We start from the raw sequence: 115,343 nt of genomic DNA on the forward strand, positions 1-115,343 counted from the left end.
TGCCCTTGACCACGTGGCGGCTGCCCTTGACCACGTGGCGGCTGCCCTTGACCACGTGGCGGCTGCCCTTAACCTTAGGTGCGACCGGCGAGGTTTGCCTCATGCCGGGCGCGAGAGGAGCGGGCATGCCGTCCCCACCGCCAGCGACAGCGCCGCGGGTTCTACGCTCACCCGGAATCCCCGACGCCAGGCGGGCTCGCCGTCCAGGGTGAGCGGCAAGGCCTCGTCGGCCTCGAAGGCCAGCCAGTCTGCCCGGAAGGTGTCGACGTAGGTGCCGCGGGAGGGCCGCGTCTCGAGTTCATGCCGCATGGCGCGCCAGTGGGTCGGGGATCCGACGTCATGCAGCAGCAGCACGTCGAGGAGCCCGTCGTCCATCCTCGCCTCCGGGGTCAGCGCATGCCCCCCGCCCGATTGCCGACCGTTGCCGATGGCCAGCAGGCAGACCTCGACCCGGCGCTCGCCGTCCTGCCAGCGCAGCCGCCCGGGATAGTGGCGGACGTGCCAGGCCTTGAAGGCCCCGATCAGGGAGTAGGCACCGCCGCCGAGGAGGCGCTTGAGGGGCTTGGGCGTGGAGGCGGTGATCTCGGCCCCGATGCCGGCGGTGGCCATGTTCAGGAAGTGCCAGTCATCCAGGCAGGGCACATCGACGGGACGCGCCGGCAGGTGCAGGGCCGCCTGGAGGGCCGGCGCGCAGGCCAGCGGCAGGCGCAGCGAGGTGGCCAGGTCGTTGGCGCTGCCCAGGGGCAGGATGCCCAGGATGGGTCGCTGCTCCCTTGGCAGGGCCATCAGGCCATTGACCACCTCGTTGACCGTGCCGTCGCCGCCGCCCGCAATCACCCTGTCGACGCCGTCACGCCCGGCCTGCTCCGCCATGCGGGCGGCATCGCCCTGCTCCCAGGTCACCCGGACGTCGAGGCGGTCGCCCGCCGCGCGCCGGGCGAAGACCGCCTCCCGCACTGCCGACAGCTGCGCCGACTTGCCGTTGAGGATCAGCCTGGCCATTCGCGCTCCCTTCCCCCGTTTCATGGCGTCCCTGTCACGACACCGTCATCGGACGACGTCATACACCAAATCGTGAATGCCATTCACCTTACGACTTCCCTACACTGTCTGTCTTGCCGAAGATTGCGGAACAGGGAGCGTGCATGATCGAACCGGCCTTTCTTCTCGCGGCCTTCCTCGGTGGCATGGCCGCGCTGGTGCTGCGGTTGCCGCCCATGGTGGGCTTTCTTGCCGGCGGCTTCGCGCTCAACGCACTGGGCTTCGACAAGACGCCGATGCTCGAGACCCTGGCCGACATCGGGGTGACCCTGCTGCTCTTCAGCATCGGCCTGAAGCTCGACGTGCGCACGCTGCTGCGGCGGGACGTCTGGGGCGGCGCCTCCCTGCACATGCTGGCCTCCACCCTGGCGATGGTGGTGCTGCTGGTCCTCTTCAAGGGGCTGGGCCTCTCGCTGCTGGCCGGGACCGCCTGGCACACCCTCGCCCTGCTCGGCTTCGCCCTCTCCTTCTCCAGTACCGTCTTCGTGGTCAAGGTACTGGAGAAGCGCAGCGAGACCCAGACGGCCTACGGGCGGCTGGCCATCGGCGTGCTGATCATGCAGGACATCTACGCGGTGCTCTTCATCACCGCCTCCTCCGGCGAGCTGCCGAGCCCCTGGGCCCTGGGCCTGGTGATGCTGATTCCCCTCGCCCCCGCTCTGCGCGCCCTGCTGGACCGGCTGGGCCACGGCGAGATGCAGATGCTGTTCGGCATGCTGCTGGCACTGGTCCTCGGCTACGCCCTGTTCGAGTCCGTCGGCGTGAAGGGTGATCTCGGGTCGCTGATCATCGGGCTTCTGCTGGCGCCCCACCCCGCCGCCCAGACCCTGGCCCGCTCGATGTTCAGCCTCAAGGAGCTGCTGCTGGTGGGCTTCTTCCTGAGCATCGGGCTGACGGCCATGCCCACGGCCGAGATGCTGGGCGTCGCCCTGCTGCTGGTGCTCATCCTGCCGCTGAAGAGCGTGATCTATCAGGCGGTCTTCATGCGTTTCCGGATGCGTCACCGCACCTCGGTGCTGGCCACGCTCAGCCTGACCAACTACTCGGAATTCGGCCTCATCGTGGGCGCCATCGCCGTGTCCAGCGGCTGGCTCTCGGCGGACTGGCTGGTGGTGATCTCCCTGGCCGTGGCGCTCAGCTTCGGCCTGTCGGCGGTCCTCAACGGCTTCAGCGAGCGCCTCTATCGCTGGCTGGAGCCCCGGCTGCCGGCGGTGGACGTCGACGAGCTCTCGCCCAGCGACCGTCCCATCGAGGTCGGTGACGCCGAGGCGGTGGTGCTGGGCATGGGCCGCATCGGCCGCAGCGTCTATCGTCGCCTGCAGAAGGAGTACGGCCTGCGCGTGCTGGGCATCGACAGCAACCCCCAGAGCGTCAAGACGCTGAGCGGTCGGGGCTTCAACATCCTCGAAGGCGATGCCGTGGACTCGGACTTCTGGGACAAGCTGCTGATGTCCCGGGACGTCCAGATGGTGGTGCTGGCCATGCCGCACCATGCGGGCAACCTGTTCGCCCTGAAGCAGCTACGCTCGCGCGCGTTCCCCGGCCGGATCACCGCCGTGGTCGAGTATCCCGAGGAGATCCAGCCGATCCGCGAGCTGGGGGCCAATGCGGTCTTCCACGTCTACGACGAGGCCGGCCGGGCCCTGGCCGACAGCGCCGCCGAGGAGGCCGGCGTCGTGTCCCGCGCCAGCCAGCTGGGGTGAGCGACGTGCCGGGCCGGGTGGTCGGTTCGGGTTGCCAGCCCGGGCCGCTTGTCGCGATACTTCCCCCCATTGCCCGGCGTCGAGGCCCAGGCGGCATGACCCGTCGGGCCGACGCTCCCCACAACGGAACCCGTGACCATGGACGACGTCTTCACCTTCATCGGTAATGCCTTCGGCGACTTCATCCGCTTCATCGTCGACGGCCTGACCGGCTTCTTCGGCGGCCTCGACGAGGCGGCCGGCAGCTTCATGCAGGGACTGTCCAACTCGCTTGGCATCCCGATCACCCTGATCAGCCTGCTGGTCCTGGCGCTGGGACTGTGGCTGCTCTGGAAGGGAGTGGCCGCCCTGTTGCGCAGCGCCTTCATCGCCATGCTCATCTGGTGGCTGCTGGGCGTGACCGTGCTGAGCTGGCTGATCAACTGACCCTGCCTCCCGTCGACAGCGCCCCCATCGACAGCACCCCCACGCGACAGCGCCGCCCTCTCGGGCGGCGCTGTCGTTTTCGGAGCGTCATTTCCAGGCAGGGAGCTCCCTCAGGCGAGCGCCTTCTCCACCACCTCGTAGACGTTGGGCGAGAGCTCCTCGGCGCGGATGCGCTCGAGCTCGGCCTTCATCAGCTCCTGTCGCGCCTCGTCGAAGCGGGCCCAGCGGGTCAGCGGCGTGATCAGTCGCGCGGCGATCTCCGGGTTGAGCCGGTTGAGCTCGATCACCGTATCGGCCAGCAGCCGGTAGCCCTCGCCGTCGGCCCGGTGGAAGTTGACCGGGTTCTGGTTGGCGAAAGCGCCGATCAGCGCGCGCACCCGGTTGGGGTTCTTCAGCGAGAAGGCCGGATGCGCCATCAGGAACTTCACCCGATCCAGCACGTCCGCCTGGGGACGGGTGACCTGGAGGCTGAACCACTGGTCCATGACCAGCGGGTCGTGGGCCCATGTCTCGCCGAAGGCCTTGAGCGCCGGGTCGGCGATGTCGCTGCGTGAGCTGTGCACCAGCAGGGTCAGGGCGTGGCGCACGTCGGTCATGTTGTGGTCCGCGGCGAACTGCTCCCGGGCGAACTCGAGCCCCGCCTCGTCCTCGATGGACATCAGGTACGAGAGCGCCACGTTCTTGAGGCTGCGCGCGGCGATCTGCGCGGGCTCCGGGGCATAGGGCGCGTCGGAGCGGTTCTCCTCGAGCACCCGCAGGAAGTCGTCACGCAGTGCCAGGGCGAGGGACTGCTTGACGAAGGTGCGGGCGGCATGGATGGCATCCACGTCCACCAGCGGCTGCTGCTCGGCGATGTAGGCCTCCGAGGGCAGCGTCAGCATCTGGGCCAGTACCGCCTTGTCGTCGGTCTGGGCCTCCAGCAGGACGCGGAAGGCCTCGACCACCCGGGGGTCCATCACCTTCTCGACCCCGTTGCGGTGGGCGGCGATCAGGTCGTCCAGGGCAAGCAGGGCCAGGCGCTGGCCAGCATCCCAGCGATTGAAGCCGTCGGAATCATGGGCCTGCAGGAACGCCAGGTCCTCGCGAGCATAGGGGAAGTGCAGCTTGACCGGCGCCGAGAAGCCGCGCAGCAGCGAGGGCACCGGGGCCTCGCTGACATCGGTGAAGAGGAACTCCTGCTCGTCCTCGCGCAGGTGGATCACCGCGTCGGTGCCCAGCGCCTCGCCGTCCAGGGTCAGCGGCAGGTCGCGGCCGGACTTGGTGCCCACCAGGCCCAGGCGCACCGGGATGTGCAGGGCCTGCTTCTCGGCCTGGCCGGGCGTGGCCGGGGTGCGCTGGCGCAGGATCAGGCGGTACTCGGCGTTGGCATAGTCGTACTCGCCATGGGCGTCGATCTCGGGGGTCCCCGCCTGGGAGTACCAGCGCAGGAACTGGCCGAGATCCTCGCCCGAGGCCTCGGCCATGCAGTCGACGAAGTCCTCGATGGTCACCGCCTGGCCGTCGAAGCGCGAGAAGTAGAGGTCGCTGCCCCGGCGGAAGGCGTCCTGCCCCACCAGGTTGCAGAGCATGCGCACGATCTCGGCGCCCTTCTCGTAGATGGTCAGGGTGTAGAAGTTGCCGATCTCGATGTAGTGGTCGGGGCGCACCGGGTGGGCGGTGGGACCGGCATCCTCGGCGAACTGGGCGGTGCGGAAGAAGGAGACGTCCTCGATGCGCTTGACCGGCGCCGAGTTGGTGTCGGCGGAGAAGCACTGGTCGCGGAAGACCGTGAAGCCCTCCTTGAGGGAGAGCTGGAACCAGTCGCGGCAAGTCACGCGGTTGCCGGACCAGTTGTGGAAGTACTCGTGGGCGACGATGCCCTCGACGCGCTGGAAGGCCGCATCGGTGGCGGTGTGGGGATGGGTCAGCACCGCCGCCGAGTTGAAGATGTTGAGGCCCTTGTTCTCCATGGCCCCCATGTTGAAGTCATTGACCGCCACGATCATGAAGAGGTCGAGGTCGTACTCGCGGCCGTAGGTCTGCTCGTCCCAGGTCATGGCGCGCTTCAGCGAGGCCATGGCGTGGTCGGTCTTGTCGAGGTTCTCCTCCTCGACCCACAGCTGCAGGGTCACGTCGCGCCCGCTCATGGTGGTGAAGTGGTCCTCGACCTTCTTCAGGTCGCCCGCCACCAGCGCGAACAGGTAGCTGGGCTTGGGATGCGGGTCCTCCCAGGTGACGAAGTGGCGCCCGCCGGGCAGCTCGCCGCGCTCGACCGGGTTGCCGTTGGAGAGCAGCACCGGCAGGGTCGCGGCATCGCCGACCACGGTGGTGGAGAAGGTTGCCATGACATCCGGGCGATCCGGGTAGAAGGTGATGCGGCGGAAACCCTCGGCCTCGCACTGGGTGCAGTACATGCCGCTCGAGCGGTAGAGCCCGGACAGGGCCGTGTTGTCGTCGGGCGCGATCTCCACCTCGGTGTCGAGCAGGAAGACCTCCGGCACCCGGTGCACCACCAGTCCCGCCTCGCTGACCGCGTACTCGTCCTCGCCCAGCGGCTGGCCATCGATGGCGATGGACCTGAGGGTGAGCTGCTCGCCGTCGAGCTCCAGCGGCTCACCGGCCTCGCGCTCGGGATGGCGCTCGACGTGCAGGCGCGCCTTGACCCGGGTGGCGCCGGGGTCGAGGTCGAACGTCAGCTCGGTCCGGGTCACGCGGTAGGCGGGCGGACGGTAGTCGCTCAGGTAGATCGGCTGCGGTTCTGACATCTAAGGATGGCTCCTGTCGGTGATTGCCATCCATTGTACGGCGCGCCGTGCCCGAAGCTCAAAGCCCTCCGGCCAAGACGCGGGATCAGCGCGCGGCGACGGGCTCGGGGCGCGACAGGACCCAAGCGGCCACCAGCGCGAGCCCCGCGATGAGCGCGAGCTTCAGCCACAGCAGGCTGACGGTGACCGCCAGCACCACCATGGAGAGGGCCAGCATCACTGCGGCGAGCCGCTTGGCGTGGCGGGGAATCGCGCGCTCGGCCTCCCAGGCCGCAATGGCGGGACCGAAGCGGCGGTGGTCGCGGATCCAGGCGGCGAAGCGCGGGGAGCCCTTGGAGGCCGCCCAGACCGCCAGCAGCATGAAGCAGGTGGTCGGCAGCAGGGGCAGGAAGGCACCGATCACCCCCAGCCCGAAGCTGATCCAGGCCAGGCCGAGAAAGGCGAGACGATGGAGGGTCGGCATCTGGCACTCACTCCCGTTGATCGGTGACGCCTTTATTGAAGAGCATTCCGCCGTCCGCTGCCAATCGCGATCGCCTATGGCAGCCATCGGACTGACCCCGATCAAGCGTCGCGCGGCGCGGGGCCTGCCACGGGCAATGGCAGTGGATCAGTCGCGGAAGTTGTCGAACTGCAGCGGCAGGTCGGGGCCGCCCTCCCCCCGCAGCAGCGCCATGACGGCCTGGAGGTCATCGCGCTTCTTGCCGGTGACGCGGACCTTCTCACCCTGGATCTGGGCCTGGACCTTGAGCTTGCTCTCCTTGATCCGCTTGACGACGTCCTTGGCCTCCTTCTGGTCGAGTCCCTGCTTGAGGGTCACCTCCTGGCGGGCACGGACCCCGGAGAGCTCCGGCTCCTGGACGTCCATGCAGCGGGCGTCGATCCCGCGGCTGATCAGCCGGTTGCGCAGCACGTCGAGCATCTGCTTGAGCTGGAAGTCGACCTCGGCCTCGAGCGAGACGGTCTCGCCGTTGAGCTCGAAGCTTGCGGTGACCCCCTTGAAGTCGAAGCGGGTCTGGATCTCGCGGTTGGCCTGATCCACGGCATTGCTGGCTTCGTGCTTGTCGAATTCGGAGACGATATCGAAGGAGGGCATGGCGATGTCCTGACGTTTTTAGAGGTAGGGCGCAAGAGGGGCCGATTCTATCAGCCCTCGCGCGCGGACGCGGCCCCCTCGGGCACCGCCAGCGGCTTGGCCATCTGCCAGCCGGCACAGCCGTCCTCGTAGTAGTCCCCCAGCCAGCGCTCCGGCAAGAAGCCCATGCGCCGGTAGAGCCCCAGCGCCACGGGGTTGTCGACCCGCACCTCGAGCCCCAGCACCTCGACTTCCCGGGCCAGCGCCTCGGCCTCCAGGGCCTCCATCAGGCGCCGGCCCAGGCCGCTGCCCCGAGCCTCGGGGTGCACGCAGAAGGAGTAGAGTCGGGCGCGCCGACTGCCGCGACGAAACAGCAGGGTGCCGTAGCCGAGCAGGCGCTCCGCGTCCCCGCTTTCCGCGACAAGGGTGAAGGCATTGGCACGGTTGAGCAGGTGCCAGAGCTGGCGGCGACTGAACCGGTCGCCGGTGAAGGCAACCTGTTCCAGGCGATAGAGGGCGTCCAGGTCATGGCCGGTGGCCTGGCGCAGGGTGACGGTCATCTCGAGTCTCCGGGCGTGTTGGACACGATTGTGATCATGGCCAATGTCGCTGTCATCGGGGCGGATCATGAAATCTTTTCACCTGCACCTCGACTTGTCGCGGCTCGGCGCCGGGAGCATGCTGGCCGCATTCCGGCGGCACCCCGCCGCCCTGCCTGGAAGCCTGACATGTGTCCGCTGCGCATCGTCGTCGACCGCCTCGAAGACTGGCGACCCTACCACCCCACCGAGGACCTGATCACCGCCGACGACTTCCTCGCCCATGACCGGCAGCATGGCATCGCCGATGACCAGGACCGCACCACCCATGTGATCAACCTGTGCAGCGAACTCGACTACCTGGGGACCGGCTACTATGTCTCGCTGCTGGCCCAGGCACGCGGGCAGCGCGTGCTGCCCGCGGTGGAGACCCTCAATGCGCTCGGCCGCAAGGCGCTGGTCGACCTGCAGCTCGATGGCCTGGACGCGCTGCTCGGCGAACTGGACCGCCAGGGGTCGCTGTCCGGCGACCGCCTGACCCTGCGGGTGATGTTCGGCGAGTGCCCGTCGCCGGCCATGGCGCGACTGGCACGCAAGCTCTTCGAGCGACTGCCCTGCCCGCTGCTGGAGGCGCGGCTGGTGCGTCGCCACGATGCCTGGCGGCTGTCGCGCCTGAGGCCCCTGCGCCTGCGCGAACTCGTCCCCGAGGAGCAGGACCTGTTCGCCATGGCGCTCAATCGCCACTCGCGCCAGGTGTGGCGCACCCCCAAGGCGCGCCGTCGCTACCGCTTCGACCTGGCGATCCTCGTCGACCCCGACGAGACCCTGCCCCCCAGCAACCGCAGTGCCCTCAAGGCGTTCATCCGCGCCGGCCGCCGCCTGGGCATCGACGTCTCGCTGATCACCCGCCGCGACGCCGGTCGACTCGCCGAGTTCGACGGCCTGTTCATCCGCGAGACCACCTCGCTGGATCACCACACCTATCGCATGGCCCGGCGGGCGGAACACGAGGGGCTGGTGGTGATCGACGCCCCCCGGGACATCCTGCGCTGCACCAACAAGGTCTTCCTGCACGCCCTGCTGCGCGCCCGCGGCGTGCCCGCCCCCGCGGGTGTCCTGCTGAAGCGCGGCGATCGCCGTCCGCTGGACGAGCGGATCGCGGGCCTCGGCTTCCCGCTGGTGCTCAAGATCCCGGACGGGGCCTTCTCCCGGGGCATCGTCAAGGTGGAGTCCCTGGCGCAGCTCGAGCGCGAGGCCGACCGGCTCTTCGCCACCTCGGCCCTGCTGCTGCTCCAGGAGTGGCTGCCCACCGAGTTCGACTGGCGGATCGGCGTGCTCGACGGCCAGGTGCTGTTCGCCAGCCGCTACTACATGGCCCGGGGTCACTGGCAGATCTACGACCATTCCGGCGCCCGGGTGAAAAGCGGCGGCTTCACCACCCACGACCCCGCCGAGGTGCCGCCGTCGGTGATCAAGGCGGCGCTCAAGGCCACCCGGCTGATCGGCGATGGCTTCTACGGGGTGGATATCAAGCAGGCCGGCGACCGGGTTGTGGTGATCGAGGTCAACGACAACCCCAACGTGGACGCCGGCATCGAGGACGCCGTGCTGGGGCGCACCCTGTACGAGCGGATCATGGGAGTCTTCCTGGCGCGCATGGAGGCACAGGTGCATGCCCGGGCGTGAGCCGCTGGGGCACGGCTCGGGAGGCTGACGCCCGCCCGGTTCTCGCGTATGCTGGCGCTTTCCTCGACAAGCCTTGTACAACACCCGGAGCCACGATGAACGATCGCGATACCCGCCACCAGCAGGCGATGCAGAAACTCAAGACCCGCGTTGACGAGAAGGTCGCCGAGGCCACCGAGCAGCGCGGGCTGTTGCTGGTCTTCACCGGCAACGGCAAGGGCAAGACCACCGCCGCCTGGGGCACGGTGACCCGGGCCCTGGGCTACGGCTACCGGGTCGGAGTGGTGCAGTTCATCAAGGGGCTCTGGGAGTGCGGCGAGCGCGAGCGGCTGGTGGAGGACCCCCACCTCGAGGTCGCCATCATGGCCACCGGTTTCACCTGGGACACTCAGGACCGGGAGGCGGATACCCGCGCCTGTCAGGAGGTGTGGGCCGAGGCCGAACGGATGATGGCCGACCCCGAGGTCTACCTGGTCGTGCTCGACGAGATCACCTACATGCTCAAGTTCGGCTACCTGGACATCGAGACCGTGAAGCAGGCGCTGGAGAACCGCCCGCCAGAGCAGACGGTCATCATCACGGGGCGCAACGCCCACCGGGAGCTGGTCGCCATGGCGGATACCGTCACCGAGATGACCGAGGTCCGCCATGCCTTCAACAGCGGGCTGCAGGCCCGTCGCGGCATCGACTACTGATCCCTGCATTTTCAGCGACTTGCCGAAACACCCTACCGCCCCGTCGTCACGGGGCAACATGTAACTTACTGATTTATATTAGGTTTACCCTCCCCCGCCATAACCGTCGCGCCGTCGCGACGGTCTCCCCTCTCGCCGGAGCGTCCTCCCCTGCCTCTCTGACCAACATCTGTCTTTAAGATATTGATATTCATGACTTATTGAAAAGTGGCACAGCGCTTGCTGCCAACGATGACCGTCAATGTAGCCATTCCGTGCCGCCTTCCTGCGCAGGCACGTCACGGTCATCGAGCAAGGAGCAAGCGATCATGAGAATCACCATCTTCGGTTCCGGTTATGTGGGTCTGGTCACCGGCGCCTGTCTGGCCGATGTCGGGCACGACGTGATGTGCGTCGATGTGGACGAGGACAAGGTAGCCCGCCTCAACAAAGGCGAGGTGCCGATCTATGAGCCCGGGCTGGAGAGCCTGATCCGCCAGAACCGCTCGGCCGGGCGCCTGCACTTCACCACCGATGCCGAGCAGGCCGTGTCCTTCGGCCTGCTGCAGTTCATCGCCGTGGGCACGCCCTCCGACGAGGACGGCAGCGCCGACCTGCGCCATGTGCTCAAGGTCGCCGAGACCATCGCCCACCACATGGACGGCTACCGCATCATCGTCGACAAGTCGACGGTCCCGGTCGGCACCGCTAGCCGGGTGGAGCGAACCATCGCCGCCGAGCTCGACCGCCGCGGAGTCTCGCTGGACTTCGATGTCTGCTCCAATCCCGAATTCCTCAAGGAAGGGGCGGCCATCGAGGACTTCTCCAAGGGCGCGCGGATCGTGGTGGGTACCGACTCCGAGCGGGTCGTAAGCGCCATGCGCGAGTGCTATGCCCCCTATAGCCGCCAGAAGGACAAGCTGATGTTCATGGGCGTGCGCAGCGCCGAGCTGACCAAGTACGCTGCCAACGCCATGCTGGCCACCAAGATCAGCTTCATCAACGAGATCGCCAACCTCTCCGAGCGCCTCGGCGCCGACATCGAGGAGGTGCGCCATGGCATCGGCAGCGATCCGCGCATCGGCTACAACTTCATCTACCCGGGCTGCGGCTACGGCGGTTCCTGCTTCCCCAAGGACGTCAAGGCGTTGGCGCATACCGCCGAGCAGATCGGCCATCCCGCCGAGCTGATCAGCGCCGTCGAGAAGGTCAACGCCCGCCAGAAGAGCCGGCTGTTCGAGATGCTCTGCCAGGCCTTCGACGGCCAGCTCGCCGGCAAGACCATCGCGCTGTGGGGGCTGGCCTTCAAGCCCAACACCGACGACATGCGCGAGGCCCCCAGCCGGGCCCTGATGGAGGCCCTCTGGGAGGCCGGCGCCCGGGTCCAGGCCTACGACCCCGAGGCCGCCGACGAGTGTCGCCGGATCTACGGCGAACGCGACGACCTGGTGCTGGCCGGCCAGCGCGACGCGGCGGTGGAGGGCGCCGATGCCCTGGTGATCTGCACCGAGTGGAAGGCCTTTCGCACCGTGGATTTTGCCGAGCTTCACGAGTCGCTCGCCTCGCCGGTGCTGGTCGACGGCCGTAACCTCTTCCAGCCCGAGGCCGTGAAGGCCGCAGGCCTCGCCTACTACGCCATCGGTCGGGGTGACTCCGTACGTCCCGTGCTCGCCTGAGGGGAGTAGAGATGTCGAATACACCTGCCGATCGCTCCGTCGCCAGCAAGGTGACGGAGGTTGCGATCTTCATCCTCGGTATCGCCCTGCTGATCGTGGTGATCGACGGGCTGCCGCTGGACGTCTTCTCGCCCGAGTCGAAGAGTTTCTTCTTCGCCGTCGGGGCCGTGGGCATCTGGCGCTACACCTGGTGGCTGATCCAGGCATTGCGTTCGGTCTGGTACAACCATCGGATCTTCCCGCGCCTGCGGGCCGAGGCCGACGCCCTGGGGGAGCAGGCGCTCCCCCCGGAGCTCTATGTGCTCTGCACCTCGTTTCGCATCGAGCCCGAGGTCAGCTTCCAGGTCTACGAGGCCCTGGTACGCGAGGTCGCCGACTATGGCGTGCCGACCACCATCTTCGCCTCGGTCTCGGACCGCAGCGATGTGGACGTCATCACCCACGTCATGGACGAGAACGGCTGGCCGGGGAACATCGAGCTGCGCTACATGTTCCAGAAGGGCGACGGCAAGCGCTCGGCCATGGCCGAGGTGCTGCGGGCGATCTCCCGGCGCATGCCGGCGCCCGGCGCCCTGCTGGTCTCCATGGATGGCGACATCCGACTGGAACCCGGCACCCTGTCACGGTCGCTGTCGTTCTTCAGTGTCCAGGAGGACCTGGGCGCCCTGACCACCAACAACAGCGCGATCGTCACCGGGGGCGACGCCACCAAGGAGTGGTACGACCTCCGCTACGCCCAGCGCCACCTGGTGATGAGCTCGATGTCGGTCTCCCGGCGCCAGCTGGTACTGACCGGTCGCTATAGTGCCTTCCGGGCCGACCTGGCGACCCAGCCGGAATTCATCGACCTGGTGGAGAACGACCACGTCGACCACTGGCGCTTTGGCACCTTCAAGTTCCTCTCCGGTGACGACAAGTCGACCTGGTACTGGTTGCTGAAGAACGGCTGGCGGATGCTCTACATCCCGGACGTGTTCGTCTCGGGCTTCGAGGAACTGCCCGATCGCAAGCGCTTCTTCCATTCGACCACCGACCTGATGCGCCGCTGGTACGGCAACATGCTGCGCACCAGCAACCGGGCCATCGCCCTGGGGCCCCGCCCCATGGGCCTGTTCACCTGGTGGAGCCTGGTCGACCAGCGGCTCTCCATGTGGACCACGCTGATCGGCCCGACGGTGGCCATCCTGGTGACCCTGTTCATCCGCCCCTCGTTCATCTTCGCCTATGCCCTGTGGATCCTCTTCACCCGCGGCCTCGTGACGCTGATCCTGGCCTGGCAGCGCGGCCGGTTCAGTCCGCTGTGGGTGCCGCTGATCTACTACAACCAGGTGTGGGGCGCGCTGCTCAAGACCTACGTGAGCTTTCGCTTCAACCGCCAGGCCTGGTCACGCCAGGGCATCTCCGCGGGCGAACCGAACGACCCGGAAGCCGTGAAACGCCAGCGCCGCGTGGGCCATGTGCTGCACGGTTTTGCCTGCGGTGTTCTGCTCTACGTGCTGATCATCTCCACCGGGGTCCTGCAGCCCCCGGACCTGACCTCGCTGTCCATCCTGACCGACGGCAGCCACGCCGAAGAACAGGGAAAGGTAGACGACCGCTGGCTGTCGCTGGCCCTCGCCGACGCCCCGGAAGGGGGCAGCGTGCAGCTCCCGGCCGGCGAGTTCCGCCTCGACGCCGACCAGCTGGTCTCGAACGACGGGGCCGACCGGCCCCGCGCCCGCCACGTGCTGGGCGCCGAGGATGACGCCACTCGCCTGATCGTCACCCCCGAGCTGGCCCGTCACCTGCGCGACAGTCGCGGGCGCCCCATCCAAGGAACGGCGGCCTGTCCGCAGCCTGCCGGCTGCACCCTGGAACTGGAGCAGCACTCGATGCGCTTCCAGGACCTGCAGATCCAGGTGGACACCGGTCAGCCCGTCGACGCCGTGGCGTCGGTCACACCACAGAGCAAGGAGAAGGCATAAGATGTCTGATCATCATTCCGACAGGAACGACATCGAGCGCAACGAGCCGACGCTGGGCCCTGGCAGCCTCCGCGGCGGAGGCCGCTCCAGCGGTCCGTCAGGCCAGCATGATGTCCAAGGGGACCAGATCCACCACGAGCGCCGCGACGAGCGCCGATTCATCCGCGTCACACCGCCCTTCCGGGTCCGCCTGGACGACGGTCAGGAGCTGACGGGCGTCGATGTCTCGGTGGGTGGCTTCGCCGTTCGCACCTCACGCCCGATGCGCCCGGGCGAGCAGCTCTCGGCCTCGCTGCTGCTGACTGTCGGCCCTACCGAAATGATCGTCCCCGTGCGGGCCGAGTGCCGTCATGCCACCGCCAACGGGGGCCAGCACGTCAACGGCTTCGAGATCACCGACATCGATCCGCCACATCGCGAACTGCTTCGCCAGGTGGTCCGCAGCTGCCTGACCGGGCGTCAGGCCAGCATCGAGTCCCTGATGGAGGGCGAGGATCCGCAGACGCCTCGCAAACGCAAGGCGACCTCCTCCAAGCCACAGCAACCGTCCCGGCCGCCCAAGCCCCGGGGACGCTATATGCTGCTGTTCACCGCCATCGCGATCCTCGCCCTCGTGGCCACGGCCACGGCCTACCGCAATTTCATGCTGATCGAGCCGAGCTTCGCGGCGGTCACCGCGCCGCGCATCGACATCCGGGCGCCGGGCCCCGGCATCCTCGAGGCCCACGACCTGAAGGCCGGAGACCAGGTCGAGCGCGACGAGAAGCTGACGCGCATCGCCAACAGCGACCTGGAATCGGAGCTGATCCTCTCCCGGGCCGCGCTGAACTACAACGAGCAGCTCATCGAGAACCTCAAGGAGGACATCGATTCGGCCGGTCGCGGGCAGGTCAGCATCGCGAGCTCCGCCCGCCCCGAGAGCGGCGAGGCCATGAACTTCGAGACGGTGTCACCGGCGATCGCCCAGGCCCGCGTCGATCAGTTCGAGACGGCGCGCGACCTGGAGAGCTCCCGCGTGACCGCCCTCCAGGCACGTCAGGCCAGCAACGAGATCTACAGCCCGTGCAACTGCCTGGTGGCCTGGGCCCTGAGCAGCGCCGACGGCACCTACATCAACAAGGGCGAGCGGATCATGACGCTGATCCGCACCGGTGAGGACGACGTCATGGTCGAGGCGCTGGTCCACATGGACGACATCGCCCGGATCGAGCCGAACCAGACGGCCTACGTCTCGCTGCCCAACGCCTCCACGCCGATCCGCGCCCGGGTGCGCAACGTGGCACTGGACATCGAGCGCCAGCCGCGGGCCGGCTTCCCCAGCTGGGTCCGTCAGCAGCAGAACGTGGCCAGCGTGCTGCTGGTGCCGGAGAAGAACCTGCCGGCCGAGAGCGTCGGCAAGCCGGTGGACGTTCGCTTCTCCGAGGCCCCGGTGCTGGGCGGTGCCGCCGAGTGGATCTGGCAAGGCACGCGTGCCGTGTTCCAGTTCGGCGAGCGTATCTACGATTCGGTCACCCAGGAGGACGAGCCAAGCGACGCGGGGTGAACACCCCGCCAGCCTCCGCCGCGACACCCCGGTGTCGCGGCCCTTCGCAAGGAGACACCATGATCATGCAACGACTCAGTACCCACCACCAAGTCCTCGCCCTCACTGCCCTTCTCGCGGGTCTCGCATCGACGAGCGCCTGGGCAAAGGACTCGAAAAACGACCTTTCCTATCCCCGGATAGAGCCCTGCTCGCAGCGCTATCAGACGGTGGCGACACCACAACCTGATCTCTCGGCCGAGGATGCCCAGGAGGGCGTGCGCCAGGGGTTCGGCACCAAGCGCTCGTGGGGCGTCGACGACAATGTCGAACTGCTCGATGCCAGCGCCACGGGGCTCGACCAGCCCGGCCTGCGCGTCCACTACCCCAAGGGCACCTCGTCACCCGGCGACACGGAGCAGGGAGGCGCCGGCTTCTACAGCGAGCCGGACGTCCTGGACGGTGCCGAGCGGGCCTGCCTGACGTACCGGGTGCGCTTCGAACCGGGATTCAACTTCGTCAAGGGGGGCAAGCTGCCGGGACTCTACGGCGGAGAGGCCCCCAGCGGTGGCGATGAGGTCAACGGCGAGAACGGCTTCTCGATGCGCTTCATGTGGCGTGCAGCCGGTCAGGGCGAGCTCTACGAGTACGTTGTCAGCAAGGACAAGAAATACGGCGCCTCCGTGGGCCGAGGGCTCTGGAGCTTTCCCACCGGCGAGTGGATCACCATCGAGCAGGAACTGGTGCTCAACACGCCCGGAGAGAAAGATGGCCTGGCCCGGGTGTGGATCAACGGCGTGCCCGTGCTCGAGCAGAGCGAGATCGTCTACCGCACCACCGACGAGGTGACCATCGACGGCCTGATGTTCTCCACCTTCTTCGGTGGCCACGGCAAGGACTGGCGCACCCCGCGTGACCAGTATGCCGACTTCGCCGCCTTTCGCTTCTATATCCCCTCAACCTGAGCCGGGCACGCCCCGTATCGACCAGGAGTCACCTCTGCCATGGCCCATGCCCGACACCCACTGACACACCGGCCGCTCAACGCTGCCCTGGCCCTGCTGCTCGCCGGGCTGTCGAGCAGCGCAGGTGCGCAGGATATCCTGACCATCGCGGAGCGCGAGGCGATGGACCTCTCGGAATATCACGTCACCGCCCCCGATGCGGGGTACTTCGACGTGGCGGAACGCATGGAGGAACTCGCGTCCACCGACAATGCCATCCTGCTCCAGGAGATCGACGATCTCTCCCAGGGCCCGAGCTGCAAGCAACTGATGAAGCAAGAGCCGATCACCACCCACCTGCGGGTACCCGGCTACTACCCCAGCCCCGAGGCGTGGGAGCTCGCCTCGGAGCCGCTGTTCCAGTTCGAGGACAATGTCGCGATGCTGGCCGGCAGCTTCGTCGCCACCGGCGATGACTACTATTCCGAGTGCCTGATCCGCTTCCTGGACCAGTGGGCCGGTCAGGATGCCCTGACCGACTTCTATTACGACTCCATGGAGCCCCAGGCCTGGTTCGCCACCGAGTCGATGATCTTCGCCGCCGCCATGGCCTATGCCAACGTGCGCCCCTTCATCGAGGGCATGGAAGAGGAGCGAGAGAACATCGAGGCCTGGCTCAACGGACTTGCCCACCAGCACGCCGACATCCCCGGCGGTGAAGGCAACAGCTGCTGCAACAACCACTTCTACCGCCGGGCGCTCTACGCCAGCATGGTTGGTGTGCTCACCGAGGACAACGAGCTGTTCCGCTTCGGCGTCAGCGCCATCCATGCCGCCCTTCACGACATGACCGATGATGGCGCCTTCCCCCTCGAGATCGAGCGCGGCCGACGCGCCTCTCACTACCAGAACTACGCCCTGCTCTACCTGATCACCAACATGCAGGTCATCTCCCGGCAGGGCTACGACATCTTCGACCTGGAGGTCGACGGCCACACCATCCACGACGGCGTCGACTTCCTGTTCACGGTCCTGGACGACCCGGCCGCCCTGGGCGACATGGCCCCGCACGAGCAGTACACCGGCTTCCTCAAGGACCCGCAGTACTTCACCTGGTCGGAGGTCTACCTGCAACGCTTCGACGCCCCCCGCGTCGAGGACTTCATTCGTCAGCTACGTCCCCTCTACAACCGCAGTGCCGGCGGCTATATGACCCTCTACTTCATGGACCCCGAGGCACAGGACCATGTTGTCCTAGACACGAAGAAGCAAGAGACACAGGCCTTCGAGGGGCTGGGAAATAACTGATGCCTCCATGTCAGCCGTCATTCACCGATCACCGCGAGGCCCGAACACCATGAACATGACACCCCTCGGCACCCCCCTGGCAACCCGGATCGGAGGCCTGCGCCTGGCGGCCTCCGCCGGCCTGCTGGTCATGCTGGCAGGCTGTGCCATCCCGAACATGAACTCGGGGCCGCAGGCCACCGCTCCCGTACCCGAGCAGTATCAGGACTGGTTCGACGGCGGTCGGCCGGTCAACATGGAGTGGATGCACAAGCAGACCGTGAAGAAGGCCGACCAGGCGATCGCCGCGGGCAATCCCCGCGAGGCGATCCGGCTGCTCAACCTGCTCACCGATCAGGGCTTTCCCCAAGCGCACTATGAGCTTGGCAAGCTCTTTGATCAGGGCAAGGCCGTGGAGCGGGACCCGGCCCGGGCGGCCGAGAACTATGCCAAGGCCGTGAGCACCCCCTCCTACATCCTCGGCCATGCCTCGCTCAACCTGGCCAAGCTCTACCGCGAAGGCGACGGCGTCGAGCGCAACGACCTGCTGGCCTATCACCTGCTGCGCCAGGCCGTGGAGGAAGACCTCGGCCGTGACGCCAGGCTGATGCTGGCCGATCTGCTGGTCGAGGGAGGCCAAGGCGTGAAGGCCAACCCCCAGCGTGCCGCGGCGCTCTACACCAAGGCGGCCGAGGAAGGCCAGGACGAGGCGCTGCTGGCACTGGCGAAGGCGTATAGCCCCGGCGGCTGGCTCGCGGAGGCCCCCGAGCGCGCCATGGACTATTCCGGGCGCTATGCCGAGGCGCTGCGGGAACGTGCCGCGGCCGGCGAGACGGACGCAATGATCCGACTCGCCGAACTGCATGCGCCCGACGGCCTGCTCGGCGACCAGCCCGAGCGTCGCCTTCACTGGCTGCGCCAGGCGTCGCAGGCGGGTGACAAGGATGCCCTGGCCAAGGCCGGGAGTGCTCTGGTGGACGCCGGCAAGACCCAGCAAGGCATCGCCATGCTGGAGGAAGCCGCCCGCAACGGCGACGTCGACGCCATGACCCAGCTGGGACGGGCACTGACCGAGCGACGCCCCGGCGAGGCCCGTCGCTGGCTCGAGAAGGCGACGGAGCAGGGATCCATGGACGCTCGTGTCTCCCTGGGACGCATGCTGATCGACGGGAGCGCCGGAGCTGCCGATCCGCGCCGCGGCGTGGCCCTGCTCGAGGAGGCGGCCCAGAGGGACGACCCCCTGGCCCTGGCGGCCCTGGGCGACTACTACATGAGCGACGAGGTGGACGCCAGCCAGCCCTACATCGCCGTCGACTACCTGAAGCGCGGCCATGAGCTTGGGCATCCCTGGGCCACCCAGCTGCTGGGCAAGGCCTATCTCGAGGGGCGTGGGGTATCCGCCGACCCGCAGCGCGCCGAGGCGTTGCTGCGCGAGGCGGCCGACCAGGGACAGAGTGCCGCCCTGGGCCTGCTGGGCCAGGCCTATCTCGAGGGCGAAGCCCTCCCCTTCCACCCCAGCCGTGGCGAGGAGCTGCTCCAGGCGGCGGTGGAGGCCGGCGAGACCTCCGCCATGACCACCCTGGGCGAGGCCTACCTGGCTGGGCCCCTCGAGGCGCGCCCGGAGCGGGGCCTCTCCCTGCTGCGTCAGGCCGCCGAGCGGGGCGACGGCTATGCCATGGTCGTGCTCGGCCGAGCCTATCGCAAGGGCGAGGGCGGGCTGCCCCGGGACCTCGACAAGGCCACCCAGTGGCTGACTCGAGCCCGCCAGGCGGGTCATGAGTCGGCCGATGAGGCGATGACCCGGGTCAACCGCGACCTCGGCGCCCAGGGCGACATCAAGGCCCTGGTCAAGGCCGCCGAGGCCGGCAACCGCGGTGCCATGGCCGACCTCGGTCGCGCCTTCCTCGAGGGCAAGGGCGTGCAGCAGAACCTGGGCCATGCCCGGACCTGGCTCACGCACGCCGCGAACGCAGGGCACAACGGAGCTCGCGCGGACCTCGGCGAGATGCTGCTCGACAGCGACCCCGAGCGAGCCGTGACGCTGCTGCGCACCGCCGCCGACAATGGGCATTCAGGGGCCCGGCTGACCCTGGGACGGGCCTACCTGGAAGGTGAGCACGTCGCCGCCGACCCCGGGCAGGGCGTCGCCTACCTGCGACCCGCGGCCGAGGCCGGCAACCCCTACGCCGCCCTGCTGCTCGGGCAGGCCTACCTGGCCGGCAATGGCGTCGAGGCAGATCCGAAGAAGGGCGAGAAGTGGCTGAACCAGGCCGTGCAGAGCGGCGACCTCTCGGCGCGGGCCAACCTAGGACGTGTGCTGCTGCGTGGCGAGAACGGCGTGACCCGGGATCTCGAGCGCGGCAAGGCGCTGCTCGAGGAGGCCAGCGTCCAGGGCCACCCCGGCGCCATGGCCACCCTGGGACGCGAGTACATTCGCGGCGGGAATCTTCAACAGGATGTCCGCCGCGGTGCCGACTACCTGCTCCAGGCCGCCGAGCAGGGCCACTCCAGCGCCCGACTGTCCCTGGCCAAGGCCTACCTGGCGGCCAACGGACTGGAGAATGCCAGCCAGGAACAGGCCCTGATGTGGCTCAACAACGTCATGGATGGCGACAGCGGCATGGCGCTGCAGACCCTGCACGAGCTGCTTTCCGACGACAAGGCCATCAAGGCCCTGCAGGCGGAGGCACAAGCCAGCGCCGGCTGAACCTCCCTGGCAGCTCCCCAACGCAGAAGGCCGGCCCCTGAGGGGCCGGCCTTCTGCGTTCCGGATGGCGGTGTCGCGATCAGCCGCCGAAGGGGTTGCGCAGCACGATGGTCTCGTTGCGATCCGGGCCGGTGGAGATGATGTCGATGGAGGTCCCGACCCTCTCCTCGAGGAAGCTGATGTAGGAGCGGGCATTGGCCGGCAGGTCCTCGACGCGCCTGACGCCCAGGGTCGACTCGCTCCAGCCGGGCAGGTCCTCGTAGAGCGGCTCGATGGCCTCATAGCCCTCGGAGTCCACGGGCGTGTCGAGCACCTCGCCGTCCTTGCTGCGATAGCCCACGCAGACGCGGATGTTCTCCAGGCCGTCGAGCACGTCGAGCTTGGTCAGGCAGAGGCCGGAGATGGAGTTGACCTGCACCGCATGGCGCAGGGCCACGGCATCGAACCAGCCACAACGGCGCGCCCGGCCGGTGGTGGCGCCGAACTCGTGGCCCTTCTCGGCCAGGTGGCGGCCATGGTCGTCGAACAGCTCGGTCGGGAAGGGGCCCGAGCCGACGCGGGTGGTATAGGCCTTGGTGATGCCCAGCACGTAGTCCAGGTAGAGCGGCCCCACGCCCGACCCGGTGGCGGTCCCGCCGGCGGTGGTGTTGGAGCTGGTGACGTAGGGGTAGGTGCCGTGGTCGATGTCGAGCAGCGAGCCCTGGGCCCCCTCGAAGAGGATGTTGTCGCCGGCGCGACGACGCTCGTGGACCAGCGAGACGGTGTCGCAGACCATGGGGCGCACTTCCTCGGCCATGGCCATGGCCTGGTCGAGCACCTGCTGGAAGTCCACCGGCTTCTCGCCGTGATACTGGGTCAGCACGAAGTTGTGGTAGTCGAGCACCTCGCCGAGCTTGGAGGCGAAACGCTCGCGGTGGAGCATGTCGCCCAGGCGCAGGCCGCGACGCGCCACCTTGTCCTCGTAGGCCGGGCCGATGCCGCGACCGGTGGTGCCGATCTTGGCGATGCCACGGGCCTTCTCGCGGGCCTGGTCCAGGCGCACGTGGTAGGGCAGGATCAGCGGGCAGGCCGGCGACAGGCGCAGGCGCTCGCGCACCGGCACGCCCTTTTCCTCCAGCTCGCGGATCTCCTCCATCAGCGCCTCGGGCGACAGCACCACGCCGTTGCCGATCACGCAGAGCTTGTCCTGGCGCAGGACGCCCGAGGGGATCAGGTGCAGCACGGTCTTCTCGCCGTCGATGACCAGGGTGTGCCCGGCGTTGTGCCCGCCCTGGAAGCGCACCACCGTGGACGCGGATTCGGTGAGCAGGTCGACCACCTTGCCCTTGCCTTCGTCACCCCACTGGGTGCCCAGTACGACTACATTCTTGCCCATTGTGCTCTCGTCTCTCGTTGCGGCACCGCGCCCGTCTAAAGGCCCAGGGCCAAAGTCATTGACCGCTCGCCTTCAGGCGCGGTCCTGTGGGGTCTCGAGGAAGCGTGGCTCCCAGCGACCGTCGATACGCTCCAGCCGGCGGTCGCAGCGATGTTCCGCCGGACCGGTGCGCTGCCCGGGCAGCGCCTGGACGACCCGCTCGCCCCGCTGGCGCAGGGCCTGAAGGGCTTCCGCCAGCCCCTCCCCCTCGGCCGGGGCCCAGATACCGTCGGGCTCGGGCTCGCCGGGCGACAGGGTGGCCAGCAGCTTCAGGTCCATGGAAAAGCCGGTGGCCGGCCGGGCACGACCGAAGGCCCGGCCGGTGTCGTCGTAGCGCCCGCCCTTGGCCAGGGCCTGGCCGTAGTGCGGCACGTAGGCGGCGAACATCATGCCGGTGTGGTACTGATAGCCGCGCAGCTCGGCCAGGTCGAAGTAGGGCTCGACGCCGGGATACTCGGCGATCACCCCGTCGACCAGGGCCCGCAGCTGTTCCAGGGCCGCCCCCACGGGCTGGGGCGCCTCCTCGAAGGCCTCGCGGGCCGCCTCCAGCACCTCGAGCCCGCCGTGCAGGTCGCCCAGGGCCAGGAACATCGCCGCCAGGCCCGGATCGCGCACGCTCTCCTCGACCCGCGCCGCGAGCTCCCCCGGCGACTTGAGGGCCAGGGCATCGAACAGCGCGCGCTCCTGCTCGGTGTCGAGGCCGGCGGCCTCCACCAGGCTACGGTAGATGCCGATGTGGCCCAGCGCCAGGTGGATCTCCGCGGCACCGGCCGTCTCGAGGCTGGCCAGCGCCAGGCGCAGGATCTCCAGGTCGGCCTCCAGGCCCGCATGGCCGAACAGCTCCACCCCGACCTGCACCGGGCTGCGACCGCCCTGGAACTGGTCGGCCTTGGCGCGCAGCACGTTGGTGCAGTAGCAGAGCCGCACCGGGCCCTGGCGGCGCAGGGAGTGGGCATCCATGCGCGCCACCTGGGGGGTGACATCGGCGCTGACGCCCATCATGCGCCCGGTCATCTGGTCGGTCAGCTTGAAGGTCTGGAGGTCGAGATCGGTACCGGTGCCGGTCAGCAGGGAGTCGAGAAACTCCACCGGGGGCGGCATCACCTGGTCGTACCCCCAGCAGTGATAGAGGTCGAGCAGCGCTCGGCGCAGCTCCTCCATACGACTGGCCTGGGGCGGCAGAACCTCGTCCATGCCGTCGGGGAGCAGCCAGCGGTCAGCGATGGTCATGTCGTTCATCCTGCAAGACGATGGTTGGCCTTCGGCGATTCCCGAGTCGCCCGAGGCGTGCTGGCGAACAGGGCGCCGGGAGTGGAGAGGCCACAAAAAAACCGGGCCACGCCCGGTTTCAGGATTCTACCACGTTTGCAGGCCGGTTGAACCCCGACCGGCGGGCGGCGAACCGCCCGCCGAGGGGGTCAGTCGTCGACCTGAGTCGGGCTCTTGAGGTACTGGAAGAAGTCGCTGGAGGGGTCCAGCACCAGCATGTTGCCGTCGCCCTGGAAGCTCTGGCGATAGGCATCGAGGCTGCGCCAGAAGCTGAAGAACTCCTCGTCCTTGCCATAAGCCTCGGAGAAGATCGCCGCGGCCTCGGCATCGCCCTCGCCGCGCAGCGTCTCCGAGCGGGCACGCGCCTGGGCCAGCAGCACCGAACGCCGACGATCGGCGTTGGCGCGGATGCGTTCGGACTCCTCCTGCCCCTGGGCACGCCACTCGCGGGCCTGGCGCTCGCGCTCCGAGCGCATGCGGTCATAGACCGCCGACGAGACGTCCTGGGGCAGGTCGATGCGCTTGACGCGGATATCGAGGATCGCCACGCCCAGCTCGTCGCGCATCAGCGCATTCAGGTCATTGGTGGGCCCGCTCATCAGGTCATCGCGCTTCTCCGAGATGATCTGCTGCAGGTTCAGGCGACCGAACTCGTTACGCAGGCTCTCGTCGACCCGCGGCTGGATCAGCCGCACCGCCTGCAGCTCGTCACCGGAGGTGGCCTCGTAGTAGCGAGTGGGGTTGATCACCTGCCACTGGACGTAGGAGTCGACGATCACCGCCTTCTGCTCGAGGGTCAGGTAGCGGCTCGGATCGGTGTCCAGCGTCAGCACCCGGGTATCGAAGGTGCGAATCGTCTGGGTGATCGGCACCTTGACGTGCAGCCCGGGCTGGATGTCCTCCTCGATGACCTCACCGAAGCGAAGCTTGACCGCACGCTGGGTCTCGTCGACCACATAGAGGCTGTTGCTGGCCAGCCAGGCGATGGCGGCCAGGCCGCCCACGACGAGCAGGGATCGATTGTTGATCATCATTGGCGCCCCTCCCTGCGGATGCCGTTGCTGCTGTTGCTGTTGCTGCTGTTACGGCTCGACGACTGGCTGGCGCCGAGGCGCTCGAGGACCCGCGGGTCCAGGCTCTCGTCGTCGCCTGCCTGGCCGCTGGCACCCGAGGTGCCGCTGCCGAGACGGTCGAGCGGCAGGACCATCAGCGGGCTGTTCTCGGACACGTCCACCATCACCTTGGCAGTCTCGCCGTAGACCTCGGACATGGTGTCGAGGTAGAGGCGTTCGCGCATGATCGCGGGGGCGTCCTGGTACTGGGTCAGGAGGGCGTTGAACCGGCTGGCCTGGCCTTCGGCCTCGGCGACCACGGATTCGCGGTAGCCCTGGCCCTGCTCGACCAGGCGCTGTGCCTGACCCTGGGCGGCCGGGATCACGGCGTTGGCGTAGGCGAGCGCCTGGTTGATGGTGCGCTGGCGATCCTCGCGGGCCCGGATGACGTCGTCGAAGGCATCCTGCACCGGATCGGGCGGCGCGGTGGACTCGACGTTCAGGGTCTGCAGCAGGATGCCGGTGCCGTAACTGTCGAGATAGGACTGCAACCGGCTGTTCACGGAACTGCCCAGGATCTCGCGCCCGGAGGTCAGGATGTCGATCATGTCGGTGCCGCCGACCACGTGGCGCAGCGCGCTGTCCAGCGCGTTCTCGAGGCTGAGCTCGGGGTTGCGCACGTTGAGCACGTAGGAGCGGGGATCGGCGACCTGATACTGGGCCGAGATCTCGACCGAGACGATGTTCTCGTCCTGGGTCAGCATGGACTGGGTCTGGGTCAGCGAGCGGACCCGGGTCACGTTGACCATGCGCACGTCATCGATCAGCGGCGGGTTCCACTGCAGGCCCGGGGTGACCACCTCCTGGAACTTGCCGAAGCGCAGCACGACGCCGCGCTCCGACTGGTCGACCAGGTAGAAGCCCGAGGCCGCCCAGATGGCCAGCGCCACCACGATCAGCAGGCCCGGCAGGGTGAAGGCATTGCGCGGCTTGCCACCGCCGCCCTTGCCGCCTGTGCCGCCCCGCTTGCCACCGCGGCCGCCGAGCATGTTGTTGAGCTTGTCCTGAAACTTCTTCAGGGCCTCATCGAGGTCGGGCGGACCCTGGTTGCCGCCGCCCTTGCCACCGTCGTTGCCACCGCGACCACCACCGCTCCAGGGGTCGTGCTGGTTGCCACCACCAGGCTCATTCCAGGCCATTCGTCGTCTCCACTCTGCGTTGCGTCCCGCCGACAAGACAGCTGGCGACGGGCGTCCGTTGCGATCCTGCGGGTTGCGCCCGGTCGTGCCCGGCGTCCCTGTTCGTGTTGTGGCTGCGTCGTGGTGTCATGCCCCGGGGGGCAGATCCTCGCCTTACGCTTCCCAGACCGGCTTCTCCTGCAGGGGCGCCGGCAGGTAGTCGTCGGCCCGCTCGCCGAGCCGCGCCATCAGCTGCAGGAAGTCGCGCCGCGGCAGGCGCACCTCCAGCAGGGTATGCCCCTGGTCGTCGAAGCGCTCGTCACGCACCGCGCCCAGGTCGTGCAGCCCGGCGCGCAGCTTGCCCTGCTCTGGCGCCAGGCTCAGCTCGAAGTCGATGATGTCATCGGCCAGGCACTCGGAGAGCGCCTGCTCCAGCAGCGCGAGCCCCTTGCCGTCGCGGGCCGAGAGCCAGACCACCTCGGGTCGGCCCTCGCCGTCGCGCTCGATGCGCGGGGCGCTGTCGAGCAGGTCGATCTTGTTCATCACCTTGAGCGTCGGCAGATCACCGGCACCGATCTCCTCGAGAACCGCCTCGACCTGCTCCACGTTGAGGTCGCGATCGGGGTCGGCGGCGTCGATGACATGGACCAGCAGGCTCGCCTCGGCGGCCTCCTGCAGGGTCGCGCGGAAGGCCTCGACCAGCTTGTGGGGCAGGTGACGGATGAATCCCACCGTGTCGGCGAGCACCACCGGTCCGACGTCCTCGATCTCCAGACGTCGCAGCGTCGGGTCGAGGGTAGCGAAGAGCTGGTCGGCCGCATAGACCTCGGCAGAGGTCAGGGCGTTGAAGAGCGTGGACTTGCCGGCGTTGGTGTAGCCCACCAGCGAGACGCTGGGGATCTCCGCCCGGGAGCGGGCCCGACGGTTCTGGCTGCGCTGGCTGCGCACCTTGTCGAGCCGCTTGTGGATCGCCTTGATGCGGCCGCGCAGCAGGCGGCGGTCGGTCTCGAGCTGGGTCTCGCCGGGCCCACGCAGGCCGATGCCGCCCTTCTGGCGTTCCAGGTGGGTCCAGCCGCGCACGAGCCGGGTCGACATGTACTCGAGCTGCGCCAGCTCCACCTGGAGCTTGCCCTCGTGGGTCCGGGCGCGCTGGGCGAAGATGTCGAGGATCAGGCCGGTGCGGTCGATCACCCGACACTTGAGCTCGCGCTCGAGGTTGCGTTCCTGGGAGGGGCTCAGCGAATGGTTGAAGATCACCAACTCGGCCTGATGGACGGCCTTCGCCTCACGCAGCTCCTCGAGCTTGCCCGAGCCCACGAAGGTGCGCGAGTCTGGCCGCTTGCGGCTGCCGGTGATCAGGGTGGCCGGCACCGCGCCGGCCGACCGCACCAGCTCGAGGAACTCGCCCGCGTCCTCGCGCTCCTGCTCGTCCTGGAAGTCCACATGGACGAGGATCGCCGTCTCGCCGGCGTCGGGACGTTCAAAAAACAATCAGTACCTCACGCATCAGTGTCCGACGGCACGCCGGCGTCCGGGGCCGGCAGGCGCACGTTGCGCGACGGCACCACGGTGGAAATGGCGTGCTTGTAGACCATCTGGCTGACCGTGTTGCGCAGCAGGATGACGAACTGATCGAAGGATTCGATCTGGCCCTGCAGCTTGATGCCGTTGACCAGGAAAATCGATACCGGAATGCGCTCCTTGCGCAGAATGTTCAGGTACGGGTCTTGAAGGGACTGCCCTTTGGACATGTTGCTCTCCCTGAAGTGTCTCTGGGGGTTGATGTTATGTCGAACGCGGTCGCTCCCGCCAGGGGGGCAACGCTGGATACCCTGAGGGGCCTGTTTAACCGGCCTCCGAAAGCGCCATCTTACGCTAAGTGCCGAATTCGCGCACGAGTTTCAACACCTCGCCCAGCGGGTCGGGACCCAGGCTGTCGACCCAGCGCAGCGCCGGCCAGCTGCGCATCCAGGTCAGCTGACGCTTGGCCAGCTGGCGGGTCGCGATGATGCCGCGCCGCTCGAGCTCGTCGTGGTCGATCTCGCCGTCGAGATGAGCCCACACCTGGCGGTAGCCCACGCTCTTCATGGACGGCAGCGACGCCGACAGGTCACCCCGCGCCTTCAGGGCGGCCACCTCCTCGATCAGCCCGGCGTCGAGCATGGCCCTGAAGCGCTGCGCGATCCGTGCATGGAGCACGCCTCGATCGAAGGGCGCGAGGCCTATCGACAACGTCCGCCAGGGAAAGGTTTCCTGGTGCTGCTCGCTCCACAGCTCGCTGAGGGAACGCCCGGCGAGCCGCTGGACCTCCAGCGCCCGCATCAGGCGCTGGGGATCGTTGGGGTGGATGCGCCGTGCCGATGCAGGATCGACCCGGGCCAGCTCGTCATGTAGCGACGCCAGGCCATGATCGGCCACCTGCCGTTCGAGCTCGGCGCGCACGGTCGGATCCGCGGCCGGCAGGTTGGCCACCCCCTCGAGCAGGCGCTTGAAGTACATCATGGTGCCGCCGACCAGCAGCGGAACCCGGCCGGCCGCCCCGATGGCGCGCATCTCGCGCAGCGCGTCCTCGCGGAAGTCGGCCGCCGAATAGGGCTCGGCCGGGTCGCGGATGTCAATCAGCCGATGCGGCGCACGTGAAAGCTCCTCGGGCGAGGGCTTGGCGCTGCCGATGTCCAGGCCGCGGTAGACCATCGCCGAGTCGACGCTGATCAGCTCGCAGCCGAGCCGCTCGTGCAGCGCGATGGCCAGGTCGGTCTTGCCGGCGGCGGTGGGGCCCATCAGCAGGATGGCGGGGGGACGCGAATCGGGCATGAAGTTGTAGGACTCTCTCAGGCTTGGCGTTGAGAAGCTTGCACGACGGCATGCCCCGAAGTGTCGGGCCATCGCGGAGGCGCTGTGAACCCATCCATGGGCACTACCGACGCCATCCCTGGCGTAGGACCTCCTCTTCGGCCTGCCCCGGCGCTTCTCGCCTCGCAGGTGGACGTGTTGCGGATTCTACTGCCCCCTCAGGAAGAGGCGGTCGAGTTCCTTCATGCTCATCTCGGTCCAGGTGGGACGGCCATGGTTGCACTGCCCGCTGCGCTCGGTGCGCTCCATGTCACGGAGCAGGGCATTCATCTCCTCAAGCCCCAGCTGGCGATTGGCCCGCACGCTGCCGTGGCAGGCCATGGTGGCCAGCAGCTCGTTGATGCGCGCCTCGACCCGGTCGGAGCGCCCATAGCGCTCGAGGTCGGCGAGCATGTCGCGGATCAGCGGCTCCACGTCGGCATCGGCCAGCAGCGCGGGCACCTGGCGCACCAGCAGAGTCTCGGGGCCGGCCGCGTCGAGCTCGACCCCGAGGCGGGAGAAGGCGTCCCGCTCGGCCTCGGCGGTGGCCACCTCGGCCGGGCTCGCCGCCAGCGAGACCGGCACCAGCAGCGGCTGGGCCTGCAGGCCGCCCTCCGCCTCGGCCCCGCCATGGACCTGGGTCTTCATACGCTCGTAGACGATGCGCTCGTGGGCGGCGTGCATGTCCACCACCACCAGGCCACGCTCGGTCTGGGAGAGGATGTAGACGCCGTGCAGCTGGGCCACGGCATAGCCGAGCGGCGGCGCCCGGGTCGCGTCCTCCGCGGGCATCGCCGGACGCGACTCCCGGGCCGCCGTGCTGGCCCGGCGCTCCTCGAGGGCCACGCCGGCCGCGCTGCCGCCGGGGGCCGGGGCGGCGGGCTGCGGCGTCAGCAGGCTCTCCTCGTGTTCGGGATGCAGCGCCCGGTAGCCCTCCATGAAGGCCCGGACGCGGTCGGGCGTGACCCGGTCGCGGTCCCCGTCACCAGACCATCCCCCCGCCTGCTCGCGACCGGGCAGGGCCATGGGTTGCTGCTGCCAGGCCGGCGCGGCCTCGCGCACGCCGGTGTCGTCCGCCGTTTCCCCCTGCCCTGCTTCCTCGGCTTCCCGGGCCTCGTCTCGCTCGCCGGGCCTGGCCTCGGCCAGGGCCCGGTGCAGGCTTGAGAACAGGAAGTCATGGACCATGCGGCCGTCGCGGAAGCGGACCTCGTGCTTGGTCGGGTGCACGTTGACGTCCACCACCCGGGGGTCGACCTCCAGGTAGAGCACGAACACCGGGTGGCGGCCGTGGAAGAGCACGTCACGGTAGGCCTGGCGGATGGCATGGGCCACCAGGCGGTCGCGCACCACGCGGCCGTTGACGAAGAAGTACTGCTGGTCGGCCTGGGCGCGGGAGTGGGTGGGCAGGCCGACCCAGCCCCACAGCCGCAGGCCGCCAACCTCGAGGTCCAGGTGAAGGGCATTCTCCAGGAAGCCCTTGCCGAGCAGGGCCCCGAGCCGGCGCTCCCGGGTGACCGGATCGACGCCCGGCGGCAGCTGGTGGAGGGTCTTGTGGTTGTGGCGCAGCACCCAGCCGATGTCGAACCGGGAGAGCGCCTGGCGCCGGAAGGCCTCCTCGACGTGGCCGAACTCGGTCTTCTCGGTGCGCAGGAACTTGCGCCTGGCCGGGGTATTGAAGAAGAGGTCGCGGACCGTCACCGAGGTCCCGCGGGGGTGTGGCGCCGGGGTGACGCGGGGCTCCATCCGGCGGCCCTCGGCGACGACCCGCCAGCCGCTGCGGGGGTCCTCTCCGACGTTGGAGACCAGTTCCAGGCGCGAGACCGAGCTGATGGAGGCCAGCGCCTCGCCGCGAAAGCCCAGGCTCGCCACCCCCTCGAGCTCCTCCAGGGAGATGATCTTGCTGGTGGCATGCCGCGACAGCGCCAGCGGCAGGTCCTCCTCGTCGATGCCGCCGCCGTCGTCGCGCACGCGGATCAGGCGGGCGCCGCCGTTCTCGAGCTCGACCTCGACGCGAGTGCTGCCGGCATCGATGGCGTTCTCGACCAGTTCCTTGACCACCGAGGCGGGGCGTTCGACCACCTCGCCGGCGGCGATCTGGTTGGCCAGGCGGGGATCCAGGATCCGGATGTGTCGATTCTCTGACATGTCGCTCCGAGGAGTGCGTAAGGCGATACGGGGTTCCGGCCTCACGACCGGGGGATGCGCAGGACCTGACCGACACGGATCACGTCGCCGTTGAGCTCGTTGGCCTGCTTGATCTGGGCCACCGGCACGTCGTGACGGGCGGCGATCTCCGAGAGGGTGTCGCCGGGCTGGATACGGTACTCGTTGCCCGCGGTGCGGCGGCTGCGGTCACGCTGCCAGGCCAGCAGGCTGGCCGGCGGCGGGTTGCGCTGGAAATGGCCGCGGATGCCGCCGAAGATGGCGTCGACCATCTTCTGCTGATAGCTCCCGTCGCGCAGTCGACTCTCCTCGCCGGGATTGGAGATGAAGCCGGTCTCGACCAGCAGCGAGGGGATGTCCGGCGACTTGAGCACCATGAAGCCGGCCTGCTCCACCCGGGACTTGTGCAGCCGGTTGACCCGCCCCAGCTGATCCAGCACCTGGCCGCCGATGGTCAGGGAGTCGTTGAGGGTCGCGGTCATGGTCAGGTCGAGCAGCACCCCGCGCAGCACCTCGTCCTTGTCGTCCAGCGAGAGACTGCCGTCGACGCCGCCGATCAGGTCGGCCTGGTTCTCGCTGGCCGCCAGCCACTGGGCGGTCTCCGAGGTGGCCCCTCGCTGCGACAGCGCATAGACAGAGCTGCCGTTGGGCCGCGGGCTGTTGAAGGCGTCGGCATGGATAGAGACAAAGAAGTCGGCCTTCTGCTCGCGGGCGATGCGGGTGCGCTGGCGCAGCCCGACGTAGTAGTCGCCGTCGCGGATCATCACCGCGCGGAACCCCTCGGTGGCATTGACCACCCGGGCCAGGCGCTTGGCCATCTCCAGCACGATATCCTTCTCGCGGGTGCCCGAGGGGCCGATCGCGCCGGGGTCCTCGCCGCCGTGGCCGGCATCGACGGCGATGATGATGTCACGCCGGGGATGCGGCTTGGCGGGCTCGAGCACGTCGGGGGCCGCGACCTCGGCCGGGTTCCTGCCTTCGGCCACCGCCTCGCTGCGCGCGCGCTCGGCGGCGATCTCCTGCTCGCGGATCATCGACTCGATGGGGTCGATGGGATCCTCCACGGCACTCTCGCCGGGATACTCCAGGTCGACCACCAGGCGGTGGCCGTACTGCTCGTTGGGCGCCAGGCTGAAGTGCCGGGGCTCGATCTCCCGAGAGAGTTCCAGCACCACCCTCAGACCGTTGCCGTCTCGCACGCCGGTGCGCAGGGTGCTGATGGCGCTCCCCTCCAGGTCGAGCGCATCCACGCGGGTATTGAGGCGGCTGTCCTCGAGGTCGATCACCAGGCGGCGCGGATTCTCCAGGCTGAAGACATTGGCCCGGGCCGGGGAGGAGAGGTCGAAGACCAGGCGCGCATGATCGGGCGCCGCCCAGAGGCGGAGGTTGTCGACGCTGGCGGCCTGGGCCAGGCCGCCGACCAGGCACAGGCCCAGCACCCCCAGTCCCGCCATCAGCCGCCTTGCCGATATCATCCGTCTCATTGCGCCGTTTCACCTTCCGTGTCCACGAGGCAGCCCGCCAGTTCGGGCATCGCCGCCAGCCGCTCGAGCGCCGCGCGACCGTGGGCGCTGTGCGCCTGGAGGGTGGCATCACGCCCGCGGTCGGCCAGGCGCAGTACCACCTCCAGATCCGGCGGGGGCAGCCAGCCCTCGCCCCGTTCCGGCCACTCGATCACGCAGAGCGCCTCCTCGGCGAGCAGGTCGCGGCCGCCGATGAACTCCAGCTCCTCGGGATCGCCCAGACGGTAGAGGTCGAAGTGATGCACCAGGACGCCCTCCAGCTCATAGGGCTCCACCAGGGTGTAGGTGGGGCTCTTGACCGCGCCGCGATGCCCGCAGGCGCGCAGGATGCCGCGCGTCAGGGTCGTCTTGCCGGCGCCCAGCTCGCCGGTCAGGTGCACGCGACCATGGCCCTCGAGGGCCCGCCCCAGGCATTCGCCGAAGGCGACCTGGCGGTCTTCGTCATCGAGTCGCAGCTGCATCGCCCTCGCCCGTCGTCGGATTGACCAGAATTCGTGCACAGGATGCCAGATCGCCGGCCAGCAGGCCACGCTCTCCCCCCTGCCCCGCGGCCATGTCGGCGGCCATGGCGTGCACCAGCACCCCCAGCCACGCCGCCGGCTCGATAGGAAGCCCCTGGGCCAGCAGGGCCCCGAGGATGCCGGAGAGCGCATCCCCCATGCCCCCGCTGGCCATGCCCGGATTGCCATGGGGACAGACGGCGAGCCCCTCCGGCCCGGCGACCAGGGAGCCGGCCCCCTTGAGCACTACCACCCCGCCGTAGCGGCGCTGCAGCGCGAGCGCCGCGGCGGGCCGATCGGCCTCCACCTCGCCGACGGAGAGGCCGAGCAGCCGGGCCGCCTCGCCGGGGTGCGGGGTGAGGATCCAGTCGTCCCGATGCCGGCCAGCGAACCGAGAGGCCAGCAGGTTGAGGCCGTCGGCATCCACGACCAGGGGCTTTGAGGCGTCCAGGGCCGCCTGCAGCATGCCCTGCCCCCAGCTGCCCTGCCCCAGGCCGGGACCGACCACCAGGACGTCGGCGTGCTCGGGCAGGCTGCCGAGGTCCCCGGCGCCGCGCACGCCGTGGACCATCACCTCGGGGCGTCGCACCAGGCTCGCGGTGACGTGCTCGGGCGCGGTGGCGAGGCTCACCTTGCCGGCGCCGAGCCGCGCGCAGGCCTCGGCGGCGAGCAGTGCCGCCCCGCCGAAGCCGGGGGCCCCGCCGAGCACCAGCGAGTGGCCGGCATCGCCCTTGTGGGCATCGCGGGGCCGGGGAGGCAGCCAGGCCGCGATCAGCCCGGCCTCCAGCAGGCGGGCGGCGGGCACGAGGTCGCCCTCGGCCTCGGCGTCCACCTCGAGGGCCCGGAACGCCAGCTCGCCGACATGGGCCGGGGCCGCGCCGGTGTAGAGCCCCAGCTTGTCGCCGATGAAGGTCACGGTGAGCGTCGCCCGGATCGCCACCCCGAGCATCGCCCCGGTGTCGGCCTGCAGCCCCGAGGGAATGTCGATGGCCAGCACCGGCAGGCCGCTGGCGTTCACGGCCTCGATCGCCTCACGGATGGGGCCGCGCACCTCGCCGCCGAGCCCGGTGCCCAGCAGGGCATCGACGACCAGCTCGCCCTCGAGGGAGACATCCTGCCGCCAGGGCATGGCCGACACCCCGGCCGCCGTGGCCATGTCGGCGGCGCGTCGGGCGTCGCCGGTCAACTCCTCCACCGGCTTGAGCAGAATACGCTGCACGGCGACCCCCTCGGCGGCGGCCAGCGCCGCCAGCACGTGGCCGTCGCCGCCGTTGTTGCCGCCGCCGCACAGCACGGTCAGCGACTGGACGTGCGGCCAGCGCGCCTTGAGGTCCTGCCAGGCCGCCGCGGCCGCGCGCTGCATCAGGGCGAAGCCCTCGCAGCCGGCGGCAATGGTGCGCCGGTCGAGCTCGCGCACCTGCTCGGCGCGGTAGAGCGGTCGCAGCGAAAGCGCGGGGGGTTCGGCGGGCCGGGTCATCCGGTGTCTCCTCGTTCGGGATGCTTTACCATACCGAGTGTAAATTCTCTGCGCCCCACGCCAAGTCGCGGGGGCCATCTGCATGGTGTTTTCTCGATCATGACCCCAGTGCCCCCCCCGGGTGACGAACCCGACATGGCCGCCCTCGCCGAGACGATCAAGACCTGGGGGCGAGAGCTCGGCTTCCAGCAGCTGGGCATCACCGATGTCGACCTGGCCGAGGACGAGGCGCACCTCGAGGCCTGGCTGGCGGCGGGCCACCACGGCGAGATGGGGTTCATGGCCAAGCACGGCACCAAGCGCACCCGGCCGGAGGAGCTGGTGCCCGGCACCCGGCGGGTGATCAGCGTGCGCCTGGACTACCTGCCCGCCGAGGTGGAGACGACCAAGGTGCTCGGTCGCCCCTCGCTGGCCTATGTCTCCCGCTACGCCACCGGGCGGGACTACCACAAGCTGATGCGCAAGCGGCTGGCGACGCTGGCTAAATGGATCGAGGCCGAGGTCGGCGCCTTCGGCTATCGCGCCTTCGTGGATTCCGCCCCGGTGATGGAGCGTGCCCTGGCGCGCAAGGCGGGCCTCGGCTGGTTCGGCAAGAATGCCATGCTGCTCAACCCGCGGGCCGGCTCGCTGTTCTTCCTCGGCGAGCTCTACACCGACCTGCCGCTGCCGGTGGATGAGCCCTTCGAGACCGACCACTGCGGGAGCTGCAGCGCCTGTCGCACCGCCTGCCCCACCCAGGCCATCGTCGAGGATCGGGTGGTGGATGCCCGGGCCTGCATCTCCTACCTGACCATCGAGCTATTCGGGGCCATCCCGGAGCGCTACCGCGAGGCCATGGGCAACCGGGTGTTCGGCTGCGACGACTGCCAGCTGGTCTGCCCCTACACCCGCTTCACCCGGGTCAGCCGGGAGGGGGACTTCGCCCCCCGCCACGACCTGGACCGGGCGAGCCTCGTCTCGCTGTTCGCCTGGAGCGAGGAGGAGTTCCTGGAGAAGACCGCCGGCAACCCGATCCGCCGCATCGGCTACGAGCGCTGGCTGCGCAACCTGGCCGTGGGCCTCGGCAACGCTCCCTGGAGCCGGGCCGTGGAGGCCGCGCTGATGGCGCGCCTGCCCTATCCCTCCGACCTGGTCCGCGAGCACGTCCGCTGGGCGCTGGACCGCCAGCGGGAAAAGCGCCGCCAACGGATCGCCAGCGCCTGAGCAAGGTGCACGGCTTACCGGCGAGAGCGCTCCGAGGAGGCGCTGTGAACCCCTCCATGGGCGCTACATTTGCCCTGCTTCACTCTCGCATCCTGCTCCGCTTGCAGGACCGGTGCTGGCCATCCATGGCCAGCCCGTTCGGCGGGATCCGCCTCACCCATGGCAAATGACCTCCTCTACCCGCTATCCCCGGCGCCGCGCATCCCTTACCGCAGCCTGCCTGCGCGGACGCTGCCTCTCAGCGCCCGGCGCCGGTCCTGGGGGCTACTCCTCCTCGTCGCTGCGCTCGTCGGCCGCCTTGAGGAAGGTGGTGCGGTAGTGGGCGAGCTCGGCGATGGACTCGCGGATGTCGTCCATCGCGAGGTGGACGTTGCGCTTCTGGAAGCCCGCCAGGGCGCCCGGGTTCCAGCGCTTGGCCAGCTCCTTCAGGGTGGAGACGTCCAGGTTGCGGTAGTGGAAGAAGGCCAGCAGCTCGGGCATCTCCCGCTCCAGGAAGCGGCGATCCTGATGGATGCTGTTGCCGCACATCGGCGAGGCGCCGGCCTCGACGTGGGCCTTCAGGAACTCGAGGGTCTGTCGCTCGGCCTCGGCGGTCCCGACCCGGCTCTCCCTGACCCGCTGCACCAGGCCGGAGGCCCCGTGGGTCCGGGTGTTCCACTCGTCCATGGCCGTGAGCAGCGCGTCGGGCTGGTGCACCGCGATCACCGGCCCCTCCGCGACGGTGTTGAGGTCCTCGTCGGTGACCAGGGTGGCGATCTCGATGATGCGCTCCCGGTCCGGGTCGAGTCCGGTCATCTCCAGGTCGATCCAGATCAGGCGGTGGCGGCGCGGGTCCTGGGGGGCTGGCTTGGCATGCTCGGTCATGGAAGTTCCTTGCGGGACGTCGGCTGGCGACAGCGGACGCCTTGGGTGAGTACAATGCGCTCCATTGTAGCGAGCTTCGGGCCCCCATGAGCAAACGCAAGTTGAGCCGCCAGCAGCGCTGGCGCGTCGAGAAGGTCCAGGCCGAACGCGCCCGGCGCGCCGACCGGCGCGATTCCCGGGACAGCGAGAAGCTGGCCGCCGGGGAGTATGGGCCGGAACAGAACGGCCGCGTGATCGCCCACTTCGGCCGCACCCTGGACGTGCGCCCCGAGGGCAGCGGCGACGCCGTGCGCTGCCATCTGCGCGCCAACCTCGAGGGGCTGGTGACCGGCGACCGGGTGATCTGGCGGGCCGCCCACGACGCCCGCGACGGCGTGGTGGTGGCCCGGGGCGAGCGCGACAGCGTCCTGGAGCGTCCCGACGCCCGCGGCCAGCTGAAGCCGGTGGCCGCCAACATCGACCAGATCCTGATCGTCTTCGCCGTGGAGCCCGCCCCCCACGCCAACCTGATCGACCGTTACCTGGTGGCCGCCGAGGCCACCGGCATCGCGCCGGTACTGGTGCTCAACAAGATCGACCTGTTGCCGGAACACGGCGGCGAGTTGAGGGCGCTGCTGGCGCGCTACGAGGCCCTGGGCTACCCGGTGGTCACCACCACCACCGAACGGGACGGCGGCCTCTCGGCCCTGCATGCCCGGCTGGCGGGGCGCACCTCGGTGTTCGTCGGCCAGAGCGGCGTGGGCAAGTCCTCGCTGATCGACCGGCTGCTGCCGGACGAGGAACTCCGCATCGGCGCGCTGTCCAAGGATTCGCGCAAGGGGACCCATACCACCACCACCGCTCGCCTCTACGCGCTGCCGGATCCGGACGACGGGGGTCACCCCGGAGTCGCTGGCGGCGAGCTGATCGACTCGCCGGGGATTCGCGAGTTCGGCCTGACCCACCTGGACGAGCAGGAGGTCACCGACGGCTTCATCGAGTTCCGCGAGTTCCTGGGCCGATGCCGCTTCCGGGACTGCCGCCACCGCCAAGAGCCGGGCTGTGCCCTGCGGGCGGCCGTGGAGCGCGGCGATATCCATCCCGAGCGCTTTGCCAGCTACCGACGCATCCTTGATAGCCTCGAGGACGCCTGAAGCAAGGAGAGAGTGCCATGAGTTCCGAAGACAACCTGCTCCCGCTGATCATCGAACCCGACCAGCTGGCCGCCCGGCTGGACGAGCCGTCGCTGCTGGTCATCGACGTGCCCCTGCGGGCCGAGAGCCATGGCGAGGGGCATGTGCCGGGCGCCATCTTCCTGGACCATCGCCTGCTGATGAACGGCGAGGGCGAGGTGCCCAACGAGGTGCCCTCGGTCGAGGCGCTCTCCCGGCTGTTCTCGTCCCTCGGCCTGACCCGCGACACCCACGTGGTGGCCTACGACGACGAGGGCGGCGGCTGGGCCGGACGCCTGCTGTGGACCCTGGAGCTGATCGGGCATACCCGCTACTCCTACCTCAACGGCGGCATCCACGCCTGGCGCGAGGCCGGCCAGCCGGTCTCCACCGAGACCCACCCGCCTCGCCCCAGCGACTACGAGGCCGAGATCCTGCATCCCGAGGTGGCCATCGATCGTCTCGAGCTCCAGGAGCGCCTGGGGGAGAAGGGATTCGCGGTCTGGGATGCCCGCTCCCGCGCCGAGTACGACGGCGAGAAGGGCAGCAACCGGCGACTGGGCCACATGCCCGGGGCGGTCAACATGGAGTGGACCGAGGCCATGGACCGCGAGCACGGGCTGCGTATCCGCGACTACGCCGAACTCATCACCGAACTCGAGGCCCTGGGGCTGACCCCGGACATGGAAGTGGTCACCCACTGCCAGAGCCACCATCGCAGCGGCTTCACCTGGCTGGTGGGCAAGGCACTGGGCTTCGACAGGATCCGCGGCTACGCCGGCTCCTGGAAGGAGTGGGGCAACCGCGACGACACGCCCATCGAGCCCTAGCGGAACATCACCCCGGCCGGTCGCGGCATCACGCGCGGCCGGCCGCCCTTCATGACCCACTGACGGACGACTGCCCTTGTCACTCGCGCGACTCTTTGCCCTCATCCAGTATCCCCTGCCCCATCACCTGCTCTCGCGGCTGGTGGGATGGCTCGCCGACTGCCGGGTGCCATGGCTGAAGAATGCCCTCGTGCAGGCCTTCATCCGTCAGTTCCGCGTCGACATGGACGAGGCCGCCGAGCCCGACCCGACGGCCTACGCGAGCTTCAACGACTTCTTCACCCGGGCCCTGGAGGACGACGCCCGGCCCATCGGCGACGGCGTGGTCTCGCCCGCCGACGGCACCCTCTCGCAGTTCGGGCCCATCGAGGCCGGCCAGCTTCTCCAGGCCAAGGGCCATTACTTCTCCACCATGGAGCTGCTCGGCGGCGACGGCGAGGCGGCGCGCCGCTACCTGGGGGGCAGCTTCGCCACCGTCTACCTGTCGCCCAGCGACTACCATCGGGTGCACATGCCCGTGGCCGGCACCCTGACAGAGATGGTCTACGTGCCGGGTCGCCTCTTCTCGGTGAACGCCGCCACCACCCACCACGTGCCCAACCTCTTCGCCCGCAACGAGCGGCTGGTGTGCCATTTCGACACCGAACAGGGTCCCATGGTGATGGTGCTGGTGGGGGCAATGATCGTCGCCGCCATCGAGACGGTCTGGGCCGGTCAGGTCACGCCCCTGCCCCGGGGCGACGTGCAGCGGATCCGCTTCGACTCCCCGGTGCGCCTGGAGAAGGGCGAGGAGATGGGGCGCTTCAAGCTCGGCTCCACGGTGGTCATGGCCTTCGCCGAGCCGGTCGCCTTCACCGACCAGGCCCCGGGCGCCAAGGTGCGGATGGGGCAGGCGCTCGGTCGGCGTTCGACCGACGAGGCGCCGGGCCCGTCGCGCGACACCCACCGCGTCGACTGAGTCAGGCGCGAGGGGTGGCGAAGGCCATCACCTCCGCCACGCGCTCCTTGCCCAACGCCAGCTGGATCAGCCGGTCGAGCCCCAGCGCCACCCCGCTGCCGGCCGGCAGGCCAGCCTCCAGCGCCGCCAGCAGGCGTTCATCCACCGCCACCGCGGCAAGCCCCAGGGCGCGCCGGGCGGCGTTGTCCTGCGCGAAGCGGGCCGCCTGCTCCGCGGCATCGGTGAGCTCGTCGTAGCCGTTGGCGAGTTCGAGCCCCTCCCTATAGAGCTCGAAGCGCGAGGCCACCCACTCGCCGTCCTCCGGGTCGCGATGGTGGCGCGCCAGGGCGGCCTGGCTGGCCGGATAGTCGACTACCACGTCGAGCCCGTCGCGCCCCAGGCCGGGCTCGATGGCAAAACTCATCAGCAGGTCCAGGCAGCCGTCGCGGTCGCTGTCGCCCATCTCCAGCCCGCCGGTCTCGCCGGCCAGGCGGCGCAATGGCTCGAGGGGGATCGTGAAGGGATCGATACCCAGCACCTCTCGGAAGAGATCGCGGTAGCGGCGCCGCCGCAGCGGCCCGGGCTCCCGGCCGAGCACCCGCCCCACCAGCGCGGCGGTCTCGTCGATCAGCTCGTCGAGGCCGAGGCCGGGGCGGTACCACTCCAGCATGGTGAACTCGAGGTTGTGGCGTCGCCCCACCTCGCCGTCGCGGAAGCTTCTGGCCAGCTGGAAGATCGGCCCGCTGCCGGCGGCCAGCAGGCGCTTCATGGCGAACTCCGGGGAGGTCTGCAGCCACAGCCGTTCACGGCCGGCCGGCGTGGTCGCCTCGGCCGAGAGGGAGGCCAGGTGCACCTCGGTGCTGCCGCCGTGGCCGAGCACCGGGGTCTCCACCTCCAGCACGTCGCGCTCGGCGAAGAAGGCCCGCACCTCGGCGATCAGCCGCGCCCGCGCGCGCAGGGTCGCGATCTCGGCGGTGGGGCGCCAGTCGATGGTCATCCAGGGTTCCTCCAGAAACGACGAAGGCCACGCCGTATCAACGTGGCCTCGTCGGGCGGACTCGCCGCTTATCCGGCGGCAGCCCATGGCGGAGGCGCTGTGAACCCCTCCCTGGGCGCTACCGATGCCCTCCCTGGCATCGGACCTCCGCCATGGTCTACTGCCGGCGCCGCAAGCCGGAAAGGCCTGGCTTCAGGCGCGTGAGACGTACTCGCCGCTGCGCGTATCCACCTTCAGCACCTCGCCCTCATTGATGAACAGCGGCACACGGACCACGGCGCCGGAAGAGAGGGTCGCCGGCTTGGAGCCGCCCTGGGCGGTATCACCCTTGAGGCCCGGGTCGGTCTCGGTCACCTCGAGCTCGATGAAGTTCGGCGGGGTGACGTTGATGACGTTGTCGTTCCACAGGGTCACGGTGTAGGGCACCTGCTCCTTGAGCCACTTCCCGGTGTCGCCCAGTGCCTTCTTCTCCACGGCGTACTGCTCGAAGGAGCCGTCGGTCTTCATGAAGTACCACATGTCGCCGTCGGTATAGAGGTACTCCATCTCGAGCTCGAGCACGTCGGCGGCTTCCAGGGAGTCACCGGACTTGAAGGTGTGCTCCAGGACCCGGCCGGTCATCAGGTTGCGCAGCTTGACGCGGTTGAAGGCCTGCCCCTTGCCCGGCTTGACGAGTTCGTTCTCGACAATGCTGCACGGATCACCGTCCAGCATCACCTTCAGACCGCCCTTGAATTCGTTGGTAGAATAGTTCGCCATGATCGCTTACCCATATTCGAGCGCGCCCCCGGCACTGGCCGGCGGCGCGCACAAGCAGATGAAGTGTCACGGGGGGCAGGCCCCCGTTCGCATTGACTGGTGTGCCGCATGATAACCCGAAGCAGCGCCCTTTTGCAGCGCCCCGACCCGGAGACGAAGCCCCTGCCCGTGCAGGCTCGCTGGCAGACCCAGCTGGCCGGGGCGATCCGCGATCCCCTCGAGCTGTGCCGCCGCCTGGGCCTCGACGAGGCCTGGCAGGACGGGGCCGAAGCCGGCCACGCCCTCTTCGAGGTGCGGGTTCCCGAGGCCTACCTGTCGCGCATCCGCCCCGGCGACCCGGCGGACCCCCTGCTGCGCCAGGTGCTTCCGCTGGGCGAAGAGGCCCTGCCCACGCCCGGCTACGTGGCCGACCCCCTGGCCGAGGCCGAGCACACCCCGGCCCCGGGACTGATCCACAAGTACGCCGGCCGGGTGCTGCTGATCGCGAGCCCGGCCTGCGCGGTGAACTGCCGCTACTGCTTTCGCCGGCACTTCCCCTACGAGGAGAACGCGCCCTCGCGGGCGCAGTGGGACGAAAGCCTCGAGCACATCCGCCGAGACACCACGATCCATGAGGCCATCCTCTCCGGCGGCGACCCCCTGGCCGCCAGCGACCGCCAGCTGGGCTGGCTGGTCGAGCGGCTCGAGGCGATCCCGCACATCAAGCGCCTGCGCCTTCACACGCGGCTGCCGGTGGTGATTCCCAACCGCATCGACGAGGCCCTGCTCGGCTGGCTATCCGCCACCCGGCTGCAGAAGGTGATGGTGCTGCACATCAACCATGCCAACGAGATCGATGACGCGGTGGTGGGGGCCTGCGAGAGGCTCAAGGCGGCGGGCGTGACCCTGCTCAACCAGAGCGTGCTGCTGCAAGGCGTCAACGACGATGCCGACACCCTCGCCACGCTCTCCGAGCGCCTGTTCGAGGCGGGCATCCTGCCCTACTACCTCCACGTGCTCGACCCGGTGGCCGGCGCCGCGCACTTCGACGTGGGCGACGACGAGGCCCGCGCGCTGGTCGAGGGCCTTCGCGAGAGGCTGCCGGGCTTCCTGATGCCGCGACTGGTCAGGGAGGTGCCCGGCGAGGCCAGCAAGACGCCGCTGTAAGCGGCCAAGCGGCCAAGCGGCCAAGCGGCCAAGCGGCCAAGCGGCCAAAGGATTCGCCCCACTCCAGCAACAACGAACCCCGAAGGTCGAGACCTTCGGGGTTCGCTTGTCGCTCGGTACTGTCAGGCCAGCGTGTCGGCGGTGACGTTGGGCGCCGGCGCCTCGGTGGAGAGCTTGCGGTTGATGGCGCTCATCACGCCCTTGATGGAGGCGCTGGTGATGCTCTCGTCGGTGCCGACGCCGAATACCGCCTCGCCGCCGACGCGCACTTCAACGTAGGCGATCGCCTCGGCGTCGGCGCCCTGGCCCCGGGAGTGCTCGTGGTAGTCAATGATCTCCACATCGTGGCCCTCGGCGGCCAGCGCCTTGATGAAGGCGGCCAGCGGGCCGTTGCCCTGGCCCTGGATGGTGCGCCGCTTGCCGTATTCCTCGATGGTCGCTTCGAGGCTCACGGTCGGGCTGTCCGGCTCCGAGGACATGCGGTGGCTGATCAGGGCGAAGGGCTCGTGCTGGTCCAGGTATTCGTCGACGAAGGCCTGGTAGATCATCTGCGAGGTGATTTCCTTGCCCAGCCGGTCGGCGACTTCCTGCACCACCTGGCTGAATTCGATGGAGAGCCGGCGCGGCAGCTCGATGCCGTGCTCCTGCTCGAGCAGGTAGGAGATGCCACCCTTGCCGGACTGGCTGTTGACGCGGATCACCGCCTCGTAGCTGCGGCCGACGTCCAGCGGGTCGATGGGCAGGTAAGGCACCTCCCAGAAGTCGTTCTCGGCCTCGCGGCGCGCGGCCATGCCCTTCTTGATGGCGTCCTGGTGGGAGCCGGAGAAGGCGGTGAACACCAGGTCGCCCACGTAGGGGTGGCGCGGATGCACCGGCAGCTGGTTGCAGTACTCCACTTCGCGCATGATCGGCGTGATGTTGGAGAAGTCGAGCCCCGGGTGCACGCCCTGGGTGTAGAGGTTCATGGCCAGGGTGACGAGGTCGACGTTGCCGGTGCGCTCGCCGTTGCCGAACAGGCAGCCCTCGACCCGGTCGGCACCGCCCATCACGGCGAGCTCGGCGGCGGCCACGCCGGTGCCGCGGTCGTTATGCGGGTGCACGCTGACGATCAGGTGGTCGCGATGGCGGATATGCCGGCAGAACCACTCCACCTGGTCGGCGTAGTTGTTGGGCGTCGCGCACTCCACGGTGGCCGGCAGGTTGACGATCATCGGCGACTCGGCGGTGGCGCCGAAGGCCGCCTCCACGGCGTCGACGATCTCCACGGCGAAGTCCATCTCGGTGGTGGAGAAGAGTTCCGGGGAGTACTGGAAGGTCCAGTGGGTCTCCGGCGCCGCCGTCATGTGCTCGCGGATCAGGGTAGTGGCGTCCACGGCGATCTGGATGCACTCGGGCTTGTCGACGTTGAACACCACGCGGCGGAACACCGGGTCGGTGGCGTTGTAGACGTGAACGATGGCGTTCTTCGCGCCCTTCAGCGCCTCGAAGGTGCGATCGATCAGGTGCGGGCGGGCCTGGGTGAGCACCTGGATCCGAACGTCATCCGGCACCTTGTCCTCCTCGATCAGCGAGCGCACGAAGTCGAAGTCGGTCTGGGAGGCCGAGGGGAAGCCCACCTCGATCTGCTTGAAGCCGATCTTCACCAGCAGGTCGAAGAGGCGCTGCTTGCGCTCCTGGTCCATGGGATCGATCAGCGCCTGGTTGCCGTCGCGCAGGTCGACGGCGCACCACTGGGGCGGCGTCTCGATGCGGCGGCTGGGCCACTGGCGGTCGGGCAGGTCGACGGCCACGAAGGGGCGGTACTTGGTAGCGGGGTTGTCGAGCATCATGGTGGCGTTCTCCCAGGTGAGCGGCGGCGTTCGGAAACGATTCGTCAAGACGGTACATCAGAAACAGCGACGCCCCGTCGGCCAGGGGCGGACGGGGCGTCGAGGAGACAGGCGTCATCGCACACGACCTTGATGGATGCCTGGCGGCACCCGGGGACGATGGCAACAACGGCAATGTTCATGGCGCGGATACTGCGGGTGGTGGACATGCTGCAACCTCGTTTCGACCGGGACGTGCTCTCTAGCGGCGGGCGAGGCGACGGCGATGCAGGCGGCATCGCCCGTCGCGCTCAGCGGCGGGCTAGGGGTAGTCGTAGGTCGAGAACGAGGTGGCGCGATGTCGTGTTCATGACACTAGAAGATCAGTCTTCGTCGCGCCTGTCAACACCGGCAGCGCCTGGCCGAGTCCCCAGGGCCACCTCCATGCGATCGAGCTGGTCGCGCAGCGACCGGACGTCGTGGCGCAGCCCGTGCAGCTCCGCGGCCTCGCCCTCCCCGCTCTCGATCTCCATCTGCACGCTCTCCTTCTGCATCACGTCGAGCACGATGCCGATCATCATGTTGAGGAAGATGAAGGCGGTCAGGAAGATGAAGGTCAGGTAGTAGATCCAGCTCCAGGCATGCAGCTCCATGGTGGCGTACATCACGTCCGTCCAGTCCTCGAAGGTCGCGATCCGGAACAGCGTCAGCATGGAGATCGAGATGTTGCCCCACAGCCCCTCGTCGACCTCGGCGAACAGGAAGCTGCCGAGCGCCGCGTAGATGTAGAAGATGATGAACATCAGCAGCGCCACGTAGCCCATCCGCGGGATCGACTTGACCAGCGCCGCCATCAGCACGCGAAGCTCCGGGATCATCGACACCAGACGCAGCACCCGGAAGATCCGCAGCAGGCGGGCCAGCAGCACCATCTCCGAGTCGTCCAGGGGGATCAGGCTGGCGGTCACGATCAGGAAGTCGAAGATGTTCCAGCCCTGGCGGAAGAAGTCGCGCAGTCGCTTCTCCGCGGCGATGCGGATGAGGATCTCCACCAGGAAGAACACCGTCACCGCCACGTCCATCACCAGCAGCCACTGATGGAAGCGGCCAGTCTCCTCGTAGGTCTTGGCGCCGATCAGCAGCGCCGAGAGGACGATGATGGTGATGACGGTCAGCTCGAAGGCCTTGTGGGCCCGCAGCCGCTCGAAGTGGCCCCGCCAGGTCTCGAAGGTCGTGCTCACCGCGGCGGCTCCTCCAGGTCGCCCTGGCGATAGCCGATCAGGTAGAGCACCGCATCGAGCCCCAGGGTGGAGATCGACTGCCTCGCCTGGGCCCGCACCAGCGGCTTGGCCCGGAAGGCGATGCCGAGCCCGGCGGCGGCGAGCATCTTGAGGTCGTTGGCGCCATCGCCGACGGCGATGGTCTGCTCCATGGAAAGGCCCTCGCGGGCGGCGATCTCGTGGAGCAACTCGGCCTTGCGATCGGCGTCGAGGATCGGCTCGCGCACCTCGCCGGTGACCTTGCCCTGCTCGATGATCAGCTCGTTGGCATGCACCTCGTCAAAGCCGAGCCGCTCCTGCAGGTGGCGGGCGAAGTAGGTGAAGCCGCCGGAGAGGATCGCAGTGCGATAACCCAGGCGCTTGAGGTGGCGCATCAGCCGCTCGAGGCCGTCCATCAGCGGCAGCTCCTCGGCGATCTCGGCGAGCACCGACTCGTCGAGCCCGCGGAGCTTCGCCATTCGCTCGCGGAAGCTCTGCTGGAAGTCCAGCTCGCCACGCATGGCCCGCTCGGTGACGGCGGCCACCTCGTCCCCCACGCCGTGGCGCCGGGCCAGCTCGTCGATCACCTCGGTCTGGATGAGGGTGGAATCCATGTCGAAGCAGACCAGGCGGCGATGGCGACGCCAGATGGAGTCCTCCTGCAGGGCGATATCCACCCCGTGCATGGCCCCCAGCGCCAGGGCCTTCTCGCGCAGGGCGTCGAGGTCGACCTCCTCGCCCCTGAGCCAGCACTCCACGCAGGCGCCCTGGATGGCGTCATGCTCGCCGGGCACGCCGCCGTCCAGGGGCTCGCGGCCGGAGAGGCGATGGATCAGCTCCACGGTCAGGCCGTGCTCGGCGGTGAGCGCCCCCACCTCGGCCAGGATCCCGGCCGGCAGGTGCGGCGCCAGCAGGGTCAGGATCAGTCGGGGCTGGCTGGCCACGGCACTCCAGCGCTGGTAGTCCGCGGCACTGACCTGGATCGCCTGGATGTCGAGCCCCAGGGTATCGCCGACCCGGGCGAGCGCGCCCTCGAGATCGCTCTCATGGGCGAGCCCCACCAGCGCCTCCAACGACAGGATGCCGAAGGTCACGCTCTGGTTGATGTCCAGCAGGCGGGCGCCGCTGCCGGCCAGGGCCTTGCCCAGGCCGGCCAGCTGGCCGGGGCGCGCCACGCCGGTGGCACGGATCAGCAGTCGTCTCGTCATGTCACTCGTCCACGTCCAGGCGGTCGACCTTCTGCAGCCCCCGGGGCAGCTTGCTGCCCCGCCGGCCACGCTCGCCACGGTAATAGTCCAGATCGGCCGCCTTGAGGGTCAGCTTGCGCTTGCCGGCATGCACCACCAGGGCCGCACCGGACGGCACCACCACCAGGTCGCGCAGGAACTCCTCGCGGCGGGCAGCCCGGGCGCCGGGGATGTCGATCATCTTGTTGCCCTTGCCCTTGGCCATCTCGGGCAGCGCCTCTAGGGGGAAGACCAGCAGCCGCCCCTCGTTGGAGATCGCCGCTACGCTGGCGCCCTCGCCGGCCGGCACCTCCAGCGGCGGCAGCACGTTGCAGCCCTTGGGCACGCTGAGGATCGCCTTGCCGGACTTGTTCTTGCCGGTGAGCTCCTCGAGCCGGGCGATGAAGCCATAGCCGCCGTCCGTGGCGAGCAGGAAGCGGGTCTCCGGCGGTGCCAGCATCAGGCCCGCCATGTGGGCCCCGGCCACCACGTTGACCCGCCCGGTGACCGGCTCGCCCTGGCCGCGGGCGCTGGGCAGGTTGTGGGCCGACAGGGTGTAGGTGCGCCCGGTGTCGTCCAGCAGCACCAGCGGCTGGTTGGTCTTGCCCCGGGCGGCGAGGTGGAAGCGGTCGCCGGCCTTGTAGGAGAGCCCGGCGGGGTCGATCTCGTGGCCCTTGGCGCTGCGGATCCAGCCCTTCTCGGAGAGCACCACGGTGACGGGGTCGGCGCCGACCAGCTCCACCTCGGAGAGTGCCCGTGCCTCCTCGCGCTCGACCAGCGGCGAGCGACGCTCGTCGCCGTGGGCCTGGCCGGCCTCGCGGAGCTCCTCCTCGATCAGGTCGGTGAGCCTGGCCTCGTTGCCGAGCAATTCCTGGAGCCGCGCCCGCTCGGCTTCCAGCTCGTCCTGCTCGCCGCGGATCTTCATCTCCTCGAGCTTGGCGAGGTGGCGCAGGCGCAGCTCGAGGATCGCCTCGGCCTGGCGGTCGCTCAGGCCGAAGGCCGCCATCAGCGCGGCCTTGGGCTCGTCCTCCTCGCGGATGATGCGGATCACCTCATCGATGTTGAGGTAGGCGGCCAGCAGGCCCTCGAGGATGTGCAGGCGGTCCTCGACCTTGCCCAGGCGGTGCTCGAGGCGCCGGCGCACCGTAGCGCGTCGGAAGCGCAGCCACTCGCCGAGCAGGTCCGGCAGCGGCATGACCCGTGGCCGGCCGTCCAGGCCGATCACGTTCATGTTGACGCGAATGTTCTTCTCGAGGTCGGTGGTGGCGAAGAGGTGCGCCATCAGCGCCTCGACGTCGACCCGGTTGGAGCGCGGCTCGATCACCAGCCGGGTCGGCTCCTCGTGGGTCGACTCGTCGCGCAGGTCCGCCACCATGGGCAGCTTCTTGGCCTGCATCTGGGCGGCGATCTGCTCGAGCACCTTGGCGCCGCTGACCTGGTAGGGCAGCGCGGTGACCACCACGTTGCCCTCCTCGCGCACGTAGCGCCCGCGCAGCTTCACCGAGCCGCGCCCGCTCTCGTAGAGCTTTCGCAGGTCGGCGCGGGGCGTGATGATCTCCGCCTCGGTGGGGAAGTCAGGGGCCGGCAGACGCTCGAGCAGGTCCGCCGTGGTGGCCTCGGGGTGGCGCAGCAGGTGGCAGGTGGCCTCGACCACCTCGCCCACGTTGTGGGGCGGGATGTCGGTGGCCATGCCCACGGCGATGCCGGTGCCGCCGTTGAGCAGCACATGGGGCAGGCGTGCCGGCAGCACCACCGGCTCGTTCATGGTGCCGTCGAAGTTGGGCGTCCAGTCCACGGTGCCCTGGCCGAGCTCGGCGAGCAGCACCTCGGCGAACTTCGACAGCCGCGCCTCGGTATAGCGCATGGCCGCGAAGGACTTGGGATCGTCGGGGCTGCCCCAGTTGCCCTGGCCGTCGACCAGCGGGTAGCGGTAGCTGAACGGCTGGGCCATCAGCACCATGGCCTCGTAGCAGGCGCTGTCGCCGTGGGGATGGAACTTGCCCAGCACGTCGCCGACGGTGCGCGCCGACTTCTTGTACTTGGCACTGGCCGACAGCGCCAGCTCGCGCATGGCGTAGACGATGCGCCGCTGCACCGGCTTCATGCCGTCGCCGATGTGGGGCAGGGCCCGGTCGAGGATGACGTACATCGAGTAGTCGAGGTACGCCTTCTCGGTGTATTCGCGAAGCGAGAGACGTTCGACGTCGCCCTCCGCCACCTGGATATCCATGGTCATTCGCTATGCCCTAGGTCTGGGGTCCAGAAATCGTTGGCTAGTTTACTTCGCGGCTGATCCGGCGACAGCCCTGCGAGGAGGCGCTGTGGACCCTTCCCTGGGCGCTACCTTTTCCTTCCCTGGCAAAGGACCTCCTCCTCGGCCTGTCCCCGGCGCCGCTCGCCTCGGCGCTATACCTCGATGTCCGCCAGGTTGCCGTAGTCCTCGAGCCAGCTCTTGCGATCGGAGGAGCGTTTCTTGGCCAGCAGCATGTCCATCATCTCCATGGTGCCGTCGCCGACCTCCCGGGTGAGCTGGACCAGGCGGCGGGTCTCGACCGCCATGGTGGTCTCGCGCAGCTGCAGCGGGCTCATCTCGCCCAGGCCCTTGAAGCGTTGCACGTTCACCGTGCCACGCTTGCCCTCGAGCTTGCGCAGGATGGCCGCCTTCTCGCTCTCGTCCAGGGCGTAGTGCACCTCCTTGCCCAGGTCGATGCGGTAGAGCGGCGGCATGGCCACGAAGACGTGGCCGGCATCGACCAGCGCCGGGAAGTGTCGCACGAAGAGCGCACAGAGCAGCGTGGCGATGTGCAGCCCGTCGGAGTCGGCATCGGCGAGGATGCAGATCTTGTGATAGCGCAGCTTGGAGAGGTCATCGCTGCCCGGGTCCATGCCCACGGCCACGGCGATGTCGTGCACCTCCTGGGAGCCGTAGATGTCGTGGGACTCCACCTCCCAGGTGTTGAGGATCTTGCCGCGCAACGGCAGGATCGCCTGGCTCTCGCGGTTGCGAGCCTGCTTGGCGCTGCCCCCGGCGCTGTCCCCCTCCACCAGGAAGAGCTCGCTGCCGGCCGGGTCCTGACCCGAGCAGTCGGCCAGCTTGCCGGGCAGTGCCGGCCCGGAGGTGACCTTCTTGCGCGCCACCTTCTTCGAGCTCTTCTGGCGGCGCTGGGCGGCGCTGATGACCAGCTCCGCCAGGGCCTCGGCCTGGTCGACGTGGTGGTTGAGCCACAGCGAGAAGGCATCCTTCACCACCCCGGAGACGAAGCCCGCCACAGTGCGCGACGAGAGCCGCTCCTTGGTCTGGCCGGCGAACTGAGGATCGAGCATCTTCACCGAGAGCACGTAGGCGACCCGCTCCCAGAGGTCCTCGGCGGTGAGCTTGACGCCCCGCGGCAGGAGGCTTCTGTACTCGCAGAACTCGCGCAGGGCATCCAGCAGCCCGGCCCGCAGGCCGTTGACGTGGGTACCGCCCTGGGGGGTGGGGATCAGGTTGACGTAGCTCTCCAGCAGCGGCTCGCCCCCTTCGGGGAGCCACTGGATCGCCCAGTCCACGCCGTGCTCGTCGTCGGCGAAGTGGCCGATGAAGGGCGAGGCCGGCAACACCTCGTAGCCGTCGGTGGCCTGGGCCAGGTAGTCGCGAAGGCCATCGGCGTACTGCCAGACGCTCTCGTTGCCGTCGGGCTCGACCAGGGTGACCTTGAGCCCCGAGCAGAGCACCGCCTTGGCGCGCATCAGGTGCTTGAGGCGGGAGAGCGAGAGCTTGGGGCTGTCGAAGTAGCTCTCCTCGGGCCAGAACCGCACCACCGTGCCGCGGGCCCGCTTGGGCGCGCTGCCGATCACCTGCAGGGGGGAAGCCTTGTCGCCATGCTCGAAGGCCATGCCGTGGCGGTTGCCGTCGCGCAGCACCTCGATCTCCAGGCGCTTGGACAGGGCGTTGACCACCGACACCCCGACGCCGTGCAGGCCGCCGGAGAAGCGATAGCTCGACTGGGAGAACTTACCGCCGGCATGCAGCCGGGTCATGATGAGCTCGACCCCGGAGACGCCGTGCTCGGGGTGGATGTCGATGGGCATGCCACGGCCGTCATCGCTCACCTCGACGCCGCCATCCTCGAACAGCCGGACGGTGATCTCCCCGGCATGACCGGCCAGCGCCTCATCGACGCTGTTGTCGATGACCTCCTGGACCAGGTGGTTGGGCCGCGAGGTATCGGTATACATGCCGGGGCGCTTGCGCACCGGCTCGAGGCCGGAGAGGACCTCGATGGAGCTGGCACTGTATTGCGTCATGCATCACCCAAAGTGGTTGCGATCGTTCGTTTCGCCCGGGATGCCGGCGCCCTCGATGCCGGGGGCCTGGCCGGCGGCTCCGCCTGGCGGCAGGTGGTGGCCGCCATGGGCGAGGATCGCCGGCAGGTACGCCGCCAAGGCCGAGAAGCCATGATCCCCCTGCGGATGCAGGATGATCCTGGCGCCCCGGTAGAGGTCGAAGGCCCGCCGGGGATCCAGGGTCTCGTCGGCCGTGCCCAGCAGCAGCAGGTAGCGCCCGGGCGTGACCCGCTCGGGGGTCAACGCCTCGAGCTCCTCGAGATGCGTTTCCTCGATGGCGAATCGCTCGCCGGTGTAGGCGTTGTCGAAGCGCTCGCCGACCCAGTCCGCCACCAGTTCCGCCGGCGCCACCGCCGGATTGATCAGCACCCCCGGCAGGCCGTGACGCTCGGCGATCAGGGTGGCCAGGAACCCCCCCATGGAGCTGCCCGCCACCAGGGGGGACGGCCCTAGCGCCGCGAGCCACGACTCGGCATGCCTCAAGGCGGCATGCGGCCGGTGGGGCAGCTGCGGCGTCGCGCAGGGCAGGCCAAGCCGCTTGCAGGCGTCACGCACCAGACCCGCCTTGGGCGAACCGCTGCCGCTGTTGAAACCATGCAGGTAGAGCACCCCGCTGGCCGCCGGCATCCTCGGGGCGGCACTCAGCATACCGCAACCCCTGTACAAACAGCCAGTCTCATCAAGTGCCGCGTTCCGCGGCCCAGACGGCCTCGATCAGGCCCCGGGTGGAGTCGTCCATGCCCGCGATGTCCGCCTGATGCTCGAGGATTCGCTGGGTCTCGCCGGCGATCTTCTTGCCCAGCTCCACGCCCCACTGGTCGAAGGGATTGATGTCCCAGATGGTCGCCTGGACGAACACCTTGTGCTCGTAGAGGGCGATCAGCGCCCCCAGGGTCGCCGGCGTGAGCCGGTCGAGCAGCAGGGTGCTGGAGGGCTGGTTGCCGCGATAGCGCTTGTGCCCTGGGCGCGGGCCGTCATCCTCGATGGCATCGTCGCCGAGCATCAGTAACCGCGACTGGGCGAAGCAGTTGGCGAGCGTCAGGCGATGCTGACCCATCAGGTGATCCCGAGTGGCCGGATCCTCCACATCGTCGTAGCGCACCAGGGGGGCAATGAAGTCGCACTCCACGGCCTGGGTGCCCTGGTGAAGCAGCTGGTAGAAGGCATGCTGGGCATTGGGGCCGAGCTGCCCCCAGAGCACCGGGCAGGTGGAGTAGTCCACGGCCTGGCCCTCGTTGGTCACCGACTTGCCGTTGGATTCCATCTCCAGCTGCTCGAGATAGGCGGCGAAGTACTCGAGGCGACCATCGTAGGGCAGGATCGAATGGGCCCGAACGTCGAGGAAGTTGACGTTCCAGATCCCCGCCAGGCCCAGCAGCACCGGCAGGTTGTCCTCGAGGGAGGCCTCGCGGAAGTGGGTATCCATGGCATGGGCACCGGCGAGCAGCTCGCGGAAGTTCGCCATGCCCACCACCAGGGCGATGGGCAGGCCGATGCCTCCCCACAGGGAGTAGCGCCCCCCGACCCACTCCCAGAACTCCAGCTGGTGGGCCTCGGCGATGCCCCATTCGCTCATCTTCTCGAGGCTCGCGGAGATCCCGATGAAGTGCTGACGCATCACCAACTCGGCGTCGACGCCCTCCTCGCGCCCCTCGCCCAGCAGGCGGGCCATCAGCCAGTCACGGGCGGTACGGGCGTTGGAGAGGGTATCGATGGTGGTGAAGGACTTCGACGAGAGCACGAAGAGCGTGGTCTCGGGGTTGAGCCGGGAGAGGTAGTCGGCCAGCTGGGAACCGTCCATGGTGGAGGCGAAGTGCACGTCGATGGCATGCACGCCTTCAGGCCGATAGTCGGCCAGGGCGTGGGTCACCATCAGCGGTCCCAGGTCGGAGCCGCCCACGCCCAGGTTGACCACATCGCGGATCGCGCGACCGGTGGCACCCCGCCACTGCCCCGCGTGGAAGCGCTCGACCATGGTCGCCATGCGATCCAGCGTGGCGTGCACCGAGGGCACCAGGTCCTCACCTTCCACCACCAGGCTGGCATCCCTCGGCAGCCTCAGGGCGGTATGCAGGGCCGGGCGATCCTCGCTGCGGTTGACCCGCTCGCCGGCGAGCAGGGCGCGAATGGCCTCGGGCACCTCGGCCTCCAGGGCGAGATCCAGCAGCCGTTCCAGGGTCTCGTCGCGCCAGCGCTGCTTGGAGAGGTCCAGGGTCAGGCCGGCCGCCTTTCGGGTGAAGGCCGCCTGGCGGCCGGGCTCGCCGGCGAAGAGCTCGCTGAGGTGGGCGGCACGCATCCCGGCGGCGTGCTCGGCCAGGGCCTTCCAGGCCCCCCGCTGGTCGATAGTGGGCTGTGTCATGGTTTCCTCCTTGACGTCCTGTCGTGCAGCCGGTGTGGGCGAGGCGTAGAATGGCGCCCCTTCTCCCACGATTTCCGGCCTGTTCCATGAGTGACGCATCTTACCGTGACGCGATCTTTTCGACACCCCTGGACCGGGTGGCGCGCTTCTCGTTCGACGAGAAGGTCGTCGCCTGCTTTCCCGACATGATACGTCGCTCGGTGCCGGGGTACGGCCAGATACTGGGCATGCTGGGCCTGATCGCCTCCCGCCACCTGCGCCATGGCGCCCACGTCTATGACCTGGGCTGTTCGCTGGGCGCGGCCGGCCTGGCGCTGGCCGGGACCCTGCCGCCGGACGCCTTCCGCTACACGGGCGTGGACCTCTCCCCCGCCATGGTCGCGCGTGCCCGGGAGACCCTGGCGGCCGAGTGCCCGGCCCACGCCGTCGAAGTGATCGAGGGGGACATCCGCCGGCTCGACTATCGGCCGTCGGGCATGATCGTGCTCAACTTCACCCTGCAGTTCCTGGCCCCGGAGGACCGCGACGCGGTGGTCGCGCGCCTCTTCGAGGCGCTGGAACCCGGCGGCGTGCTGGTGCTCTCGGAGAAGGTCAAGGCCGCCGACGAGCAGGAGAACGCCTGGCTGGTGGAGCGCTACCACGACTTCAAGCGGGCCAACGGCTACAGCGAGATGGAGATCAGCCAGAAGCGCACGGCGCTGGAGAACGTGCTGGTGCCGGACACCCTGGAGGGCCATCACGAGCGGCTGGCCCGGGCCGGCTTCTCCCGCTCTCAGACCTGGTTCCAGTTCCTCAACTTTGCCTCGCTGATCGCCTTCAAGGACGCCTGACATGCCGATCGCGCCTGAACACCGCGACCTCTACCGTGCCTTCCTCGACCAGGGCCTCGATGCCTGGCTGGCCCGGCTGCCCGACCAGCTGGCCCGGGGGCTGGACCGCCGGCGCTACGGCGACCTGCCCGCCTGGGAGAAGGCCGTGGCCAAGCTGCCCGAGCTGCCCGGGGCACGGACCGTGCGCCTGGACCGCGACACCGTCAGCGTCGAGGCCGCGCTGGACGAGAGCCAGCGGCGCCAGGCCGAGAACCTGCTGCGCAAGCTCATGCCCTGGCGCAAGGGGCCCTACTGCCTCGGCGGAGTGCACATCGACACCGAGTGGCGCTCGGACTGGAAGTGGCAAAGGGTGGCGCCGCACCTGGCCCCGCTCACCGGGCGGCGGATCCTGGATGTGGGTGGGGGCAACGGCTATCACGCCTGGCGCATGGCCGGCGCCGGGGCGGCCTTCGTGCTGGTAGTCGACCCCTCGCCGCGCTTCTTCTGGCAGTTCCGGGCGATGCGCCACTTCGTCGGCGACGCCGACGGCCACCGCACCCACTTCCTGCCGGTGGGCATCGAGGAGGTGCCCGAACGGCTCGCCTTCTTCGACACGGTCTTCTCCATGGGCGTGCTCTACCACCGCCCCTCGCCGCTGGAGCACCTGCAGCAGCTCAAGGACGCCCTGCGACCGGGCGGCGAGCTGGTGCTGGAGACCCTGGTGGTCGAGGGCAACGCCACCACGGTGCTGCTGCCCGGGGAGCGCTACGCCGCCATGCCCAACGTCTACTTCCTGCCCTCCTCCGCCGCGCTCTGCCAGTGGCTCGAACGCTGCGGTCTGGAGAACGTGCGCGTGGTGGACGAGGCGGTGACGACCACGGACGAGCAGCGCGCCACCGACTGGATGACCTTCCAGTCGCTGGCCGACTTCCTGGATCCCGACGACCCGACCCGCACCCGGGAGGGTCACCCCGCCCCACGGCGCGCGGTGGTCATGGCCAACCGGCCGGAATAGGGACGCTAACGTCTCAGGATCACCAGCCAGCGGCCCAGGTTGAGGATGCTGGCCAGGGACGCCGCCACGTAGGTGAAGGCGCAGGCGGTGAGCACATGGCGGGCGCCGGGCATGTCGCGGGCCGGGATGTACTCCTCGAGCAGCGGCAGCGCCCGCTGGAAGCTGGCATCGAACTCCACCGGCAGGGTCACCAGGTGCACCAGCGCCGCGGTGCCGAAGCTGATCACCGCGGCGGCCACCACGATGGCCAGGCCGCCGGGAAGGCGGGTCAGGACGAACAGGAAGGGGGCGGCCATCATCAGCAGCGCCCCGACCTTCTCGGCCTTCTGAGCCACGGCCACCAGCCTCGACCGGGCCAGCAGCGGCGCATAGCCCTGATGGTGCTGGATGGCGTGGCCGACCTCATGGGCCGCCACCGTCACCGCCGTGAGCGAGCGCCCCGCATAGTGTTCCCGGGAGAGCCTCACCCGCCGCGCCTCGGGGTCGTAGTGGTCGCCCTGGTCGGTCATCTCCACCCTGACCCCCTCGAGGCCCAGCCGCCGGATCAGGTGGTCCGCCAGCTCGCCCCCGGTGCCGGGATAGTCCTCGCGCCCTCGGGCATGACGCGCCAGCACCCACTTCGCCCAGAGGTTGGGCAGCAGGAAGAGGGCCAGCAGCAAGGCGATTGCCAGGACGATCATCGGGGCGGGCTCCGGGGCAGGGTCAGGTTATTGGACCTACCCTAACAGAGCCGGTTTCATGACACCGGAACCGCCGGGGAAGACGCCTGACTCAGCCGTCGGCCAGCGCCTCTCGGCGGATGCGCCAGTCCTCCAGCGCCAGCCGCGCCCTGGCCCGACGCGCCTGCTCGCGCAGGGCGTCGGAAGGCGCCTCGGTGGCCTCAAGCGCGCCCCCTGCCTGCCAGGCATATAAGGTCGGCTGCGCCAGGTGGGTCGCGGACCCCGCGTCGCTGACCATCAGTCCCGCGCCGCCGTCCTGGCTATTGAAGGTCAGCGCCATCGGCGCCTCGACCGGTGCATAGAGATCGCGCCCGACCCAGGGCACCTCGGCACCGGAGAGCGAATGCGCCCACAGGGTGGGAAAGATGTCGCGGTGACTGGTCCAATCCTCGACCTGCGCCACGGCCCCCTCGCGATAGCGCGGCGGCAGCCACACAAGGAGCGGCACCCCGAACTGATCGAACAGGTCATGGGCATCCGGGTACTGGATGATCGAGCGGGTGTTGTGATCCCCGGTCGCGGCAAAGAGCGTATGCCCGAGCAGTCCCTCGGACTCGAGCCGATCCAGGAAGCCGCCCATGGCGTCGTTGGCGTACTGGTAGGTCTCGAGAATCGAGGTACCGAGCTCGGGCGAGACCGCCAGCGCCTCGCCCAGTCGCGACACGTCCAGCGGCGCCGGGCGGTAGTCGTCGGGTATGTGGTAGGGCGGATGATTGGTGATCGAGAGCATCACCAGCATCACCTTCTCGCCCCGGGCATCCGCCTCTTCAAGCAGCTCGGCGCCGGTGCGGAACATCCACTCGTCGTCCAGCCCCCAGGTGCCCCCGGTGGCCTCGGGGAAGCGCTCGCGAATCGCGCTGGCCCCCAGCACCCGATCGAAGCCCTGACGCCGCAGGGAGTCGTCGAGGTTGCGCCACTGTACCGAACCGGCGGTGAGGAACACCGTGCGATAGCCGGCTCGCCGGTAGGGCAGCGCTACCGAGGTCGAGAAGGTGCGATAGCCATAGCGGCTCTGGGTCAGCGGGCTGATCGGCGTATCCAGCAGCAACCCCTCGAGGCTCGGATGGGTGCCGTTCTGGGACGACAGGGTATGGGGGAAATAGTCGGCCTTGTCCTCGAGCCAGGGCCGCAGCCGGCCCAGCAAGTCGTTGTGCTCGGGGTCGTCGAAATCCAGCGGTCGACGCCCCCAGCTCTCCATCAGGCTGACCACCACATGGGGCGGCGCCGCTTCCAGCACCGCCCGCCGAGGCGTGGTCTGAGTCAGGCGCGCCAGCACCTCCTCGGCGCTGTCGACCTCCGTCCAGCCCAGCGCCCGGGCCGCCTCCAGCGGCGATGAAAAGCCGTAGTGCGCAAGCCCCGCCTCGGGGTCGTCACCGATATTGGCAAGCTTGCGCTCCTTCCAGGCCAGATAGAACGCCTCTGGCCCGCTGGGCACCAGGTCGTTGACGAAGGCATTGGCCGAGACGGCCATGTTCATCTCGCGCAGCGGGAACGTGCCCAGGCTGCCGCGCCCCAGGCCGATGAGCGCCACCAGGGTCGCCACCACCAGCAGGCTCGCCCGCGGCCAGCCCAGATGGCGCGGCGCACGACGTCCCTCTCGACGCCCCCCGAGACGCATCCATGCCAGCTGGGCGCCGGTCATGCCGACCAGCGCCACCAGCAGCCCCAGCAACGGGTAGTCGCTCCAGACCGTATCGAGCACGGCCTGGGTATCGTCCTCGAACAGACCGAAGACCAGCGAGTTGATCGGCCCCTGATAGAAGCTGAAGAAGAAGTGGTTGACCAGCGACAGCAGGTTGACCAGCACCATGCACAGCAGCGCCCAGGGCAGCCACAGCCGACGCCAGGCGGCGATGGCGACCCTCGGCAGCGCCAGCAGCAGCGTTGCCACCAGCAGCCAGGGGCCCATCAGGATCGCCATGACCTTGGCGTCGAAGCGCAGCCCGATCCAGAACGCCTGCAGCAGGTCGGAGGCGGGTGCCGTCAGCGGCGTCGGGGCGTTCATCCACAGCAGCAGGCCACGCATCAGGGTCAGCGTCGCCACACCGGCGAGCCCCAGGCGCCACAGCTGCCGATTGATCTCGCGCCAGTGCTCCCAGCGCGAGGCCGTCATTCCATCGTCACTCATCTGTCAATACCGCGTGTTGGGCGGTGCGTACTATACCGACCCACGCCAGGCCTGACGATTCACAGAGGCCTCCACGACAGGGCCCGGGCCGGCATGACCTCCCCGGGTGGCCAGCGGACGAGGCGGACGAGAAAGGCCCCGCCACCCAGGGGTGACGGGGCCTGTCAACGGCGCAAGGCCTCGCCTCAGCGACGCAGCAGCGCGCTCACGTCCCTGGCCTCCCAGTGCGGGAAGTACTTGCGCACCAGGGCGTTGAGCTCCAGCTCGAAGCCGGCCCAGTCCACGTCGCCCGCCGGGCGGCTGTCCGACCGGGCGACGCCGCGGATCATCCCCGCGCCCACCGTGACGTTGGAGAGCCGGTCGATGACGATGAAGCTGCCGGTGCCGGGACTCGTGCCATAGTCGTCCAGCGGCAGCTCGGCGGTCAGCTCGACCCGGCAGCGAGCGATGGCGTTGAGCTCGAGGCGCTCGGCCGGATGGCGCGCCTGGCTGTTGACGTCCACCTGGTGGAGGATCTCGCCGACCTGGCCCGATACGGAGCGCCCGGCCAGGCGGATGTCGACCTGGCGCCCGGGCGCCAGCGCCTCGTCGTGCATCCAGACGATGTCGGCCTCGAAGGCATCGGCCAGGGCGACCTCGGCATCCTCGGCGACGATCCAGTCGCCGCGGGAGATGTCGATCTCGTCCTCGAGGGTCACGGTGATCGCCTGGCCCGGCCAGGCGGCCTCCAGGTCGCCGTCGAAGGTGACGATCCGCGCCACGCTGGAGGTCCGGCCGGAGGGCAACACCTTGATGGCCTGGCCCGGGCGCAGGATCCCCGCCTCCAGGGTGCCGGCGTAGCCCCGGAAGTCCAGGTCCGGGCGGTTGACGTACTGCACCGGCAGGCGCAGGTCGGTCAGGTTCCGGTCGCGGCTCACCTCCACCCCTTCCAGCAGCTCGAGCAGCGGCGGGCCGGCGTACCACGGGGTCTTCTCGCTGCGGTTGACGACGTTGTCGCCCTCCAGCGCCGAGAGCGGCACGAAGTGGATGTCGGGGGCATCGAGCTGCTCCGCGAACTCACGATACTCGGCGACGATCTCCTCGAAGCGGGCCTCGTCGAAGCCGACCAGGTCCATCTTGTTGACCGCGATCACCAGGTGCTGGATGCCCAGCAGGTCGGCGATGAAGCTGTGCCGGCGGGTCTGGGTCTGCACGCCGTGACGGGCATCGATCAGGATGATCGCCAGGCTCGCCGTGGAGGCGCCGGTGGCCATGTTGCGGGTGTACTGCTCGTGCCCCGGCGTGTCCGCGATGATGAACTTGCGCTTGTCGGTGGAGAAGAAGCGGTAGGCCACGTCGATGGTGATGCCCTGCTCCCGCTCGGACTGCAGGCCATCGACCAGCAGCGCCAGGTCCACCGCCTCGCCGGTGGTGCCGCTCTTCTTCGAGGCCTGGGTGATCGCCGCCAGCTGGTCGTCGAAGATCATCTTGGAATCGTGCAGCAGGCGTCCGATGAGGGTCGACTTGCCGTCGTCGACGCTGCCGCAGGTGATGAAGCGCAGCAGGTCCTTGTTCTCGTGCTCGTGCAGGTACTGCTCGATGTTGTCGGCGATGAGGTTGGACTGGTGTGACATCAGAAATAGCCCTCGCGCTTCTTCTTCTCCATGGAGCCGGCCTGGTCATGGTCGATGGCGCGGCCGCTGCGCTCGCTGGTCCGGGTGAGCAGCATCTCCTGGATGATCTCGGGCAGGGTGTCCGCACGGGACTCCACGGCGCCGGTCAGCGGGTAGCAGCCGAGCGTGCGGAAGCGCACCCACTTCTCCTCGGGCACCTCGCCCTCCTTGAGGGGCAGGCGGTCGTCGTCGACCATGATCTGCATGCCGTCGCGCTCGACCACCGGGCGCGGGGCGGCGTAGTAGAGTGGCACGATGGGAATCCCCTCGAGGTGGATGTACTGCCAGATGTCCAGCTCGGTCCAGTTGGAGAGCGGGAAGGCGCGGATCGACTCACCCTTGTTGACCCGGGCGTTGTAGAGGTTCCAGAGCTCCGGGCGCTGGTTCTTGGGATCCCAGCGGTGATGGCGATCGCGGAAGGAGAACACACGCTCCTTGGCGCGGCTGGCCTCCTCGTCGCGGCGCGCCCCGCCGAAGGCGGCATCGAAGCCGTACTTGTCCAGGGCCTGCTTGAGGGACGCGGTCTTCATCACGTCGGTGTAGCCGCTTGAGCCGTGGTCGAAGGGATTGATGCCGGCGGCGCGCCCCTCCTCGTTGATGTGCTCGATCAGCTCCATGCCGGATTCCGCCGCCATGCGGTCGCGGAACTCGATCATCTCGCGGAACTTCCAGGTGGTGTTGACGTGCATCAGCGGGAACGGCGGCGGGCCGGGATAGAAGGCCTTGCGCGCCAGGTGCAGCATCACCGAGGAGTCCTTGCCGATGGAGTAGAGCATCACCGGGTTGGCGAACTCCGCCACCACCTCGCGGATGATGTGGATCGACTCGGCCTCGAGCTGCTGCAGATGGGTGAGTCGCTGGCGCGAGGGCGTCAGGTCGCCGGCGGCGGCCTCTACGGCGCTCTCGCGTGACGGTGCGGAAAGACTGCTCATGGCCCGGCTACCTCGCATGACGTTGGGCGGGAGAGAACATGCGACACAGGGTAACGTCGGGTCGATAATAACCCAAAAGAATCAATAACTATCTTTTTATGCTTATTATCTCTATATGGCCGTCAGGGATCGAGGCGTTCCACCCAGGTCTCGAACTCGCCCTCTCCCAGATCGATGAGGCGATAGCCGGGCCGCGAGGCCTCGTCGAGGGCGAAGGTCGGGGAGTCGGGCAGGAACTGGTCGCTGGTGGCGGGACAGCCGTAGAGCGGGATCTCGCGGTCGGCCAGGGCCTGGACGCCCCGGAAGGCCTGGTGGACATGGCCGAAGAACACGCCCCTGATCTGGCCATGGGGCGCGACGACACGCCAGAAGGCCTCGGCATCGGCCAGGCCGATCGCGTCGAGCCAGGCGGCGCCGACGGGCAGGGGCGGATGGTGCATCATCAGGAGCGTCGGACGGGGGTCGCCATCGAGCGAGGCATCCAGGGCCGAGCGTCGCTCGGCCCCGAGCTCACCACCCTCCCGACCGCTCACGTGGGTATCCAGCAGCAGCGCCCGCCAGTCACCCAGGTCCAGCGCCTCGGGCAGCGGGCGGCAGTCGGCCATCCGGTCCGTCCGGTCGTGGTTGCCCGGCAACCAGCACCAGGGGGCATCGAGCCGCGACAGGACCCGCTCGGCCAGCCGGTAGGAGGTCGCCGTCTCGTCCTGGCTGATATCCCCGGTGACCACCACCCGATCCGGTCGCTGGCGATTGACCGCCGCCACCACGGCCTCCAGCTGGCGCAGCGGCACACCGATCCGTCCGCGTGCCGCGGGGTCGGCCAGCAGGTGACAGTCGGTGAGCTGGGCCAGGCGCATCAGGGCCGCACTCTCGTCGGAGCAGCGTGTTCGATACGGGACACGTCTGGCCAGGGATTCAGGAACATGCCATCACCAGGCCGCCTTCACGACAGCGTCTTCACGGCAGTTCGGGCAGGTCGAGGGAGTGCCCGTGGGCCAGGCCATGCTCCAGCCACTCGCCGAGGAACCGGTTGAGCTGCAGCTTCTCGTCGGGCTGGTGCATGCGGGCGTTGGGATAGCGGTAGCGGCCGTGGAAGTGGCGCTGACGCTGGAAGTCGGTGACCTCCGCCATGCGCACGTCGTGGTAGAGGTGCACGCGCATGCGAGGCGTATCGATCACGTCGTCGAGCACCCCGCGCTGGGAGACGCGCACGATGCTGGTGTAGGGAGCACGCTCCTGGAGCTTGAGGCGCAGCGCGCCCAGGCGGCGGCCATGGTTGACCAGCGCGACCTCGCGGGTCTCGCCCACGTCCAGGTCGCCCAGCAGCCGGCTGAGACGGATGAAGTTGGCCGTGCATTCGCCCTGCAGGGTCTTCAGGTCGGTGACATAGGCGTTTCTCGGCACGCTACCTCCTTGCTCGCAACGATGCACGCTCACCGGCCAGCCAGTGGAAGGCGATCAGGCACATGGCATTGTCGAGTCGTCCGGCCTCCAGGAGTTCCCAGGCCCGAATGAACGGTAGCACATGAACGCGGATATCCTCGTGCTCCGCGTCCAGCCCGTGCACCCCGCCGAGGCCGCGGCTGTCGACCAGGCCACAGAACAGGGTGACCCGCTCGTCGCAGGCCCCGGGGCTCGGGTAGTAGGTGTGCAGCTCGATCAGCTCGCCCACCTCGCAGCCGGCCTCCTCCATGGCCTCGCGGCGGGCCACCTCGGCGAGGCTCTCGCCGCGCTCGACCAGCCCGGCCACCACCTCGAGCTTCCAGGGGGAGTCGGGGTCGTCGAGGGCCCCGGCCCGGAACTGTTCGATCAGCACCACGGCATCGCGCTCCACGTCGTAGAGCAGCACGCCCACCGCATCGTGGCGATGATGCACCTCGCGCACCATCCGGCCGCTCCAGCCGCCCTCGAAGAGGCGATGGCGCAGATGGAACTCCTCCAGGCGAAAGAACCCCTCGTGCAGGCAGCGCCGCTCCTCCAGCGCCACGTCGGCGGCCGTGAAGGGCGCCCTCAGGGTGAGGTCATGATCGTCTTCAGGCGGGCGAGTATCGCTCATGCCGGTCTCCCGATCGCACAAAGGCCCCATTATCGGGACCCGGCACGGGAATGCCAACCGCCGAGTCCTCCGACGCGTCTCAGAGCTCCTCGAGAAGCGCCTTGGCCTCCTCACGCAGGGCCTCGTCGGAGGCCCGTCGTGCCTCCCGGGCCTGGCCCTCCATGGCGCGGCGGGCATGCTCGCGCGCCTCGCCTTGGCGGCCCTCGTCCTCGAGGAAGGCGGCATAGTAGTAGTTGACGTCGATGCCCTGCGGGCGAATCGCCAGGGCACGCTGGAACATCCTGTCGGCAGTCTCGGCATCGCCGAAGGCCACCGGCCAGCCCGGCGCCCTGTCGTAGAGCGCCCCCAGGGTCACCCAGGCGGAGCCGTTGTTGCCCTCGGGGTCGAGCTCGACGGCACGCTCCAGCAGCCGGCGCGCCTCCTTGGCCGAGCCCAGTGCCGCGAGCCCCCCCGCCTCGCGGGCATGGGAGGCGAGGATGATGCCCCGCCAGACCAGCACCCGGCTCTGCCGCGGATGGGACTCGGCGAGACGCGCGCTCTCCTCCGCCAGCGACTCGAGCGCCGCCTCGCGGCGCTCCGGCGCCACCTCGGTGGTGACGTGTTCCCAGCGATGGCGCAGGGAGAAGAGCTCGTCTTCCCATGCCGGGGCCTGGGCCAGGGCCTGGGCCAGCGGGGCGGCAACCAGCGCCAGACAGAGGACGGCGGCGAACGACGGGCGATGATTCATGGCGGGGCTCCTTGCCGAGGGTGGCGATCGACGGACACCCCGCAATGTAACGAACGTTTGAATGATTCGCCAGGGAACGCTCGGCCGGCTTGGCGCCCGGGGAGACGATGGCGTATCTTGCGTCTCTCGACGGCAGGAGGACGCGACGGATGAAAGGCCGCAACATGACGCGCTGGCGCGACCCCGCCAAGGACCCGCGCCAGGAACCCAAGAGCAACCTGATCACCGCCGAGGGGGCCGAGCGGCTGCGCGGCATCCTCGACCACCTCTCGCGGGTCAAGCGCCCCGCCCTCTCCACCAAGGTGGGCGAGGCGGCGGCCCTGGGCGATCGCAGCGAGAACGCCGACTACACCTACAACAAGAAGGAGCTCAACCGGGTCATCGCCCGCATCCGCTACCTCACCAAGCGCCTCGACGAGCTGACGGTGGTGGACCGGCTCCCGGCGGATACCGAGCGGGTCTACTTCGGCGCCTTCGTCACCCTGGAGGACGAGGGGGGCGAGGAACTGGCGATCCGCATCGTCGGCCACGACGAGACCGACACCGGCAAGCACTGGATCAGCGTGGACGCCCCCCTGGCGAAGGCCCTGCTCGGCAAGTCGCTGGACGACGAGGCGGTCGTCGCCGCCCCGGGGGGCGAGACCACCTACCTCATCACCGACATCGCCTATCGCGACCCCCAAGCCTGATCACACCCTGATCAGGCCCTCGAGCCGTCCCTGACGGCCCGATAGACCCGGAAGCGCCGGTCGTCGGCCAGGGTCTCGAAGCCGCCGAAGGCCCGGGTGAGCAGGTCCGGATAGGGCAGGAAGGCGTTGGCCACCAGGAGCAGCTGGCCGCCAGGCTTCAGGTGCTCAGGCGCCTCGCGGATCAGCCGCCCCGCCGGGCCGTAGTCGATGGCCCGTTCCTGATGGAAGGGCGGGTTGCTGATGATGGCATCGAAGCGCCGCTCGCCGAGGGCCGAGTAGACGTCGCTCGCCAGCGTCTCGCCGGCCAGCCCGTTGGCCTCCAGCGTCCGCCGGGTCGCCTCCACCGCGAAACCGTTGACGTCCACCGCCGTGACCCGCGCCCCGCGCCGCGCCAGCCAGGCGGCCAGGATGCCGTCGCCGCAGCCCATATCGAGAACATCGCCGAGCATATCGCCTCGCATCTCGTCAGGCCCCTCCCCCAGCGCCCCGGACAGCTGACCCAGCAGCAGCCGGGTGCCGTCGTCGAGCTTGCCGTGGCCGAACACGCCGGGATGGCTGACCAGCCGCAGGCCCTCGGCCTCGAAGCTCGTCCAGGCCTCGTCGGGGTCGAGCCCCACCCGGGCCAGGCGGGTCGCATAGAGGCCGCAGCGCCGGGCGCTGTCCACCTTGCGACAACCCAGCCCCAGGGCCGCCAGGACCTTGAGGACCCGCTTGATGCCTCCCTGGTTCTCGCCCACCAGCTGCAGCGGGGTGCCCGGCGGCAGGTGGGCACAGAGCCACAGCAGCCACCATTCGCCCAGGGCGTGGCTCTTGGGCCAGAACAGCACCGCGCCCGGGGGCGCCGGCTCGACGGCCTCGAAGGGCGAGTTCGCCGACAGTCCCCGGGCCCGACAGGCCGAGAGCACCGCCTGGTCGGCGGAGAGCAGGTGCCCCTGCCCCGCCTCCAGCCAGGCGTCCCGGGGCGGGGCGACCCAGAGCCAGCCGCGATAGTCGAACGCCTGGCGCTCCAGCAGTTGGCAGACGGGGGTCTCGGCACTCATGGGGTGGCCTCCTCGGGGGGATGGATCGGGCGCTCCAGGGTATAGAGCAGGTAGCGGCCCAGCCGCCAGTGGGGGTCGACCCGGCAGTAGCGCCGTTCCAGCGCCAGCAGGCGCTCCCGGTCGGCCTCGCTCTCCGGGGGACGGCGCAGGTAGTCGGAGAACACCCGGATGCCCGCCACCTCGTGGATCACCAGGCCATTCTCGGCGCTCCAGGCCTCCACCTGCCCGTGGGTCAGCGGCGAGATCGGCGTCAACCGCTTGCGAAGTCCCTTGCCCTCGAGCCGGTCCGCCAGGGCCTTCTCCAGGTTGCCCTTGACCACGTTGGAGAGCCTGAGGGCGTCGCGATTGAAGACCATCAGCGAGAGCTGACCGCCCGGCGCCAGCAGGCCGGCCAGCATAGCCAGAGCGGAGCGAGGGTCCGCCAGCCACTCCAGCACCGCATGGCAGGCGACCAGCGGCCAGGGCCCGGGTGCCAGTTCGGGGAGGTCCTGAAGCGGGGCCTGGAGAAAGCGCAAGTCCTGGCCCTCCAGGTGCTGGCGGGCCCGCGCGAGCATCTCGGCGGAGGGTTCGGTCAGGGTCACGGCATGGCCTCGCCGGGCGAACCAGCCGGCCAGCTGGCCGAGCCCGGCACCGACGTCGAGCAGCGGCTGTTCACGAAGGTCCAGCATCTCGGGCAGCAGACGGTCGAGCAGCGCCAGGCGCAGCTCGCCGCGGGCCCCGCCGTAGAGGCTCGCGGCGAACTTTTCGGCCAGGCCATCGAAGTGACGATCACCGACCGGCGAGAGGGGGGATGCGGAGTCGGACATGGCGGCCACCGGAAGCGAATTTGCCGCGCATTCTACCCGGGAATCGCGCCGGACTCATGGACCGGGGCATCTCCCCGGGCCACCGCGGGTTTATCTCGGCGGTTCAGGCGCTTATAATGCGCAGCGTCGCGCCCCCATAGCTCAGCTGGATAGAGCGTCCCCCTCCTAAGGGGAAGGTCTCAGGTTCGAATCCTGATGGGGGCGCCACTCCCCTCTCCCCCCTCTCCTTTTTACCCTCAGAACACGTACTCCATGCCCACCCAGACGCTGCGGCCGGGCTCATTCAGGGGCAGGGCCAGGCTCTCCGGATCCTCGGCGAGGAAGGGGTCGCTGGCGCTGCGGTTGCGATTGAGGAAGTCGCTGTAGGTCTTGTCGAGCAGGTTGCTGACACCGGCGCGCAGGGTCATGGCCTGCCAGCGCCAGGCGGCCTCGGCATCGAGCACCACGTAGCCCGACGTGGCCACCTCGTCCGGCCCCAGACGGTCCTGGGCGTCGGAGAAGCGCGCGGTGAGCCCGGCCTCCCAGGCCTCGCGCACGTGGAACTGCGAGAGCCGGCCGCGCAGCGGGGCAATATCAGCCAGGGCGCCGCCGTCGTCCAGGTTGTCGCCGCGCACCCAGCTCAGCTGGCCGCGCGTCTCCCAATGACGAGCCCAGCGCAGGTCGCCGGAGAGCTCCACCCCGTAGAGGGTGGCATCGATATTGCGGTAGACGCTGACGCCGTCCACCCTCTCGCGGAAGATGTAGTCGTCGACGCGGTCGGCAAAGGCCGCCACCTCGACGCCGCCCTGTGCCAGTCGACGCTCGATCCCCACGTCCAGCTGGTGGTGCACCTCGGGGTCGAGGCCGGGGTTGCCCACCCAGTCGCCCTTGGCGAAGTAGCGCTCGGTGGCGTCGGCATCCCGCTCGGCACGGCTGAGGCTGGCGTAGAGGGTGTCGGTATCGCTCAGGCGCTGTTCACCGCGCAGGAAGCCACCCACCAGCCAGGCGTCGTGATCCAGGTTGCCCCCCACCCCGTACTCGCGACGGTAGAGGTCGGCCGCCACCACGCCGGTATCGCTGGCCTGGTCGGCAGCGTCGGCGCTGGCCTCCGAATAGTCCAGCCGCAGGCCGCCGCTGACGGTGGTGCGCTCGCCCAGGTAGTGATCAATCTCGGCGAACACCCCCGACTGGCGGGTGGTCACGTCAGGCCAGGAGAGAAACGCAACCACGTCCTTCGAGTCGTTGATGATCCGCGCGTCACGGGCATTCTGCAGCACGTTGACCCCGAAGCGCAGATCGCTGTTCGCGCGCTGCTGCACGAGCATGCTCTTCCAGGTGACAGTGTCGGACTCGGTGGGCGAGCGCATCTTCATCATCGGTGCATCGCGCAGCGAGGTGTTGTCCATCACATGGTCGATGGCAGTGAACTGCAGGCGGTTTTCCATCCGCAGGGTGTCGGAGAAGGCGTGGTCGAGGCGAGCCCGCAGGGTGTCGTTGTCGCTCTCCGGCGCGTCCATGCCGGCGCCGGCGAACTTGACGTCGCGTTCGCGCACGCCCTCGTAGCCGAACGCCACCTCGGTGCCGACCGTGGGCGTGAAGCCCAGCGTGACGCCGCCGCTGGTGGTCTCGAAAACGCTGTGGATACGCCGACTGTCGCCGTCCTCGTAGTCGTTGGCCTGCTGGCGCTCGCCGTAAAGCCGCCAGTAGCCGTTCTCGTTGCCGGCCACCAGGCGGGCGTAGAGACCGGCACGCTCGCCGTTGTCGTCGAAGCTCGCCCCCACGCTGCCCTGCTGCTGGATGTCGCGGCCCTCGAAGTCCGGCGAGGTGCGCTCGAAGAGCACGGTGCCGCCGCTGCCGCCGGCACCATGCTGCAGGGTCGTCACGCCCTTGCTCACCGTCACCCGGTCGAAGCTGTGCAGCGGCGCATAGGCGGTGGGCGGATCCATGCGGTTGGGACAGGCACCATACACGTAACCGCCATCCACCAGGACGTTCAGCGCATTGCCCTGCTGGCCGCGAATCACCGGATCGAGGCCGTGACCGCCCATGCGGATAGCCTCGATGCCGTTGATCCGCCTCAGCCACTCGCCGGCATCGGCCGCCGGCGCCGGCGACTGCCGGGGCGAGAGCGAGAGCTCACCGGGCACACCGGCCCTCCCCTCGATGATCATGGTGGAGAGGCTCTCGGTCTCGGCATGGGCGGCACCGCCCCAGGCGGCGATGCAGGCCATAATCGGCAGGCGACGAAGGAGTGGCGTGGTCATGGTCCCGTGCTCTATGGAATGTGTTTATAAGGTACGGGAATATTAAATCGGGATAACATGACCGGGAATGGGGCAGGATGCCGCATGGGGCGTGCCCCCCCGGTGAGCCACGCGCCGGCCGCAGGCGCTCCCGAGGAGCCGTCAGGCCGAGACCACGGCATCGCGGCCGCGCCGCTTCGCCTCGTAGCTCGCCGCGTCGGCGCGGCCGATCACCTCCTGGATGTCCCTGTCCCCTGGCAGGAGGGTGGTGACGCCCACGCTCAGGGTCACCCGGAACTCGCGTCCTTCATGGATCACCGAGAGGCCGGCCACGGCCCCACGCAAGGACTCGGCGATGCGCCGGGCCTGGTCGACGTCGCAGCTCGGCAGCAGCACGGCGAACTCGTCCCCGCCCTGACGCGCCACATGATCGCTGACACGCACCACGCCGTTGACCGCCTCGGCGACGCGCCGCAGCATCGTGTCGCCCAGGGCATGCCCGCCCAGGTCGTTGATCGGCTTGAACCGGTCGAGGTCGAACAGCAGCAGGGCCGAGGGCGTCTCGGCCTTGCGCCAGGCGGCCAGCGCCTCCTCGAGCCGGCGCTCGAAGCCGCGGCGGTTGAGCAGGCCGGTGAGCGGGTCGTGCTCGGCCTCCCACTGGCGCAGCGACTCCTGCTCGCGGTGCAGGGTGATGTCCTTGACGATGCCCACGAAGCCGATCAGTTGGCAGTCGATGAGCACGCGGCTGGCGTGCACCTCCAGCCAGAGCAGCGTTCCGTCGGCCCGGTAGTAGCGGAACTGGCGAAGGAAATCCTCGCCGCTGCGCTGGCTGAACTGCCAGAGATCCAGAATCGCGTCGCGGTCATCGGCATGCAGGCCGGCCAGCCACTGGGCGTGATGACGCGGGCTGACCGTCCGACCTGCCAGCTCGAGCAGGGCCCGATTGGCATAGACGATCCTCCCCTGGGGGTCGGTCACGAACATGCCCACAGGCGACTCGGCCAGGATGGCATCGAGGAAGGCCTGACGGTCCCGCCACTGGGCCAGGGCCAGGCCACGCTCTCGCTCCAGCCGGTTCAGGGCGTTCCCGACGCGCTGGATTTCCTGCATCCGGGAAGTCAGGGTGACATGGGTACGCTCTCCCCGGCCAAGCTCACCGATCTGGCCCTCGAGGCGGTAGAGGGGGCGCAACGCCAGCCAGAGCAGCCACCCCATCAATGGCAGCAGCATCACGGCGATCAGCAGGCCAAGGATGGCCAATCGCCGGAACAGGCCCCTGAAGGGCGACATCACCTGCTCGCTCGGCAGGTAGACGCCGACGATCCAGTCGGCCGGCCAGATCTGGCGAAAGGCCTGGTAGGTCATCTGGCCATCGAGCGCGGGGCCGCGGGCCTCGCCTTCCCACCCCAGCCGGGCCAGGGCCAGCGAGGGGCTGGCGCCCTCGGACGGCAGGGGAGCCAGGATACGCGACCGGTCGGGGTGATAGATCAGCCGGCCCGACGCGGTGGCAATGGCGGCATAGCCGCCATCGCCGAGCCGGATCCTGCGCAACCGCTCGAACAGCCCGCCCTCGCGGATGTTCACCAGCCCGCCCAGTGCGCCCTGGAAATCGCCCGCCTCGTCGAGCAGCGGGACCAGGAACAGCAGCATGGGCATCCCGCTGATGCCCCCGATGAAGGGCTCGCTGACGTAGGGCCGCTTGAATCCCTTGACGAACTGGAAGTAGTCACGGAAGCCGGCATCAAAGCCTTGTCGTCCCGGCATCTGCGGCCAATCGGCCTGGATGGTGCCGGCGGCATCGTACAGAAGGAGGCCCTCGAACCACTCCAGCAGCGCACCGTTGGCCGCCAGCAGGGTGTGCGGGTCAGTCCCCTCCCCGGCCTTCAACGGCATCTGCTCGGCAAGCTGCCCGAGGGCAGCGAGACGGCTGTCGACCTGATCGGTCAGCTCGTCGGCGATCAGGCGAGCCTCGTAGTTCAGGTGGATCAGGTTCGACTCCTCGGACAGCGAGCGGCTAGATGCCCAGCCGGCCCACATCACCAGGGCCACCACGATGACCCAGGTCGCGGCGAGCCCCAGCAGCAAACGGCCCTTCAGGGAGAGCGCCCAGGCGACGGCCCGGGAGAGGCGGAATATCGGCAAGCAGACCTCCATGTCCTGTGTCGATGACGCGACTCTAGCATGGCCGCCCCGCCATCCCGTCAACGCCGCCACGCGTGGCGCAGGCGAACGCCCCCTGCCGCGCCATGGCCGACGCTGCCCTTCTCCGGCATCGCTCATCCCCCGGGATGACGACTGGCTCGGGAACTGGTGCTCACCGACTCAACGGCCGGGACGGGTGCCGGATACCCGCGCCTCGAGGGCGGGAATGTCACGCAGCACCAGGGTTCGCCCCTCGACGCTGATCAGCCCCTGGCGCTGGAGTCGCCCGAGGAGACGGCTGACGGTTTCCAGGGCCACCCCGAGGAAGCTGCCGATATCGGCCCGGGACATGGCCAGCTGGAAGCCATGGGGGGAGTAGCCCCGGGCCGCGAAGCGCTCGGACATGTCCAGCAGGAAGCTCGCCATGCGCGTCTCCGCGGAGGCGCAGGAGAGCAGGCAGTTCATGCCCTGATCACGCTCCAGCACCTGGCTCATGCTGCGATAGAGCGCGCCGCGCAGGGCCGGGAAGCGGTCGCCCAGCGCCTCCAAGGAGCCAAACGGCAGCTCGCAGACGAAGCTGCTTTCCAGCGCCACCACGCTGGAGGGATGGCGGGCCTCGCCGAGCGCATCCAGCCCCGCGACGTCGCTGGGCAGGAGGAAGTGGGTCACCAGTTCACGATGCGCTGCGTCGACCACGACCTGCTTGAAGCTTCCCGAACGCACCACGTAGAGGCTGGTGAAGGGCGCCCCCTGCCGCACCAGCCGCGCCCCGCGCCTCAGCGGCCTGGGGCGGTGGATGATGGCATCGAAGTCGGTCATCTGGTCGCGGGCCAGGCCACCCGGCAGGCAGTGGGCACTGAGGCTGCAGCCCTCGCAGTGCGTTGCCTGCCCCGGGGGAATCGCCGTCTGACCGGAGGGATGGTGGGTCATGGTGAACTCCCTGTTCATCTACGCCACGGCACTCCAGGCACGGGCCGTCTCCACGGCACCGTTACTGCCTGGATGCTTCCTCAGCATACTTCAGAAAACGACGGTACTGCACCCTCTGAGGGCCCGCGCGGCCTCGGGCCTGATGCCCCGGGCCAGGCCCATGCGGGAAGGCCGTCGATATCCTGGCAGTCCTGATCATCCAGAGGATCCTGGACGGTAAGGATGCCTGGACCGCGCGCCAGGCCAAGGCGCCCTCACGACAAGGCCCCCGGCACAGGTGCGCCGGGGGCCTTGTCGTCCAGCGGGCGACCGGGCACTCACCCGACGCCTCGACGGTCTTCCGATTATCGGCGATCCAGTCGCTGGACCTTCAGCTCGTAGTTGTTGACGCCCGTCATGGAAGAGCCGAACTTCTGGCCCTGCACGCGGATACGATAGCGACCCGGCGCCAGCTCGGTCGTCATGTCGACGTCGCCGTCGAAGCCCTGGCCTGCCCCCTCGGCGACCACAGCGCCCGTCTCGTCCAGCACCTCGAGGGCGATGCGATAGGTGTCCTCGTAGCCGGTCGGATAGGTGGAGGTAGTGATGGCGATGGTGCCGCGCTCGGCCACGTCGAAGGTCAGCACCTCGCCGCGGGCGCGGATCTTGACGTCGGTAACGATGGTCTCGAAGCCCTGGGATGATGCCGCCTGGGCGGCCTCGGGCTGGCCGGAGCGGGCCTCGCTGCCAGAGGATGCCGTCTCGTCCTTGCTGGCGCCCATGGCGGAGGCGGCCTCGGGAGCGGATGCATCCTCAGGGATCGCCTGGTCCGCCGCTGCTCCCAGTGTCGCCACGGCATTATCGCCGCTCACGAACACGGAGCGCGCACCATCACGGCTTTTTCCGGCGAAGAAGATGCCCTCGCCGTCGCTCACAGCGTCGTCGAGGCGCCGACCATCCTCTGCCAGCCCGGCGATGAGGATGGAGTAGCCATCCCCCGCCCTGCGGCGGGTGCCGAAGCGCTGGGCCTCGACGCGCAGGGTATAGTCGCCGGGCGACAGGCGCTGGCGCAGGGCCAGGCCGCCGTTCTGTCCCAGCGCCTCGCTGCGGGCGATCACCTGCCCCTGTTCGTCCTCGAGGACGGCGGCGATGCGGTAGTCCTCGGAGTAGCCGGCGGTGACGCGGCTCTCGAAGAGGTAGGTGCCCGGTTCGGTCACGGTGAAATCATGGGCATTGGCGCCCCCGAACAGGAAGCTGCGGCTGCGGGCGTCGGTCTCGGCCTGGAAGAATCCCGTCAGATCCATGCCCCGCCCTTCCTCGCGGAAGCGGTCCTGCATCTCGCTGGCGAGCACCGGCGTGGTCCCCAGGGCCAGGCCAAGGGCCAGCAGGCTCGCGGTGATGATCGGTTGTTTCATGGAACCTCGCTTGCGTTCGTTCGCGTCCAATGAAAAAAGCCGACCCCGAGGGGCCGGCTTTCTGTGTTCTACCCTGCTCGCAGGTTACACCCGCGACAGGAATCAGAACAGGTAGGTCACGCCAACGCCGACGCCGTCGCCTGCGTCATCTTCGCGATCGTACATGGCGTACTCGGTCCAGACGTACATGGCATCGGAGATGCTGTAGTTGGCGCCGAGGATGACCTCGTTGTAGGTCTCGTCACGATCCTGCTCGTCTTGGATGGTCTCATCCAGTTCGGACAGCAGGGTGCCGGCGCCCACATCGACGTACTGGTAGGCGGCGTAGATGTCGCCCGCGCCGTAACCGTAACGGGCGCCCAGACCGTAGAAGTTGGCATCGTCGACGATTTCATTCTCGGAATCGAAGCGCTCGACCTTCAGAGCCACACGCAGGGTGCCGACGGTGTACTGTGCGGTGATGCCGTACTGGTCACCAGCATCGTACTCGTAGCCGATAACTTCGTCGGCAGTAACGCCTTCGGGGAGCTCATCGAGATCGCCTGTGACGTCTGACACCTTACCGTCGTAGTTATCCAGATTGTCGTAGACCGCGGCGATGGAGAAAGCGCCGGCGGTATACTTCACGCCACCGAAGAAGGAGGCGTTGGACTCGGCCTCGACCTCATGGTCGATGCCATCCGCGAGGACGTCGGAAAACTCGTTCTCTTCGGCGTCGCCCTTGAACTGGGTACCGAGGGCGAACTGCAGGCCGCTGAAGGACGGCGAGGTGAAGGTCAGCTTGTCGCCTTCACGATCTTGGGTGCCAACACCAAGGGCACGAGCGTTGGAGTCGGAAACGTCGAAGCCTTCGTTGTTGGTGATCGGGTCCTGGATCCAGTCGTCGATCAGCGGATCGTAGGAGCCGAGGCGGACGTCACCGAAGTTGCCCTTCAGGCCAACATAGGCCTGGTCGCCGGAATCGCGACCGGCGATCTTCATCTCATCGGCCTTGAAGTCGTCGAACTCGAGCTTCAGGTAGCCGGTCAGGCCGGAGTTGATCACGTGCTCGGCGGCGAAGCCGAAGGTGGAACCGTTGTCCTGAAGCTGGTCGGTGCTCTCGTCACCGCCGTCGGTGTTGTAGTAGGCAATCTGGACGTTGCCGTACAGGTCCAGCTTGGTGCCGTCCTGGTTGTAGACGGTGGCGGCCTGGGCGCCGGAAGCGGCCAGGGCACCGGCGATAGCAGTCGCTAACAGTGTCTTTTTCATTGCGATAGTTCCTTATTGACTAGCTTGCTGTTTCGATCGTGGCTGCCCGTTCTTTATGAGCGGGTCAGCGGCTTGGCCGGTCTTGGTGCCGGTTCTCGTGCCTGCGGGCTCCCTCCCGGGAGGTGGCAGGACGCGAGCCAGACCTCGGCAAAGCCTTGTTATAGTCCAATGCTCGCAAGAGGAACTCTATACCGGGGATTCGGGGAACGCAACAAGAAAAAAACACTGTTTTCCTTCCCTGCGAACACCGTTCTCCGACGTCTCCTCCTGCCCTTGCGATTCGGGCGCCGTCCCGGCGAGCCCGGCACCCCATCCGGCCCGCCACGGCGGCATGTCGGCCAGATGGGGCGCCCGGTGCGATGAGCAGGAACATCATGCCCGGCGAATATGGCGAAGACAAGTCAGGGAGATCAACGCTGGTTGTGCTTGGCAAGCAGGGCGGAGAGCTTCTCGTCCAGGGTGGCGGGCCCCCGGCGTTCCGGGGCACCGGGCGAGGGGCTGGCGGGGTTCGGCGAGGCCGACGAGGAGGCACGCTGACGGTCCGGGGTCTCGGCGCCGGACGGTGGCTCACCGGACGACGGCCCTTGGCCACCGGGCCCGCCCTGCCCGTCGGCGCCCCGATGGCCCGGCGCGGCCTCTCGCCCCTTGGCTCCCCCCTTGGCGCGGGGTCGGGCAGAACGGCCGGGGTTGCGACGATCGGCCTGCAGGCGTTCGAGCTTGCGGTGGGCATGCTCGGCGGCGGCGGCGTCCACCTGGCCCGCCGGCTCGCCGGCGAGGTCAAGGCGCCAGGCCCCCTCGCGTACCGACTTGAGGTAGCGCGGCAGGTTGACGTAGCAGGCCAGCGCCCGGCGCACGAGCTTCTCGGGCCAGGGCTCGCGGGCGCTCAGCTCCTCGTGGATGCCGACCTTGAGCGGCCGGGTATGGCCCTTGAAGAAGGTGGACGAATAGCGCCGGTACCACTGGTCCAGCAGGGCCTGGGGAGACGGTGCCTCACCGATGTCGAGTTCAGGGGTCGTGCCCGCTCCAGTCACTTCAGAGCGAACTTCGGTGGAGGCTTCGACCGGAGGGTCGGCAGGGACGGCAGGGACGGCGGCCGGCTCGGTGGGCGTGACGGAGACGCCCTCCTCCGGGTCGGCCGGCGCGTCAGCGACCTCGCCGGCCTGCTTCCGCGGGCGATGGCCGATCAGGGCGGAGAGCCCCTGGGCCCGACGCGCCTGGCGATGGAAGAGCACCGTCCCCGCCTCGGCGGGATCGCGTTCCAGCAGGCGCCGGTTGTGCGCCTCGAGCTCACGATTCTGCTCGTCGAGCTCGCGATTCTCCTCGGCGAGCTCTAGGCGGGTGGCCTCCAGCTCGGTGACGCGCGCCTGAAGCTCGCGACAGCGCTGGGCCAGGGCCTCGCGGGCGCCCTGCTCCTCGCGGACCTCGGCGGCCCGTTCGGCATGGCTCGCCTCCAGCTCGACGCGACGCCGCTCCAGCTCGGCCAGCCGGGACTGCAGGGCATCCTGCTGCACGCGGGACTCCCGCAACAGGCCCAGCAGGGCCGCCGCGCGCTGCTCCAGCCGTTCCAGCAGGTGGGTTGAGCGTTCCTCGTTCACGTCCTGGCCCTCCAGTGCGCCATGCCCCTGACTCGTCCTGCCGTCGCCGTTTCCTGCCGGCCACGGCACATTCTGTCCAGTCTGTGCCAGGCGTGGCGTCGTGACAAATGTCGCCGACGGGCGACGCCATCAGCGCCGCTGCCCTTAATATCGACGGTACTGCACGAAATCATAGTGCGGCTGGCCCTCGGCAGGCTCGCCGGGCACGCGCTGCACCTCTTCCCACTCGCCCATGTCGATCGCGGGGAAGCGGGCATCGCCCTCGACCTCGATGTCCACCTCGGTGAGGTAGAGCCGGCTGGCGAAGGGCAGCGCCTGGGCGTAGATCTCGGCCCCGCCCATCACCATGATCTCCTCGACACCGTCGATGGTGGCCTGGTGGTCGGCCAGCGTCAGCGCGGCGGCCAGGTCGTGGCAGACCCGAACGCCGTCGGCATGGAAGTCGGGGTCGCGGGTCACCACGATGTTGAGCCGTCCGGGGAGCGCCCGGCCGATGGATTGATAGGTCTTGCGCCCCATCACCAGCGGCTTGGCCTGGGTGATCCGCTTGAAGAACTTCAGGTCCTCCGGCAGGTACCAGGGCAGCTGGTTGTCCACCCCGATCACGCGGTTCCTGTCCATGGCGGCGATCATCGCGACGGGCACGAGAGTCTCGTCGGTCATCTCATGGGGCTGGTTCATACCGCCACCTCGGCCTTGATATGCGGATGGGGGTCGTACCCCTCGATGGCGATGTGCTCGAAGCGGAAGTCGAAGAGCTCCTCCACCGAGGGATCCAGCACCAGGCGAGGTGCGGCGCGCGGCGTGCGAGACAGCTGCTTCTCGGCCTGCTCGAGGTGGTTCAGGTAGAGATGGGCATCGCCCAGGGTATGCACGAAGTCCCCCGGCTCGAGGCCCGAGACCCGGGCGATCATCTGGGTCAACAGCGCGTAGCTCGCGATGTTGAAGGGCACCCCGAGGAAGATGTCGGCGCTGCGCTGGTAGAGCTGGCAGGAGAGCCGCCCGTCGGCCACGTAGAACTGGAAGAGGCAGTGGCACGGCGGCAGGGCCATCTCGTCCACCAGCGCCGGGTTCCAGGCCGAGACGATCAGCCGGCGCGAGCGCGGGTTGACGCGGATCTGCTCGAGGAGTCTCGCGATCTGGTCGACGTGCCCGCCCCGTGGATCGGGCCAGCTGCGCCACTGGTAGCCGTAGACGGGGCCGAGGTCGCCGTTCTCGTCGGCCCACTCGTCCCAGATGCGCACCCCGTTCTCCTTGAGGTAGGCGATGTTGGTGTCACCGGCCAGGAACCACAGCAGCTCGTGGATGATCGAGCGCAGGTGCAGCTTCTTGGTGGTGACCAGCGGAAAGCCGCGGGAGAGATCGAAGCGCATCTGGTGGCCGAAGAGCGAACGGGTGCCGACCCCGGTGCGGTCGTCACGCTCCACGCCATGGTCGAGCACCTGGCGCATCAAGTCGAGGTAGGGCTGTTCCAGTGCCGGCTGGGCATCGTCGGTATGCATCGTCTGGGCGGACCCCGGGTCGCGGATGTGAGTGATGAAATCGGGTGACAGAGTCTACCGTCCGTTTCGCCCCCTCGCTAGCCGCGCCGGGCATCCACCGGCTGGCGACGGGACCAGGCGATCAGCGCGATGCCGGCGGCGATCATCGGCAGGGTCAGCAGCATGCCCATGGTCACCCAGCCGAGCGCAATGAAGCCGAGCTGGGGATCGGGCAGGCGCACGAACTCCACCAGGAAGCGGAACACCCCGTAGAGCAGCAGGAAGAGGCCGGAGACCAGGCCGCGGCGGCGCGGGATCGCCGATACCCACCACAGCACCGTAAACAGCACCGCCCCCTCCAGGAGCGCCTCGTAGAGGGACGAGGGATGTCGCGGCGCGGGTCCCATGCCGGGGAAGGGCATGCCCCAGGGCACCCCGGTGAGACGCCCGGGGAGCTCATGGTTGATGAAGTTGCCGATGCGCCCGGCGCCCAGGCCGATGGGCACCAGGGGCGCCACGAAGTCGGTCAGGGTGAAGAAGGCCAGCCGCTTCTTGCGGGCGAACCAGAGGGCGGCGAGCAGCACGCCGACCAGGCCGCCGTGGAAGCTCATCCCGCCGTCCCACACACGGAAGATCCACAGCGGGTCCGCCAGCCACTGCGACAGGCCATAGAAGAGCGCATAGCCCAGGCGCCCACCGACCACCACGCCGATGGCGGCGTAGAACAGCAGGTCGCCGATGTCGTCCCGGGTCAGGCCGATACGCTCGGCCCGGCGACGCCCCAGGAACCAGGCGGCCACGAAGCCGACCACGTACATCAGGCCATACCAGTGGATCTGGAAGGGACCCAACGAGATGGCCACGGGGTCGATAACGGGATAGCGCAACATGGAATACCCTTAACACGGTCAGAGGAGAAACTTGAGGCCCACCACCGCCAGCAGGGCGGCGAAGGAGAGGCGCAACACCCGGGCCGACAGCCGATGGGCCAGGATCACGCCGAGGCGCGCGCAGGGCACGCTGGCGATCACGATGCCGAGGAAAGCGGGCATCATCACGAAGCCGACGGCCCCGGCGGGGAGCATCGGATTGCCCCACCCGACCACCACGAAGGTGGCCGCGCCGAACAGCGCGATGGGCAGGCCGCAGGCGGAGGAGGTGCCCACGGCCTGGGTCATGGTGGCGCCACAGCGCGACAGCCAGGGCACGCTGAGGGTGCCCCCGCCGATGCCGAACAGCGCCGAGACGCCGCCGATCACCGCCCCCGCCAGGCCCATCGAGGCCGGACCGGGCTGCACGCCACCGGGCCGGGGGCCTCGCCCCAGCGCCATCTTCAACGCGACCAGGATGACGAAGAGACCGAACAGGGTCCCCAGGCGCCCGCCGGACAGGTTGCCGGCGATGAAGACCCCGGCGATGGCACCGAGCACCAGCCCCGGCAGCAGGGCCAGGAACCAGTCGCGGCGGATACTGCCGCGACGATGATGCCCCCAGGCCGACGAGGCTCCCGTCACCACGATGGTGGCAAGCGAGGTACCCACGGCCAGGTGCATGGCCACTTCCGGGGCCACCTCCTGCCATCCGAAGGCGGCGAGCAGGGCCGGCACGATGATCAATCCGCCGCCCACGCCATAGAGGCCGGCCATGGTGCCGGCCACGGCACCCAGTGCCAGGTAGGAGGACAGCGTCGCGATCAGGCTCATGCAGGATCGGCTTCCGGCAGGGACGGCAGCCATTGCCGCACCGTGTCGACCAGCGCCTGGGGCCGGTAGGGCTTGGCCAGGAAGTCGTCCATGCCGGCCTGACGGAAGCGGAAGCGATCCTCGTCGCTGGCGTTGGCCGTCAGGGCCACCAGGATGCTGCGCCGGCGAGGCACCATGGTCGCCTCCCGTTCACGCCATTGCCGGCTGGTTTCCACGCCGTCCATGCCCGGCATGAAGATATCCATCAGCACCAGGTCGAAGGCGTCGTCCTCGAGCAGCGACAGGGCCTGCTCGCCGCTGGTGGCCGTGGCCACCTGGAAGCCCTGGCGCTCGAGCACCTGCCGCGCCAGGGTGAGGTTGACCGGGCCATCGTCGACGATCAGCACCCGGAAGGTCCCGGGAAGCGAGGGGGGCGTGGGGGTCTCGGTGGCATCGCCGAGGTTCTCCAGCAGCAGCATGGCATCGGCCAGTCGCGCCTTCAGCGCCGCATGGCCGCGCTTCCCGCCCCGCTGCGCGAGGGTCTCGCTCTCCAGCAGCTCGGTCAGCGAGGCCAGCAGGGGGGCCAGCGACCGACGCAGGTGGCAGAGATACCCGGACTTGAGGCGCGACTCCTCCCGGGCACGCACCCGGCTGGCCTCACATCGCTCGAGCTCGCCCTGGCAGACCTGGAGCTCGTCGGCGAGGCGACGCTCACTGGCATGGTGCTGCCTGAGGTCGCCATGCCAGCCCTCCACCAGGCCCTCGCAGGCGCTGGTCAGGGCCCGGAGGCGCTGGGAGAACGGCAGGTCATGCCGCGGTGGCCGATGGTTGCGTGCCAGGTACGCCTCGACGCCGGACATGGCGTCGTTCACGTCTCGCTCGACCCCGCGCAGGCGTTGGCGGAGCAGCATCAGGAAGACCGCCACGTTGAGGCTGGTGCCCAGCAGCAGCGCCAGCAGCAGCCAGAAAGTGGCACCCCAGGAGGCATGGCTGGGCATCATCCACCACAGCATGACCCCGACCACCAGGCAGAGCAGCACCAGGACCGCCTGGGCCAGCATGACGGGCCAGAGGATCGGCCAGACCAGACGCGACCAGAAGCGGTCGATGCGGATGTCGTCCTGCATTGTCATCCCTGTGCAAGCACGAAAGTCAGGAGAGTGTACGCGGCCGGGCCTGGGCTGTCATGACGGCACCTTCCCCCGGGGCCTGCGGCCGGCTAAGCTGGCCCCATGTGCCTGATCGCCTTCGACCATCGCCCCGGCAGCGACTGTCCGCTGCGCCTGGTGGCCAACCGTGACGAGTTCCACGACCGCCCGTCGGCGCCGCTGGCCGCCTGGGACGAGGCGCCCGCGATCGTCGGGGGCCGCGACCTGGAGGCCGGCGGCACCTGGCTGGCCGTGCATCGTCGCGGCCGTGTCGCCGCCGTGACCAATGTCCGCGACCCCCGCCTGACGGTGCCGCCGGACGCTCCGAGCCGTGGCGAGCTGGTGCGCGAGGCCCTGGAACGCGACGACCTGACGGCCTGGCTCGACCGGCTGGCGGGCGGGGCGGCCCGGGACTTCGCCGGCTTCAACCTGCTGGTGGGTGACGGGGAGGCCCTCTGGCACCTGCATCGCGGGCTCGAGGCGATCCGCCTCAGGCGCGTGCCCCCCGGCCTGCATGGCCTCTCCAATGCCAGCCTGGACACGCCCTGGCCCAAGCTGATCGCCGCCCGGCAGGGACTCGCCACCGGCCTGCGCCATGGCCGCTGGCCGGCGGATGCCCTGGCCGTGCTCGGCGACCCCCACCCCGCCGCCGACGACGAACTGCCGGAGACCGGCGTGGGGCTCGAGCGGGAGCGCCAGCTGTCGTCCTGTTTCATCATCGGCCGGGAGTACGGTACCCGGGCCACCACCTGGGTGACCTGGCACGGCGACGGGCGCATCGAGATCGGTGAGCGCCGCTTCGGGCCTGAGGGGGTCCGGCTGGGAGAGACCGCCATGCGGCTTTGATATGACAGACCCTGATCTGAGCGACCCTGACCCTGCGTCCCTGACCTAGGACGCGGCAAGGCGAGCCCGGGCGCGACTCAGTCCTTCGGGGGCAGCAGGTGCGCCAGCTGCCACTCGCCCAGGCGAGCCTCGAGATGCTGGCGAACGTCACGGGGCGAATCGAGCCTCAGGGTCTCCTCCACCAGCTCCCGGGCGCTCTCGAGGGACACCCGGCGAATCGCCGCCCTCACCCTCGGCAGGCTGGGCGCGTTCATCGACAGGGCATCGAAGCCCATGCCCATCAGCAGCAGCGCCCCGGCGGGGTCCCCGGCCATCTCGCCACACACCGACGTCGGCATGGCCAGGCGTCGGGTATCGTCGCCCAGTCGGGCCATGGCCGAGAGCACGGCGGGATGGCAGGCGTCGTAGAGGTCGGCGACCCGCGGGTTGTTGCGGTCCACCGCCAGCAGATACTGGGTCAGGTCGTTGCTGCCCACCGAGAAGAAGTCGACGCGACGGGCCAGGGCATCGAGCTGGTAGAGGGTCGCCGGCACCTCCAGCATCACCCCCACCCTGGGTCGATTCACCGGCACGCCCTCCTCGCCGAGCTCGAGGATGGCACGGTCGAGCAGGCGCGACGCGTCGTCGACCTCGTCGACGTTGGTGACCATGGGCAGCAGCACCTGCAGGTTGTCGAGCCCCTGGGAGGCACGCAGCATGGCCCTGAGCTGCACCATGAGCACCTCGGGATGGTCGAGGGTGACCCGGATGCCGCGCCAGCCGAGGAAGGGATTGGCCTCCTCGATGGGGAAGTAGGGCAGGTCCTTGTCACCGCCGATATCCAGGGTACGCATCACCACCGGCAGCGGCGCGAAACTCTCGAGCTGGTCGCGATAGAGGCGTGTCTGTTCCTGCTCGCCGGGAAAGCGCTCGGTGATCATGAAGGGCACTTCGGTACGATAGAGCCCCACCCCGCCGATCCGCGACTTCAGCGACGCCACGGCATCCACCGCCAGGCCGGTGTTGACCATGAGCGGCATGTCGTGGCCGTCCGGGGTGCGACTGGGCAGGTCCTGCTCGTGCTCCAGCACCGCCATCAGCGCCCGCTCCTCGTCGATCAGGCTCTGATAGTGGCTCTCGAGCTCCGGCGAGGGGCGCACGAAGAGGCGGCCGCGGTGGCCATCCAGCACCACCCGGTTGCCGCCGAGGCGAGGCAGCGGCAGGTCGACCATGCCAGACACGGTGGGAATGCCCATGGCCCGGGCGACGATGGCCACGTGGGAGGTACTGGACCCGCGCACCGAGATCAGCCCGGCGAGCTTGTCACGTGGCACCTCGCCGAGCATCGCCACGCTGATCTCGTCGCCCACCAGGATGGTGCTGTCGGGATAGACATCCGGGGTCTGGGGCGTCTCCTCCTGCAGGTGGGCCAGCACGCGCCGGCCCAGGTCGCGGACGTCCGCCGCCCGCTCGCGGAGATAGTTGTCGTCGACCCGCTCCAGGTACTGGACGTGGCGACGCACCACGTCGGCCAGCGCGCCGGGCGCCCACTGCCCCTCCCGGATGCGCTTCTCGACCTCCTGGGAGAGCGCCGCCTCGCCGAGCATCTGCTGGTAGACATCGAACAGCGCGAGTTCCTGGGCGGAGATGCGACTGGCCAGGCGCTCGCCGGCGGCGCGGATCTCGTCGCGGACCCGGCCGATGGCCTCCTTGAGGCGGGCGATCTCGTACTCCACATCGGTGGGGATCAGGTCCGGCACGCTGTTGAGGTCCGCCGGTGCGGCGATGACCACCGCCTCGCCGATGGCCATGCCGGGCGAGGCCGCCACCCCGGTGAACCGGGCCTCCCCGCCGGGCACGCTCGGCCGGTTGAGCCCCCCGGTCGCCAGGGCGTGGGCCAGCACGCCGGCCAGTTGGGCGGCCATGGTGACCAGGAAGGCCTCGTCCTCCTCGTCGAAGCGACGCTTCTCGGACTGCTGCACCACCAGCACGCCGAGCATGCGGCGCTGGTGGATGATCGGCACGCCGAGGAAGCTGGAGTAGCGCTCCTCGCCGGTAGCCTCGAAGTAGAGGAACTGGGGGTGGGCCTGGGCGTCTTCCAGGTTGAGCGGCTCCTCCCGCTTGCCCACCAGGCCCACCAGGCCCTCCCCCACCTGCAGGCTCACGCGGCCCACCGCCTGGGCGCGCAGGCCGATGGTTTCCATCAGCACCAGGCGATCGATGGCGGTATCGTAGAGGTAGAAGGAGCACACGTCGGTGCGCATCGCCTTGCGGATGCGCCGCACCATGGTGGCCAGGGCCGCGTCCAGGTTGCGGGCCCCGTTGACCTCCTGAATGATGCGTCGCAACACCTCGAGCATCGGCGTCTTGTGTTCCATTGTGGTTGTCTCTCGCCTCGCTGAGGGAATCCGCGGCCGTCAGGCCCTCGGCTCATCCATGTCCGAGGGCCAGCCGCTGTGCCCGGGGAGACAACTCTCTCAGGGCGCGACGGTAGACCTCCCGCTTGAAGGGCACCACCTGCCCCAGGGGGTACCAGTAGCTGACCCAGCGCCAGCCATCGAACTCCGGCTTGCCGGACATGTCCATGCAGATCCGGCTCTCCTGGCAGCGGATCCTCAACAGGAACCACTTCTGCTTCTGGCCGATGCAGACCGGCCTGGAGTGGGTACGAACCATGCGGCGCGGCAGGCGGTAGCGCAGCCAGCCCCGGGTGCAGGCAAGGATCTCGACGTCCTCGGCGGTAAGGCCGATTTCCTCGTGCAGCTCACGAAAAAGTGCCTGTTGCGGAGTCTCGCTAGCCTTGATGCCCCCCTGGGGAAACTGCCAGGCATTCTGCCCTACCCGACGCGCCCATAGCAGCTGCCCCATCTCGTTGGCGATGATGATGCCAACGTTGGGGCGAAAGCCGTCAGCGTCGATCACGGACTTCACCTTAATGGATCCAGTATTGGAGCCATTCTTCCACAAGGCCACAAAGGGCATCAATACAACCGGGCAGTAACTGGCAAACCATCGGCGATCCGTCCCGGGCCTGCGCTCGAAGCGCGCCATCGCTTCTGCCATAATCGCCGACCTTGTCGTGGCCGTGAACGCACGTGGCCCACCACACCGACATACCGACAGAGACATGAGGGGAACGCAGTGAGCCTGGCCATCTTCGACCTGGACAACACCCTGCTGTCGATCGACAGCGACCATGCCTGGGGCGAGTTCCTGCTGGAGCAGGGCGCCGTGGACCCGGTGGCCTACCGGGAGGCCAACGACCGTTTCCTGGCCGACTACGAGGCCGGCACCCTGGACATCCAGGCCTTCCTCGAGGTGGCCCTGCAGCCGCTGGCGGCCCACAGCCCCGAGCAGCTCGCCGCCTGGCACCAGCAGTTCATGGCCAGCAAGATCGAGCCGCATATCCTGCCCCGGGGCGAGGAGCTGGTGGCCCGCCACCGCTCGCGCGGCGACACCCTGCTGATCGTGACCGCCACCAACCGCTTCATCACCGGCCCCATCGCCGAGCGCCTGGGCATCGACGAGCTGATCGCCGTGGAGCCCGAGGTGGTCGACGGCCGCTATACCGGTCGCGCCGTGGGCATCCCCAGCTACCGGGAGGGCAAGGTCAAGCGACTGGACGCCTGGCTCGCCGACCGCGACCTGACCCTGGACGGCAGCTGGTTCTACAGCGATTCCCACAACGACCTGGCGCTGCTCGAGGAGGTGGACCACCCGGTGGCGGTGGACCCCGACCCCAGCCTGCGCGAGGTCGCCGAGGCCCGCGGCTGGAAGATCATCAGCCTGAGGGACTGATTTCAGCTGCAAGCTGCAAGCTAACAGTATCAGCCCTGCCTATTGAAAAACCCCGCATGCCTAAGCTTGCGGGGTTTCCTTGTCGCTTGATTCTTGTAGCTTGAAGCTATGAATCAGCCCAGCAGGTGCTCGACGGCGGCGCGCTCCTCGCGCAGCTCGTCCTCGGTCGCCTTCATGCGCCCGCGGCTGAAGTCGTCGATCTCCAGGCCCTGGACGATCTCGTACTGGCCGTTGCGGCAGACCACCGGGTAGGAGTACATGATGCCCGGCTCGACGCCATAGCTGCCGTCGGCGGGGATGCCCATGCTCACCACCTCGTCGGTGCCCAGCGCCCAGTCACGCATGTGGTCGATGGCCGCGGAGGCTGCCGAGGCCGCAGAGGAGGCCCCGCGCGCCTTGATGATGGCGGCGCCACGCTGCTGCACGGTGGGAATGAAGTCGTTCTCGTACCACTCGCGGTCGACCAGGTCGAGGGCCGGCTTGCCGTCCACCTTGCAGTGGGCCAGGTCCGGGTACTGGGTCGCACTGTGGTTGCCCCACACCACCATGGACTCGACGTCGGTGACGTGCTTGCCAGCCTTCTGGGCCAGCTGGGTCTTGGCGCGGTTGTGGTCAAGACGCATCATCGCGGTGAACTGGCCCGCGTCCAGGTCCGGCGCATTGCAGGAGGCGATCAGGGCGTTGGTGTTGGCCGGGTTGCCGACCACCAGCACGCGGACGTCGCGGCTGGCATGGTCGTTGAGCGCCTTGCCCTGCACGGAGAAGATCGCGGCATTGGCCTCGAGCAGGTCCTTGCGCTCCATGCCGGGACCGCGCGGACGGGCACCGACCAGCAGGGCGAAATCGGCATCCTTGAAGGCGACATTGGCGTCGTCGGTGGCGACGATGTCCTGCACCAGCGGGAAGGCGCAGTCGTTGAGCTCCATCACCACGCCGTTGAGGGCGTCCATGGCCGGCGGGATCTCCAGCAGCTGCAGGATGACCGGCTGGTCCTTGCCCAGCATGTCGCCGGAGGCGATGCGGAAGGCGAGGGAGTAGCTGATCTGGCCGGCAGCACCGGTGATGGCAATACGGACGGGATCTTTCATGGTGGCTCCTTGGGTTGTCAACACGCGGGTTGTCGCCGTGAGGATAGGCCTGGCGGGCCGGTGGCCCACCCTGCCGGAATTCGGACCGCCAAGATGTTATGCCTGCACTGCACAAAACTCAATTCGACCTCAGGCTAGCCCCGGCCCCACCGGCGACACCTGGACACCGGCTGCGCTATGCTGGCAGCCTGCCGGCGAGCGTCGCCGGGCCCCGCTCTCGAACGTCGCATCACGCCAGGGAAGGTTTGGATGTCTCTTCGTCTCCCCCCGCTCTCCATCCTGCTCGCCATCGGGCTGACCTGCCTGCTGATCGTCTGGCTTGCGCTCGGCAACATCGAGGGCTTCCGCGATACCCCGCCCGAGGGGGATGGCGCCGAGGGCCCGGCGCCGACCCGGGTCGAGGTGGTCGAGCGCCAGGCGCAGGCCTTCTCCCCCCGGCTGGTGCTGCAGGGCCAGCTCGAGGCCTACCGCGAGGTGGAGCTTCGCGCCCGACGCTCGGGCCGGGTGGCGGCGCTGCCCGTCGTCCTGGGCGAGCAAGTCAGCCAGGGCGAGACGCTGCTGGCCCTGGCCCGGGAGGAGCTCCCCGCGCGGCTCGCCGAGGCCGAGGACGAACTGGCCCTGGCGCGTGGGGAGCTCGCCGGCGCCGAGGACCTGCGCCGTCGCGAGCTGATCTCCAACCCCGACTACCTGCGCCTGCAGAGCGGCGTCAGCCAGGCCCTGGCCGAGGTCGCCACACTGCGACGTGAGCTCGACGACACCCGCCCCGAGGCGCCCTTCGACGGCGTGCTCGACCGCCTCGACGTGGAGATCGGCGACCTGGTCCAGGCCGGCGAGGCCTGGGGACGGCTGGTCGACGACACGCGGCTCACTGCCACGGCCGCGGCGCCCCAGCGGGATGCCCTGTCGCTGGTCCCCGGGCTGCCCGCCGAGATCCAGCTGCTCGACGGCACTCGCATCGCCGGCGAGCTGAGCCACGTGGCCAGCCGCGCCGACGACAGCACCCGCAGCTTCCCCATCGAGGTGACGCTGGGCAATCCCGAGAGACGCCGCCTGGCCGGTGCCAGCGCCACCCTGGTCATCCGCCTGCCCGAGCGCCGGGTACATCGCCTCTCCCCTGCCCTGCTCGAGCTCGACGGCAGCGGCCGACTGGCGGTCAAGCACCTGGATGACAGCGACCGGGTGCGCCTTGACCCCGTCGAGCTGGTCAGCGCCGATGCCGATGTCGCCCGGGTGGCCGGGCTCCCCGAGCGGGTCCGCCTGATCACCCTGGGAGGCGGCTTCGTCGACGCCGGCGAACGGGTGACCGCGGTCACCGTCGAGTCGGCCACCACTCGGGCCGCCCCGGACGCCTCCCGGGAAGCGCGCTGACATGCGCAGGCTGATCGAGGCGGCGCTGGATCGCTCGCGTACCACCCTGCTGCTGCTGGCCGCCCTGCTGCTGGCAGGGCTGGGCGCCTGGCAGGCGATCCCCAAGGAGGCCAACCCCGACGTCACCATCCCCATCATCTATGTCTCGATGTCGCTGGAGGGCGTCAGCCCCGAGGACGGCGAACGGCTGCTGGTGCGCCCCATGGAGCAGGAGCTGCGCAGCATCGAGGGGCTGCGCAAGATGACCGCCCAGGCAAGCGAAGGCCATGCCGCGATCACCCTGGAGTTCGACGCCGGCTTCGACCCCGACCAGGCGCTGACCGACGTGCGCGAGAAGGTCGACATCGCCCGCACCGAGCTGCCCGCCGAGGCCGACGAGCCGCGGGTCACCGAGGTCAACGTGGCGCTCTTCCCGGTGCTCTCCATCGGCCTCTCCGGACCGCTGGAGGAGCGCCAGCGGCTGGCCGTGGCACGCCGCCTGCAGCAGGAGATCGAGGGTATCCCCGAGGTGCTCGAGGTGGATATCGGCGGCGGCCGGGAGGACCTGCTGGAAATCGTCGTCGACCCCCTGGTGCTCGACAGCTACGGGGTCGACTTCGCCACCCTGTTCAACCTGGTCAGCCGCAACAACCGGCTGGTGGCCGCCGGCAGCCTGGACACCGGGACCGGACGCCAGGCGCTCAAGGTGCCGGGGGTGATCGAGCGCCTGGAGGACGTCATGGCGATGCCGGTGAAGATCGACGGCGACCGGGTGGTGACCTTCGGTGACGTGGCCTGGATCCGCCCCACCTTCAAGGACCCGGAGGGATTCGCCCGCATCGACGGCCAGCCGGCCCTGGTGCTGGAGATCTCCAAGCGGGCCGGCGCCAACATCATCGCCACCGTGGCCCAGGTGCAGGGGCTGCTCGACGAGGCGTCCGGCCTGATGCCCGAGGCGCTTCAGACCACCACCATCCTCGACCAGTCCGAGACCGTGCGCGACATCCTCTCGGAGCTGCTCAACAACGTGGTCACCGCGGTGATACTGGTGCTGGTGCTGATCCTGGCCGCCATGGGCCTGCGCTCGGCGCTGATGGTGGGGCTGACCATTCCCGGGGCCTTCCTCACCGGTATCCTGCTGATCTGGGGCCTCGGCTACACCCTCAACATCGTGGTGATGTTCGCGCTGATCCTGGTCGCCGGCATGCTGGTGGACGGCGCCATCGTGGTCAGCGAGCTGGCGGACCGCCACCTGCGCCAGGGGCAGCCGCCCCGGGAGGCCTGGATCCGGGCCGCCACGCGCATGAGCTGGCCGGTGATCGCCTCCACCGCCACCACCCTGGCGGTCTTCGTGCCGCTGCTGTTCTGGCCCGGCGTGGTGGGCCAGTTCATGAAGTACCTGCCCATCACGGTCATCCTCTGCCTGCTGGCGTCGCTGGCCATGGCGCTGGTGTTCCTGCCCACCCTGGGCGGCGTGTTCGGCGTGCGCGGCACCGCCGCCACCCGCGACACCGAGCTGGTCACCGCGGGCGGCCGGCTCTACCGGGGCGTGCTGGCCCGCCTGCTCGCCTGGCCGGGGCTCACCCTGCTGGCCGCCCTGCTGCTGATGGCCCTGATCTACACCACCTACGCCCGCTTCAACCACGGCGTCGAGTTCTTCCCCAGCGTCGAGCCCGACACCGCCCAGGTGCTGGTGCGCGCGCGGGGCGATTTCTCCGCCGCGGAGACCGATGCCGTGGTGCGACGGGTCGAGACTCGACTCGCCGGCATGAGCGAGGTGCAGGCGCTCTATGCGCGCTCCTTCGCGGTGCCCGACCAGCAGCTCGGCGGCGACGTGGTGGGGGTGCTGCAGTTCCAGCTGATCGACTGGCAGAAGCGCCGCCCGGCCAGCGCGATCCTGGCCGAGATGGCCGAGCGCACCCGCGACCTGCCGGGCATCCAGCTGGAATTCCGCGAGCAGGAGATGGGGCCGGCCGGCGGCAAGCCCATCGTGCTGGAGGTCAGCGCCGAGGACCCGAGCCTGGCCGGCCGGGCCGTCACCGCGCTGCGCAAGACCATGGGCGAGCTGGGCGGCTTCCGCGACATCGAGGACAACCGTAGCCTGCCGGGCGTGGAGTGGCGGGTGAAGGTGGATCGCGAGGCCGCCGCCCGCTTCGGCACCGACGTGGCGAGCGTAGGCAGCGCCGTGCAGCTGCTCACCACCGGGCTGCAGGTGGCGAGCTACCGTCCCGCCGGCGTCAACGACGAGGTGGATATCCGGGTGCGCCTGCCGCGGGGCGCCCGCTCGCTGGACCAGCTGGGCCGCCTGACGCTGAACACCGGCCGCGGGCAGGTGCCGATCTCGCACTTCGTGTCGCTGGAGCCCGCCCCCAAGGTGGGCACCCTGCACCGCATCGACGGGCGCCGGGCCGTGACCCTGGAGGCCGATGTCACCGCCGAGCATCGCCCCGACGAGCGCCTGGCGGCCCTGATGGCGGCCATGGAGTCGCCTCCCGAGGGGGTCAGGATCAACGTGGCCGGCGAGCAGGAGGACCAGCAGGAGGCGATGCGCTTCCTGGCCACGGCCTTCCTGGTGGCGATCGGCCTGATGACGCTGATCCTGGTCACCCAGTTCAACAGCCTCTACCAGGCGGCGCTGGTGCTCTCCGCCATCGTCTTCTCCACCGCCGGCGTGCTGCTCGGCCTGCTGGCCAATGCCCAGCCGTTCGGCATCGTCATGGTGGGCATGGGCATCATCGCCCTGGCGGGAATCGTGGTGAACAACAACATCGTGCTGATCGATACCTACAACCAGCTGCGCGGCGAGGGCCTGTCGCCCCGGGAGGCCGCCCTCGAGGCCGGCGGCCTGCGCCTGCGCCCGGTGCTGCTCACCGCCGTGACCACCGTGCTGGGCCTCGCGCCCATGGTGCTGGGCGTCAATGTCGACCTGCTCACCCCGAGCCTGGGGCTGGGCGCGCCGTCGACCCAGTGGTGGACCCAGCTCTCCAGCGCCATCGCCGGGGGCCTGACCTTCGCCACCGGCCTGACCCTGCTGCTCACCCCCTGCATGCTGGTGCTCGGGGCGCGGCTCGACCGGCGACGCTAGGCAGGTCGCCCCGTGACTGGCGTGCCGAGACGACACCGCCCCATCGGATGGGGGGTCCGATGGGGCGGGTCATGACAGGGGAGGCGTCGCCTCGAGGGGCGGTGGCTCAGGCCCGGGAGTCGGCCTCGGCGTGAGCGGCACCCGGCGAATGGGCGGCGTGCAGCCGGGCGATCAGCTGGTCCTCCAGCTTGAAGCGCTCACCCAGCCCCCTGGTCAGGCGATCGATCCAGGCGGGCAGCCGGACGAGGTGCTGCTGGCAGCGCGCCGATGAGGCGTAGTCCTCGTCGAAGGCGAGCACCAGCTCGGTGGACATCTCGAGACGCTCCATCAGCCGGTCGGCCAGCGCCAGGGCGGCCTCGTCGTCGAAGGCACGGGCCTCCTCGCGCAGCTGCGGGTAGATCTCGAAGTGGCCGGCACTGATGTAGTCCATCAGCCGTTCGCTGAAGGCGTCGACACTCGCCTTGGAGACGGTCTCCAGCTCGGCGTCGCAGGCGTCCTTGAGCTCGACGACGTGGACCAGCAGCGCACGACGCTCATCGAGCCAGCGATCGATCAGCTGGTGGACACCCCCCCAGCGTTCCTGGGCATTCGTGCAATCTTCCAGCATGGGCTCCTCCCTCGCTCGATGGCCGGCCGCGACAGCGCGCTCGACCTGCGAGACAACAGACTCGCGCCTGCCGGGGGCGGTGTCAATCCTGCCAAACGGGGAAGCGCACGCCCCGCGATGTAACCCGAGGCCCGCCGACAGGGTAGGATGCCTGCATCGATGGAGGAGCGTGGAGAGCCTGTCGAGGCATTCGTAGTACCTTGATTCACTGCACCTTGATTCACAGCACCTTGATTTGCAGCACCTTGATTTGCAGCACCTTGATTCGCAGCGCCTTGTATCGGTGAGAGAACCCGACGCAGGATAGGGCGAGAGAAAGCGGGCCGTAAGCGCAGCGCCTCGCACCATGAGACCATCAGGACACCAGAGGGCATTTCCATGAACAAGCTGACCCGTGCCGGCCTCGGCCTGCTGATGACGACCGCCATAGCCACGGCCCAGGCCGAGGAGGTCAGGATCGGCATGATCACCACCCTCTCGGGGGGTGGCTCCCATCTCGGCGTCGACGTGCGAGACGGCTTCATGCTGGCCATCGACCAGGCACAGCGCGACGACATCGAGGTCCTGATCAAGGACGACGCCCGTCGCCCCGACCTCGCCAAGACGCTCTCCAACGAGTTCCTGCAGCGCGATGAGGTCGACATCATGACCGGCATCATCTGGTCCAACCTGGCCATGGCCGTGGTGCCGTCCGTGGTGCGCCAGGGCACCTTCTACCTCTCGCCCAATGCCGGGCCCTCGGCCCTGGCCGGCCGCCTGTGCCACGAGAACTACTTCAACGTGGCCTACCAGAACGACAACCTGCACGGCGCCATGGGCGCCTACATGCGCGAGCAGGGCTTCGAGCGCCCCTTCCTGATGGCGCCAAACTACCCCGCCGGCACGGACGCCCTGGCCGGCTTCAAGCACCTCTATGAGGGCGAGGTGGCCGACGAGCTCTACACCCAGCTCGGCCAGACCGACTACGCCGCCGAGATCGCCCAGATCCGCGCCAGCGACGCCGACAGCCTGTTCTTCTTCCTGCCCGGCGGCATGGGCATCTCCTTCATGAAGCAGTGGGAGAACTCGGGCGTCGACATGCCGGTGTTCGGCGCGGCCTTCTCCTTCGACGAGATCATCATCAAGGCGGTCGGCAGCGCGGCGATCGGCGCCATCAATACCTCGGAGTGGGCCTACGACCTGGACAACGAGGCCAACCAGGCCTTCGTCGAGGGCTTCCGGGCGGCCTACGAGCGCACCCCGACCCTCTATGCGGCCCAGGGCTACGACACCGCCCGCCTGATCCTGAGCGCGCTGGACAAGGCGCACCCCGACGACCAGGACGCCTTCCGCGAGGCCCTTCGCCAGGCCGACTTCGCCTCGGTGCGCGGCAAGTTCCGCTTCGGGCCGAATCAGCATCCGATCCAGGACATCTTCGTCCGCGAGGTGGTCGAGGGCGAGGACGGGGAGCCCACCAACCGCCTGGTCGGGCTCGCCATCGAGGACATCCAGGATGTGTACGCCGAGCAGTGCCAGATGTGACCGACGCCCCGGGCCGCTCGCGGCCCGGTTCTCCCGATTCCCGGCCACGGACCCTCCGTCGTGAGCGCAACCCTGCTGATCGAGCAACTCATCAACGGCCTGCAACTCGGCACCATGCTGTTCCTGATGGCCAGCGGCCTCACCCTGGTGTTCGGCGTGATGGGGCTGATCAACCTGGCCCATGGGTCCTTCTACATGGTCGGGGCCTACGTGACCGCCCTGGCCACCGCCTCGACCGGCTCCTTCCTGATCGGCCTGGCCGCCGGCACCCTCGCGGCCGCCGTCGCGGGGGGCGTGGTGGAGCTGCTGGTGATCCGACGGCTCTACCGACGCCCGCACCTGGACCAGGTGCTCGCCACCTTCGCCCTGATCCTCATCTTCTCGGAGGGCACGCGCTGGCTGTTCGGCTCCTCGCCGCTCTGGCTGAGCCCGCCGGAGTGGCTATCGGGCTCCGTGGCCCTGCCCGGCGGTTCCCGCTACCCCGTCTACCGGCTGATGATCATCGCCGTGGGCGTGCTCATCGCCGCCGGGCTCTACCTGTTGATCTCGCACACGCGGCTGGGCATGCGCATCCGCGCAGGCGAGAGCGATCGCGAGATGATCGGCGCCCTCGGCATCGACATCCAGCGGCTCTACACCCTGGTGTTCGCCCTGGGGGCCGCCCTGGCCGGGCTCGCCGGCTCCCTGGTGGGGGCGCTGCAATCGGTGCAGGTCGGCATGGGCGAGCCGGTGCTGATCCTGGCGTTCGTGGTGATCGTCATCGGCGGCATCGGCTCGATCAAGGGCGCCCTGCTGGGCGCGGTCCTGGTCGGCGTGGTGGATACCCTGGGGCGCATCTTCCTGCCGGCCCTGTTCGGTCACTTCATGAGCCCCTCGGAGGCCGCCGGGGTCGGCACCGCCCTCGCCGCCATGCTGATCTACATCCTCATGGCCGTCATCCTCGCCTTCAAGCCGCAGGGACTCTTCGCCGCCCATGACTGAGCACCCTCACGACACCGCCGCCGCTCCCGTGGGCGCCCCGTGGCTCGGGCGCCAGGGCCTGGTCAACATCGGCCTGCTGGCGCTGACGCTGCTTGCCCCCCTCGTGGCCCATCTGCTGGGCGAGGCCTACTACGTCAACCTGGCCACCCGCATCGTCCTCGTGGCCATGGCGGGCGTGGGGCTGAACCTCGCCCTCGGCCATGGCGGGATGATCAGCTTCGGCCATGCTGCCTACTTCGGCGTGGGGGGCTACGTGGCGGGCATCAGCGCCTACCACGCCTTCGACGGCAGCCTGCTGATGGGCCTGCCCGGAAGCGACGAGATGCTGGCGATCTGGCCGGTGGCGCTGCTGGCGTGCGGCCTGCTGGCGCTGGCGATCGGGGCAGTCTCGCTGCGCACCACCGGGGTCTACTTCATCATGATCACCCTGGCCTTTGCCCAGATGGTCTACTACTTCGCCACCTCCTGGCCCAGCTACGGGGGCCAGGACGGCCTGCCGATCTATCTGCGCAACGGCCTGCCGCTGGTCGACAGTCAGGACCCGCTGACCTTCTTCCTGGTCTGCTTCGCCCTGCTGCTGCTCGCCATGGGGCTCACCTCGCGGCTGATGGGGTCGCGCTTCGGCGCCGCCCTGACCATGGCCCGGCTCAACGAGACTCGGCTGGCCACTGCCGGCATCTCGCCCTACCCCATCCGCCTCACGGCCTTCGTCATCTCGGCCATGATCACCGGGCTCGCCGGCGCCCTCTACGCCGACCTCAACGGCTTCGTCAGCCCGGCCATGCTCAGCTGGCACCTCTCCGGGGAATTGATGGTGATCGTCATCCTCGGCGGGGTCGGTCGCCTCTTCGGGCCGCTGGCCGGGGCCATCGTCTATGTGCTGATGGAGACCCTGCTGGGCGGGCTGACCGAATACTGGCTGTTCTTCCTCGGCCTGGTGCTGCTCGGCGTGGTGCTGTTCGCCAGGCAAGGCGTGATCGGCTGGCTGGCCGGGGGGGAGCCGCATGGGTGAGGAGGTGCTCTCGATCGAGGGGCTGCACAAGCGCTTCGGCGCCCTTGAGGCCACGCGGGACGTCTCGCTGGACCTGCGGGCCGGCGAGATCCATGCGCTGATCGGCCCCAACGGGGCCGGCAAGTCGACCCTGATCGCCCAGATCGCCGGCAGCCTCAGGCCCGATGCGGGACGCATCCATCTTGCGGGGCGCGACATCACAGGCCTCGGCGTCGCCGCCCGGGCCCGCCTCGGCCTCGGTCGCAGCTTCCAGGTCTCGTCGCTGGCCGAGCCCCTCAGCGCGCTGCGCAACGTGATGATCGGTGCCCAGGCGCGGGCGGGCCACAGCTTCCGCTTCTGGACGCCGGTGGCACGCGACGCGCGGTTGGTCACTCCGGCCCGGAAGGCACTGGAGCGGGTGCACCTGGGCCAGCGTGCCGACACCCCGGTGGCGGCGCTCTCCCACGGCGAGCGCCGGCAGGTGGAGGTTGCCTGTGCGCTGGTGCTCGAGCCCCGCGCCCTGCTCCTCGACGAGCCCATGGCCGGCCTCGGGCCGGAGGGCTCGGGGCGCCTCACCGAGCTGCTCGAGACCCTGAAGCGGGAGGTGCCCATCCTGCTGATCGAGCACGACATGGACGCGGTCTTCCGGCTGGCGGACCGCCTCTCCGTGCTGGTCGACGGCCACGTCATCGCCCACGGCGGCAGTGACGCCATCCGTCGTGACCCGCGCGTGCAGGAGGCCTACCTGGGAGACTGAGATGCTCACGATCACCGACCTCGAGACCTTCTACGGGCCTTCCCAGGCGCTGTTCGGCGTCAATCTCCACGTCGAGACCGGCGAGATGGTGGCCCTGATGGGCCGCAACGGCATGGGCAAGACCACCACCATCCGCTCGCTCTTCGGCCTGACCCCGGCACGCCGGGGGCGGATCGAGTTCGAGGGGCGGGACCTGCGACGGCTGCCGGCCTTCCGTATCGCCCAGCGTGGACTGGGGCTGGTGCCCGAGGGGCGGCGCTGCTTTCCCAACCTCTCGGTGCGCGAGAACCTGGTCGTCACCGCCCGGCCCGGGCCCTGGGACCAGGGGCGCGTCGAGGCGCTCTTCCCGCGTCTCGGCCAGCGGCGCCACCAGATGGCCGACACCCTGTCGGGCGGGGAGCAGCAGATGCTCGCCATCGGCCGGGCGCTGATGACCAACCCCCGACTGCTGGTGCTCGACGAGGCCACCGAGGGCCTGGCCCCGGTGATCCGTCGGGAGATCTGGTCGGCGCTTCGCCGACTCAAGGCGGAGGGTCAGTCCACCCTGATCGTCGACAAGTCGCTCGGCGAGCTGCTGCCGGTGGCCGACCGCTGCACCATCCTGGAGAAGGGACGCACGGTGTGGACGGGTACGCCCGCGGCGCTGGACGCCCACCTGCGCGACCGCTATCTGGGGGTGTAGGCCACACGCCGCCTCAGCGATGGAAGGCCGCGATCTCGTCGACGAAGCGTCCGCCGGGGCGATAGTGGTCGAGGATCGAGAAGTGGTCGTCGCCGGGGAGCAGCGCGCTGTCGACCTCGCAGCCCTGCCCGCGCAGGTGCGCGGCCTGGGCCTCCATCTGACGCGCGAACTCGTCGGACTCCTCGCCGCCGGCAACGAGTCGCACCCGGGCCGGCACCCGGCAGGGCTGGTGCAGGGGGCTGTAGTCCGCCACGTCACGGCCGGTGAGCTGGAGCTTGGGCTGCAGCCAGGACCAGGGGAAGGGCGAGAGGTCGTAGAGGCCGCTGATCGAGAGGGCCCCGCGGATCAGGTCGTCGGGCAGGCCGTACTCCTCCTCCCAGCGGTTGGCGAGCAGCATGGCGCAGAGGTGACCACCCGCGGAGTGGCCGGAGACGCTTAGCCGCGTCGGGTCCACGCCGAGCGAGGCGCCATGGCGATGCATCCAGGCCACCGCCGCCCGGCTCTGGCGGACCACCTCGCCGAAGCGCACCGCGGGACAGAGGGCATAGTTGACCACCGCCACGGTGATGCCCGCGGCCACCAGGCCATCGGCGACGAAGCCGAACTCGGCGTGGCCCAGCGCGCGCCAGTACCCGCCATGGAAGAACAGATGCACCGGGCCGCCCTCGATGCCGCTGTCGAAGACGTCCATTCGCTCGGCGAGGGTCGGCCCGTAGGAAACGTCGGGCGTCAGGAAGAGGGTCTCCCGCGAGCGGGCGCTGCGGGCGCGCCAGTCGGCGACCAGGGCCGCGCCGTCACGCCCCCGCATGGGGTCATAGGCCCGGTCGATCTCCTCCTGGGAGGCCAGGTGGCGATAGAGCATGGCCCCGCCTAGCCCCGCCAGTGATAGCCGTGTCGGGGGCGGTTGGCCGCCAGCAGCAGGCCCAGCGGAACCAGCGCCAGCACCAGGAAGCCGACCAGGGTCCAGCCCGGAAGCGACAGGCCCAGCAGGCGGAAGCTGACCTCGGCGCACTCGCCGGAGCCCGTGAACACCCTGGACACCACCTGCTGCCAGGGCAGGATCTCCATCATGTAGTCGAGCCCCGGACCGCAGGTCGGCACCTGGTCAGGCGGCAGCGACTGCAGCCACAGGTGGCGGCCGGCCACCGCGATGCCGCCCCCCACGGCACCCAGCGACAGCAGCCCGTAGAGCACCGCCCCGAGGCGACCGTCGGGGTTGTGGAGCGCGGCCACCAGGAACACCGCGGCGGCGGCCAGCACCGCCACCCGCTGGAAGATGCACAGCGGGCAGGGCTCCAGCCCGACGACATGCTCGAGCACCAGGGCCACGGCCATCATCAGCACGCAGAAGGCGAGCCCGGCGAGGCTCCACGCCCGCACCTCGAACTCCCGCAGGTCATCGATCATGAGGGCTCCCCCGTCTGCAGCGGGGTGACACTGCGGACCTCGCGGGCACGCTCGAAGTAGCGGGCCAGGAAGGTGTCGAAGTCCTCCTCGTCGGCGGCCTCGATATCCGCCTGCTGGGCGTGGGAAGTCGCCACCAGCTCGTCGAACAGGGCCTCCCGGGCCGGGTCCATGGGCGTTTCGCGAAAGGCCTCGGCCTGTTCCCGGGCGAGGCCCAGCATGGCCTCGAGGAAGGACTCGCCGGTCGACTCGAGCCGGTCGAGCAGGCGCCCGGAGGGCGTCCGGGCCGGGTCATCGAGTCGCGGCGCCAGGGCGGCCAGGGCCTCCCCGTGGGGCTCGCCCTCCTCCTGCCGGTCCAGCAGCGCCGCCACCGGGACCATCTCGGCCAGGATCTCGCCGCCCCAGTCGGCGATGGAGCGATGCCGGCCGTCCTGCAGCAGGCGCAGCTCGGGGTCCCGGCCACGCTCGACCACCAGGCGACGGTTGTCGTCCAGCCGGTCGCACTCGTCGTCGGGAATCCACGGGCTCTCGCGGAGCAGGCACCACATCAGGAAGGTGTCGAGGAAGCGGATCTGGGGCTCGTCGACGCCCAGGGGCAGGAAGGGATTGAGGTCCAGGCAGCGCACCTCGATGTACTCCACCCCGCGGGCCTCCAGCGCCTGGCTGGGGGTCTCGCCCTGGCGCGCCACCCGCTTGGGGCGGATGTCGCTGTAGTATTCGTTCTCGATCTGCAGGATGTTGGCGTTGAGCTGGCGCCACTCGCCCGCCTCGTGCACGCCCAGTTTCCGGTAGTCCTGCCAGGGGGTGGCGATGGCGTGACGCAGGGTGTTGACGTAGTTGGAGAGCGAGTTGAAGCAGATCTTGAGCTGCTCCTGCACCTTGTTCTGGTAGCCCAGGTCCGACATGCGCAGGCTGGTGGCATGGCGCGAGACCAGGGTGTCCTCGCCATGGCGGCGAAGCTTCTGCGGCAGCTCGCCGCTGGGCAGGAAGCTGCGATCCAGCGCCGGCGAGGCGCCGAAGAGGTAGAGCAGCAGCCAGCTGTGGCGACGGAAGTTGCGGATCAGGCCGAAGTAGCGCGACGAGCGGTAGTCCCTCAACGGGGTGTCGATCTCGCCGTCGATCTCGCGCAGCAGCTGCCAGAGGTCGTCGGGCAGCGAGACGTTGTAGTGCAGCCCGGCGATGGACTGCATGATCCGCCCGTAGCGCAGGTCCAGCCCCTTGCGGTAGACGTGCTTCATGATGCCCACGTTGGAGCTGCCGTAGTCGGCGATGGGCACGCTGTCGTTGCCGTCGAGCCGCGCCGGCATGCTCGCCGGCCAGATCAGCTCGCCATCCAGGTGGCGATAGCTGAAACGGTGCAGGTCGCCGAGGAAGTCCATGGCGTCCCCCGGTCGGCAGTAGACCGGGGTGATGTACTCCAGCAGCGCCTCGGAGTAGTCGGTGGTGATGTGCGGATGGGTCAGCTTGGACCCCAGGGCCGTCGGATGCGGGGTGGCGGCGATGCGCCCCTCGCCGTCGATCCGCAGCCCTTCCTTTTCGATGCCGCGACGCAGTCGGCCGACTAGACCCTGGTCGGCCAGCCCCTTGAGTCGGTCGACGCGGGCGGTAAGCGATTCGGACAAGATGGTCACCCCATATGTGGTAAGGCGGGCGCCTGGGCGCCCGACAAGCATCAGATTATGGCGCCGCCCAATCGCCCTTCAAGAACAGTAGCCCTTCAAGGGCAGTAGCGCCTCGAGGGCGGCGGCGCATCCAGGTCAGCGGCCTTTCTTGGCCTGCAGGAGGGCCGCGCCCAGGGCGCCCATCTGGCCCCCCTGCTCCGGCGCCTTGCTGCGGGCGGCCTTGCCCCGGCTTCGCGGCTCGCCGGTCGTCCGGCGTGCCTTGCCACCGGCCCGGTCGTCGCCCTGGGCGTCCGGCTGGTCATCCAGCCGCATGGAGAGGCCGATGCGCGAGCGGGCCAGGTCCACGCTCATCACCTTGACCCTGACGATATCACCGGCCTTGACCACCGTGCGCGGGTCCTCGATGAACTTCTCGGAGAGCGCCGAGATGTGCACCAGGCCGTCCTGGTGGACGCCGATGTCGACGAAGGCGCCGAAGTGGGTGACGTTGGTCACGCTGCCCTCGAGGATCATGCCGGGCTCGAGGTCCTTGAGGGTCTCGACGCCTTCCCGGAACTCGGCCGCCTTGAACTCGGGGCGCGGGTCGCGTCCCGGCTTGTCGAGCTCGGCGAGGATGTCGCTGACCGTGGGCACGCCGAATCGCTCGTCGGCGAAGTCGGCGGGCTTGAGCGATCTGAGGGTGGCGCTGTCACCGATCAGGCCGGCCAGGTCGCGGCCGCTGCGGCTGGCGATACGCTCCACCAGCGGGTAGGCCTCGGGGTGAACTGCGCTGGCATCCAGTGGGTTGTCACCATTCATGATGCGCAGGAAGCCCGCACACTGCTCGAAGGTCTTGGGCCCCAGCCGACTGACGTCGAGCAGCGCCCGGCGGCTGGTGAAGGCCCCTTCGGCGTTGCGACGGGCGACGATGTTGTCGGCCAGCGCCGCATTGAGGCCGGCGACCCGGGAGAGCAGCGCGCTGGAGGCAGTGTTGAGGTCCACACCCACGGCGTTGACGCAGTCCTCGATCACCGCCTCCAGGCTCCTGGACAGCTGCAGCTGGGAGACGTCGTGCTGGTACTGGCCCACGCCGATGGACTTGGGCTCGATCTTGACGAGTTCCGCCAGCGGGTCCTGCAGGCGACGGGCGATGGAGACCGCGCCGCGGATGCTGACATCGAGGTCGGGGAACTCCCGGGAGGCGTACTCCGAGGCGGAGTAGACCGAGGCGCCGGCCTCGCTGACCATCACCTTGGCGAGATGACGCTGGCCCCGCCCCTGCGACGAGGCGAAGGCCTTGACCAGGTCGCCGGCCAGGCGGTCGGTCTCGCGGCTGGCGGTGCCGTTGCCCACGGCGATCAGCGCCACGTCGTGCTTCTCCACCAGCTTCGCCAGCTCGGCCAGCGAGGCCTCCCAGGCGTTGCGGGGCGCATGGGGATAGATGGTGGCGTGCTCGAGGAACTGGCCGGTGGCGTCCACCACCGCCACCTTGCAGCCGGTGCGCAGACCGGGGTCGATGGCCAGGGTCGCCTTCTGGCCCGCCGGGGCGGCCAGCAGCAGGTCCTTCAGGTTGGCGGCGAAGACCTCGATGGCCTCGGCCTCGGCGCGTTCGCGCAGCCGCCCCATCAGCTCGGTCTCGAGGTGGGTGTAGAGCTTGACCCGCCAGGTCCAGCGCACCACCTCGGCGAGCCAGCGGTCGGCGGCTCGCCCCTGGTCGCTGATCGAGAAGTGGCGGGCGATGGCCACCTGGGCCGGATGGACCGGGGCGTCCTCCTCGCCGGGCAGGCGCAGGGTCAGCGCCAGCACGCCCTCGTTGCGGCCCCGGAACATCGCCAGCGCCCGGTGCGACGGCACCTTCGCGAGCGCCTCGTCATGCTCGAAGTAGTCGGAGAACTTGGCGCCCTCCTGCTCCTTGCCGGCGATGAGCCGGGCGGAGAGCTCCCCCTCGCTCCACAGCCGCTCGCGCAGACGCCCGACCAGCTCGGGGTCCTCGGCGAAGCGCTCCATTAGGATCTGCTTGGCGCCGTCCAAGGCCGCCTTGGCGTCCTCGATGGCGGGGATGTCGCCCTCGGCGGCGCGAAGGTACCGCGCCGCCTCGGTATCGGGCGTCAGGGTCGGGTCGGCCAGCAGGGCATCGGCGAGAGGCTCGAGGCCGGCCTCCCGCGCGATCTGGGCCTTGGTGCGCCGCTTCTTCTTGTAGGGAAGATACAGATCTTCCAGCCGCTGCTTGGTATCGGCGGCGCGCAGGCTGGCGGCCAGCGCGTCGGTGAGCTTGCCCTGCTCGTCGATGGCGGCGATGACCGCCTCGCGACGTTCCTCCAGCTCACGCAGGTAGGCGAGTCGCTCGTGGAGCTGGCGCAGCTGGATGTCATCCAGCCCGCCGGTGACCTCCTTGCGGTAGCGGGCGATGAAGGGCACGGTGGCCCCGCCGTCGAGCAGTTCCACCGTGGCCGAGACCTGCGGCGGACGTACGGCGAGTTCCTCGGCGAGGCGGGCGATGATCTTGTCGTGTGCGTCCATGAAATCCTTGGCAATCAAACGTCCAGACGATCACGACAAGGTATCACAAACGTCGTTCAGGCGGGGACGAATCGCAGCGCCAGGCCGTTGTTGCACCAGCGCAGGCCGGTGGGTTCCGGGCCGTCCTCGAAGACGTGGCCCTGGTGGCCGGCGCAGCGGGCGCAGTGGTATTCGGTGCGCGGGAAGACCAGGAAGTAGTCGACGCTGGTCAGCAGGTGCCCCTCGACATGCTCGAAGAAGCTCGGCCAGCCGGTGCCGGAGTCGTACTTCATGTCGCTGGTGAAGAGCAGCAGGTCGCAGCCCGCGCAGCGGTACTCCCCCTCGCGGGTCTCCTTGTCCAAGGGGCTCGAGTACGCCGGCTCGGTGCCCGCCTGGCGCAGCACATCGAACTGGGCATCGCTCAGCCGCTCCCGCCACTCGGCCTCGGAGAGGTCCAGCACCTCGAGACCCTCGGCACGCACGAGATCGGGCTTGGGCCGGGCCAGGGCCAGTCCGGGGACCAGGCCGGCGATGCCGCCGACTCCCACCAGCCCGAGGAAATGACGTCGCTTCATGGTCGTTCTCCCATCAACGGGGTGTGATCTGTGTCGTGCTCTCCCCGATTTCCTTACACCAAAAAAAGAGGGGGAAGCCTCGGCTTCCCCCTCTCGGACAGGTCCAGGGCGTTCGGGTTCTCTCCGACCGCCTCAGATCAGGCGAGGGCCGGCCTTGAGGATCGCCTCGTTGACGCCGTCGAACTTCTTGAAGTTCTCGACGAACTTGGCGGCCAGCTCGTCACGCTTCCGGTCGTAGGCGGCCTTGTCTTCCCAGGTCTCCCGGGGATCGAGCAGGCGCGAGTCGACGCCCGGCACGGCGGTGGGCACGGCCAGGTTCAGGCCGTCCAGCTGGCGGGTCTCGACGTCGCGCAGCACGCCGGTCTGGATGGCGCTGATGATGGCGCGGGTGGTCGGGATGGAGAAGCGCGAGCCGCCCTCCCCGTGGGCGCCACCGGTCCAGCCGGTGTTGACCAGGTAGACCTGGGCATCCTTCTCGGACACGCGGCGGATCAGCAGGTCGGCATACTCCCGGGCCGGACGCGGGAAGAACGGCGCGCCAAAGCAGGTGGAGAAGGTCGCCTCGAGGCCGGCCGAGGACCCCATCTCGGTGGAGCCGACCTTGGCGGTGTAGCCGGAGAGGAAGTGGTAGGCAGCGGCCTCCTTGGAGAGCACGGAGACCGGCGGCAGCACGCCGCTCATGTCGCAGGTCAGGAAGACGATGGCGTTGGGCTCGTCGGCGCGATTGTCGACCACGCGCTTCTCGACGTGCTGCAGCGGGTAGGCGGCACGAGAGTTCTGGGTCAGGCTGTCGTCGGCGTAGTCCGGCTCGCGACGGTCGTCGAGGACGACGTTCTCCAGCACGGTGCCGAACTTGATGGCATGCCAGATGATCGGCTCGTTCTTCTCGGAGAGATCGATGCACTTGGCGTAGCAGCCGCCCTCGAAGTTGAAGACGGTGCCCGGTCCCCAGCCATGCTCGTCATCGCCGATCAGGAAACGCGCCGGGTCGGCGGAGAGCGTGGTCTTGCCGGTGCCGGAGAGGCCGAAGAACAGCGTGGTCTCGCCGTCCTCGCCCACGTTGGCCGAGCAGTGCATCGGCAGCACGTCGGCGGCCGGCAGGAGGAAGTTCAGGACCGAGAACATCGCCTTCTTCATCTCGCCGGCGTAGCGCATGCCGGCGATCAGCACCTTCTTCTGGGCGAAGTTGAGGATCACGCAGCCCTCGGAGTTGGTGCCGTCCCGGGCCGGGTCGCACTCGAAGAAGGGAGCGTTGAGGATGGTCCACTCGTCCTTGGTCGACGGGTTGTAGGCCTCGGGGCGCACGAACATGGTCCGACCGAACAGGTTGTGCCAGGCGGTCTCGGTGGTGATCCGCACCGGCAGGTAGTGGGTCGGGTCGCTGCCCACGTGCAGCTCGGAGACATAGGACTCGTGACGGGCCAGGTAGTCCTCGACCCGCGTCCAGAGCGCCTCGAACCGGTCGGCGTGGAAGGGACGATTGACGCTGCCCCAGTCGATGTGACCGCTGGTGCTCGGCTCGTCGACGATGTAGCGGTCCTTGGGGGAGCGACCGGTGCGCACGCCGGTGTTCACCACCAGGGCGCCATTGGCGGCCAGGCGACCTTCCCCGTTGGCCACTGCCCGCTCGATCAGCTCGGCACTGCAGAGGTTGACGTGGGAAGTGGCGGCGTGCGGGGGGGCGGCTTGAGTCGTGGTCATGTCGTTTCCTGGGCCTTGCGGCCGCTTCTCTCTCGTGTGCCGAGCGTCGGTGACGCAACGTGGGTCATGCCATGGTCGCCGCCTGCGGGGTGTGCCCCGTCTAGTTCATCGGCGACCGAACCGGAAAATCCGGGCCATTATGGCAAAAAGCCGGCCGCCGGGAAACGCCGTTCATTGGCGAATTTCTTGTAGTTTTACTACTACATCGGCGACGTTCACTACCGCTCACGGGAGAGTGCATGCTGCTCTGCAGCACCGGGCGGCGACCGCCGTCAATGCACGGTTGACGCCGGCCCCTGGGGGGCGTCGAGCATCGCCTCGACCTCCGAGGCCGGGAAGGCGTAGCGGGTATGGCAGAAGTGACACTGGGTCTCGATGCCGCCCTGCTCGGCCAGCACCTCGCGGAGTTCCTGCTCGCCCAGGGTCATCAGGGCGTTGGCGATGCGTTCGCGGGAACAGGTGCAGCCGAATCGCAGGTCCTTGGGATCGAAGACCCGCACCTCCTCCTCGTGGTAGAGCCGGCGAAGGACCTCGAGCGGCTCGAGGCCCAGCAGCTCCTCCTGCTTCAGCGTCTCGGCCAGCTGCACGGTGCGCTCCCAGGCGTCGTCGTCCTGGTTGAGCGACTCGTCGGGCATGCGCTGCAGCAGCAGCCCTCCCGCACGCCGGCCGTCGGCGCGGAGCCAGAGCCGGGTGGGCAGCTGCTCGGACTGGACGAAGTAGGCGGCCAGGCAACCCGCCAGGCTGTCGTGCTCCAGGGCCACGATGCCCTGGTAGCGATGGCCATCGGTCGGGTCCAGGGTGATCACGATCTGCCCGTCGCCCACCAGGTCGCGAAAGCCGGCCTCCTCGCCGGGAATCGGGGCGTCCTCGGCCAGGCGGGCGATCGCGCGCAGCTCGCCCCCGGGGTTGGACTCGGCCATCAGCAGGGAGAGCGCCCCCTGGCCGCGCACCTCGATGCTCAGGGTGCCATCAAGCTTGACGGTGTCGGTGAGCAGGGCCACCGCGCAGAGCAGTTCGCCCAGCAGGTGGTTCACCGCCGCCGGGTACTCGTGACGATCGAGCACCTCGGCATAGGAGCGCTCGAGGGTGACGATCTCGCCGCGCACGTTGGTGCGCTCGAAGAGAAAACGCTGGATCTGGTCGTTCATGTCGTATGGAACCTGAAGGATGAATGGCTATCGCGGGGCCCCGGTGGCGGGTAGGCCATCGCCGGGGCGCGGCGGAAACGCCGGGGGCCGCGGCTCACTCGCCGGCCCGCTCCTGGAACCGCTTGATCTCGCGGCGCTGCTTCTTGTCGGGTCGCTTGAGGGGGTGCTGCATGGCCTGGTTGGTCAGGCGACGCGCCTCGGCCTCGCGTTCGCGCCGCTGGAGGCTCTCGGGCGTCTCGCGGTAGAGCGCCCGGGCCTCGGGTGCCCCTCGCCGCTGCTCGGAGAGGTCTACCACCTCGACCTCCAGGATGTCCCAGCCCTGGGGCACCCGGATCAGCGCGCCGACCTCAACGGCCTTGCTGGTCTTGGCCCGGCCCCCGTTGTAGTGGACCTTGCCGCCCTCGATGGCCTTCTTGGCGAGCGCCCGGGTCTTGAAGAAGCGCGCCGCCCAGAGCCACTTGTCGAGTCGCACGCTACCCATGGCGCGCTCCACCGGGGTGTTCTCCGCCGGGCTGCTCTCCGGCAGGTTGCTCCATGGAAAGGGCCGGCCGCTCCTCGGGCAGGATGCTGGCGAAGCGATCCAGGGCGATGAACTCCTCGAGTTCCTTCTCGGGCCGGCGGCTGTTCGGCTGCTTGATGCCGAGCAGGTGGCGGATGCCGAACTCGCGGGCGCTCTCGAGCACCGCGGCGTTGTCGTCGATGAACAGGGTCCGCTCGGGATCGAAGGGCTCGACCTCCTGCAGCGCGAACCAGAAGCCCTGCTCCTCCTTGGGCACGCCGAGATCCTCCGAGGAGACGATGGCGTCGAGATACTCCTCCAGCCCGGTCAGCGGCAGCTTGAGCGCCAGGCTCTCCCGGTCGGCGTTGGTGGCCAGCACGACCCGCGGGTGGGCCGCCTTCAGCCACTGCAGGAAGTCCAGGGCGTCGCCGCGCAGGCCGATCAGGTGCTGCACCTCCCGCTTGAGAGCGACCACGTCGACCCCCAGCTCGCGGCTCCAGTAGGCCAGGCTGTACCAGTTGAGGGTGCCCTGCTCACGGATGATCCGCGCGCGAATCTCCTCCTGGGTCGAGTCGTCGAGGCGGTGCAGTTCCACGTAGCGTCGCGGCAGGTGCTCGAGCCAGAAGTGGCTGTCGAAGTGCAGGTCCAGCAGGGTGCCGTCCATGTCCAGCAGGACGGTATCGATGGCGCGCCAGTCGATCATCGCTACTCCGGGAGTGAGTCGGGGGCCGTAGGAACGTAGTATTGTATCGAATCGCCATGGATGACGCATAACGCCCGTCGGGCCTCGCCCATGGCCCTGTCGCTCGCCCTATCCATCGCCCTATCCATCGCCCTATCAATCGCCAAACGGAATACCGCCATGTCAGACCCGCACGATCCCTCCCGGCACTGGCCCACGCGGCCGCACATCCTCGACCGTCGCAGCGTGGCGCGCAGTCGCTTGTTCCACGTGGAGGAGCTGGACCTGCGCTTCTCCAATGGCGAGGAGCGCACCTTCGAGCGGCTCACCGGCACCGGCCAGGGCGTCGGGGCCGTGATGATCGTGGCCATGCCCGACCCTGAGCATGTGCTGCTGATCCGCGAGTACGCCGCCGGCTTCGAGGACTACGTGCTGACCCTGCCCAAGGGGCTCGTGGACCCGGGCGAGGACCTCGTCACCGCGGCCAATCGCGAGCTGATGGAGGAGTGCGGCTTCGGGGCCCATCGCATCGAGCCCCTGGTGGAACTGTCGCTGGCCCCCAACTACATGCGCCACCGCATGCAGGTGCTGCTGGCCACCGACCTCTACCCGAAGCGCCTGCCCGGCGACGAGCCGGAGCCGCTGATCGTGGAGACCCATGCCATCGACGAGCTCTCCGCCCTGCTGGCCCGGGAGGACTTCCACGAGGCCCGCGCCATCGCCGCCCTGTTCATCGCCCGGGACAAGCTGCGCGGCGAGGCCCCCGACCTCGCCGGGCTCTGGTGAGCCCGGCGCGACCGCCTAGGCGGCCCCCCCGCCTAGCGATGGTGCAGCCGGCGCAGCTTGCTGCCGCCCTCCTTGAGCTTCACCCAGCGGCCCTGGCGATAGCTGTCGAGGCCCGTCTCCAGCAGGGTCATCACATCCAGGGCCGACTCGCTGGTCACCGGCGGCGGCGCCCCATTGAGCAGCGTCTCGGCGATGCCGTCGTAATAGGCGGTGTAGTCGCCCGGCACCACCGGCGCCTCGCGGCTGACCAGGGCGACCGCCTCCCGCGTTTCCTCTCGGTCCCCCTCTACCCCTGCCTTGTCGAGGGTGAGGGTGCCGGGCGAGGCGTCCACGCCCCAGCCCGGCGTAGGCCGCTGGCCCGCCTTGAGCCAGCCCTCCTGGGGATCCAGGCCGTACTTGACGAAGCTGCCGCTGGTGCCGTGCACGCGGAAGCGCGGGGTCGGCTCGGCCACCAGGGAGCTGGCCTGCAGGGTCACCCGCAGGTGGTCGTACTCCAGCAGTGCCAGGAAGTCGTCGTCTACCTCGGCACCCTCACGGGCGGTGGCCAGTTCAAGCAGGATCGCCCGGGGCATGCCGAAGAGCTCGCGGGCCTGGTCGAGCAGGTGCGGCCCGAGGTCGTACCAGATGCCCGCGCCCGGCTGGTGGCGGTCGCGCCAGCGGTCGGTGACCTGGGGACGGAAGCGGTCGAAGCGCGACTCCAGGGACACCACCCGCCCCAGGGTGCCGTCCTCGATCAGCGACTTGAGGGTCAGGAAGTCGCTGTCCCAGCGGCGGTTGTGGAAGACGCTGAGCAGACGTTCCGCTTCGTCGGCCTGGGCCTTTAACAGGCGGGCCTCGGAGGCGGTGACGCTGAAGGGCTTGTCGATCACCACGTGCTTGCCGGCGTTCAGTGCCGCCTTCGCCAGCGGAAAGTGGGTCTCGTTGGGGGTGGCGATCACCACCAGGTCGATGTCGCGTCGGGCGAAGAGCTGCGCCGCCTTGGGCAGGACCTCCGCCGCAGGCAGGTCGGCCCTGACCCGGTCAGGATCGCGGCTGACCACGGCGTTGAGCTCCAGGCTCGGCGACGCCTGGATAAGCGGCGCATGGAAGGTGCGTCCCGCCATGCCGAAGCCCACCAGGCCGACGCTGATCGTCTGTGTCTTCATCGTGCTGGCTTCCCTGCAGGTGTCACGGACCCCGGCACTCGGCCGGGGTGGGCATGCCGGTGGCGGCTTTTCAAGGCTAGTCCAGCTTCGTCAGGTCGCGCACCGCGCCCTTGTCGGCGGAGGTCGCCAGCAGTGCGTAGGCCTTGAGCGCCGCCGAGACGCGGCGGTCGCGCTGGATGCTCGGCTTCCAGGCATCCGCCCCCTTCGCCTCCTCGGCCTCGCGGCGACGGGCGAGCTCCTCGTCGGAGAGCTGGACGTCGATGGTCCGGGCGGGGATGTCGATGCGGATCAGGTCACCGCTCTGGACCAGCCCGATGGCACCGCCCGCCGCCGCCTCAGGGGAGGCGTGGCCGATGGAGAGTCCCGAGGTACCGCCGGAAAAGCGTCCGTCGGTGAGCAGCGCGCACGCCTTGCCGAGCCCCTTGGATTTCAGGTACGAGGTCGGGTAGAGCATCTCCTGCATGCCGGGGCCGCCCTTGGGGCCCTCGTAGCGGATGACCACGACCTCGCCCTCCTTCACCTGGCCACCGAGGATGTGTTCCACCGCCTGGTCCTGGGACTCCACCACATGGGCCGGGCCCTCGAAGACCAGGATGGACTCGTCGACGCCGGCGGTCTTCACCACGCAGCCGTCATGGGCAATGTTGCCGAAGAGCACCGCCAGCCCCCCCTCGCGGGAGAAGGCGTGCTCGAGATCGCGGATGCAGCCGGTGGCACGGTCGCCGTCGAGGCTCGGCCAGCGGGCGGCCTGGGAGAAGGCCTCCTGAGTGGGGATCCCCCCGGGGCCGGCCTTGTAGAACTCCACTACCTCGGGGCTCGGCGAGCGCATGATGTCCCACTCCGCAAGCGCCGCCGCCAGGCTGTCGCCATAGACCGTGGGCACCCGGGTATCGAGCACGCCGGCCCGGTCGAGCTCGCCGAGGATCGCCATGATGCCACCGGCGCGGTGACAGTCCTCGATATGATACTGCTGGGTGTTGGGCGCCAGCTTGCAGAGCTGCGGCACCTCCCGCGACAGCCGGTCGATGTCGGCCATGGTGAAGTCCACCTCGCCCTCCTGGGCGGCGGCCAGCAGGTGCAGGATGGTGTTGGTGGAACCGCCCATGGCGATGTCCAGGGTCATGGCGTTCCTGAAAGCCGCCTTGTTGCCGATGGCACGGGGCAGCAGGTGCGCCTCGTCGCCCTCGTAGACACGCTTGGCCAGCTCGACGATGCGGCTTCCCGCCTCCTCGAACAGCCGGCGGCGATCGGCGTGGGTCGCCAGAACCGTGCCATTGCCCGGCAGCGCCAGGCCCAGGGCCTCCATCAGGCAATTCATGGAGTTGGCGGTGAACATGCCCGAACAGCTGCCGCAGGTCGGGCAGGCGCTGCGCTCGATCTCCTCGATCTCCTCGTCGCTGTAGCGGTCGTCGGCGGCGGAAATCATCGCATCGATCAGGTCGATGCCGTGGTCGAGCAGCTTGGTCTTGCCCGCCTCCATGGGGCCACCGGAGACGAAGATCACCGGGATGTTCAGACGCATGGCGGCGTTGAGCATTCCCGGAGTGATCTTGTCGCAGTTGGAGATGCACACCAGGGCATCGGCGCAGTGGGCGTTGACCATGTACTCGACGCTGTCGGCGATGAGGTCGCGACTCGGCAGCGAGTAGAGCATGCCGTCGTGGCCCATGGCGATGCCGTCGTCCACGGCGATGGTGTTGAACTCCTTGGCCACCCCGCCGGCCTTCTCGATCTCGCGGGCCACCAGCTGCCCCATGTCCTTCAGGTGCACGTGGCCGGGCACGAACTGCGTGAAGGAGTTGGCCACGGCGATGATCGGCTTGTGGAAGTCGTCGTCCTTCATGCCGGTGGCGCGCCACAGGGCGCGGGCGCCGGCCATGTTGCGACCGGCGGTGGTGGTGCGGGAACGATACTCGGGCATGATGTCCTCTTCTTCGTGCATGCCGCCCCTCGCCGGCTCGAACGGTCGAGGGGCCGGGGCGATGGTGGTGTCCAGTGAAGGCGATTCTGGCATGCGCCCGCACGACAGGCCAGCGGCGACACCCTCCGCCCGGCCATCATCCCGGCCGCCCCCTCAGGAGACCGGCAGCAGCCGCCCCGCCTGGAGCCGGCAGCGCCGGTCGGCCAGGGCCTCGATGTCGTCGCGATCGTGGCTGACCAGCAGCACGGCGGCCCCCGCCGCCTTCTGACGGCGGACCAGGGCCCAGAGCCCATCCCGGGTCGTCTCGTCCAGCCCCGAGAAGGGCTCGTCGAGCAGCAGGATCTTTGATCCGCGCAGCAGCGCCCGCAGCAGCGCCACCCGCTGGCGCTGGCCGCCGGAGAGCTCCGCGGGCAGGCGGTCATGCAGGCCCTCGAGTCCCACCTCCGCCAGTCCCTCCCGGACCCGATAGCGCTGCTCCCGGGACAGGCGCATGTCCGGCGCCAGCCCCAGCCCCACGTTGAGCCACACCGGCAGCTGGTCGAAGAGGTTGTGCTCCTGGAAGACCGTGGTGATGCCGCGCTCCCAGGGCGGCAGGGCCAGCAGGTCCTGGTGCTGCCAGACGAGGGTGCCGCTGGCAGGCTCGAGGAAGCCCGCCAGCAGGCCGAGCAGGGTGCTCTTGCCGGCCCCCGAGGGCCCCTCCACCGAGAGGCACTCCCCCGGCGCGAGCCGGAAGTCGAAGTGGAAGTCCGGGGTCTCGCCGGGGTCGTGGCGATCGTAGTGGAAGATCAGGTCACGGCACTCGAGCATGGCGCTCCTCGCGGGCGAAGCGGTTCCAGGGATAGCGGGGCGTTCGGCGGGTCAGCAGGCCGAGCAGTACGAACACCAGCACCACCAGCGCCAGCAGCAGCAGCGCCGTGGCGGCGGCGCCCTGCCAGCGATAGCCGCCCAGCTGCTGGTAGAGCAGCATGGGCAGGGTCGGCGCCGAGGGACTGCCGAACAGGGCGATCACGCTGAAGTCCCCCAGTGACAGGGTCATGGCATAGGCCAGCGCCAGGGCCAGGGGACGCCGCAGCCGCGGCCAGACCAGCCAGCGCAGCCGGGGGCGCCCGCGGATGCCGAACTGGTCGGCCAGGCGCTCCTCGGGGGCCGAGAGGCCCGGCAGCGCACCGCGGATCACCTGCATGGCGAAGGGCAGCGCCATGAAGGCATTGACCAGCACCACCAGGCCATAGCCCTGCCAGCCGCTGCCGAGCGTTGGCCGCAGCAGCAGGAAGAGGCCGGTTCCCAGCACCAGCGACGGGATCACCAGGATCAGCTGGCCGCCCCCCTCCATCAGCAGCGCCGCCGCGCCCCGCCGCCGGGCCCTCAGCCAGCGGCTGCCGACGAGCAGCGCCAGGGCAAGCGCGAGGGCCCCGAGCGCCGCGCCAAGGGCCATGACCAGGCTGCGCCCCGCCGCGGGCCAGAGGCTCGCCTGGCGGGGCAGGTCCGGCAGCCCGGCCAGGCCCGCCAGCACCACGGCGGCCAGCGGGGGCAGCAGCAGCGCCGCCAGGGCGGTGAGCCAGACGGCATCGGTGGCCCGCGAGACACCGGCGGCATCGCGACGACGCCAACGCCCGCCGGCCGGCAGCGAGACACTGCCCACCACCAGCGAGGGCGTGCCGCCCCGGGAGAGGGCCAGCAGCCACAGCGACAGGCAGATGGTCAGTTGGGTCAGCGCCAGCAGGGCCGCCAGCGCCAGGTCATGATCGAACTTCAGCGCCTGGTAGAGCGCCACCTCCAGGGTCGAGGAGCGCGGCCCCCCGCCCAGGGTCATGACGATGGCGAAGCTGGTGAAGCAGAGCGTGAAGACCAGGGCCGCCAGCCGCGGCAGCAGGGGTTTCAGGCGCGGCCATTCCAGGGTGCGCCACAGCGCCATGCGGGTCAGGCCCAGCTGGGAGGCCAGCCGCCAGTGGGCCGCGGGTGCCGTTTCCAGGGCCTGCAGCATCAGCCGGGCCGAAAGCGGCAGGTTGTAGAAGACGTGGGCCAGCACGATGCCGGAGAGGCCGTAGAGGTAGCCCGACTCCGACCCGGCCAGCCACTCCCAGAGCGGCGCCGCCCAGCCCCGGCGGCCGTGCACGGCCACCAGGCCGAACAGGCCGATCAGGGTCGGCAGCACCAGCGAGAGCTCCATGGCGCGCAGCAGCAGGGCGCGCCCCGGGAAGCGCGGGCGCCGCGCCAGGGCCAGGGCCACCGGCACGGCGAGCCCCACGGCCAGCAGGGTCGAGAGGGTCGCCTGCCAGAGGGTGAAGCGCAGCACCGCGGCGAGCCAGGGCTCCTGCCACAGGGCCGCCGGATGCACGCCCCGGGCCTGCCACAGCAGGGCGCCGAGGCTGCCGAGCCCGAGCCCCACCACCGCTGTCAGGGCGGCGAGGCCCAGGCCCGGCGGCCAGCGGGACCGGGTGGCCCAGCGCGCGGGTGCCGTCACGCCGGTCAACGCACGCTGGCGTTGAGCCACTCGCGGATCCAGTCGCGGCGGTGCGCGCGGACCTCCTCGGGCGTGAAGGTGAGGCTCTCGGGCTGGATCAGCCGGTCGAAGACCTCGGGCAGCTCGTCGCCCAGGTCGATGGCCGGGTTCATGACGTTGCCCAGCGGTATGTGGCGCTGGAAGTCCGGCGTCAGGATGAAGGCGAGGAAGTCCCGGGCCAGCTCGGGCTGCTCGGTGGTGCGCAGCATCGCGGCGGTCTCCACCTGCAGGTAGTGCCCCTCCTCGAACTCGGCGGCCTGGTAGCGCTCGGTCCCCTCCACCGCCATGTGGTAGGCCGGCGAGGTGGCATACGAGAGCACCATGGGCGCTTCGCCGTTCATGAACAGCGAGAAGTAGGCCTGGCTCCAGCCGTTGGTGACGGCGAGCACCCGCTCGTTGAGCCGCTCCCAGACGGCCGGGGCCTGGTCGCCGTAGACCTTCCTGATCCACAGCAGCAGCCCCTGGCCGGTGACGCTGGTGCGCGGGTCCTGGAGGATCAGCTGGACGTCCTCGGGGGCCTCGAGCAGTTCGGCGAAGCTCGCCGGCGGCGTCTCGAGCTGCTCGGTGTCGTAGACGAAGGCGAAGTGGCCCCAGTCGTAGGGCAGGAAGGTCTCGTCGTCCCAGGCGATGGGCAGCGACAGCGGCGCCAGGTCGGCCTGGTGGGGGGCCAGCAGGTCGAGCGCCCGGGCCTCGGCCATCAGGTTCATGTCCAGGCCCAGCACCAGGTCCGCCCCCGTGCCCTCGCCTTCCAGGCGCAGGCGCTGGAGGATGTCGACCCCGCCGGGCAGGGCCACGAACTCGAGGTCGCAGTCGCCGCAGCGGGCCTCGAAGGCCTCCTCGATGCCGGGCCCCGGCCCCCACTCGGAGACGAAGGAGTCGTAGGTGTAGACCGTCAGGGTACGGTCGGCGGCGGCCGATGCGCCGGCGCCGAGGCCGGCCAGCGCCAGGGCGCCCGTCGCGATCATGCGTTGCATGGCGTTTCCTCTTGTGGGGTCATCGAGACCCTATCACCAACCCCCTGGCTAGCCGAACACCACCGAGGCCACGTCGCGGTAGCGGCCGGCGAAGTGCACCGTCATGCCGTCCCGGAGGTAATCGGGGAGCTCCTCGTAGTCGCGGCGGTTCGCCTCGGGCAGGATCAGCTCGAAGATGTCGCTGCGCCGCGCCGCGATCACCTTCTCGCGAATGCCGCCCACCGGCAGCACCTGGCCGGTCAGGGTGAGCTCGCCGGTCATGGCCAGGGACCGGTCGATGGCATGGTGCCTGGCCAGCGACAGCAGCGCCGTCGCCATGGTCACCCCGGCCGAGGGACCGTCCTTGGGGGTCGCCCCCTCCGGCACGTGGAGATGGACGAACGCCGAGTCGAAGAAGTCCGGGTCGGCCCCGTAGCTGCCGAGGTGGCCGAGCACGTAACTGTAGGCGATGTTGGCCGATTCCTTCATCACGTCGCCGAGCTGGCCGGTGAGCTTGAAGCCGCGATCCAGGGCGTGCACCTTGCCGGCTTCCACGGAGAGCGTGGCCCCACCCATGGCGGTCCAGGCCAGGCCCGTGACCACGCCCTCGCCCTTCATGACCTTCTCCTTGCGGAAGATCGGCGCGCCGAGGAAGTCCTCTAGGTTGTTCACCGAGACCCGCACCGACTTCTGGTCGTCCTCCAGCAGTTTCACGGCCGCCTTGCGCACGATGCGGTGCAGCTGCTTCTCCAGCTGGCGCACCCCGGCCTCCCGGGCGTAGCCCTCGATGACCTGGCGCAGGGCCGCATCGGTGAGGTTGATGCGCTTCTTGGGGATCCGGTCGCGCTTGAGCAGCTTGGGCCAGAGGAAGTGCTTGGCGATGGCCACCTTCTCCTCGGCGATATAGCCCGAGAGGCGGATCTGCTCCATGCGATCGAGCAGCGCCGGGGGGATCGAGTCTAGGGTGTTGGCGGTACAGACGAAGAGCACCTTGGAGAGGTCCAGCCGCACGTCGAGGTAGTGGTCGAGGAAGTCGACGTTCTGCTCCGGGTCGAGCACCTCGAGCAGCGCCGAGGCGGGGTCGCCCTGGAAGGACTGCCCCATCTTGTCGATCTCGTCGAGCATGATCACCGGGTTCTCGACCTCGACCTCCTTGATGGCCTGGACCATCTTGCCGGGCATGGCGCCGATGTAGGTCCGGCGATGGCCCTTGATCTCGGCCTCGTCGCGCATGCCGCCCACCGAGAAGCGGTAGAACTCCCGGCCCAGGGCCTCGGCGATGGAGCGCCCCACCGAGGTCTTGCCGACGCCCGGCGGGCCGACCAGCAGCAGGATCGAGCCGCCCACGTCGCCCTTGAAGGTGCCCTCGGCGAGGAACTCGACGATGCGCTCCTTGACGTCGTTCAGGCCGTCATGGTCGCGGTCGAGGACCGTGCGGGCATGGCCCAGGTCGAGCTGGTCCTGACTGGTGACGCCCCAGGGCATGGCGGTGAGCCAGTCCAGGTAGTTGCGGGTGGTGCCGTACTCCGGCGACCCGGTCTCCAGCACCGAGAGCTTGTCGAGCTCGTCGTCGATGCGTTCCATGACCCGCTCGGGCACCACGCGACCCTCGAGCCGCGCCCGGAAGGTATCGACGTCGTTCTCGCGGTCGTCCTTGGAGATGCCCAGCTCGCGCTGGATCACCTTGAGCTGCTCGCGCAGGAAGAACTCCCGCTGGCGCTCCTGCATCTGGGCGTTGACCTGCTCGCTGATCTCGCTCTGCAGCTGGGCGACCTCGATCTCCTTGCGCAGCAGCGGGAGCACCTTCTGCATGCGGTCCATGACCGGCAGGGTCGCCAGCACGTCCTGCAGCTCGTGCCCCTTGGCCGAGGTGATGGCCGCGGCGAAGTCGGTCAGCGGGCCCGGCTCATGGGGGCTGAAGCGGTTCAGGTAGTGCTTGAGCTCCTCGCCATAGAGCGGGTTGATCGGCAGCAGCTCCTTGATGCCGTTGATCAGCGCCATGGCATAGGCGCGGGTCTCGTCCTCCTCGGCATCCACCGGCTCGCGGGGATAGATCACCTCCACCAGGTAGGGCGGCTCCTTGGAGAGCCAGCGCTGGATGCGGAAGCGCCGCATGCCCTGGGCGATGAACTGAATCTGCTGCTCCTCGCCCTGCAGCTTGTGGACCCGGACCGCGGTGCCGATCTCGGGAAAGTCCTCGCTGCCCAGGTCCGCCACGCCGGTCTCGCCGACGAACGCCAGGCCGACGGTGCGGTGAGGCGTGTTGCCGACCCGGCGGATGGTCTCCTCCCAGCGCTCGCGGTTGATCACCAGCGGCTGGACCTGGGCGGGGAAGAAGGGCCGATTGTGGATGGGCAGCAGGTAGATGCGCTCGGGCAGGGAGTCGCTGGCAGGCACCACCGCCTGGTGGCTGCCTGCCCCCGGCATCTCGTCGTCGAAGACGTCATCGTCGCTGGCATGGATCCAGTCCAGGCCATCGTGTATCTCGTGGTCGTCGCTCATGCGTTCCTCGTCCTGGATCGTCGGGAGCTGGTCCCGGGGCTGCCTTCAGGAATGCGGGCGCCGGGGCCCGACTTCAAGTCATTGAAGCCGCTCGAGGGCCGGCGGCAGCGGCCGACCGTTGATCCTGACCCGGCCACGCACCACATCGATCGCCAGGTCCTCGGTGCCCAGCGGCAGGCCGAGCCACAGCGCCACCACCGGGGGCACCTGGTCCCAGGAGACATCCCCGTAGAGACGCGACCGCCAGCGGGCCTGCTCCTCGGGATCGCCCAGCGCGGCCAGGTCCAGCCCCTCGAGGCGCCGGGCATCGAAGAACAGCGCCCCGTCGCCGCGGGCGTCGATACCCAGCATGGGGCTGTCGAGGTCGATGGCATGGATGTCCAGCCGCGGGGAATCCCGGAGTAGGCCCATCAGGTCATCCTCCAGCAGGGACAGCAGCTCCCTGCCCTGCCGGTCGGCCTCACCCCGGGCCGCCTCGTCGCGCAGCACGGACAGCACGCCGCGCAGCGCGTCGGCGTTGATCCGCGACAGCTCCACGGCCACGCGGCCGGTGAGCAGGACCTCGTCGGCGGTGACCAGGCGATCCAGGCGGAGCTCGCTCTCGATGCGCAGCTCCTCCTCGTCGAGGGCCGTGCGGCTGTGCAGCACGAGGCCAGTGGCGTCCAGGTCGAGGGCCGACTGGTGCCAGGCCAGGTGCTCGACCTTGAGCAGGTCCTGCTGGGTGAAGTGGTGGGCATCCTCGGTATAGGCATAGCGACTCTCCAGGGTAGCCGGTCCGGCCTCCAGGGTGGTCTCGCCGTCGCTGAGTCGCCAGGGGGCGAGCGTGGCCTGCAGGCGCCAGTCCCCGTAGACGCCGCCGAAGGTGACCCGCCCGCCGCGGAACTCGAGCTCGCGCGCCTGCTGGCTGATCACGAAGGGGGCCAGCTCCAGGTGCCCTCCCAGGGTGGCGCCCAGGGTGTGGTAGCGGGCCTGCCAGAGGGGCGGTGACGAAGGCAGAAGATCGCCGAACAGGCGATCGTCGGCGGGACCGACATGGGGGCGAAGCTCGCCGTCGATCCGCGTGCTG

Annotated in this window: 95 protein-coding genes and 1 tRNA gene (1 of these 96 cut by a window edge); 29 read left to right on the plus strand and 67 right to left on the minus strand. The window is 69.2% G+C overall.

Annotated elements, in window-relative coordinates:
• Positions 1-99 precede the first annotated feature (99 nt).
• A complete protein-coding gene (yegS, locus tag BOX17_RS03110; protein WP_086830689.1) occupies positions 100-1,002 on the minus strand; it encodes a lipid kinase YegS in 903 nt (300 codons plus the stop codon).
• A gap of 143 nt (positions 1,003-1,145) precedes the next feature.
• On the opposite strand from yegS, the gene BOX17_RS03115 reads away from it, so the two are divergent.
• Together BOX17_RS03115 and BOX17_RS03120 are read left to right on the plus strand one after the other, a co-directional pair.
• Positions 1,146-2,744 (plus strand): cation:proton antiporter family protein, encoded by a 1,599-nt coding sequence (locus tag BOX17_RS03115; RefSeq protein WP_208858086.1) that lies wholly within the window; start codon positions 1,146-1,148, stop codon positions 2,742-2,744.
• Between the two features lie 138 nt (positions 2,745-2,882).
• A complete protein-coding gene (locus tag BOX17_RS03120) occupies positions 2,883-3,170 on the plus strand; it encodes a hypothetical protein (RefSeq protein ID WP_083582048.1) in 288 nt (95 codons plus the stop codon).
• 110 nt (positions 3,171-3,280) lie between these two features.
• Here the strand turns inward: BOX17_RS03120 and pepN are convergent, their stop codons facing one another.
• The 4 genes from pepN to BOX17_RS03140 form a co-directional block, all read right to left on the minus strand.
• Positions 3,281-5,914 carry an aminopeptidase N gene (gene pepN, locus BOX17_RS03125; RefSeq protein WP_071942014.1) on the minus strand — a complete coding sequence of 878 codons (2,634 nt, stop codon included), beginning with the start codon at positions 5,912-5,914 and terminating at the stop codon, positions 3,281-3,283.
• Between the two features lie 85 nt (positions 5,915-5,999).
• Positions 6,000-6,377, minus strand: coding sequence for a YbaN family protein (locus tag BOX17_RS03130; protein WP_071942015.1), 378 nt, complete (start codon positions 6,375-6,377; stop codon positions 6,000-6,002).
• Positions 6,378-6,524: 147 nt separating this feature from the next.
• The gene (locus BOX17_RS03135) at positions 6,525-7,010 is read right to left on the minus strand and encodes a YajQ family cyclic di-GMP-binding protein (protein ID WP_071942016.1); all 486 of its coding nucleotides are present in this window, start codon (positions 7,008-7,010) and stop codon (positions 6,525-6,527) included.
• A 50-nt stretch (positions 7,011-7,060) separates the two neighbouring features.
• On the minus strand, positions 7,061-7,549 hold the full coding sequence (locus tag BOX17_RS03140) for a GNAT family N-acetyltransferase (RefSeq protein WP_071942017.1): 489 nt from the start codon (positions 7,547-7,549) through the stop codon (positions 7,061-7,063).
• Between the two features lie 168 nt (positions 7,550-7,717).
• Between BOX17_RS03140 and BOX17_RS03145 the strand changes: the two genes are divergently transcribed.
• The 8 genes from BOX17_RS03145 (at position 7,718) to BOX17_RS03180 (ending at position 19,988) form a co-directional block, all read left to right on the plus strand.
• Positions 7,718-9,214 (plus strand): RimK family protein, encoded by a 1,497-nt coding sequence (locus tag BOX17_RS03145; RefSeq protein ID WP_071942018.1) that lies wholly within the window; start codon positions 7,718-7,720, stop codon positions 9,212-9,214.
• Between the two features lie 95 nt (positions 9,215-9,309).
• Positions 9,310-9,909: a cob(I)yrinic acid a,c-diamide adenosyltransferase gene (gene cobO / locus BOX17_RS03150; protein ID WP_071942019.1), complete on the plus strand. Its 600-nt coding sequence runs from the start codon at positions 9,310-9,312 to the stop codon at positions 9,907-9,909.
• A gap of 308 nt (positions 9,910-10,217) precedes the next feature.
• The gene (locus tag BOX17_RS03155) at positions 10,218-11,564 is read left to right on the plus strand and encodes a UDP-glucose dehydrogenase family protein (protein WP_071942020.1); all 1,347 of its coding nucleotides are present in this window, start codon (positions 10,218-10,220) and stop codon (positions 11,562-11,564) included.
• An 11-nt stretch (positions 11,565-11,575) separates the two neighbouring features.
• Positions 11,576-13,528 (plus strand): glycosyltransferase, encoded by a 1,953-nt coding sequence (locus BOX17_RS03160; RefSeq protein WP_071942021.1) that lies wholly within the window; start codon positions 11,576-11,578, stop codon positions 13,526-13,528.
• Position 13,529: 1 nt separating this feature from the next.
• Complete coding sequence (locus BOX17_RS03165) at positions 13,530-15,071, plus strand: PilZ domain-containing protein (RefSeq protein WP_071942022.1); 1,542 nt, start codon at positions 13,530-13,532, stop codon at positions 15,069-15,071.
• Between the two features lie 209 nt (positions 15,072-15,280).
• Entirely contained in the window at positions 15,281-16,015 is a 735-nt protein-coding gene (locus BOX17_RS03170; protein WP_244272202.1) for a polysaccharide lyase, read from the plus strand.
• Positions 16,016-16,054: 39 nt separating this feature from the next.
• The gene (locus BOX17_RS03175) at positions 16,055-17,302 is read left to right on the plus strand and encodes an alginate lyase family protein (RefSeq protein WP_071942024.1); all 1,248 of its coding nucleotides are present in this window, start codon (positions 16,055-16,057) and stop codon (positions 17,300-17,302) included.
• 49 nt (positions 17,303-17,351) lie between these two features.
• Positions 17,352-19,988, plus strand: a complete 2,637-nt coding sequence (locus tag BOX17_RS03180; protein ID WP_244272204.1) for a tetratricopeptide repeat protein — start codon at positions 17,352-17,354, stop codon at positions 19,986-19,988.
• 79 nt (positions 19,989-20,067) lie between these two features.
• Here BOX17_RS03180 and BOX17_RS03185 read toward each other — a convergent pair whose 3' ends face one another.
• From BOX17_RS03185 to BOX17_RS03235, 11 genes are all read right to left on the minus strand, one after another.
• Entirely contained in the window at positions 20,068-21,363 is a 1,296-nt protein-coding gene (locus BOX17_RS03185) for an adenylosuccinate synthase (RefSeq protein WP_071942025.1), read from the minus strand.
• Between the two features lie 72 nt (positions 21,364-21,435).
• Positions 21,436-22,632 carry an ATP phosphoribosyltransferase regulatory subunit gene (locus BOX17_RS03190; RefSeq protein WP_071942026.1) on the minus strand — a complete coding sequence of 399 codons (1,197 nt, stop codon included), beginning with the start codon at positions 22,630-22,632 and terminating at the stop codon, positions 21,436-21,438.
• A 188-nt stretch (positions 22,633-22,820) separates the two neighbouring features.
• Complete coding sequence (hflC, locus tag BOX17_RS03195; RefSeq protein ID WP_071946591.1) at positions 22,821-23,702, minus strand: protease modulator HflC; 882 nt, start codon at positions 23,700-23,702, stop codon at positions 22,821-22,823.
• Complete coding sequence (hflK, locus tag BOX17_RS03200; RefSeq protein WP_071942027.1) at positions 23,702-24,922, minus strand: FtsH protease activity modulator HflK; 1,221 nt, start codon at positions 24,920-24,922, stop codon at positions 23,702-23,704. The genes hflC and hflK overlap by 1 nt, the downstream gene beginning before the upstream one ends.
• A 153-nt stretch (positions 24,923-25,075) precedes the next feature.
• On the minus strand, positions 25,076-26,392 hold the full coding sequence (gene hflX / locus BOX17_RS03205; protein ID WP_071942028.1) for a ribosome rescue GTPase HflX: 1,317 nt from the start codon (positions 26,390-26,392) through the stop codon (positions 25,076-25,078).
• Positions 26,393-26,400: 8 nt separating this feature from the next.
• Entirely contained in the window at positions 26,401-26,652 is a 252-nt protein-coding gene (gene hfq, locus BOX17_RS03210) for an RNA chaperone Hfq (protein WP_071942029.1), read from the minus strand.
• Between the two features lie 124 nt (positions 26,653-26,776).
• The gene (gene miaA / locus BOX17_RS03215) at positions 26,777-27,715 is read right to left on the minus strand and encodes a tRNA (adenosine(37)-N6)-dimethylallyltransferase MiaA (protein WP_071942030.1); all 939 of its coding nucleotides are present in this window, start codon (positions 27,713-27,715) and stop codon (positions 26,777-26,779) included.
• 186 nt (positions 27,716-27,901) lie between these two features.
• Positions 27,902-29,878: a DNA mismatch repair endonuclease MutL gene (mutL, locus tag BOX17_RS03220; protein ID WP_071942031.1), complete on the minus strand. Its 1,977-nt coding sequence runs from the start codon at positions 29,876-29,878 to the stop codon at positions 27,902-27,904.
• A 41-nt stretch (positions 29,879-29,919) separates the two neighbouring features.
• Positions 29,920-31,350 (minus strand): N-acetylmuramoyl-L-alanine amidase, encoded by a 1,431-nt coding sequence (locus BOX17_RS03225; protein WP_071942032.1) that lies wholly within the window; start codon positions 31,348-31,350, stop codon positions 29,920-29,922.
• A gap of 26 nt (positions 31,351-31,376) precedes the next feature.
• Complete coding sequence (gene tsaE / locus BOX17_RS03230) at positions 31,377-31,880, minus strand: tRNA (adenosine(37)-N6)-threonylcarbamoyltransferase complex ATPase subunit type 1 TsaE (RefSeq protein ID WP_071942033.1); 504 nt, start codon at positions 31,878-31,880, stop codon at positions 31,377-31,379.
• Positions 31,861-33,396 (minus strand): bifunctional ADP-dependent NAD(P)H-hydrate dehydratase/NAD(P)H-hydrate epimerase, encoded by a 1,536-nt coding sequence (locus BOX17_RS03235; protein WP_071942034.1) that lies wholly within the window; start codon positions 33,394-33,396, stop codon positions 31,861-31,863. Before BOX17_RS03235 ends, tsaE begins: the two co-directional genes overlap by 20 nt.
• 135 nt (positions 33,397-33,531) lie before the next feature.
• Between BOX17_RS03235 and queG the strand changes: the two genes are divergently transcribed.
• Complete coding sequence (gene queG, locus BOX17_RS03240) at positions 33,532-34,599, plus strand: tRNA epoxyqueuosine(34) reductase QueG (protein ID WP_244272206.1); 1,068 nt, start codon at positions 33,532-33,534, stop codon at positions 34,597-34,599.
• Positions 34,600-34,863: 264 nt separating this feature from the next.
• On the opposite strand, the gene orn is transcribed toward queG, so the two are convergent.
• Positions 34,864-35,463 (minus strand): oligoribonuclease, encoded by a 600-nt coding sequence (orn, locus tag BOX17_RS03245; RefSeq protein ID WP_071942036.1) that lies wholly within the window; start codon positions 35,461-35,463, stop codon positions 34,864-34,866.
• Positions 35,464-35,549: 86 nt separating this feature from the next.
• Here orn and rsgA point away from each other — a divergent pair, with 86 nt between their 5' ends.
• From rsgA to asd, 3 genes are all read left to right on the plus strand, one after another.
• The gene (gene rsgA / locus BOX17_RS03250; protein ID WP_071942037.1) at positions 35,550-36,596 is read left to right on the plus strand and encodes a small ribosomal subunit biogenesis GTPase RsgA; all 1,047 of its coding nucleotides are present in this window, start codon (positions 35,550-35,552) and stop codon (positions 36,594-36,596) included.
• 17 nt (positions 36,597-36,613) lie between these two features.
• Positions 36,614-37,444 carry a sulfurtransferase gene (locus BOX17_RS03255; RefSeq protein ID WP_071942038.1) on the plus strand — a complete coding sequence of 277 codons (831 nt, stop codon included), beginning with the start codon at positions 36,614-36,616 and terminating at the stop codon, positions 37,442-37,444.
• Between the two features lie 76 nt (positions 37,445-37,520).
• Entirely contained in the window at positions 37,521-38,402 is an 882-nt protein-coding gene (asd, locus tag BOX17_RS03260) for an archaetidylserine decarboxylase (RefSeq protein ID WP_083582050.1), read from the plus strand.
• A 1-nt stretch (position 38,403) separates the two neighbouring features.
• Here asd and epmA read toward each other — a convergent pair whose 3' ends face one another.
• Both epmA and efp read right to left on the minus strand, forming a co-directional pair.
• Positions 38,404-39,378 carry an EF-P lysine aminoacylase EpmA gene (gene epmA, locus BOX17_RS03265; RefSeq protein ID WP_071942040.1) on the minus strand — a complete coding sequence of 325 codons (975 nt, stop codon included), beginning with the start codon at positions 39,376-39,378 and terminating at the stop codon, positions 38,404-38,406.
• Positions 39,379-39,570: 192 nt separating this feature from the next.
• The gene (gene efp / locus BOX17_RS03270; RefSeq protein WP_071942041.1) at positions 39,571-40,137 is read right to left on the minus strand and encodes an elongation factor P; all 567 of its coding nucleotides are present in this window, start codon (positions 40,135-40,137) and stop codon (positions 39,571-39,573) included.
• 108 nt (positions 40,138-40,245) lie between these two features.
• Between efp and epmB the strand changes: the two genes are divergently transcribed.
• Positions 40,246-41,283, plus strand: coding sequence for an EF-P beta-lysylation protein EpmB (epmB, locus tag BOX17_RS03275; protein WP_083582051.1), 1,038 nt, complete (start codon positions 40,246-40,248; stop codon positions 41,281-41,283).
• Positions 41,284-41,405: 122 nt separating this feature from the next.
• Here epmB and leuA read toward each other — a convergent pair whose 3' ends face one another.
• The 7 genes from leuA to pgi form a co-directional block, all read right to left on the minus strand.
• Positions 41,406-43,112, minus strand: coding sequence for a 2-isopropylmalate synthase (gene leuA, locus BOX17_RS03280; RefSeq protein ID WP_071942043.1), 1,707 nt, complete (start codon positions 43,110-43,112; stop codon positions 41,406-41,408).
• Between the two features lie 362 nt (positions 43,113-43,474).
• Positions 43,475-44,332, minus strand: coding sequence for an ion transporter (locus BOX17_RS03285; protein WP_071942044.1), 858 nt, complete (start codon positions 44,330-44,332; stop codon positions 43,475-43,477).
• The gene (gene serB / locus BOX17_RS03290) at positions 44,329-45,558 is read right to left on the minus strand and encodes a phosphoserine phosphatase SerB (protein WP_071942045.1); all 1,230 of its coding nucleotides are present in this window, start codon (positions 45,556-45,558) and stop codon (positions 44,329-44,331) included. Before serB ends, BOX17_RS03285 begins: the two co-directional genes overlap by 4 nt.
• 1 nt (position 45,559) lies before the next feature.
• Positions 45,560-47,812, minus strand: coding sequence for a DNA topoisomerase IV subunit A (gene parC, locus BOX17_RS03295; protein WP_071942046.1), 2,253 nt, complete (start codon positions 47,810-47,812; stop codon positions 45,560-45,562).
• A gap of 170 nt (positions 47,813-47,982) precedes the next feature.
• The gene (gene parE, locus BOX17_RS03300; protein WP_071942047.1) at positions 47,983-49,863 is read right to left on the minus strand and encodes a DNA topoisomerase IV subunit B; all 1,881 of its coding nucleotides are present in this window, start codon (positions 49,861-49,863) and stop codon (positions 47,983-47,985) included.
• Positions 49,864-49,866: 3 nt separating this feature from the next.
• The gene (locus BOX17_RS03305) at positions 49,867-50,550 is read right to left on the minus strand and encodes a YqiA/YcfP family alpha/beta fold hydrolase (protein WP_083582052.1); all 684 of its coding nucleotides are present in this window, start codon (positions 50,548-50,550) and stop codon (positions 49,867-49,869) included.
• 31 nt (positions 50,551-50,581) lie between these two features.
• On the minus strand, positions 50,582-52,261 hold the full coding sequence (pgi, locus tag BOX17_RS03310) for a glucose-6-phosphate isomerase (RefSeq protein ID WP_071942048.1): 1,680 nt from the start codon (positions 52,259-52,261) through the stop codon (positions 50,582-50,584).
• A gap of 86 nt (positions 52,262-52,347) precedes the next feature.
• Between pgi and cmoA the strand changes: the two genes are divergently transcribed.
• Both cmoA and cmoB read left to right on the plus strand, forming a co-directional pair.
• Complete coding sequence (gene cmoA / locus BOX17_RS03315) at positions 52,348-53,091, plus strand: carboxy-S-adenosyl-L-methionine synthase CmoA (protein ID WP_071942049.1); 744 nt, start codon at positions 52,348-52,350, stop codon at positions 53,089-53,091.
• A gap of 1 nt (position 53,092) precedes the next feature.
• Positions 53,093-54,085 carry a tRNA 5-methoxyuridine(34)/uridine 5-oxyacetic acid(34) synthase CmoB gene (cmoB, locus tag BOX17_RS03320; protein ID WP_071942050.1) on the plus strand — a complete coding sequence of 331 codons (993 nt, stop codon included), beginning with the start codon at positions 53,093-53,095 and terminating at the stop codon, positions 54,083-54,085.
• 5 nt (positions 54,086-54,090) lie between these two features.
• Here cmoB and BOX17_RS03325 read toward each other — a convergent pair whose 3' ends face one another.
• The 8 genes from BOX17_RS03325 to BOX17_RS03360 all read right to left on the minus strand — a co-directional run bounded on the left by BOX17_RS03325 (position 54,091) and on the right by BOX17_RS03360 (position 62,299).
• Entirely contained in the window at positions 54,091-54,765 is a 675-nt protein-coding gene (locus BOX17_RS03325; RefSeq protein WP_071942051.1) for a zinc metallopeptidase, read from the minus strand.
• Positions 54,766-54,856: 91 nt separating this feature from the next.
• Complete coding sequence (locus BOX17_RS03330) at positions 54,857-56,932, minus strand: LTA synthase family protein (RefSeq protein ID WP_083582053.1); 2,076 nt, start codon at positions 56,930-56,932, stop codon at positions 54,857-54,859.
• 185 nt (positions 56,933-57,117) lie between these two features.
• Complete coding sequence (gene cysN / locus BOX17_RS03335; RefSeq protein WP_071942053.1) at positions 57,118-58,545, minus strand: sulfate adenylyltransferase subunit CysN; 1,428 nt, start codon at positions 58,543-58,545, stop codon at positions 57,118-57,120.
• Positions 58,545-59,516 carry a sulfate adenylyltransferase subunit CysD gene (gene cysD, locus BOX17_RS03340; protein ID WP_125925514.1) on the minus strand — a complete coding sequence of 324 codons (972 nt, stop codon included), beginning with the start codon at positions 59,514-59,516 and terminating at the stop codon, positions 58,545-58,547. Before cysD ends, cysN begins: the two co-directional genes overlap by 1 nt.
• A gap of 122 nt (positions 59,517-59,638) precedes the next feature.
• A complete protein-coding gene (locus tag BOX17_RS03345) occupies positions 59,639-60,373 on the minus strand; it encodes a phosphodiesterase (RefSeq protein ID WP_071942054.1) in 735 nt (244 codons plus the stop codon).
• A 100-nt stretch (positions 60,374-60,473) separates the two neighbouring features.
• Positions 60,474-60,920, minus strand: a complete 447-nt coding sequence (locus BOX17_RS03350) for a DUF1249 domain-containing protein (RefSeq protein ID WP_071942055.1) — start codon at positions 60,918-60,920, stop codon at positions 60,474-60,476.
• Between the two features lies 1 nt (position 60,921).
• Entirely contained in the window at positions 60,922-61,572 is a 651-nt protein-coding gene (locus BOX17_RS03355; RefSeq protein WP_083582054.1) for an NUDIX domain-containing protein, read from the minus strand.
• A 79-nt stretch (positions 61,573-61,651) separates the two neighbouring features.
• Positions 61,652-62,299 (minus strand): TRAP transporter TatT component family protein, encoded by a 648-nt coding sequence (locus BOX17_RS03360; protein WP_071942056.1) that lies wholly within the window; start codon positions 62,297-62,299, stop codon positions 61,652-61,654.
• Positions 62,300-62,448: 149 nt separating this feature from the next.
• Here BOX17_RS03360 and greB point away from each other — a divergent pair, with 149 nt between their 5' ends.
• A complete protein-coding gene (gene greB, locus BOX17_RS03365; protein ID WP_083582055.1) occupies positions 62,449-62,988 on the plus strand; it encodes a transcription elongation factor GreB in 540 nt (179 codons plus the stop codon).
• Positions 62,989-62,999: 11 nt separating this feature from the next.
• Here greB and BOX17_RS03370 read toward each other — a convergent pair whose 3' ends face one another.
• Positions 63,000-64,028, minus strand: a complete 1,029-nt coding sequence (locus BOX17_RS03370; RefSeq protein WP_071942057.1) for a class I SAM-dependent methyltransferase — start codon at positions 64,026-64,028, stop codon at positions 63,000-63,002.
• A complete protein-coding gene (locus tag BOX17_RS03375) occupies positions 64,025-64,834 on the minus strand; it encodes a methyltransferase domain-containing protein (protein WP_071942058.1) in 810 nt (269 codons plus the stop codon). The genes BOX17_RS03370 and BOX17_RS03375 overlap by 4 nt, the downstream gene beginning before the upstream one ends.
• 130 nt (positions 64,835-64,964) lie before the next feature.
• Between BOX17_RS03375 and BOX17_RS03380 the strand changes: the two genes are divergently transcribed.
• Positions 64,965-65,041, plus strand: a tRNA-Arg gene (locus BOX17_RS03380).
• A gap of 29 nt (positions 65,042-65,070) precedes the next feature.
• On the opposite strand, the gene BOX17_RS03385 is transcribed toward BOX17_RS03380, so the two are convergent.
• The 11 genes from BOX17_RS03385 to BOX17_RS03435 all read right to left on the minus strand — a co-directional run bounded on the left by BOX17_RS03385 (position 65,071) and on the right by BOX17_RS03435 (position 78,655).
• A complete protein-coding gene (locus BOX17_RS03385) occupies positions 65,071-67,077 on the minus strand; it encodes a TonB-dependent receptor domain-containing protein (protein ID WP_083582056.1) in 2,007 nt (668 codons plus the stop codon).
• Positions 67,078-67,218: 141 nt separating this feature from the next.
• Positions 67,219-69,198, minus strand: coding sequence for a sensor domain-containing diguanylate cyclase (locus BOX17_RS03390; RefSeq protein ID WP_341853294.1), 1,980 nt, complete (start codon positions 69,196-69,198; stop codon positions 67,219-67,221).
• A gap of 180 nt (positions 69,199-69,378) precedes the next feature.
• Entirely contained in the window at positions 69,379-70,128 is a 750-nt protein-coding gene (fnr, locus tag BOX17_RS03395; RefSeq protein ID WP_071946600.1) for a fumarate/nitrate reduction transcriptional regulator Fnr, read from the minus strand.
• A gap of 344 nt (positions 70,129-70,472) precedes the next feature.
• Positions 70,473-71,522, minus strand: a complete 1,050-nt coding sequence (locus BOX17_RS03400) for a hypothetical protein (protein ID WP_071942061.1) — start codon at positions 71,520-71,522, stop codon at positions 70,473-70,475.
• A 102-nt stretch (positions 71,523-71,624) separates the two neighbouring features.
• Positions 71,625-72,770 (minus strand): porin, encoded by a 1,146-nt coding sequence (locus BOX17_RS03405; protein WP_071942062.1) that lies wholly within the window; start codon positions 72,768-72,770, stop codon positions 71,625-71,627.
• A gap of 410 nt (positions 72,771-73,180) precedes the next feature.
• The gene (locus BOX17_RS03410; RefSeq protein ID WP_071942063.1) at positions 73,181-74,365 is read right to left on the minus strand and encodes a ProQ/FINO family protein; all 1,185 of its coding nucleotides are present in this window, start codon (positions 74,363-74,365) and stop codon (positions 73,181-73,183) included.
• A 144-nt stretch (positions 74,366-74,509) separates the two neighbouring features.
• The gene (locus BOX17_RS03415) at positions 74,510-75,028 is read right to left on the minus strand and encodes a dihydrofolate reductase (RefSeq protein WP_425268707.1); all 519 of its coding nucleotides are present in this window, start codon (positions 75,026-75,028) and stop codon (positions 74,510-74,512) included.
• A gap of 14 nt (positions 75,029-75,042) precedes the next feature.
• Positions 75,043-75,867: a thymidylate synthase gene (locus BOX17_RS03420; RefSeq protein WP_071942065.1), complete on the minus strand. Its 825-nt coding sequence runs from the start codon at positions 75,865-75,867 to the stop codon at positions 75,043-75,045.
• A 77-nt stretch (positions 75,868-75,944) separates the two neighbouring features.
• Positions 75,945-76,736 carry a prolipoprotein diacylglyceryl transferase gene (gene lgt / locus BOX17_RS03425; protein WP_071942066.1) on the minus strand — a complete coding sequence of 264 codons (792 nt, stop codon included), beginning with the start codon at positions 76,734-76,736 and terminating at the stop codon, positions 75,945-75,947.
• 18 nt (positions 76,737-76,754) lie between these two features.
• The gene (locus tag BOX17_RS03430) at positions 76,755-77,549 is read right to left on the minus strand and encodes a sulfite exporter TauE/SafE family protein (RefSeq protein WP_071942067.1); all 795 of its coding nucleotides are present in this window, start codon (positions 77,547-77,549) and stop codon (positions 76,755-76,757) included.
• The gene (locus BOX17_RS03435) at positions 77,546-78,655 is read right to left on the minus strand and encodes a response regulator (RefSeq protein ID WP_071942068.1); all 1,110 of its coding nucleotides are present in this window, start codon (positions 78,653-78,655) and stop codon (positions 77,546-77,548) included. Before BOX17_RS03435 ends, BOX17_RS03430 begins: the two co-directional genes overlap by 4 nt.
• Before the next feature lie 105 nt (positions 78,656-78,760).
• Between BOX17_RS03435 and BOX17_RS03440 the strand changes: the two genes are divergently transcribed.
• Positions 78,761-79,522, plus strand: a complete 762-nt coding sequence (locus BOX17_RS03440; protein WP_071942069.1) for an NRDE family protein — start codon at positions 78,761-78,763, stop codon at positions 79,520-79,522.
• A gap of 77 nt (positions 79,523-79,599) precedes the next feature.
• On the opposite strand, the gene ptsP is transcribed toward BOX17_RS03440, so the two are convergent.
• Both ptsP and BOX17_RS03450 read right to left on the minus strand, forming a co-directional pair.
• Positions 79,600-81,861: a phosphoenolpyruvate--protein phosphotransferase gene (ptsP, locus tag BOX17_RS03445; protein WP_071946602.1), complete on the minus strand. Its 2,262-nt coding sequence runs from the start codon at positions 81,859-81,861 to the stop codon at positions 79,600-79,602.
• 70 nt (positions 81,862-81,931) lie between these two features.
• Positions 81,932-82,423 carry an RNA pyrophosphohydrolase gene (locus BOX17_RS03450; RefSeq protein ID WP_208858087.1) on the minus strand — a complete coding sequence of 164 codons (492 nt, stop codon included), beginning with the start codon at positions 82,421-82,423 and terminating at the stop codon, positions 81,932-81,934.
• Positions 82,424-82,642: 219 nt separating this feature from the next.
• On the opposite strand from BOX17_RS03450, the gene BOX17_RS03455 reads away from it, so the two are divergent.
• Positions 82,643-83,299: a histidinol-phosphatase gene (locus BOX17_RS03455; protein WP_071942070.1), complete on the plus strand. Its 657-nt coding sequence runs from the start codon at positions 82,643-82,645 to the stop codon at positions 83,297-83,299.
• A 113-nt stretch (positions 83,300-83,412) separates the two neighbouring features.
• Here BOX17_RS03455 and BOX17_RS03460 read toward each other — a convergent pair whose 3' ends face one another.
• Entirely contained in the window at positions 83,413-84,387 is a 975-nt protein-coding gene (locus BOX17_RS03460) for a malate dehydrogenase (RefSeq protein ID WP_071942071.1), read from the minus strand.
• A gap of 249 nt (positions 84,388-84,636) precedes the next feature.
• Between BOX17_RS03460 and BOX17_RS03465 the strand changes: the two genes are divergently transcribed.
• Positions 84,637-85,755, plus strand: a complete 1,119-nt coding sequence (locus BOX17_RS03465; protein WP_071942072.1) for an efflux RND transporter periplasmic adaptor subunit — start codon at positions 84,637-84,639, stop codon at positions 85,753-85,755.
• A 1-nt stretch (position 85,756) separates the two neighbouring features.
• The gene (locus BOX17_RS03470) at positions 85,757-88,819 is read left to right on the plus strand and encodes an efflux RND transporter permease subunit (RefSeq protein ID WP_071942073.1); all 3,063 of its coding nucleotides are present in this window, start codon (positions 85,757-85,759) and stop codon (positions 88,817-88,819) included.
• Between the two features lie 106 nt (positions 88,820-88,925).
• Here BOX17_RS03470 and BOX17_RS03475 read toward each other — a convergent pair whose 3' ends face one another.
• Positions 88,926-89,426: an Rsd/AlgQ family anti-sigma factor gene (locus BOX17_RS03475; RefSeq protein ID WP_071942074.1), complete on the minus strand. Its 501-nt coding sequence runs from the start codon at positions 89,424-89,426 to the stop codon at positions 88,926-88,928.
• 378 nt (positions 89,427-89,804) lie between these two features.
• Here BOX17_RS03475 and BOX17_RS03480 point away from each other — a divergent pair, with 378 nt between their 5' ends.
• From BOX17_RS03480 to BOX17_RS03500, 5 genes are read left to right on the plus strand one after another with little or no spacing between them, the layout of a single operon-like run.
• On the plus strand, positions 89,805-90,947 hold the full coding sequence (locus BOX17_RS03480; protein WP_071942075.1) for an ABC transporter substrate-binding protein: 1,143 nt from the start codon (positions 89,805-89,807) through the stop codon (positions 90,945-90,947).
• Positions 90,948-91,007: 60 nt separating this feature from the next.
• Positions 91,008-91,928: a branched-chain amino acid ABC transporter permease gene (locus BOX17_RS03485; protein WP_071942076.1), complete on the plus strand. Its 921-nt coding sequence runs from the start codon at positions 91,008-91,010 to the stop codon at positions 91,926-91,928.
• The gene (locus BOX17_RS03490; RefSeq protein WP_071942077.1) at positions 91,921-92,940 is read left to right on the plus strand and encodes a branched-chain amino acid ABC transporter permease; all 1,020 of its coding nucleotides are present in this window, start codon (positions 91,921-91,923) and stop codon (positions 92,938-92,940) included. Before BOX17_RS03485 ends, BOX17_RS03490 begins: the two co-directional genes overlap by 8 nt.
• Complete coding sequence (locus BOX17_RS03495) at positions 92,933-93,676, plus strand: ABC transporter ATP-binding protein (protein ID WP_071942078.1); 744 nt, start codon at positions 92,933-92,935, stop codon at positions 93,674-93,676. The genes BOX17_RS03490 and BOX17_RS03495 overlap by 8 nt, the downstream gene beginning before the upstream one ends.
• A 1-nt stretch (position 93,677) precedes the next feature.
• Positions 93,678-94,358 (plus strand): ABC transporter ATP-binding protein, encoded by a 681-nt coding sequence (locus BOX17_RS03500; RefSeq protein WP_071942079.1) that lies wholly within the window; start codon positions 93,678-93,680, stop codon positions 94,356-94,358.
• Between the two features lie 13 nt (positions 94,359-94,371).
• Here BOX17_RS03500 and BOX17_RS03505 read toward each other — a convergent pair whose 3' ends face one another.
• The 9 genes from BOX17_RS03505 to yrfG form a co-directional block, all read right to left on the minus strand.
• Positions 94,372-95,220: an alpha/beta hydrolase gene (locus tag BOX17_RS03505; RefSeq protein ID WP_071942080.1), complete on the minus strand. Its 849-nt coding sequence runs from the start codon at positions 95,218-95,220 to the stop codon at positions 94,372-94,374.
• A gap of 8 nt (positions 95,221-95,228) precedes the next feature.
• Positions 95,229-95,765, minus strand: a complete 537-nt coding sequence (locus tag BOX17_RS03510) for a disulfide bond formation protein B (protein WP_071942081.1) — start codon at positions 95,763-95,765, stop codon at positions 95,229-95,231.
• The gene (gshA, locus tag BOX17_RS03515) at positions 95,762-97,435 is read right to left on the minus strand and encodes a glutamate--cysteine ligase (RefSeq protein WP_071942082.1); all 1,674 of its coding nucleotides are present in this window, start codon (positions 97,433-97,435) and stop codon (positions 95,762-95,764) included. The genes BOX17_RS03510 and gshA overlap by 4 nt, the downstream gene beginning before the upstream one ends.
• Positions 97,436-97,519: 84 nt before the next feature.
• On the minus strand, positions 97,520-99,883 hold the full coding sequence (locus BOX17_RS03520; protein ID WP_071942083.1) for a Tex family protein: 2,364 nt from the start codon (positions 99,881-99,883) through the stop codon (positions 97,520-97,522).
• 56 nt (positions 99,884-99,939) lie between these two features.
• Entirely contained in the window at positions 99,940-100,437 is a 498-nt protein-coding gene (gene msrB / locus BOX17_RS03525) for a peptide-methionine (R)-S-oxide reductase MsrB (protein WP_071942084.1), read from the minus strand.
• 132 nt (positions 100,438-100,569) lie between these two features.
• A complete protein-coding gene (locus tag BOX17_RS03530) occupies positions 100,570-102,138 on the minus strand; it encodes a phosphoenolpyruvate carboxykinase (protein WP_071942085.1) in 1,569 nt (522 codons plus the stop codon).
• Positions 102,139-102,410: 272 nt separating this feature from the next.
• Positions 102,411-103,286, minus strand: coding sequence for an Hsp33 family molecular chaperone HslO (gene hslO / locus BOX17_RS03535; protein ID WP_071942086.1), 876 nt, complete (start codon positions 103,284-103,286; stop codon positions 102,411-102,413).
• 94 nt (positions 103,287-103,380) lie between these two features.
• Positions 103,381-103,767: a ribosome-associated heat shock protein Hsp15 gene (hslR, locus tag BOX17_RS03540; protein WP_071942087.1), complete on the minus strand. Its 387-nt coding sequence runs from the start codon at positions 103,765-103,767 to the stop codon at positions 103,381-103,383.
• Entirely contained in the window at positions 103,760-104,488 is a 729-nt protein-coding gene (yrfG, locus tag BOX17_RS03545; protein WP_071942088.1) for a GMP/IMP nucleotidase, read from the minus strand. Before yrfG ends, hslR begins: the two co-directional genes overlap by 8 nt.
• A 159-nt stretch (positions 104,489-104,647) precedes the next feature.
• On the opposite strand from yrfG, the gene nudE reads away from it, so the two are divergent.
• On the plus strand, positions 104,648-105,253 hold the full coding sequence (gene nudE, locus BOX17_RS03550) for an ADP compounds hydrolase NudE (RefSeq protein WP_071942089.1): 606 nt from the start codon (positions 104,648-104,650) through the stop codon (positions 105,251-105,253).
• 32 nt (positions 105,254-105,285) lie between these two features.
• Here the strand turns inward: nudE and BOX17_RS03555 are convergent, their stop codons facing one another.
• From BOX17_RS03555 to BOX17_RS03585, 7 genes are all read right to left on the minus strand, one after another.
• Complete coding sequence (locus BOX17_RS03555; RefSeq protein WP_071942090.1) at positions 105,286-106,398, minus strand: oxidoreductase; 1,113 nt, start codon at positions 106,396-106,398, stop codon at positions 105,286-105,288.
• A 76-nt stretch (positions 106,399-106,474) separates the two neighbouring features.
• Positions 106,475-108,319 (minus strand): dihydroxy-acid dehydratase, encoded by a 1,845-nt coding sequence (ilvD, locus tag BOX17_RS03560; RefSeq protein WP_071946606.1) that lies wholly within the window; start codon positions 108,317-108,319, stop codon positions 106,475-106,477.
• A 153-nt stretch (positions 108,320-108,472) separates the two neighbouring features.
• Positions 108,473-109,126 carry a thiamine ABC transporter ATP-binding protein gene (locus BOX17_RS03565; protein ID WP_071942091.1) on the minus strand — a complete coding sequence of 218 codons (654 nt, stop codon included), beginning with the start codon at positions 109,124-109,126 and terminating at the stop codon, positions 108,473-108,475.
• Entirely contained in the window at positions 109,110-110,813 is a 1,704-nt protein-coding gene (thiP, locus tag BOX17_RS03570) for a thiamine/thiamine pyrophosphate ABC transporter permease (protein ID WP_208858088.1), read from the minus strand. The genes BOX17_RS03565 and thiP overlap by 17 nt, the downstream gene beginning before the upstream one ends.
• Positions 110,789-111,796: a thiamine ABC transporter substrate binding subunit gene (thiB, locus tag BOX17_RS03575; protein WP_208858089.1), complete on the minus strand. Its 1,008-nt coding sequence runs from the start codon at positions 111,794-111,796 to the stop codon at positions 110,789-110,791. The genes thiP and thiB overlap by 25 nt, the downstream gene beginning before the upstream one ends.
• Positions 111,797-111,844: 48 nt before the next feature.
• A complete protein-coding gene (gene lon, locus BOX17_RS03580) occupies positions 111,845-114,277 on the minus strand; it encodes an endopeptidase La (protein WP_071942093.1) in 2,433 nt (810 codons plus the stop codon).
• A gap of 78 nt (positions 114,278-114,355) precedes the next feature.
• A protein-coding gene (locus BOX17_RS03585; RefSeq protein ID WP_341853295.1) for a DUF945 family protein crosses the window boundary here: on the minus strand, positions 114,356-115,343 show its 3' portion. The gene runs 263 nt beyond the window's last position; only the last 988 of its 1,251 coding nucleotides appear in the window; its start codon lies beyond the right edge, outside the window — the gene reads right to left on this strand; its stop codon occupies positions 114,356-114,358.

The sequence above is a fragment of the Halomonas aestuarii genome, assembly GCF_001886615.1.
Taxonomy (GTDB): Bacteria; Pseudomonadota; Gammaproteobacteria; order Pseudomonadales; family Halomonadaceae; genus Halomonas; species Halomonas aestuarii.

Bases quoted from the DNA above. Each gene is read 5' to 3' on its own strand.
- yegS (WP_086830689.1), bottom strand. From the start codon at position 1,002: ATGGCCAGGCTGATCCTCAACGGCAAGTCGGCGCAGCTGTCGGCAGTG.
- BOX17_RS03115 (WP_208858086.1), top strand. From the start codon at position 1,146: ATGATCGAACCGGCCTTTCTTCTCGCGGCCTTCCTCGGTGGCATGGCC.
- BOX17_RS03120 (WP_083582048.1), top strand. From the start codon at position 2,883: ATGGACGACGTCTTCACCTTCATCGGTAATGCCTTCGGCGACTTCATC.
- pepN (WP_071942014.1), bottom strand. From the start codon at position 5,914: ATGTCAGAACCGCAGCCGATCTACCTGAGCGACTACCGTCCGCCCGCC.
- BOX17_RS03130 (WP_071942015.1), bottom strand. From the start codon at position 6,377: ATGCCGACCCTCCATCGTCTCGCCTTTCTCGGCCTGGCCTGGATCAGC.
- BOX17_RS03135 (WP_071942016.1), bottom strand. From the start codon at position 7,010: ATGCCCTCCTTCGATATCGTCTCCGAATTCGACAAGCACGAAGCCAGC.
- BOX17_RS03140 (WP_071942017.1), bottom strand. From the start codon at position 7,549: ATGACCGTCACCCTGCGCCAGGCCACCGGCCATGACCTGGACGCCCTC.
- BOX17_RS03145 (WP_071942018.1), top strand. From the start codon at position 7,718: ATGTGTCCGCTGCGCATCGTCGTCGACCGCCTCGAAGACTGGCGACCC.
- cobO (WP_071942019.1), top strand. From the start codon at position 9,310: ATGAACGATCGCGATACCCGCCACCAGCAGGCGATGCAGAAACTCAAG.
- BOX17_RS03155 (WP_071942020.1), top strand. From the start codon at position 10,218: ATGAGAATCACCATCTTCGGTTCCGGTTATGTGGGTCTGGTCACCGGC.
- BOX17_RS03160 (WP_071942021.1), top strand. From the start codon at position 11,576: ATGTCGAATACACCTGCCGATCGCTCCGTCGCCAGCAAGGTGACGGAG.
- BOX17_RS03165 (WP_071942022.1), top strand. From the start codon at position 13,530: ATGTCTGATCATCATTCCGACAGGAACGACATCGAGCGCAACGAGCCG.
- BOX17_RS03175 (WP_071942024.1), top strand. From the start codon at position 16,055: ATGGCCCATGCCCGACACCCACTGACACACCGGCCGCTCAACGCTGCC.
- BOX17_RS03180 (WP_244272204.1), top strand. From the start codon at position 17,352: ATGAACATGACACCCCTCGGCACCCCCCTGGCAACCCGGATCGGAGGC.
- BOX17_RS03185 (WP_071942025.1), bottom strand. From the start codon at position 21,363: ATGGGCAAGAATGTAGTCGTACTGGGCACCCAGTGGGGTGACGAAGGC.
- BOX17_RS03190 (WP_071942026.1), bottom strand. From the start codon at position 22,632: ATGACCATCGCTGACCGCTGGCTGCTCCCCGACGGCATGGACGAGGTT.
- hflC (WP_071946591.1), bottom strand. From the start codon at position 23,702: ATGATCAACAATCGATCCCTGCTCGTCGTGGGCGGCCTGGCCGCCATC.
- hflK (WP_071942027.1), bottom strand. From the start codon at position 24,922: ATGGCCTGGAATGAGCCTGGTGGTGGCAACCAGCACGACCCCTGGAGC.
- hfq (WP_071942029.1), bottom strand. From the start codon at position 26,652: ATGTCCAAAGGGCAGTCCCTTCAAGACCCGTACCTGAACATTCTGCGC.
- miaA (WP_071942030.1), bottom strand. From the start codon at position 27,715: ATGCCCGATTCGCGTCCCCCCGCCATCCTGCTGATGGGCCCCACCGCC.
- mutL (WP_071942031.1), bottom strand. From the start codon at position 29,878: ATGTCAGAGAATCGACACATCCGGATCCTGGATCCCCGCCTGGCCAAC.
- BOX17_RS03225 (WP_071942032.1), bottom strand. From the start codon at position 31,350: ATGGCGGGACTGGGGGTGCTGGGCCTGTGCCTGGTCGGCGGCCTGGCC.
- tsaE (WP_071942033.1), bottom strand. From the start codon at position 31,880: ATGCAGCTGCGACTCGATGACGAAGACCGCCAGGTCGCCTTCGGCGAA.
- BOX17_RS03235 (WP_071942034.1), bottom strand. From the start codon at position 33,396: ATGACCCGGCCCGCCGAACCCCCCGCGCTTTCGCTGCGACCGCTCTAC.
- queG (WP_244272206.1), top strand. From the start codon at position 33,532: ATGGCCGCCCTCGCCGAGACGATCAAGACCTGGGGGCGAGAGCTCGGC.
- orn (WP_071942036.1), bottom strand. From the start codon at position 35,463: ATGACCGAGCATGCCAAGCCAGCCCCCCAGGACCCGCGCCGCCACCGC.
- rsgA (WP_071942037.1), top strand. From the start codon at position 35,550: ATGAGCAAACGCAAGTTGAGCCGCCAGCAGCGCTGGCGCGTCGAGAAG.
- BOX17_RS03255 (WP_071942038.1), top strand. From the start codon at position 36,614: ATGAGTTCCGAAGACAACCTGCTCCCGCTGATCATCGAACCCGACCAG.
- epmA (WP_071942040.1), bottom strand. From the start codon at position 39,378: ATGACCATCGACTGGCGCCCCACCGCCGAGATCGCGACCCTGCGCGCG.
- efp (WP_071942041.1), bottom strand. From the start codon at position 40,137: ATGGCGAACTATTCTACCAACGAATTCAAGGGCGGTCTGAAGGTGATG.
- epmB (WP_083582051.1), top strand. From the start codon at position 40,246: ATGATAACCCGAAGCAGCGCCCTTTTGCAGCGCCCCGACCCGGAGACG.
- leuA (WP_071942043.1), bottom strand. From the start codon at position 43,112: ATGATGCTCGACAACCCCGCTACCAAGTACCGCCCCTTCGTGGCCGTC.
- serB (WP_071942045.1), bottom strand. From the start codon at position 45,558: ATGACGAGACGACTGCTGATCCGTGCCACCGGCGTGGCGCGCCCCGGC.
- parC (WP_071942046.1), bottom strand. From the start codon at position 47,812: ATGACCATGGATATCCAGGTGGCGGAGGGCGACGTCGAACGTCTCTCG.
- parE (WP_071942047.1), bottom strand. From the start codon at position 49,863: ATGACGCAATACAGTGCCAGCTCCATCGAGGTCCTCTCCGGCCTCGAG.
- BOX17_RS03305 (WP_083582052.1), bottom strand. From the start codon at position 50,550: ATGCTGAGTGCCGCCCCGAGGATGCCGGCGGCCAGCGGGGTGCTCTAC.
- pgi (WP_071942048.1), bottom strand. From the start codon at position 52,261: ATGACACAGCCCACTATCGACCAGCGGGGGGCCTGGAAGGCCCTGGCC.
- cmoA (WP_071942049.1), top strand. From the start codon at position 52,348: ATGAGTGACGCATCTTACCGTGACGCGATCTTTTCGACACCCCTGGAC.
- cmoB (WP_071942050.1), top strand. From the start codon at position 53,093: ATGCCGATCGCGCCTGAACACCGCGACCTCTACCGTGCCTTCCTCGAC.
- BOX17_RS03325 (WP_071942051.1), bottom strand. From the start codon at position 54,765: ATGATCGTCCTGGCAATCGCCTTGCTGCTGGCCCTCTTCCTGCTGCCC.
- BOX17_RS03330 (WP_083582053.1), bottom strand. From the start codon at position 56,932: ATGAGTGACGATGGAATGACGGCCTCGCGCTGGGAGCACTGGCGCGAG.
- cysN (WP_071942053.1), bottom strand. From the start codon at position 58,545: ATGTCACACCAGTCCAACCTCATCGCCGACAACATCGAGCAGTACCTG.
- cysD (WP_125925514.1), bottom strand. From the start codon at position 59,516: ATGAGCAGTCTTTCCGCACCGTCACGCGAGAGCGCCGTAGAGGCCGCC.
- BOX17_RS03345 (WP_071942054.1), bottom strand. From the start codon at position 60,373: ATGCGCCTGGCCCAGCTCACCGACTGTCACCTGCTGGCCGACCCCGCG.
- BOX17_RS03355 (WP_083582054.1), bottom strand. From the start codon at position 61,572: ATGAGCGATACTCGCCCGCCTGAAGACGATCATGACCTCACCCTGAGG.
- BOX17_RS03360 (WP_071942056.1), bottom strand. From the start codon at position 62,299: ATGAATCATCGCCCGTCGTTCGCCGCCGTCCTCTGTCTGGCGCTGGTT.
- greB (WP_083582055.1), top strand. From the start codon at position 62,449: ATGAAAGGCCGCAACATGACGCGCTGGCGCGACCCCGCCAAGGACCCG.
- BOX17_RS03370 (WP_071942057.1), bottom strand. From the start codon at position 64,028: ATGAGTGCCGAGACCCCCGTCTGCCAACTGCTGGAGCGCCAGGCGTTC.
- BOX17_RS03375 (WP_071942058.1), bottom strand. From the start codon at position 64,834: ATGTCCGACTCCGCATCCCCCCTCTCGCCGGTCGGTGATCGTCACTTC.
- BOX17_RS03385 (WP_083582056.1), bottom strand. From the start codon at position 67,077: ATGACCACGCCACTCCTTCGTCGCCTGCCGATTATGGCCTGCATCGCC.
- fnr (WP_071946600.1), bottom strand. From the start codon at position 70,128: ATGACCCACCATCCCTCCGGTCAGACGGCGATTCCCCCGGGGCAGGCA.
- BOX17_RS03400 (WP_071942061.1), bottom strand. From the start codon at position 71,522: ATGAAACAACCGATCATCACCGCGAGCCTGCTGGCCCTTGGCCTGGCC.
- BOX17_RS03405 (WP_071942062.1), bottom strand. From the start codon at position 72,770: ATGAAAAAGACACTGTTAGCGACTGCTATCGCCGGTGCCCTGGCCGCT.
- BOX17_RS03415 (WP_425268707.1), bottom strand. From the start codon at position 75,028: ATGACCGACGAGACTCTCGTGCCCGTCGCGATGATCGCCGCCATGGAC.
- BOX17_RS03420 (WP_071942065.1), bottom strand. From the start codon at position 75,867: ATGCATACCGACGATGCCCAGCCGGCACTGGAACAGCCCTACCTCGAC.
- lgt (WP_071942066.1), bottom strand. From the start codon at position 76,736: ATGTTGCGCTATCCCGTTATCGACCCCGTGGCCATCTCGTTGGGTCCC.
- BOX17_RS03430 (WP_071942067.1), bottom strand. From the start codon at position 77,549: ATGAGCCTGATCGCGACGCTGTCCTCCTACCTGGCACTGGGTGCCGTG.
- BOX17_RS03435 (WP_071942068.1), bottom strand. From the start codon at position 78,655: ATGCAGGACGACATCCGCATCGACCGCTTCTGGTCGCGTCTGGTCTGG.
- BOX17_RS03440 (WP_071942069.1), top strand. From the start codon at position 78,761: ATGTGCCTGATCGCCTTCGACCATCGCCCCGGCAGCGACTGTCCGCTG.
- ptsP (WP_071946602.1), bottom strand. From the start codon at position 81,861: ATGCTCGAGGTGTTGCGACGCATCATTCAGGAGGTCAACGGGGCCCGC.
- BOX17_RS03460 (WP_071942071.1), bottom strand. From the start codon at position 84,387: ATGAAAGATCCCGTCCGTATTGCCATCACCGGTGCTGCCGGCCAGATC.
- BOX17_RS03465 (WP_071942072.1), top strand. From the start codon at position 84,637: ATGTCTCTTCGTCTCCCCCCGCTCTCCATCCTGCTCGCCATCGGGCTG.
- BOX17_RS03470 (WP_071942073.1), top strand. From the start codon at position 85,757: ATGCGCAGGCTGATCGAGGCGGCGCTGGATCGCTCGCGTACCACCCTG.
- BOX17_RS03475 (WP_071942074.1), bottom strand. From the start codon at position 89,426: ATGCTGGAAGATTGCACGAATGCCCAGGAACGCTGGGGGGGTGTCCAC.
- BOX17_RS03480 (WP_071942075.1), top strand. From the start codon at position 89,805: ATGAACAAGCTGACCCGTGCCGGCCTCGGCCTGCTGATGACGACCGCC.
- BOX17_RS03490 (WP_071942077.1), top strand. From the start codon at position 91,921: ATGACTGAGCACCCTCACGACACCGCCGCCGCTCCCGTGGGCGCCCCG.
- BOX17_RS03495 (WP_071942078.1), top strand. From the start codon at position 92,933: ATGGGTGAGGAGGTGCTCTCGATCGAGGGGCTGCACAAGCGCTTCGGC.
- BOX17_RS03500 (WP_071942079.1), top strand. From the start codon at position 93,678: ATGCTCACGATCACCGACCTCGAGACCTTCTACGGGCCTTCCCAGGCG.
- BOX17_RS03505 (WP_071942080.1), bottom strand. From the start codon at position 95,220: ATGCTCTATCGCCACCTGGCCTCCCAGGAGGAGATCGACCGGGCCTAT.
- BOX17_RS03510 (WP_071942081.1), bottom strand. From the start codon at position 95,765: ATGATCGATGACCTGCGGGAGTTCGAGGTGCGGGCGTGGAGCCTCGCC.
- gshA (WP_071942082.1), bottom strand. From the start codon at position 97,435: ATGCTTGTCGGGCGCCCAGGCGCCCGCCTTACCACATATGGGGTGACC.
- BOX17_RS03520 (WP_071942083.1), bottom strand. From the start codon at position 99,883: ATGGACGCACACGACAAGATCATCGCCCGCCTCGCCGAGGAACTCGCC.
- msrB (WP_071942084.1), bottom strand. From the start codon at position 100,437: ATGAAGCGACGTCATTTCCTCGGGCTGGTGGGAGTCGGCGGCATCGCC.
- BOX17_RS03530 (WP_071942085.1), bottom strand. From the start codon at position 102,138: ATGACCACGACTCAAGCCGCCCCCCCGCACGCCGCCACTTCCCACGTC.
- hslO (WP_071942086.1), bottom strand. From the start codon at position 103,286: ATGAACGACCAGATCCAGCGTTTTCTCTTCGAGCGCACCAACGTGCGC.
- hslR (WP_071942087.1), bottom strand. From the start codon at position 103,767: ATGGGTAGCGTGCGACTCGACAAGTGGCTCTGGGCGGCGCGCTTCTTC.
- yrfG (WP_071942088.1), bottom strand. From the start codon at position 104,488: ATGATCGACTGGCGCGCCATCGATACCGTCCTGCTGGACATGGACGGC.
- nudE (WP_071942089.1), top strand. From the start codon at position 104,648: ATGTCAGACCCGCACGATCCCTCCCGGCACTGGCCCACGCGGCCGCAC.
- BOX17_RS03555 (WP_071942090.1), bottom strand. From the start codon at position 106,398: ATGAAGACACAGACGATCAGCGTCGGCCTGGTGGGCTTCGGCATGGCG.
- ilvD (WP_071946606.1), bottom strand. From the start codon at position 108,319: ATGCCCGAGTATCGTTCCCGCACCACCACCGCCGGTCGCAACATGGCC.
- BOX17_RS03565 (WP_071942091.1), bottom strand. From the start codon at position 109,126: ATGCTCGAGTGCCGTGACCTGATCTTCCACTACGATCGCCACGACCCC.
- thiB (WP_208858089.1), bottom strand. From the start codon at position 111,796: ATGCAACGCATGATCGCGACGGGCGCCCTGGCGCTGGCCGGCCTCGGC.
- lon (WP_071942093.1), bottom strand. From the start codon at position 114,277: ATGAGCGACGACCACGAGATACACGATGGCCTGGACTGGATCCATGCC.